Source organism: Chryseobacterium gambrini, from assembly GCF_900156825.1.
Taxonomy (GTDB): Bacteria; Bacteroidota; Bacteroidia; order Flavobacteriales; family Weeksellaceae; genus Chryseobacterium; species Chryseobacterium gambrini.
Genome location: NZ_FTOV01000014.1, coordinates 1 through 102,696, shown reverse-complemented (window position 1 = coordinate 102,696; position 102,696 = coordinate 1). Strand labels below are relative to the sequence as shown.

Genomic DNA, 102,696 nt, shown 5'->3' with positions numbered 1-102,696 from the left:
AAATAAAGATGAAGTTCTGCATCATGAGTTTCTGCTTTGAGGATATCAAAGTGTTCAACTAAAAATTCAGGAAGTAACAATTTAAGAAGTTCTTGATCGCTTAGCATTAGGCAAAGATAAAACTACTTAACATTCCCCCCAACTTTTGAGCCTGAGCCAGTAAGAGTGGATAGCGGGATAAAGCTCCTGAAAACATGATCTGCGTTTGAGAAAACAAGTTGTTATAAAGCGTATATATTTTTATATGGTGTTACTTGTTGATTTGGCTAACTAGCAATATATTTGAATTAGAATTAAACCAGTGTATATGTGCAGATACGCAGGAAAAACATATAAATCTCATTTTGTATGTTTCAGATGTAGAAAATCTTTTAAGCAGACTCATTCTTCTGATATTTTAGAAAGGATCAGAAAAGATAAAAATTTTCATAAGATTAGCAGGGTCAATATTCGAAATGTCTCACCAATTTTTGTAAAAAAAGAGCAAGATCAGTTAGAAAAAGTAATTTCAGAAATAGAAAACCGTGAGATAAAATGTCCTGAATGTTCAAGTTTGATGGCAGATTTAGGACTGGATTTTAAAGCACCAAAGAAAAGCGCTGCTAAAGAATGGAAAATTGTTGAAAGTCTTTACAGGATCGGGAAAGTTTTCCATTCTTGTGGTTGTGAAGGGCCAGGTTATATTCCGCAAAATCTAAAAGATTATGAAGAATATTTAATCGATAGGTTGGAAATGTATAAGAATTATCAGAGTGTTTATCAAAATTCATTTGAAGAGGATTTTTCTGATAAGATGGAAAGAGTCATTTATTGGTCTCAAAAAATAATTCGATTACAAGATGAAATTCTTCGTTATGGATTTGACTTTCGTTGATTTCATTACAAATCCGTATGAATTTCTGAATGCCAAATAAGTCTCTTACAATTAATAATTCTTCTCAGATTTTTAAAATTTTTTTTAAAAATATTGTCAATGAAAATTATTTATCGTAATATTGCGATATAGTTTAAATATGGGAGCTACAAAAACAGATTTTTTTACAGATGAACAAAACAGAATTGCTACCATTGCAAAAGCTTTAGGGCATCCTGCGAGAATCGCTATCATTGAATATTTGCTGAAGGTAAATGAGTGCATCTGCGGAGATATTGTCAATGAGCTTCCTTTGGCACAGCCTACAGTTTCCCAACATCTGAAGGAATTAAAAAATGCCGGACTCATCAAAGGAAATATTGAAGGAAATTCTATCTGTTACTGTATTGATGAGAATGCATTTGAGGTACTGAATGTATTTTTTTCAAAAGTAATTTCTACTGTTAAAAAGCAAAAGTGCTGTTAAATTTTTTTGTCTTCAATTATCGTAATATTGCGATATTGTAATATATGATTAATTATAATTTTTTAAACAATTAAAAAGAAAAATATGACCCTTGAACAGATCAAAAATATCCTTCCAACGTTGGATAATGTTGAATTTCAGTTGGAAAACGGAACTTTTGTACCGGAACATTTTCATGTAACAGAAATAGGGATGGTAAGCAAAAATTTTATCGATTGTGGTGGAACCATCAGAAAAGAAGAAAAAGTTAATTTTCAGCTTTGGAATGCAGAAGATGATGAGCATCGTCTGAAGCCGGGGAAACTTCTTCATATTATTCAGCTTTCGGAAGAGAAACTGGGCATTAAAGATTTAGAGATTGAAGTGGAATATCAGGATACAACGATTGGTAAGTATGACCTTGAATTTAATGGAAAACATTTTATCCTTAAAAATAAAAAGACTGCCTGTCTTGCGCAGGATTCATGTGGAATTCCGCAGGAAAAGGAAAAATTAAGTCTGAAAGAGCTTGGCCATAAAACATCTCAATGCGCTCCGAACTCGGGATGCTGTTAATTTAAAGTAACTGTATGAATCCGAAATTATCTGTTTACCTAGAAAAAGTTCTTCAGCAAAAAATCAGCGAAGAGCGAAAGGTGGTTTTAAAAAGTCTCACGGACTATATTCAGCAAAAAACGGGAGAGAATAAAGAGGTGCGCCTCAATTTTATCTGTACACACAATTCGCGCAGAAGCCATTTGTCGCAGATTTGGGCACAGGTTGCAGCACATTATTATGAAATTCCGAATGTACAATGTTATTCGGGAGGAACGGAAGTTACCGAACTGTTTCCGAAAATTGCAGAAACTTTATCTGATGCAGGTTTTGAGGTCTGGAAATTAAGTGAAACTAAAAATCCTGTATATGCCATAAAATTTGATGAAAATACATTGCCTTTGATTGGTTTTTCCAAAAAATACGATGATCCGTTTAATCCTGAACGTAGTTTTGCCGCTGTAATGACCTGTTCTTCTGCCGATGAAGGCTGCCCGTTTATTCTCGGAGCCGAAAAAAGAGTTCCGCTTACTTTCGAAGATCCTAAAGTTTCGGATAACACTCCCCAACAAACTGAGGTTTATGAAAAAAGAAGTCTGGAGATTGCTTCAGAAATGTTTTATGTATTTTCTCAAATAGATTGTAGATGAATCCTAAATTAAAGTTTTTAGATAGATATTTAACGCTCTGGATCTTTCTGGCAATGATTGTCGGCGTTTCTTTGGGTTACTTTTTTCCTGAAATTTCCCGAGTTACGCAATCTGTTTCTTCGGGAACTACAAATATTCCTTTGGCTGTCGGATTAATTCTCATGATGTATCCTCCTTTGGCAAAAGTAGATTACAGTCTCCTTCCACAGGCTTTTAAAGATAAAAAAGTAATCTCAGTTTCTCTGTTTTTAAACTGGATTGTGGGACCTGTTTTAATGTTTGTTCTGGCAGTAATTTTTCTTAAAAACGAACCGGATTACATGATCGGTCTTATCCTGATTGGTTTGGCAAGATGTATTGCCATGGTAATTGTCTGGAACGATCTCGCAAGGGGAAATCGCGAATATGCTGCTCTTTTGGTGGCATTGAACAGTGTTTTTCAGATTTTTTCCTACAGTTTTTTTGCGTGGCTTTTCATTAATGTGCTTCCTGAGAAATTAGGTCTTGGAAATTTCAGTATTTCCGTGCCAATGCGTGAAGTCACGGAAAGTGTACTGATCTATCTTGGAATTCCGTTTCTGGCCGGATTTTTATCTCGCTATCTTCTTATAACATTTAAAGGAAAAGACTGGTACAACAGGAAATTTATTCCGACAATTTCTCCGATTACTTTGTATGCTTTATTATTTACGATTGTGCTGATGTTCAGTCTTAAAGGAGATCAGATTCTGGAACTTCCGATGGATGTGGTGAAAGTGGCAGTTCCGCTGATTTTTTACTTTATTATTATGTTTTTTATCAGTTTTTTGATGAATAAAATGATGAAAGTTCCTTATGATAAGAATGTTGCAATTGCTTTTACAGCTACCGGAAATAATTTCGAACTGGCTATCGCGGTCAGTATTGCTGTTTTCGGAATTCATTCTGCACAGGCTTTTGTAGGAGTTATCGGTCCTTTGGTAGAAGTTCCCGTTCTTATTCTTCTGGTGAAGGCAAGTTTATATTTAAAACAAAAATAGAGTAATCTGTAGTTAAAAATCAGTTTTAAAATCATTATTCCGGATGCTGAAATCTCGGTGAAAATTTCGTACTTTTGGCATGAAAAATTTCTAAAACTAAAAGTAAAATGGACATTATTTTCGACCTGATTGAAAAAGAAAGACAAAGACAAACTCATGGCATTGAGATGATTGCATCGGAAAACTTTGTTTCTGATAATGTAATGAAAGCTATGGGAAGCGTATTGACTAATAAATATGCTGAAGGATATCCCGGAAAAAGATATTACGGAGGTTGTGAAGTCGTAGACGAGGTTGAAACTCTTGCAATCAGCAGAGCTAAAGAGCTTTTCGGTGTAGAGTATGCAAATGTTCAGCCCCATTCCGGATCTCAGGCGAATGCGGCAGTTTACTTGGCAGTTTTAAAACCCGGAGATAAAATAATGGGGATGGATCTTTCCATGGGAGGTCACCTTACGCACGGTTCTTCGGTTAATTTCTCAGGAATTCAGTATGATGTGGTTTCTTACGGAGTTCAGAAAGAAACAGGTCTTATTGATTACGATCAGATGAGAGAAGTGGCTTTAAGAGAAAAACCTAAAATGCTTATTGCCGGTTTCTCTGCATATTCAAGAGATCTGGATTATGCAAAATTCAGAGAAGTTGCAGACGAAATCGGAGCTACACTTTGGGCAGATATTGCTCATCCTGCCGGTTTGGTGGCAAAAGGTCTTTTAAATAATCCTTTTGAACACTGTCATGTGGTAACCACAACCACTCATAAAACGTTGAGAGGACCAAGAGGAGGGATGATCATGATGGGGAAAGATTTTGAAAATACGTATGGTCATAAAACGCCAAAAGGAGAAACTAAGATGATGAGTCAGGTTCTGGACGGAGCTGTTTTCCCGGGAATTCAGGGAGGTCCGCTGGAACACGTTATTGCGGGTAAAGCAGTTGCTTTCGGAGAAGCTTTGGACGATCAGTTCTTAACATACGCAAAGCAAGTTCAGGCTAATGCACAGGCTTTGGCAAAAGCAATGATCGACAGAGGGTTTGATATTGTAAGCGGTGGAACAGACAACCACTTAATGTTGGTAGATCTTAGAAATAAAAATGTAAACGGTAAGGAAACAGAGAAAGCTTTGGTTCTTGCAGACATTACCTGTAACAAAAATATGGTTCCTTTTGATGATAAATCACCATTCACCACTTCAGGAATCAGATTGGGTACTGCAGCGATCACTACAAGAGGATTGAAAGAAAATGATATGGATACCATTGCGGGATTGATTTCGGATGTGGTAGACAATATCAAAAATGAAGAAGTAATTTCTTCGGTAAGAAAAAAAGTAAATGAATTAATGGAAGGTAAAGCTTTATTCAACTATTAATTTTCAAAGAAATAAATAATAAAGAATGGGCTTTTGCTCATTCTTTTTTGTGTAAAAAATATATGGAGAAGAAGTCTTTCACTTTTGATGAGATTAAACTGAAACTGGTAAACTATTGTGTGTATCAGGATCGCTGTCATGCAGAAGTTGAGCAGAAAATGAGAGAATTTCTTTTAATTGATGAAGCGAAGGAAGAAATTATGCTTTATCTGATGAAAGAAAACTATCTGAATGAAGAACGGTTTGCGCGAAGCTACATCAGGGGTAAGTTTTACATCAAACACTGGGGAAAGACGAAAATTAAAATTCATCTGAAACAAAAACAGATTTCCGATAAATTAATCAGTATATGTTTTGATGAAATTCATGAGGATGATTATGAAAAAACGATCCGTAAAATTTATCAGGATTACTATGATAAGCAGAGTGGATTGAAGGAATATCAAAGAAAAGCAAAAACAATCAAATATTTAATAAGCAGAGGCTTTGAATATGAGAAAATAATTGATAATTTTGGAAATGCATAAATGATAAAATTGTTTTATTTTGAAAGAAGAACGAATCTGGCTTTCACCGCCGCATATGGGAGGGACGGAGCTGAAGTATATACATGAAGCATTCGATACCAACTGGATTTCTCAGTTTGGAAATAATATCGATGTTTTTGAGAAGAATCTCGAAGAATATTTGGGTGAAAATTCTTTTGTAACCGCTCTTTCATCCGGAACTGCTGCCATTCATTTAGCTTTACGACTGTTAAATGTAGAGCAGGGAGATTTTGTAATCTGCCAGTCCTTTACTTTTGTGGCATCGGTAAATCCTGTTTTGTATTTAAAAGCGATCCCCGTTCTTGTAGATAGTGAACCTTCCACATTGAATATTTGCCCTAATGCATTGGAAGATGCTGTAAAATATTGTTTGCAGAAAGGAAAAAAGCCCAAGGCAATTGTTGCAGTAAGTCTTTATGGAATGCCCTTTATGGTGGATGAAGTTCTGGAAATTTCAAAAAAATACGATATTCCCCTCATCGAAGATAGTGCAGAAGCTTTAGGGAGTAAATATAACAATCAGGCATGTGGAACTTTTGGTGACCTATCTATTATAAGTTTCAATGGAAATAAAATTATTACGACTTCTGGAGGAGGCATTCTTATTTCAAAGAATAAATCGGCTAAAGACAGAGCTCTTTATCTTGCAACACAGGCAAAGGAAAATAAGGATTTTTACAGTCATTCTGAAGTAGGCTATAATTATCGGATCAGCAATATACATGCAGGAATAGGAAGGGGACAGATGGAGGTTCTTGAAGAGAGGATCCAGTCAAGAAGAAAAAATCATATTTTCTATCAAGAATTATTTAATCGTTTTGATGATCTGAATTTATTTTCTGAGCCTTCTGAAAAGTTTTATTCAAATTATTGGTTAAATGTGATTTTAATTGATGGTTTACACTGGAATAAAGAAAATTTACGGAATATATTTTCAGAGAATAACATAGAAACCAGATACTTGTGGAAGCCAATGCATTTACAGTCGTTATACAAAGATTATATTTTTTTTGGAAATAATATTTCTGGCGCTTTTTTTGATAGAGGTCTTTGCCTTCCTTCTGGAAGTAACATAACAGAAAAGTGTAAAGAAAGAATTACCAGAACATTATATAATTATAGAAATTAAATTTGTTATTAATTCAAAAATCGATGAAATTTTATTGTAATTTTACGCGAAGATAAATGGGGTTGCTTTTTTACCCAACTTTAATTTTAAATTATATGAACACAAGTATAGACAATGTACGATTCTCTTAGAAAGAAAATTTTTGGAGGAGATAATGTTGTCAGTCTCTCTGATGTAAGATATTTGCCCAGATGGATAATATTAATAATTGATATTATTATTCTGGTAGTATCGTTATTTTTATCTACCTATATTATAGAAAAAATTACCCAGCGTGAATTTATCTATGATGATAAAAGTCTTGTATTTTTATCGATCATTGTTATAAATGCTTTATTTATGTATGTTTTTAAAACATATGCAGGAATTATAAGGCATTCTACTTTCACGGATCTGTTTAAACTTTTGACTTCATGCTTCTGTACAATGGTTACGGTAGCTACAATCAATATCTTTTATTTTTGGTTCACCGGCGGAAAATTTATTTTAACACCCTATCTGATATTGTATTTCATCATCTCGTTTATGGGATTGTTTCTTTTCAGATTATATGTGAAAGAATTTTTTCATATCGTAAGAGAATATAGAAGAAGTACACTTAAGAAGAGAATTCTTGTTTTAGGAATCGATGAACAATCTATTGCCATCGCGAGAGCTATTCTGGATAATCCGAGTCTTCCTTATCATGTCGTGGGCTTTTTAACCCAGAGAACAGATTCTAAAAGAGCATCGTTATTAGGAAAACCAATTCTTTCAAAAGAAAAAATTGAAAAACATTCGAAAGAAGAGCTTTTAGTAGACGGAGTGATCATTATAAAAGAAATGATGTCTAAAGATGAAATGAATTCCTGGGTAAATTTATTTCTGGAAAAAGATTTTAACATCTTTAAAGCCCCTTCTGTTCAGAAACTTAGAGACAGTGATCTTGGCGGTTCTATCAGAAATCTTCAGATTGAAGATTTATTAAACAGAAAACCTATTAAAATTGAAAGTGAAGATGTAAGAAGCAGACATTTTAACAAGACAATTTTAGTAACCGGCGGTGCAGGTTCTATCGGTAGTGAAATTGTTAGACAGGTTGCACAATTTAATCCTTCTCTTATCGTTGTATTAGATCAGGCTGAAACACCTCTGTATGATATTGAGCTTGAAATGAGAGAGAAATTTCCTCATATCACTTTTAAATTTGTATTGGCTGATGTTTCCAATAAGCATAGAATAGAACCATTGTTTCAAACCTATAATTTTTCTATGGTTTATCATGCTGCGGCGTATAAACATGTGCCTTTGGTTGAGGAAAATCCACACGAAGGAATTATAGTGAATGTATTAGGTTCAAGGATCATTGCAACGCTTTCCAGTAAATATAACGTGAACAGGTTCGTAATGGTATCAACAGATAAAGCTGTAAATCCTACGAATGTGATGGGTGCTTCTAAAAGAGCTGCGGAATTATTTGTTCAGTCTTTGCAGAATGTGGAAGGAAACAAAACCAAATTTATTACAACAAGGTTCGGAAATGTTTTAGGATCTAACGGATCGGTAATCCCTTATTTTAAAAAGCAAATTGAAGCAGGTGGTCCTGTTACGATTACGCATCCTGACATTGTAAGGTATTTTATGACGATTCCTGAGGCTTGCGAGCTTGTTCTTCAAGCCGGAACAATGGGACATGGCGGTGAAATTTTCGTTTTTGACATGGGAGAGCCTGTGAAAATTTTGGATCTTGCAAGAAGAATGATAAAATTATCCGGATTTGAGCCTAATATAGATATTAAAATTATTTATACAGGTTTAAGACCCGGAGAAAAATTATATGAAGAACTTTTGAGTGATGATGCAAAAACCTTGCCTACACACAATGAAAAGATTATGATCTCAAAAGATCCGAGCATGGCATTTTCAGAAATTGAATCCATGATAAATCTCGTTACAAGAGCTGCTGTCAAAAGAGATAAAGTAGAGGTTGTAAGAATTTTGAAAACCATTGTTCCGGAATTTAGAAGTAACAATTCTATTTACGAAATACTGGATAAATAGAAAAATAATAAATGTATATTTGTACAATTTTAAAATATGATGAAAGGTAAAATACTGGCTGTATTACTGGCAGTTACATTAGTTTCGTGCAAAACCAATCCCAACGCACACAACGATCTGAATTATATGCAGAATATAGAAAATGTTGCAATAGAAGCTTCTGCTAAAAATTCTCAAAATACAATTCAACCGGGAGATCAGCTTGTTATTCTTATTACGGCTAAAGATTTAGATGTTGTTAAACCATTTAATCAAAATTTCTCATCCTCAGAATTTGTTCAGAATAATACATTTGCCGGTGGAAATACACCGGGACAAGGATCAGCAAATGTTACGGGCCCCACTTATATTGTTGATTCAAATGGAGAAATAGATTTTCCAATTTTAGGAAAGCTCAGTACTACGAATAAAACTTTAGTTCAGTTAAAGGATGAACTAAGAAACAGAATGAAAGAATTTGTTATTGATCCTACAATTTCTGTAAGACTTACTAACTTTAAAATTTCAATCTTAGGAGAAGTAAACAGACAGGGCGATTATATTGTGACTAACGGACAGGCAACTATTCTAAATGCCTTAGCAATGGCTGGAGATCTCACTACCTATGGAAGAAGAGATGACATTCTGATAATAAGAACAGAAAATGGACAAATTACTCATGGAAGAGTAAATGTGCAGGATGCTAATCTTATTAATTCTCCTTACTATAATCTCAAGCAAGGGGATGCTATCATTGTATCTGCTAACAACACAAAAGATGTAATCTCCAAACAAAATCCAAATACACCTCTCATTTTATCTGCAATTTCTATCGGTGTAACAGCTATCGCAGTTGTGGTAGGTCTATTTAAGAAATAAAAATGATGGAACAACAAAATATTCACTCAACAGAAATTGAAACTGAACTGAATGTAAGAGATATAATTCAGCCTTATTTGAAACGTTGGATGTGGCTTATTGGTAGTGTTATAGTATCGGTAACTCTTGCATATCTATATCTCAAAAGACAAGTTCCTATTTTTGAAGTTGCCTCTACAGTACTTATTAAAGATTCTAAATCAAATAATGTTGGAACACAGGATTTTGCTGCCTTAAGAGATATTTCTGGTATCGGTAAAATAGGGAGTAATGGAGTTGAAAATGAAATGGAAATTTTCAAGTCTAAAAAACTTGTACGTGAAGTGGTAAAGACTTTAGGTCTTGAAACAAATATTTATAATGGAGATTTAAAACATGAAATTTATGGAGAGACATCTCCTGTAAGAGTTAGAATTGTACAGGAAAAAGATGTAAAAAGTAAAATTTCAAGAGTAGTAAATTTAAAGATAAATGGAAATCAGTTAAAACTTTCTTCGGAAGGCATACCTGCAATTAATACCACCTTCAACAAAGTTATTAGTTTGCCTTATGCTAATATAATGATTTTAAAAAATGAGAATTATAAATCTGATAAAAAATTAAATGATGTTATATTAGATATTTCTACGATTGATGACAGAACTGATGCTTATCAGGCTGCTTTAAATGTGGCATTGGTAAATAAAGATGCAACAGTTATTAAACTTGCTATGAATTATGCAGAGGTGGATAAAGCCAAAACAATTATCAATAAATTGGTTCAGGTTTATAATCAGGATGCAATTGAAGATAAAAATACAGAGTTTAGAAATACCGCTAAATTTATTGCTGAAAGGATAGAGCAAATCGGGAAGGATCTAGGTGATGTAGAAAATCAGAAAGAAAGATTCAAGCAAAGTAATCAGATATCTGACTTAGAAACTGAAGTGAAATTAGGGCTGCAGACAAATGCGGAAGCTAAAAGTAAAGAGTTGGAAATTAATGCACAGCTTGAACTGACCGATGCTTTGTTGGGATACGTGGGTAACCAGAATTCTTATCAGACGTTACCAAGTAATTTAGGATTAAACAATCCTAGTGCAACGACAAATATTTCTTCGTATAATCAGTTAGTTTTAGAAAGAAACAAACTTCTCCAAAGTGCTACACCGGAAAACCCGCTTGTTGTTGATATTACAAAGCAGATCAATAATATCAGAACTTCTGTTATTCAGAGTTTACAGAAAAATAAGACAGGTCTTCAGTTAGCTAAAAATGGTTTGTCATCCGAACAAAATAGTATTTCTGGTAAAATTTCTAAAGTTCCGGTTCAGGAGAAACTTTTCAGAAGCATTGAAAGGCAACAGCAGATAAAAGAATCACTATATCTTCTTTTATTACAAAAAAGAGAAGAAACTGCTATATCCATGGCAGTTACTGCCCCTAAAGCAAGAGTTGTTGATAAAGCTTTTGTAGGAATGAAAGTTGCGCCTAGAGGAATGGTAATTTTACTTTCCGGATTTTTAATAGGCTTTTTGATTCCAATTGCTATTATTTATCTTCAACAGTTATTCAATGATAAGGTAAAAACGAAACATGATCTTGAAAAATTAACGAACAGAAAACCAATCATTGGAGAAATTCCTAGTATGGAAAGAGGTCAGGAAGAATTGGTTAAGATGAATGATCTGTCTCCTATGGCAGAGTCTTTCAGAATCTTAATTACCAACATGAACTTCATGTTTCCTAAAAATATCAAAAAAGGGAGAACTGTATTTGTAACTTCTACGGTAAAGGGAGAAGGAAAAACACACGTTTCTGTAAATCTTGCTTTAACGATGGCAACTCCTAAAAAGAAGATCATTATCATCGGTTCGGATATAAGAAATCCTCAGTTACAAAGATATAATACGGCAAGAAAAGGTTTAGCAGGACTTACCGAGTTTTTATATGATGATCAGGTTTCTGTAGAAGATATTGTACACCAGAGTGCTTTTAATCCTTATCTGGATGTAATCTTCTCAGGAAGTATTCCTCCAAACCCGACAGAATTATTGTCTAATGGCAGATATGAAGACCTTCTTGCAGACCTTCAGGGAACTTATGATTATATTATTATTGATACGGCTCCGTTAATGCTCGTTACAGATACATTGTTAATTGCAAATATGGCAGATGTAACACTATATGTAACAAGATCAAGACATACTGAAAAATCTCTAATCGATTTTGCCAACAAACAGATAGAAGGACACAAAATAAAAAATGTTGCTTTTATATTAAATGATGTAAACAAAGAGTACTTTGCTTATGGAAATAAATATGGATACGGATATACGGCAACAGATGACAGAAGCTTTTTTGATAAGGTAAAAAGTATTTTTACTAAAAATGATGAAAACAAATAAAAATTATAAAATTGCCGTAATCGGTCAGGGTTATGTCGGGCTTCCATTAGCTTTAGAATTTTCAAAACACTTACCTGTTTATGGATTTGATATTAATAAGCTTAGAATTGAAGAACTGAAAAATGGTGAAGACCATACGTTAGAAGCCGATTCTCAGGAAATTAAAGAACTTTTGCAAACAGCTTCTGAAACCAATTTTAAAAAAGGATATGTTCCATCATATTCTCTTGATGAAATCTCCGAGGCAAATGTGTATATCGTAACCGTTCCTACACCGATAGATCGATTTAATTCTCCCGACCTTACCTTGTTGATAAAAGCAAGTGAAATGTTAGGAAGAATCCTTAAGAAAGATGATATCGTGATTTATGAATCTACTGTATATCCCGGATGTACGGAAGAAGAATGCATTCCGGTATTAGAAAAAGAATCTGGATTAAAACTAAATGATGATTTTTATGTAGGTTACTCACCTGAAAGAATTGTTCCCGGCGATAAGATAAATACTTTAGTAACGATTAAAAAAGTTACCTCAGGTTCTACACCGGAAATTGCTGAAGATATAGATAATTTGTATCAACTAATAATTAAAGCAGGAACCCATAAAGCGCCAAGTATTAAGGTCGCTGAAGCTTCAAAAGCAATTGAAAATGCTCAGCGGGATGTAAATATTTCCTTTGTAAACGAGTTAGCATTAATATTCGACAGGATTGGTATAGATACTCATGATGTTTTAGAAGCTGCCGGTACAAAATTTAATTTTTTAAAATATCGTCCCGGTTTAGTAGGAGGACACTGTATTTCTGTAGATCCTTATTATTTAGCTCATAAAGCAGGACAGCTTGGCTATCATCCTCAGGTAATTTTAAGCGGCAGAAGAGTAAATGATATGATGCCTGAATTTATTGCCGGAAAAGTTGTAAAACTGATGATCCGGAAAGGTATTCAGATTAAAAATGCAAATGCATTAATTTTAGGAATTACCTTTAAAGAAAATTGTCCGGATATCAGAAATACGAAAGTTGTAAACATCTATTCCGAGCTTAAACAATATGGTCTTAATGTAGATATTTATGATCCTTGGGCGGATAAAGAGGAAGTGAAATCTGAATATAATATAGAAACTCTTGAAAATATTATTAAAGATAAGAAATATGAGGTTGTTGTTTTAGCAGTTTCACATAACGAATTTAAAATGCTCGATATCGCTACATTAAAAGCTGATAATTCTGTGTTATTTGATGTGAAAGCATTTTTAGATAGAAATTCTGTTGATGCAAGGTTATAGAAGACTTACCAATATCTTAATAGTTTTTTATACTTAAAATAATTTGTTGATACTTTAATCTTATACCACAATAATATTTCTAAAGATAATTAAACATGTTTTATCGAAAAAAAATAGTCAGAAATGTAGCATCTTTGGGAATCATACAGGCTGTCAATTATATATTTCCACTTATTACGGTACCTTATATTTCAAGGATAATTGGACCTGATGGTTATGGTATAATAAATTATATTACACTTTTTGTAGCGTATTTCAATATATTGATTGCTTATGGATTTGATATGACTGCTACGAGAAGAATCGTTGGTCATTTGCATGATAAAGAATTAGTATCTACAATTTTTTCACAAGTAATTATATCAAGATTTTTTTTATTTATAATTTCTTTTTTTATTTTATTAATTTCCTCTATATACCTTGAAAAAATTCATGAAAATTTTTATTTATCCTTAATTATTTTCGGAAGCTTAATTGGAAATGTATTAACTCCCCAATTTATATATCAAGGATTTCAAAATTTAAAAATAATTTCTGTAGTTAGTTTTATTAAAGGATTACTAAATACTATCCTAATTTTTATATTGATAAAAAAGGCTGAAGATTATATTTATGTTTCTGTTGTAAGCACAGTTTTATCAATTCTTTGTAGTATATTTTTATTTTGGTTTGTATTTAAAAATTTTAATATAAAGTTAAAATTACAACCTATAAAAGATATATTTCAGCTTATATGGAAAGAAAAAATGATTTTTTTGTCAAATTTTGTAATAACGTTATATTCAGGTACCAATGTTATTGTATTAGGCTTTTTTGCTTCTAAAACTGAAATTGGTTATATTACAATTGCACAAAATTTCATGAATTTAGTGCTAATGGTTTTAACTATACCTATTGTTACATCTATTTTTCCGCATATTAGTGATAAATTTTCTCAAAATAAAGAATCAGGTATCTTAGAAGTGAGAAAGTTTTTTCCATTAATAATCTATATTACATTATTTGCATCAATTTTACTTTTTTTAACGTCAAAGTATTTAATATTATTAATGTATGGATCCAAATTTATTCCATCGATTGAAGCTCTTAGAATAGTTTCATTTGTGCCATTTTTAATGACTTTAACTAATTTAATGGGGGTTCAGATCATGGTAAATATGAGATTAGACAATCTTTTTTTTAGAATTACAGCATTTGGAGCTGTCGTTGGCTTAACAATCAATTATATTTTAAGCAAAAAATACGGTTATATTGGTACAGCCTGGAGTTTTTTAATAATTGAATTAATTATTACCATCGTTATGTTTTTACTGTTACAGCTAAAAAATATTAAGATAATAGATTTGAAATATTTTTCACTTAAAGGTATTTTTTCTAATCTAAAGAAATAATATAATTAAATCAACAAATATGATAATATTGCTTAAGTTAATTAATAAGTTAAGAATTGATTTTTTTAATTGGATATCATTTCAAATCAAATCTGTCCAGTGGAGATTAAATAACAAAAATAATTATACCTCTTTGGGTAAAAATATATCAGATTTAAATAAAATAAAAGTTGGCAAATATTCTTATGGAAGTATAAATGCTCAGTCTTTTGAAAATCCAAATGAAAAATTATTAATTGGAAATTTTGTAAGTATTGCTTCCAATGTATGTTTCATTCTAGGAGGAAATCATCAGATAGACACATTTACTACCTTTCCGTTGAAAACTTTTTTTGAAAAATTAAGCCCTTTGCAGGATGCCACTACCAGAGGCGAAATAGTGGTAGAAGATGAAGTTTGGATCGGCACAAATGTAATTGTAATGTCTGGAGTTACAATCGGAAAAGGAGCAATAGTTGCTGCAGGAAGTGTTGTCACTAAAAATGTGTCACCTTTTTCAATTGTAGGTGGAAATCCTGCAAAATTTATTAAATGGAGAATTCCTGAAGAACTAATAGAGTCTAGAATGAATGTCAACTTAATAGACTTTAATATAGATTTTATTAAACAGAATATGGATACTTTTTATAAAAAGATAGACCAAGAAGTTTTAGAAAAAATAAAGAGTAAAAATTGATATGCAAGTCTCTATAATCATTGTAAATTATAATACGAAAGATATAACGGAGAATTGTATAGCATCCATTATATCTCAAGCAAAGGACGTAGAATATGAAATTATCTTAGTAGATAATGCATCTTCAGATGGCTCAAAAGAATATTTTGAAAAGAGGAATGGAATTCATTATATCTATTCTAATGAGAATTTGGGATTTGGCAGAGCCAATAATCTGGGAGCAGAAAAAGCTAAAGGAGAACTTCTTTTTTTATTAAATTCAGATACTATCTTAATTGAAAATTCCATTAAAAAAATGTGTGATTTCTTTTACGAAAATGAGAATAAATTAAACATCGGAGTCTTAGGCTGTAAATTGATTGATGCGAGACACGATGTAGCACATTCCGGTGGATATTTTCCGACACCGTTCAGCGAATATCTTTTAATGTTTTCTTCATATTTCAAATTTAAAAATGCTGAATTTATTATTGATGAGAGCAAAGAATACCAGATGATTGAAAAAGTTACAGGAGCCGATATGTTGCTAAGAAAGACTGTTTTTGACTCGGTTTCCGGCTTTAGTCCTCTCTTTTTTATGTATTTCGAAGAGACGGATATGCAAAAAAGAATTTCAAAACGTAAATATAAAAATTATATTTACAATAATACTTCGATTATACATTTAGAAGGTGCTAGTTTTAATAAGGTAATTGCCAATTCAAAAAGAGTTATAGTACAAAGAAGCAAAAATTTGTATTTTAGAAGAAATTTCAGCAGCTATATTCTGTATGTCTTTGTAGATATGTTTTTTAATTTGCTAAGATTATTTAATTCAAATTATACCACGCATGAAAATATGATCTTTATAAAAGAAAATATAAAATCTTATTTTTCCAATAAGCGTGCTGCCAATAGTAAATATTAATAAATTTTTACAAACCTAAAGTGATAAAATTCAAATTAAGTAAAACAAATTTTATACTGTTAAATATATTTATTTTTCTGATCATCATAATCAGATCTATATATCTATATGATGTAGTGAAAAATAGAGAGATTTTTTTTGAATTAATTATGGCTTTTTTAAGCAGCTTTTTTTCATTATTTCCTTTTACTTTATCATGGTATAAGTTTGGAAGACCGAGACTTACAGATTGGGTCAAATTTTCTACATTTTTATATCTGATCTTTAATTATTATCTCGTTTCGGATAAATTTCATTTAAAGGATGTGGGGATTTACGGGGAAGTCTACGTTAATATTTCGTACATATATGATACTTTGGTCGTCATATTTATCGGACTGCTCACAATAAATATCATTGATTTAGTATTTTTAATTATTAATTTTAAAAATATAAAAGAAACAGCAAGTTTAAATCTAAAAGGTAACTATGTATTAAGAAATGAAAAAGTATTCATCTATATTTCCATCATTTTTATGTTGTTATCTTACTTTCTGCTTTTAACGGGGGTCATAGGATATGGAGGTGATGAAGAGGTTATTACGGGTACTTATTCTTTTTTAATACAAATTATCAGTTATTTTTCCCCTCTTTTTTATTTTACATATGTGATTATAAAATTCCTATCTGGTAATAATTCAAAATTATTTTCGAACAGTTTCAAATTATACAATGTTCTCTATATAGTTTTTGGTTTAATTGCTGGGATGAAGGGGATATTAATTTTCGGAATAGTATTATTTTTAATACCATTCTTAGCATCAGGAAGAGGTATTCCGGTTAAAGTAATCATACCTTTGATTTTGTTTCTAATGATTTTATATCCATTCAATAATAACTATCGTGAATCTTTAACTAAAACAGATTCTAAAATAGTTGCGATGCAAATTGCTGCTGTAAAAACTGTAAATATTGATTTTTCAGGCAGCTTGAATGAAAATACAAACAGCTATTCAGATCGGATCTCCATGTTTTCTTATTTATTGTTTTCAATTGAAAAAGAAAATGATTGGAATTTTTATAAAAATATGGAAAGGTTTGTATATTTACCTGTGAGTATGATACCCCGGGTATTTATACCCTCAAAACCAATTGAGGAAAATGGAGTACAATTACAAAAAATGATAGTAAACGGCGTAAAAAATTCGCCTACACCAACCGTATATGGATGGGCCTATCTGGAAGGTGGGGTAATTTTTGTTTTTTTACATATTGCTATTCTTTCTATTGTATTAAACATCATACAGTTTCTTCCATTTAAGGGCAGTATGTTTTATTTCATATTTTACTCTCAGGTTTTGATAAAAAGTATTATTATAGAGCAGGATGTGTATTTCTTTATTGCCACTTTATTTCAAATGATTTTTGTATACTATTTCTTTTCAAAAATCTTTTTCAAAAAAGTTATCAGTAAATAATTATCTTAAAAACGATGATGATAATTATTTTATTTTTATTGATCTTATTATTTACAGTAATCGAGCACCAGAGAAAAAATAATTTTCATCAGGCATTATTCATATTATCGCTTTTTTTTATTGTCTTATTGGAATCTATCAAGTTCGATTCAGGAATGGACTTTTGGAATACCTATAATCATTACCAGTTTTTTAAGTTAAATGATACAAGATATCGTTATGAATTTTTGTACAAATATTTAGTGTATTTTTTCAGAAATATTCTGAATTTCAGCTATCCATTTTTTTTGTTTTTTTATTATTCTGTCATTTATAGCTTATATTATTTTTCTTTAAATAAAATTACTAAATACCCAATAACTGGATTATTACTTGTATTTGCCTGCACAGTTGGACTTTTTGGGAGTAACCGACAGCTTTTAGCAATTGCAATTGGCTTTTTTGCATATATCTATTTTTTAAAGGAAAAGAAAATATCATATCTGGGTTTTATTTTAATTGCTACTTTTTTTCACTATTCTGCATTTATCTATGTTTTTTTGCTTTTTTTAGATAGAAGGATAAATGATAAAATTTGGATTGTTACACTATTTGCTTTATTATTATTAAATATTACTGGTCTTAATTTTACAATTTTTAATTTTGTAATTAGTAATTTTGCTCCTGAAAAAATATCACATATTATTAAAGGATATAATATGGGCTTTGCAAAAATGCAATCAAATTATTATATGTTTGTACTTGGAATTATAAGAAGAGGTTTACCGATATTTCTTATGATTCGGTATAAAAATTTTTTACAACATAAATCTTATTATCAATTATTATTAAATACTTTATTTTTTTCATTAGCTACCTATGTATTCTTCTTTGGAAAGTTAGAATACATGAGTTCCAGAGTTTCGGTATATTTTATAATTTTAGAAGTTATTTTATATGTTTGGCTTATTCCGGTTATGAATAAAATGGGGAAGAAAAATCTTTATTTAATTTTTTTACTTTTGTTTGCAGGTTTAGAATTTATCAAATATGTTTTTTCTGATCCAACTCCTTTTATTCCGTTCAAAACTTTATTCTTTTCTTTTTAAAATCATATGAAAGTCACTTTTTTTCAAAGATTCCCCAACCCAAAATTCTTAAGTATAGAAAAACTATTTTCCATACTTAATATTGAGATGATAAAAAGAGGGATTGATACAAAAAATATTTATGAAGTAAATCCTAATTTTTCATTGTTGGGATTTATAAAAACCAATCTTTTTTTTAAAAAAAATCAAAGTGAAATAAATCATATTACGGGAGCTATACACTGGTCTGTTTTTTTACTGAAAAGAAAGAATACGGTTCTTACCATACACGATGCCGGAAATATTTCGGAACTGAGAGGAATAAAGAAATATTTTTTTAAGCTTCTATGGTTTTATTTACCATTGAAAAAATTAAAATATGTAACGGTAATTTCTGAAAAAACCAAAAAAGAATTAGTAGCATTGTTTCCCTGGGCAGAAAGTAAAATAACAGTAATACCCAATTGTCTTACCATACCCTATCAGGATTTCGAAAAACCGGTTAATTCCAAACCAGTAATTCTGGCAGTCGGATATTATCCTAAAAAAAATCTTGACAGAATTTTACAGGCTATTATCGGTATTGATGTTAAAATAATTATTATTGGTTTGCTATCTCCCGAAAGAATAAAATTTTTACATGATAATAAAATTGATTACATTAATTTTGAAAGAGCGAGTGAAGATGAATTAATTCAAGCTTATAAAGATTCAGATATCTTATGTTTCCCTTCATTGTATGAAGGTTTTGGATTGCCTATATTAGAAGCACAGGAGATGAAGTGCTGTGTAATTACATCCAATATTAGTCCGATGAAAGAAGTTGCCGGAGACGGTGCTATACTTGTAAATCCAAACTCAGTGGAAGAAATAAGAAAAGCCATTAACAATATAATTTCCGATTCGGAATTAAAAAATAAATTGTTAGAATTAGGACAACAAAATGTTGTTAAATACCATCCCGAAGTAATAGCAGAACAATACATCAATTACTATAAAATGATCCTAGATCAAAAATAGTCTTTCTCTTATCTATGCAAAGATCAACAAGCTTAAAAATAGAAAATGAACACTAAAATTTTATATATATATAATATATTAAGACTTTTTTTACCTGAAACAAGTTTGTTTAGTCTTAAAAATAAAATACTTAGATTAGCTGGTGCAAAAATTGGAAATAATGTCAGAATTTGCTCTTCGGTAAAAATTTTAGGAGATGGCGATCTTGAAATTGGAGATAATGTATGGATCGGGATTAGTACATTAATTGTCAGTTCAAAATCAAGGCAAAATCCAAACGCGAAAATTACAATTGGAAGTAATATAGATATTGCTCCAAGAGTATACATAGGAACCGGTACTCATATTATAGATATTAATTCTGAAAATATAGCTGGAGAAGGAATAAGTTATGATATTATTATAGAAAATGGATGTTGGATATGTGCAGATTCTACTATCTTACCCGGTGTTAAGGTAGGCTCTAAAACAATTGTTGCTGCTAAAGCATTGGTTAATAAAGATTTATTAGAGAATTCTGTTTATGCAGGAATACCTGCGAAATTTATCAAACACGTTAAGTAATTTTAAGTAATAAAAACCTTTAAACAAAATTGCAGTAAAATGAAAGCAGTTTTCTTAATTATTGACTATGTTCCTCATCAGGAAAATACAATAAAAAAATTAGTTGAAAAAACTGACGGTGAAGTTTTAGCATTTCACGTTGCTCTTTTTGATAAAACTATTCCTGAAATAAAAAATTTTGAAACACATCAATATAATCAGTTTACCAAAGAAGACATTTTAAAAAAAATAAAAGACTTTCAACCGGATTTTATTGTTACCGCCGGTTGGATGATTAAGGAATTTATTTGGATTTGTAAACAGATTACAAAAGAAGGAAAAATACCTGTAGTTGCACAATCAGATACACCATGGTATGGAAAAATTACTCAAAAGATTAATAGTGCGATCAGTCCGTTTCACCTTTCAAAAGCTTTCACTCATTTATGGGTTGCCGGTTATTATCAATACGAATATGCACGAAAGTTAGGCTTCGATAATAACAAAATACTTCTCAATTCATTAAGTGCCGATGTCGAACTTTTCAATAGAGTCAATATTGAAGAAAAAAAGAAGAGTTATCCTAAAAATTTACTGTTTATCGGTAGATTCTCAGAAGAAAAAGGAATAAAAGAATTGTTAAACGCCTGGAAAGATATTCAGGATAAAAAACAATGGAACTTAGTTCTTGTAGGCAGAGGAGATATGAAAGACGAAATTAGCAAGCATAATGATATCATAGTAAAAGATTATATGAGCCAGGAAAATTTATTGCTTGAAATGCAAAATTCCGGAGCTTTTATTTTACCATCTACTTTTGAACCGTGGGCATTAGTAATACACGAAGCAGCTTCAGCGGGTTTACCTATTATTTGTACGGATGTTTGCGGTGCATCTCCTCATTTCGTAATTAATAATTATAATGGGTATAAGGTAAAACCTGATACAGCTTTATTAAAAAATGCTATAGAAAAGCTCATCAGTAAAACAGATGAAGAACTTCTCAATTTTTCTTACAATAGCAGAACTTTGGGTAATTCTATAACGCACGACACATCAATCGCTAATTTATTACAGGTAATTTCATGATACTTATAGATGCATTATATATAAATAATGGCGGAGGAAAAGTGCTTTTGGATTACTTAATCCAAGAGTTAAATAAACTGGATATTGAAATCTTTTATCTGTTTGATAAAAGAATTGAGAATACATATTATCCTGTTAACCCCAAAAGCCAAAAGTGTTTTTTAGAATCAAGTTTTACCAAAAGAAAACAATTTTATTTAGAAAATAAAGATAAATTTTCAAAAATCCTTTGTTTTGGAAATCTACCTCCAAACATAAAAATAAAAAATGCTACCGTCTATACTTATTTTCATCAGCCTTTATTCTTAGAGCTCCCCAAGAATATGCCTCTGAAAGACCGTATAAAATTCTGGATTAAAACTAAAATTTTAAATTCAATTAAAAAGAATACAGATTTCTGGCTTGTTCAATCTGAACTGATTCAGTCTGGCTTTAAGAATAAGTATAAGATAGACGGTGAAAAAGTTCTTTTGATGCCCTTTTATCCACCATTTAAAAATAGTAATGAAACGGTTGAAAGAAAAGAAAATACATACATCTATGTAAGTAATGCATCCATTCATAAGAATCATGTAAAATTAATTGATGCTTTTTGTCTTTTTTACGATACTTATAAAAAGGGTAGTCTTACAGTTACGGTTTCTGAGGAATTTAACGAAGTACTTAATTATGTAAAAGACAAACAGAACTTAGGGTATCCAATTAAAAATTTAGGATTTATCAAACGTGATGATCTTAAAAAGATCTATGAGTCTCATGAGTACCTTATTTTTCCTTCATTTGCAGAAAGCTTTGGTTTAGGCTTAGTGGAAGCTATAGAAAACGGCTGTAAGATTATTGGTGCAGATTTACCTTATACCTATGCAGTCTGCAAACCAAGTCTGGTCTTTAATCCTTTGGAAGTAGATTCTATTACTGAAGCATTATCACTATCTTTGCAAAAAAATACAATAAACTCAGAGTCTAAAGTAAAGAATGAAATTAATACATTAATTTCTTTACTTCATTAAAAATATAAATTATGGAAATACAGAATAAAGTCCTTCTTATCACAGGTGGAACAGGTTCATTCGGAACCGCTGTTTTAAGAAAATTCATCAATACAGACCACTTCAGAGAAATCCGTATTTTTTCGCGTGACGAGAAAAAGCAGGATGATATGAGAAACCAGTTTAGAAGCGATAAACTGAAATTCTATATTGGGGATGTAAGAGATTACAGAAGTGTAGAACCTGCAATGAGAGGAGTAGACTATGTATTTCATGCCGCAGCTTTAAAGCAGGTACCTTCCTGCGAATTTTTTCCAATGCAGGCTGTAAAAACCAATGTGGAAGGAACCCAAAACGTAATCGATGCCGCTGCAAAAAACAATGTGAAAAAAGTAATCTGTCTAAGTACAGACAAAGCAGCATATCCTATCAATGCAATGGGAATTTCCAAAGCAATGATGGAAAAAGTAGCCGTTGCCGCATCACGTAATCTGGAAAATACAACGGTTTGCCTTACCAGATATGGAAACGTAATGGCTTCCAGAGGATCGGTAATTCCATTATTTGTAAAACAAATTAAAAATGGTGAATCCATTACCATTACAGATCCGAATATGACAAGATTCTTAATGTCATTGGAGGAAGCCGTAGATTTGGTTCTTTTTGCTTTTGAACATGGAAATTCCGGAGACCTTTTTGTTAACAAAGCTCCTGCAGGAACCATTGGAGACCTTGCTCAGGCTTTAAAAGAAATGTTTAAGGTTGATAATCCGGTAAAAGTAATCGGGACGAGACATGGTGAAAAACTATACGAAACTCTTTGTACGCGTGAGGAAATGCTCAAAGCAGAAGATATGGGCGATTTTTACAGAATTCCTGCCGATAACAGAGATCTTAATTACGCACAGTATTTTTCAGAAGGAGTGGAAGATATTTCCAAAATAGAAGATTATCACTCTCATAATACAAAACAGGAAGATGTTGAAGGAATGAAAAAACTTTTATTAAAACTTCCCTTAATCAGAAAAGAGGTTTTAGGAGAAGATATAATGCAATATCCTGATTAATTTTTTATTATGGTGATTCCTGCAATTATAAAAGGAGGAAAATATTCTGACGAAAGAGGCAATTTGTTTTTTAACAATACCTTTGATGTTTCGGCAATTAAAAGAATATACTGTATCGAAAATAAAGATACAGATTTTATAAGAGGCTGGACAGGTCACAAAACTGAACAGCGATGGTTCTCGGCATTACAGGGAATCTTTATCATACGATTAATAAAAATTGATCATTGGGAAGCGCCCTCAAAAGATTCAGAAATTTTAGAATTTGAACTTCATGCAGATCAGTTGGATATTCTTCATATTCCTGAAGGATATGCAAGTGCTATTCAATCTAAAGTAGAAGGATCAAAATTATTGGTAATGGCAGATTATGCTTTGGGAGAAATAGAAGATGATTATCGATTTTCTATTGATTACTTTAAAAATTTATAACAATGAAAAAAGTAGGAATTACCGGACAAAACGGCTTCGTTGGTTCGCATTTATATAACACTTTGGGCTTACAGCCAGAAAAATTTGAAAGAATTTCTTTCGAAAGAGATTTTTTCGACTCTCCTGAAAAACTGGACGACTTTGTGAAGCAATGTGATGTCATTGTACATCTTGCAGCCATGAATCGCCATCCCGATCCAGAAGTAATCTTCAATAATAATGTAGAGCTTGTTAAAAAACTGACAGACTCTTTACAGAGAACGGGATCAAAAGCACACGTTCTTTTCTCTTCATCTTCTCAGGAAGAAAAGGATAATCTGTACGGTAAATCTAAAAAAGAAGGCAGGGAATTATTTGCAGACTGGGCAAAAAATAACGGAGGCAAATTTACAGGGATGATTATTCCTAACGTTTTCGGACCTTTTGGAAAACCGAATTACAATTCTTTCATTGCAACATTCTGTCATAAACTTACCCACGGCGAAAATCCTGTGATTGATAATGATGGAGAAGTAAAACTGATCTACGTCGGAGAACTTGTGCAGGAAATTATCAATCAGATAGAGATTTCAGAAACCAATGAATTATATGAAGTTCCTCACACATCCGTAAATAAAGTTTCTGAAGTTTTAGCTAAACTTGAAAATTACAAAAAACTTTATTTTGATAGCGGAGAAATTCCGGTGTTGGAAACGAAATTCGATCTCAATCTTTTCAATACATTCCGCTGCTATTTTGATATTAAAGATCATTATCCCGTAAAATTTACACAGCACACCGATCCGAGAGGAGCTTTTGTGGAAGTAATTCGTTTGGGAATCGGTGGACAGTGTTCTTTTTCCACTACCGTTCCGGGAATTACGAGAGGAAACCATTTTCATACAAGAAAAATCGAAAGATTTGCGGTAATTAAAGGCAAAGCCCTTATTCAATTAAGAAAAATAGACAGCGATGAGGTTCTGGATTTTTATTTAGACGGAAACGAACCCGCTTATGTAGATATGCCGATTTGGTATACCCACAATATTAAAAACATCGGAGAAGAAGAACTGTACACCATTTTCTGGATCAATGAACCCTTTAATCCGGAAGATTCAGATACCTATTTTGTAGAAGTTTAATAATATTAATTATAAACTTCACTGGCTTCTCCAATAAACAAACATTAAAAATTTATCTTTGCAAAGGCAAAAAAAATACAATGAAAAAACTAAAAGTAATGACGGTTGTAGGAACACGACCGGAAATCATTAGACTATCAAGAGTATTATCAGCTTTGGATGCTTCTGAAGCCGTTGAACATATTATCGTCCATACAGGTCAAAACTACGATTACGAGCTGAACCAGATCTTTTTTGAAGATTTGGGACTTCGCAAACCGGATTATTTTCTGGAAGCAGCAGGTAAAACAGCAACAGAAACGGTTGGGAATATTTTAATTAAAATAGATCCTTTGCTGGAAGAATTGCAGCCTGAAGCATTTTTGGTTTTAGGAGATACCAATTCATGTCTTTGTGCCATTCCTGCCAAGAAAAGACAGATTCCGATTTTCCATATGGAAGCAGGAAACAGATGTTTCGATCAGCGAGTTCCGGAGGAAACCAACAGAAAAATTGTAGATCACACTGCAGATATTAATTTAACGTATTCAGATATCGCAAGAGAATATCTTTTAAGAGAAGGTCTTCCTGCAGACAGAATCATCAAAACGGGTTCTCCTATGTTTGAAGTGTTGAATCATTATCTTCCTCAGATCGAGAGTTCAGATGTTTTAAGCCGTCTGAATTTAGAAGAAGGAAAATATTTTGTGGTATCATCCCACAGAGAGGAAAATATTAATTCTGAGAAAAACTTCAACGGATTAATAGAAAGTTTAAATGCCATTGCAGAAAAATTTGGCTATCCGATCATTGTTTCTACACATCCGAGAACCAGAAATATGATCGATAAAAAGCAGGTTGAGGTAAGACCGGAAATTCAGTTCTTAAAACCGCTTGGATTCCACGATTATAATGCGTTACAGATGAGAAGTTATGCGGTTTTATCAGATTCAGGAACTATTTCAGAGGAGTCCTCCATCTTAAATTTCCGTGCTTTAAATATCAGAGATGCACATGAAAGACCGGAAGCAATGGAAGAAGCATCCGTAATGATGGTGGGTTTATCTCCGGAAAGAATCTTACAGGGATTAACGCAGCTTCAGCAGCAGAAAGTAGGAACAGAAAGAAATTACAGACCGGTTTCAGATTATTCAATGCCGAATGTTTCAGAGAAAATGGTAAGAATTATTCTGAGTTATACGGATTACGTTAACAGAGTTGTTTGGAGCAAAAAATAATGAAAAATCTCTGGATCGCAACCGAACTTTTTTATCCTGAAGAAACTTCAACTTCTTTTATTCTTACAAAAATAGCAAACAGACTTTCGGAAAAGTATCATGTAAAAGTTGTTTGCGGAGATCCCGTGTATGACAAGCAAAAGAAAAGCAGTCATTTTAGTCTGGATTCCCGCGTAAATGTTCACAGAATAAAAGGATGGGGCGGAAACAAAAATAGTCTGTTGAGCAGATCTCTAAGATTTATATTTCTGTCTCTTTCTATCTTTTTCTATCTTTGGAAAAACGTTAAAAAGGGAGAAAAGGTTTTTATGGTTACGAATCCGGCGCCTTTAATTCTGCTTGTTTTAATCCTTAAAAGATTAAAAAAAATTGAATTAATTATTCTGGTTCATGATGTTTTTCCCGAAAATACCATTCCTGCAGGAATCATTAAATCTGAAAAGTCAGTATTATACAGAGTTCTGAGAAATATTTTCGACAAAGCGTATTCAAAGGCTGATCTGCTGATTACATTAGGCAGAGATATGCAGAAAGTTATTGAAGCTAAAATCAGAAAATATAACCGCCGTTCGAAAATTGAGATCATTGAAAACTGGGGCGATACAGAAGGTATTTATCCGCTTTTGAAAGAAGATGTATTTAATGAGGATTCATCTTTAAAAGACAGGATCATTTTTCAGTATGCCGGAAATTTAGGAAGAGTTCAGGGATTAATTGAATTATTGCATATTATAAAAAAAGTGAAAAACGACCGATTGGCTTTTCATTTTGTAGGAGAAGGTGCTGTTAAAGACACCATGATAGAATATGTAAAAGAAAATCAACTGACCAATGTTTTCTTTGATGGGGCTTATTCAAGAGAAGAGCAGCTTCAGGTATTAAACAAGGCAGATGTGTCATTTGTAAGTTTAGCGCCTAAAATGTTCGGATTGGGAGTTCCTTCAAAAACGTACAATATTTTAGCTGCCGGAAAACCTGTTTTATATGTTGGCGAAAAAAACAGCGAAATAGATTTACTTTTAAGAGACGAGAATATTGGATATTCATTTCAGCATTTCGAAGAGGAGAAGATTCTGGAATTTTTTAATTCTTTCGATGAAACGTCTGTTAAAGAATTAGAATTGATGAAAGAAAACGCGAGAAAAGTAGCAGAGGAAAAATTTTCAGAAGAGATTATACTGAATAAATTTTATAATATTATTTAAATGAAAGTGCTATTTACAGGAGCCAACGGTTTTTTGGGAAAAAATGTAATTCCTTTGCTTCAGAAGAAAAATTTTGAAGTAAAGACCTTTGGAACTTCCAATGCAGATTATATATTTAATATTACAAATACCATCAATCCTTTTGAAGAAAAGTTTGATATTATTTTTCATGCCGCAGGTAAGGCTCATTCTGTTCCTAAAACTCAGGAAGAAGAAAGTGTATTTTACAAAGTAAATTTTGAAGGAACAAAAAACCTTTGTAACGCTTTGGAAGAAAATCTGCCGGAATATTTTGTTTTTATAAGCACAGTGGCAGTTTATGGTAAAGATTTCGGTGAAAATATAACTGAAGATACGCCATTGGAAGGATACACACCTTACGCTAAAAGCAAATTGATGGCAGAGGAATTTCTTACTAAATGGAGCAAAGAAAAGAATGTAAAATTATTTATTCTCAGACCTTCTTTAATTGCAGGACCCAATCCTCCGGGTAATCTGGGAGATATGATTAATGCAATTAAATCCGGGAAATATTTTAATATTGCAGGAGGAACGGCGAGAAAAAGTGTATTCTGGGTGGAAGATTTTCCTGAGATTACCGTTAATATGTTGGGAAAAGAGGGTGGAATTTATAATGTTTGTGATGATGTAAATCCTGCTTTTAAAGAAATTTCTGAAAAAATCTCAGCCAAATTAAACAAGAAATCTCCGAAAAGTATTCCTTATTTTCTGGCTAAATCAATGGCTTTAGTGGGTGACTTATTGGGAAATAAAGCTCCAATTAACTCTTTGAAATTAAGAAAAATAACAGATTCTCTTACGTTTTCTAATGATAAAATAAAAAGAGAATTAAATTTTAATCCTTCAAACGTAATAGAAAAATTTCAACTGTAAACTATGGAATTTTCAATCGTAACAATTCTGCTTTTCATATCTATGCTCATCTATTTTAGAATAGCAGATAAATACAATATTATAGATAAGCCCAATCACAGAAGCGCACATACACAGATCACATTGAGGGGAGGAGGAATTATTTTTCCTGTTGCTTTCATTATCTTTTCTGCGTTTAATTTTAATGAAGTCATAGAAAACTACTGGTCATTTGGTTTGGGGTTATTGGCAATATCTGCCATCAGCTTTATAGATGATATTGTTACGCTTTCAAATAAAATTAGGCTGTCCGTTCATTTTATTTCTGTGGTTTTACTACTGTATTTTACAGGAGCCTTTAATGTAATGCCAATCTGGGTTTGGCCCATATTGTTTATTCTGATTATAGGAACCTTGAATGCCTATAACTTTATGGACGGCATTAACGGCATGACTGGTCTGTACAGCTTAGTCGGTCTATTATCCTTATTTTATATTAATGAAAAAATAATTTCATTTACCGATGAAAATTTTATTCTTTATCCCGTTTTAGCCTGCATCGTTTTTCTTTTCTTTAATTTCAGGAAAAAAGCAAAATGTTTCGCGGGTGATGTAGGAAGTATGGCTATCGCTTTTTGGGTAATCGGTCTTATTACCTTATTAATTATGAAAACTCAGGACTATAAATACATATTTCTTCTCTCTGTATATGGGATGGAAGTCGTCCTAACGATAATAGAAAGACTGCTGCTTAAAGAAAATATATTTGAGGCGCACAGAAGACATTTGTATCAGCTTTTTGCCAATGAAAAAAAAGTTTCGCATCTGCTGATAAGTTTTGTTTATGCTATAGTACAGGTAATTATAAATTTATTTTTAATACATTCACACTGGGCAATCTGGATTATTATTCCTGTGATTTTCATTCCGATAGGCAGTATTTATCTCGCATTAAAATGGAGCCTTAAAAAACAATATAAATTATAATAATAACTGATTCAAGAAATATAAGTTATGAAAATAAAAGAAACCCCTTTAAAGGACTGTTACATTATAGAGCCTACAATTTTCGAAGACGACAGAGGCTATTTTTTCGAAAAATTCAATGAAAAGAAATTCGAGGAACTTACCGGAATGAATGGACATTTCGTGCAGGATAATATTTCAAAATCTTCTTATGGTGTTTTGAGAGGGCTTCATTTACAGAAAGGAGAACACGCACAGGCAAAACTGGTATCCTGTCTGGAAGGAAAAGTCTGGGATGTTGCTGTAGACCTGAGAGAAGATTCACCTACATTTGGAAAATGGTTTGGGATTGAGCTTACGGCGGAAAACAAAACACAGCTTTATATTCCAAGAGGTTTTGGACACGGATTTTCTGTTTTAAGTGAGACGGCAGTTTTTTCTTATAAATGCGACAACTTTTATAACAAAGAATCAGAAGGAAGTGTAAAATACAATGATCCGGATCTGAATATTGACTGGAAAATTTCCGACAGTGAAGCTGTTCTTTCAGAAAAAGATGAAAATGCAGCAAGTTTTAAAGAAAAGAATTTTTAAATATAATGAAAGCCACTTATTGAAGTGGCTTTTATTTTTTAATCCAGACTCTTCAATATTTTGTATCTTTGCAAACTCAAAATCAAAAAGATGCGTACAAAATCTGTAGGGAAGAAAAAAATAAATGTAGTAACGTTGGGTTGTTCCAAAAATGTATATGATTCCGAAGTTTTAATGAGTCAGCTTAAAGCCAATGGCAAAGAAGTGGTGCATGAAGACAAAGGAGACATTGTTGTAATTAATACCTGCGGATTTATAGACAATGCCAAAGAAGAATCCATCAATACCATTCTCGACTATGTGGAAGCAAAAAACAGAGGTGAAGTTGAAAAAGTTTTTGTGACGGGATGTCTTTCCGAAAGATACAAACCGGATCTGGTAAGAGAAATTCCGGATGTAGATCAGTATTTCGGGACGAGAGATCTTCCGGTTTTATTAAAGCATTTAGGAGCAGATTATAAGCACGAACTTGTGGGTGAGAGATTAACCACAACTCCGAAACATTATGCTTATTTAAAGATTTCTGAAGGATGCGACAGACCTTGTTCATTCTGTGCGATTCCTTTGATGAGAGGAGGACACGTTTCAACTCCGATTGAAAAGCTGGTTACAGAAGCCCAGAAATTAGCGAAAAAAGGAACAAAGGAACTGATTTTGATTGCTCAGGATCTTACCTATTATGGTCTGGATATTTATAAAAAACGTGCTCTTGGAGATCTTCTAAAAGAATTGGTAAAAGTGGAAGGAATTGAATGGATAAGACTTCACTATGCATTTCCGAGCGGATTTCCGGAAGATGTTCTGGATATAATCAGAGAAGAACCGAAAGTTTGCAACTATATAGATATTCCTCTTCAGCACATCAATTCAGATTTACTAAAATCAATGAAGAGAGGGACAACTCACGAAAAAACAGATGCCCTTCTTGGAAAATTCAGAGAAAAAGTTCCGGATATGGCAATCAGAACAACGCTTATCGTTGGTTATCCCGGAGAAACTCAGGAAATTTTCAATGAGCTGAAAGACTGGGTAAGAGAACAGAGATTTGACAGACTGGGTTGTTTTACGTACTCTCATGAGGAAAATACAGGAGCTTATGTATTGGAAGATGATGTTCCGCAGGAAGTGAAAGAAGCGAGAGTGGAAGAAATTATGGAAATCCAGTCTCAGATTTCATGGGAGAAAAATCAGGAGAAAATTGGCAATATATATAAATGTATTTTCGACAGAAAAGAGGGAAATTATTTCATCGGAAGAACCGAGTATGATTCTCCGGACGTTGACAATACTGTGTTGGTTTCTGCTGAAAATACATACATTTCCATCGGGGATTTCGCGGAGGTAAGGATTACTTCAGCTGAGGAGTTTGATCTTTACGGTGAATTAATTTAAAATTATTCCCAATTGTTTGATTTTTTAGTAAAAAAAATCGTATATTGTTTTCATTAATACAATGTTATCCAATGATTAATAAAAATTAACATTCACAAAGCAGTGATAACATAAAGTTTAATTTGTTGATTTTCAAGACTGTTTTATTTTTGGAAATTAAAATTTTAAAACTTTTTGATGTATTATTATGAAAATTATTTTAAAAATATTAACTTTGCAGAATAAAGAGATTTTACATAACTATTGAGCTAAAAATTAGACTCTTGTGAGATGTAAAAATAATTTTTGAAATTATATATAATTAAAAATATTTTATTTTTATTAGTGAATGCACAAATGGGGTATGGTACACTTTTATACATTCACTGGTTAAAATGTAATTTAAAATCTTTAAAAACTTATGAAAAAATTTTTATTAACAGCGACTATGTTAGTCGGATTTGTGGCGATCGCTCAGGCTCAGCAAGGAAGAGTGGGGATTAATACAACTACTCCCGCTGCTACTTTAGATGTTGTGGGTGCGCCAGCTGACCCAGCTAAAGCAGATGCTTTATTAGTTCCTCGTATGACAGCTGCGCAATTGGTAGCTAAAGACAACACTGTTAACAATTATGCAGCGCCTCAGGATGGTGCAATTGTGTATGTTACCTCTGGTACAGGTTCAACAACTAGAACAACCAAAGTTACCGGAGCAGGTTTCTATTATTTTGATAACAGTGTTCCTGAATGGAAACCGTTTGTAAGTGCTGCTTCTGCTGCAATGACTGTAAGAGCTCAAACAGGTTCTACAATTTCTGATGCAGACTTAGGTAATGCAATTCTAGTAACTTCTAATACTAATTTTAATTTAGCCACTTTAACTAAAACTAATGGTAAAATGATTACTTTTATCGATGCTACTAATGGTGCAGGTTTTGGTATAAGCGGTGCGCATTCCACTGCTACCGTATCTCCTATTCAGTCTGGAGGATCATTAGTGTATATTTGTGACGGTACTAACTGGTATAGCTATAGTGGATTCTAAAAATAGTATTTAAAAATAATTTAAAGACATATCATAATGAAACTAAAATTTACAACAATTATATTGGCATTCGCTGCTTTTACTAGTACTGCGTTTGCCCAAATTCGTTCCAATAACCCAATCAGTTCAACAATTGGTACGCAATCTGTTTTCTTAGATGCATCTGCTAACGGATTTACAACAACTACAAATATTGGAAAAGGTCTTACTTTTCCTAGAACTAATCTTACAACATTTACCTTTGTTACACAGACAACAGGAGCTTTAAACTTTCCTACTGCTTATGACGGTATGATTGTTTATAACTCCGCAACTGGTACCACTCCTGCAACTGGATCAGGGATAGGAAACCAGTCTGTAACACCTGGTTACTATTATTTTTCTAATCCCACAGGTGGATCAGGAAACGCTTACGCAACATCTACGGGGCAATGGTTGCCATTAGGACAAAATCCAAGAGTTAACTTTGCAACTACAGAGACTGTTACCAATACGCAGGTAGATGGAGCTCAGGTTTACGGTATTAAAGGTCAGTTTACTACTACAGGTACTTCTACTTCAGTTACAATTCCTGCTCCTGCTGGAATGACTTCTTTATATGGAATTACAATCTATAAGAAATCAGGAACTGGAAATAAAGTAGTTTATTCTAAAGAACTATATTCTTATGATGTTACTACAGGTGCTGCAATTACCGGTTCTCAAAGTATGTCTGTAGTATATCCGCAAGATACTTACGACTATGTATTAGAATATTTCAAATAATATTTGAATAACAAATAGACAATATTTAAAAACCAATGAGATTCCTCATTGGTTTTTTAGTTTATATAAAGTGCGTTTATAGGTTATTTAGGAGGATAATTTTATCTTATTTGATCTCCTTATGTATCCTTATTTTAATGATATAAATTTCCGTTTAGCTTTATACAGCAATTTTAATAAAATTGTTCGTAAACTAAAATCTGCAATAAATTTTTTCTTAAAAAATAAAATCTTAAAATTCATTAACTTATTGATTGGTAGAGGAATAATTGTGTTAAAAATATCTTAATCTCAATAATTTAGTTAAAATTGTTAACTTTTACTTTTGTTTTTTAACACTTTTTAACAATAGCCTTTAAATACCCTATCCATAGGAAGTTAAGAAAAATATTAACATAAAATTTTATTTTCATTAACACTTGTTAACAAATAAAATAGGTCTTTTAAAAGATTCCTTATAGATTTGCCCCTGTCAAAACCAATAAAATTTCAAAATGATGAAAAGATTCATTCTCGTAATCATAATGATGATTTCAACCTTTGGTATTTATTCTTTCAAAATGAATGCCATAGATGCGAAAAAAACAAGTTATGCATCGTACTACCACGATAAGTTTAACGGTAGAAAAACTGCAAGCGGAGAGATCTTTGATAATGCAAAGTTCACCGCAGCCAACAGAACGCTTCCATTTGGAACAAACATTAAGGTAACGAACCTTAACAATGGTAAAGAGGTAATAGTGAAAGTAAATGATAGAGGACCTTACCATTCATCAAGAGCTTTAGATATGTCTAAAGCAGCGTTCGATGAAATCGGAGATACCGACAGAGGTACAATTCCGGTGGAATATGAAATTGTCGACTAAAATTTATGATTTTAAATTTTAAAAAGCCAACTGATTCAGTTGGCTTTTTGCTTTCTTTTAAAGGCTTAATTCTACTAAGGCAGGGCAATGATCAGAATGCACGGCTTCTTTCAAAATAACAGCTCTTGTGAGTTTATCTTTCAAACTGTAGGAAGTGAAATTATAATCCAGTCTCCACCCTTTATTTCTTTCCCGTGAATTTTGTCTGTAACTCCACCATGTATAATGGTCGGGTTCATTATTAAAAAACCTGAAACTGTCGATCAGTTCGCATTCGTTGATAAAATTCGTCATCCATTCTCTTTCCATCGGTAAAAACCCGGAAACATTTTTCAAACCTGTCGGGTTATGAATGTCTATCGCTTCATGACAGATATTAAAATCGCCGGAAATGATCAGATTCGGAATTTCCTTCTTTAAATTTTTAATATACTCTAAAAAATCATGGCAAAACTGCATTTTGAATTCCAGGCGCTCAATATTCGAGGCAGAGGGAACATATACAGAAATAGCAGAGAATTCATCAAAATCTGCACGGATGATTCTTCCTTCGTTATCATAACTTTCAATACCGCAGCCATATTCTACATGATTGGGCTTTGTTTTAGACGCAATTCCGACGCCGCTGTAGCCTTTTCTTACTGCGGAATGCCAGTAACTGTGATATCCCAGTTTTTTGAGGCTTTCGATATCGATCTGGTCGTTTCCTGCCTTACTTTCCTGAATGCAGATGATGTCCGGATCCGCTGTTTTTAGCCAGCCTAAAAAATCTTTGGTAAATGCAGCACGGATTCCGTTGACGTTATAAGTGATTAATTTCATGATTCAAAAGTATTAATAAAAAAGAAGCGGAAAAAATCTTTGATTTTTTCCGCCCCTCTCGTCACCCGAAGTCAAACTATGAAAACTACTTGGGTTCTAAAATACTGAATGGAATGATACACTCTTCAAGAGAAATCCCTCCATGTTGATACGTTTCTTTATAGTAATTCACAAAGTGATTGTAATTCTTTGGATAAGCAAGGAAAATATTATTCTTCGCAAAAATATATTTAGAGCTTAAATTTCCTTTTGGTAAAAATAACTTTTCAGGATTCGTAATTGCCCAAACATCACTGTCATCATACGTTAAGCTTTTTCCGGTTTTATAACGGATATTCGTAGAAGTTTCTCTGTCTCCTACAACTTTGCTCGGCTTTTTCACGTAAACCGTTCCATGATCCGTGGTAATTACTAATTTGAAACCACTTTCAGCAGCTACTTTAATAATTTTCAGTAAAGAAGAATTCTCAAACCAGTTTAATGTTAAAGATCTGAACGTTTTATCATCACGAATCAGTTGGTCAACAATATGATTATCCGTTTTTGCGTGAGAAAGAATATCAATAAAATTATAAACAATTACCAACAGGTCATTGTTTTTATGCTGATTAAAATCGTCATAGATCTTTCTCTCAAAATCAGCATTCAGCACTTTCAGATACTTCATGGATTTGGAGCTTAAACCGATTCTTTTCATCTGATCTTCCAGAAAATCGCGCTCAAATTCGTTTTTATTACCTTCCTCATTGTCATTGAACCATTTATCTGGAAAACGTTTTTCAATCTCTGAAGGCATTAAACCCGCAAAAAAAGAATTTCGCGCATACTGAGTTGCAGTAGGAAGAATACTGTAGTAATAATCTTCAGAAACCTTATTATAGAATTTTGTGAACAAAGGTTCAATCATTTTCCATTGGTCATAACGGAGATTATCCACCATCAGCAATAAAACTTTATCCTTTTCTACCTCAGGTTTTATTTTATCTTTAAAAAGCGTGTGGCTCATAATAGGTTTGTCTGAACCATGAAGCCAGTCTTCATAATTATTTTCAATAAATTTTGCGAACTGGATATTGGCCTCCTCTTTTTGCGACTGAAGAAGATCTGCAAACTCGTTATCTGCTACTTTATCAAATTTAATTTCCCAGTTCAGGATTTTCTTATAATATTCAGCCCAATCCTGATACGTTCTCAGATAAGAAAGTTCCATAGAAAGATTTCTGAATTCCTGCTGATACTGCAAAATTGTTTTCTGCTCCACAAGATTATCCTGCTGAAGATTCTTCTTTAACGAAAGTAAAATCTGGTTCGGATTCACCGGTTTCAGGATATAATCCGCAATCTGAGATCCGATTGCTTCTTCCATGATGTGTTCCTCCTCACTTTTCGTCACCATTACTATTTTAAGAGAATTATCTTTATCCTTAATCATCGGAATGGCTTCCAGTCCCGAAATTCCGGGCATATTTTCATCAATCAGGGTCAGTGCAAACTTTTCCGAGTCCATGAGTTCAAGTGCCTCATTAACATTGTTTACGGGAGTTACCTGATATCCCTTTTTTTCAAGAAAAACGATGTGTGGTTTTAGTAAATCTATTTCATCATCTATCCATAATATCTTTTCCGACATAATTATTTTTTTACATGGTTATTGTATCAAATTGCTGACCAATTAATTCTAAAATCTGCCAAAATCCGCAGATGTAAAGTTAAATATAAGTTAAATGAAATAACGTAATAATTGTGTTTTTGTTTTGTCTATTGCCCACTTTTTAAATATTCCAGAGCCCTTTCCATAATTTCGTCTTTTCCCTGCTGTATTCCTTTCACCGTAGGACGTACGATAATATCCGGAATAATGCCGATTCTCTGCGTTTCTCTTCCGTCCGGATAATACGCTCCCAAACCCGTAAAACACGTTTTAAGACCGGCAATATTAAATGAAATGACATCACCGTTTGCTCCCGAAGTGTATCCTCCGATCACTTTTGCTTTCGGATGCTGCTTAAGCATCATTACGGTTGTTTCAGCCTGACTTTGCGTCACCTCATTCACCAGAATGACCACATTTCCTTTATAATGATCCGGATTATTTCTTCCGATGTTGTTTTTACGGCGGTAAAATTTGCTTAAATAATTGGTTTCAGGAAAAATAAATTCATAATAAATTTTATTTTCAGGAAGCAGCAACCTGCTCAACGGCAAAATCGTCATATTCGGATAATTTCGGGAATCGAAAATAATCGATTCTGTATTTTTCAGATTTTCGAACATATCATTCAGATCAGATCTTTTGATTAATCCCATGTTCACATAACCCATCTTTTTTTCATCATCGAGAAACTTCCATTTTTCAGGAACCGTAGGATTTTCGCGAATAATTTCTTTCTGCAAATACGTTTTTACTTTTATGGCTAAATTAATTCCGTCCCTTTCAATTTTAAGCCCAAGAGAATCTTTATTGGTGTACAGGAAAAGATATTTCGACTTGTTGATCTTTCCCCATGAATTCGAAGCCGGAAGATATTTCCCAAACGAATTAATTTTCTGCGGAATCGTTAATCCTTCAACATCGTAGATCACATCACCAATTTTGAGCGGATTTTCTTCATTAAAAATAGTCGGATATGTTTTCGTTACAACCAGCTTTCCTTCCGCATAAGAATACTGTACCGGAACATTTTTTCTTCCGTATTGGTTTAAACTAGTCAGCCTTGAAAATAAAAAAGCGTGCGAATCATCCGTTTTGGTCACAAGTTCCGCTAAAGTTAAATGATAGCTTTCATCATTATTAACAGCAAGAAATTTTGGAATCATTTCTCGTAAAACATCATTCCAGTTCTGATCGGTTTTGTATTTGTATGCAAAAAAATATTCTGCATAATTCCAGTATCTGAAGAATTCCAAAAGAGCAATTTGTTTTGAAGTAAATTTCGATCCGTAAGAATTTTCATTCCTGAAATAAACCTTTCTTCCGTTTAACCCGAAATAATAATTTTCACCGATATTCCTGTTGTTCTCAATAAATTTCAGCTTTTCACGTACATTTTCAGAAAAAATACGCTGATCATCCATCCATCCGAGATCAAAATTTTTTAAGAAATAAACTTTATCGTTATCATTTACACAATTTTTACAAACTTCAATTTTTCCGAGACTTTCAATCCAGTTAGAATACAATTCATTCAATTGATCTTTATTGTTAATATTTTTAAGTTCATCAATTTTCTGAAATAACTGCTGATCCCAGTTAAACTTACCTTTTGCTACATTCGGATGATAGTATTTCAAAAATCCCCATACTTTACATAACGATTCAAGCTTTTGGTTTTCCGATAAAGTCTGCGCCGAAAAATGTAAGTTTAAAAATAAGATAATGAAAAGGGAGAATTTTCTCATGAAAAGATTATTCAATCAAAGATAGCTTTTAAACACAAACAGCACAACTATTTATTCAAAGAAGATTTTATCCAGCTTTTGCTGAGTGAAACGCCTTTGCGAACGAAAATATGCAGCACAACTGTAAACAAAATTTTTGCGGACTTTGTTTTAAAAACAAATTTAACAAAGAAAGTTACTTTAAAACAACAAACAGGTTAATGAAAAATTAATTACCTCTAAAATATAAAATTCCTAAATTTGTTTGCAAATACAGACGTTTTCAATGCAGAACAAGCTAAAAATCATCAACGATCCCGTTCACGGATTCATCAAAATTCCCCATGAAATTTTATTCGACATCATAGAGCATCCTTACTTCCAGAGATTAAGAAGGATAGGACAGACGGGACTTTTGAACCTCATTTTTCCGGGCGCGACACATACAAGATTTCATCATGCATTGGGAGCCATGCATCTCATGTTTACCGCTTTGGAAACATTGAAGCAGAAAGGCGTTAAAATTTCGGAAGATGAAGAAAAAGGTGCGATGTTGGCGATTTTAATGCATGATATTGGTCATGGACCGTTTTCTCACGCCTTGGAAAGTATGCTGATGGACGATTGGCATCACGAAAAATTATCTTTATTACTCATGAATCGCCTGAATGATGAATTTAACGGAGAATTATCCTGCGCTATCGAAATGTTTCAGGGAAAATACCACCATAAGTTTTTCAACCAGCTTATTTCCTCACAACTGGATGTGGACAGACTCGATTATCTGAAGCGGGACAGCTTTTTTACGGGAGTTTCCGAAGGAAGCATCAATACCCAGAGAATCATCTCTATGATGAACGTCTGCGATGAAGGCGAATTGGTGATTGATGCAAAAGGAGTCTATTCTATTGAGAATTTCCTTACCGCAAGAATGTTTATGTATTGGCAGGTATACTACCATAAAACGTCTGCTCTGGCAGAATTTCTTCTCGTTAAAATTTTAGAAAGAGCCAAACTTTTGGTGTCGCAGGGAATCGATTTACCGGCAGCAGAAAATCTGAAATACTTTCTTCATCGCGGGAAAAGTACTGCTACAGATGAAGATATTGAAAGATTCACGCAGCTGGATGATAATGATATTATTCAGGCAATGAAAAACTGGCAGCACGCAGACGACATGATTTTGTCTTACTGGTGTAAATGTGTGATCCAGAGAAACCTTCCGAAAACCATAATTTCTTCACATCCTTTTGATGAAAGTTTTATTGAAGAAAAAGTAAAAAATGTGAATGAATTTTTCGGAATTCATAATGGTAAAGAACTCGTCCATGAGATCAAGAGAAAACTGCTTCCGTACGATACTGAAAAACAGCCGATTTATCTGTTGCAGAAAAACGGTAAAAAAATCCGTCTTGACGAATCGGAAGACCAGCTTTTATCGGGCTTGATGGTAAACAAAACAACAAGGTATATTCTTACTTTTCCAAGGAATATTTCACACATTATTTCTTAAAGAATATTAAAATTTACGTTCCGAAAACTAAAAAATGTTTGCGAATTACAGAATTTCTTATCTTTGCAGAATATGGAATTTACAGCTTCGCAAATTGCAAGTTTTATCGACGGAAAAATAATAGGTGACGAGAATGCACTTATTACTGGAGTTTCGCCCATAGAAAGTGGGGAAACAGGACATCTTTCTTTCATCGCGCAGGATAGATTTTCGCATTATTTAGAGACTTCAAAATGTTCCGTTATCATTGTTTCGGAAAAGCTTATCTCAAAAGATTCTTATAATCCTACCGTTATTACTGTAAAGGATGCTTATCTCTCATTCCAGATTCTCATGAATCTTTATCAGGAAATGCAGGGCAGAAGAACAGGAATCGAAAACGGTTCTTCCATCCATGAAACCGCTGTAATCGGCGAGAATGTGTATATCGGAGCTTTTACCTACGTTTCAGAAAAAGCAAAAGTAGGAGAAGGAAGCCAGATTTATCCGCAGGTTTACATCGGAAAAGGCGTGAAAATCGGGAAAAACTGCAAAATCGACAGTGGTGCGAGAATTTATGATTACTGCATCATCGGAGACAATTGTGTTATTCATTCCAACACAGTAATCGGAGGAGACGGTTTCGGATTTCAGCCGACTCCGGATGGATTCAAAAAAATTCCGCAGTTAGGAAATGTGATCATTGAAGATGATGTGGAAATTGGTTCCAACTGCAGTATAGACAGAGCAACCATCGGTTCTACCGTAATCGGAAAAGGAACAAAGATCGATAACCTGATCCAGATTGCACACAACGTAAAAATCGGAAAAAATAACGTAATTGCCGCGCAAGCCGGAATTGCAGGATCTACAACCATCGGAGACTGGAACCAGATCGGAGGTCAGGTGGGCGTTGTAGGACACATCAAAATAGGAAATCAGGTAAAAATACAGGCTCAGAGTGGTGTAAATTCCAGCGTAAACGACAGGGAAACCATTTACGGTTCTCCGGCGATCAGCTACAACGACTATCTTAGAAGTTATGTACATTTCAGAAACTTACCTGAAGTGGTTAAAAGAATAAATAATCTCGAGAATAACTCAAAAGATTAAACTAATGAGTGATATGCAAAAAACACTTCAGCAGGAAGTGACACTTTCCGGAATCGGACTTCATACTGGTAAAGAAGTAAAATTAACCATGAAACCTGCAAAAGAAAATACAGGTTTTGTATTCGTAAGAACAGATTTGGAAGGGCATCCTCAGGTCGAAGCAGACGTTAACTACGTTGTAGCTACAGAAAGAGGAACAACATTAGAAAAACTGGGCGTGAAAATCACAACCTGTGAGCATCTTCTGGCTGCTTTGGTAGGATGTGATATCGATAACGCTATTTTAGAAATGGATGCTTCTGAGCCGCCGATTTTAGACGGTTCTTCAAAATTCTTTGTAGAAGCAATCGAAAGCGTAGGTGTGGTAGACCAAAATATTGCAAGAGAATATCTTGTGGTAAAAGAAGTGCTTACTTACAGCGATCCGGCTACAGGATCTGAGATCACCATTATTCCTTCAGATACCTACGAAGTAACAACGATGGTAGACTTTGGAACCAAAGTTTTGGGAACTCAAAATGCTACGCTTAAAAATATTTCTGAGTTTAAAGAAGAAATTTCATCGGCAAGAACATTCAGTTTCTTACACGAGCTGGAAATGCTTTTGGATCATGGTTTGATCAAAGGGGGAGATATTTCCAATGCGATTGTTTATGTAGATAAAGATCTTACACCGGAAACCACAGAAAAATTAAAGAAAGCCTTTGGTAAAGATAATGTATCGATAAGACCAAACGGAATTCTTGATAACCTGAACTTAAACTATCCCAACGAAGCCGCAAGACACAAATTACTTGATGTGATCGGTGATCTGGCTTTGGCAGGAGTAAAAATAAAAGGTAAAGTAATTGCCAACAAACCGGGACATTACGTAAACACACAATTTGCAAAAAAACTGAACCGTCAGTGGAAATTGCAGAAGAAGAAAAATGTTCCTGACTTTGATTTAACAAAAGAACCGGTTTTCGATATCAACGGAATCATGAAACTGATGCCTCACAGACCGCCGTTCTTGTTGATTGATAAAATTCTTGAGCTTTCAGATTCTCATGTGGTAGGTCTTAAAAATGTTACAATGAACGAACCTTTCTTCGTTGGACATTTTCCAAAAGAACCCGTAATGCCGGGAGTTTTACAGGTAGAAGCTTTAGCTCAGACAGGGGGAATTCTTGTTTTGGCAAGTGTTCCGGATCCCGAAAATTACTCTACGTATTTTATTAAAATAGATAAAGTAAAATTCAAGAGAAAAGTAATTCCCGGAGATACGCTTATTTTCAAGATTGAATTAATAGAGCCTATCAGAAGAGGAATTGTTCATATGCAGGGTTATGGTTACGTAGGAGATACAGTAGCGGTAGAAGCAGAACTTATGGCCCAAGTTGCAAAAAATAAAGTTGATTAAATGATTCATCAATTAGCAGCCGTAGATAAACGTGCGAAAATCAGCAAAAATGTAATCGTAGAACCCTTTACTACTATTGCAGGGGACGTGGAAATTGGCGAAGGAACATGGATTGGTCCCAATGTTACCATCATGGATGGTGCAAGAATCGGTAAAAATTGCAGAATTTTTCCGGGAACGGTAATTTCTGCGATTCCTCAGGATTTGAAATTTGATGGTGAAGATACGCAGGTAATTATCGGCGATGAAACAACGATCAGAGAATGTGTAACGGTAAACAGAGGAACAAAAGCCCTCGGATTTACCAAAATAGGAAAAAACTGCCTTATTATGGCAACTTCCCACATTGCTCATGACTGTGTTATCGGAGATCATGTGATCATCGTAAACGGGTGCGGTATTGCAGGCCACGTAGAAATCGGAGATTATACCGTAATGGGTGGTTTATCTGCTGTTCATCAGTTCGGAAAAATCGGAAAACACGTAATGATTTCAGGTGGTACTCTGGTAAGAAAAGACATTCCGCCTTATGTAAAAGTAGCGAGAGAGCCGATGTCTTATGCAGGAATTAATTCCGTAGGTTTAAGAAGGAGAGGATTTACCAACGAAAAAATCTTTGAAATTCAGAAAATTTACAGAGCAATTTTCCAGATGAAAATGAATGTTTCCCAAGCGTTGCTTTACATCGAAAAAGAAATGCTTCCGACGGCTGAAAGAGATGAAATCCTTCAGTTTATCCAGAACTCTCCGAGAGGGATCGTAAAAGGATACGGAACGGGGAAGGAAAGAGAATAATAAAGATAAATTTAGCACTGTTATCAATGAAAAGTCTGATTTTTGTTTTAATGTTTTTTACCATATTTTTTTTGTCCGGACAACAGACAGAAGGATTAAAAACGGAAAAAACAGCCAAGACTTCCATTCTGGAAAGAAGACTGCCTTCAAAATCCAATGACAGCATTGCTAAACATAATCTGAATGATATTCTGAAACAGAATAATTCCGGCAGCAGTTCAATTTTTGGAACTGCAAATCCCTATCATTCCGAGATCCAGACCAATGTAAACAGACTGAATAATAATGTGAATTCATTCAACAATAATGTTTTCAACAGACTTCCAACTCAGGGAGAAGGAATACAATTTAACAAAAGAAAATAAAAAAATATATAATAATTAATGGCAACAAGTAACGATATCAGAAAAGGACTTTGCATCGAATACAGCAACGATATTTATAAAGTTATCGAATTCCTTCACGTAAAACCGGGAAAAGGTCCTGCTTTCGTTAGAACAAAATTAAAATCTGTAACCAACGGTAAAGTAATCGACAATACTTTCTCTGCAGGTCATAAAATTGATGAGGTAAAAGTAATCACAAGAAAATACCAGTATCTTTATGATGATGAAAATGGCTTCCACTTCATGAATAACGATGATTTCTCTCAGTTATACCTTAACAAAGAAATGATCGAAAACTCCAACCTGATGAAAGCGGGTGAAGAAGTAACAATCATTTTGAAAGAAGTGGACGAGACTCCGCTTTCTGCAGAATTACCGCAGTCCGTTTATCTGGAAGTTGTGGAAGCAGATCCGGGTGTAAAAGGAAACACTGCAACCAACGCTCTTAAAAATGCAATCGTAGAAACAGGAGCAAGAGTGATGGTTCCTCTGTTCATTGAACCGGGAGACAAAATCAAAGTAAGCACAGAAGACGGTTCTTACCTTGAAAGAGTAAAAGAATAATTATTCACAAATAATATGAGGCTGGAAGTATCACAACTTTCAGCTTTCATTTTTTATGGCAGCTTTGTAGTGTACCCTCCTGAGCTTGTCGAAGGGTATGGTCGGGCTGCGATTAAAGTTGGAAAAACAAATCCGTGTCAAGATTCCAAACTAAACACGGTTGAAAATTTAAAACATCATTTAAAAAAATATGACGTTTCATCAACCCCAAAAATTGAAAACCATTGCCGAACTTATCGGGGCAAAATTTGTAGGTTCAGAAGACTTCGAAGTATTGGGAACGAACGAAATTCACATGGTAAAAGCCGGTGAAATCGTTTTTGTTAACCATCCGAAATATTACGATAAAGCATTAAATTCCGCTGCGACGATTATTTTGATCGATAAAGAAGTGGAATGTCCAGAGGGAAAAGCACTGTTGGTTTCCGAAGACCCTTTCAGAGATTTCAATAAAATCAATACCCACTTTACAAGAATTTATAACTTCACCGAAGAACTTCATGATGTCGAAATAGGAGAGGGAACAAAAATTCATGCTTCTGCGGTTATCGGAAATAATGTGAAAATAGGAAAAAATACCCTGATTTTTCCTAATGTTGTCATTGGCGACAGAACCGTAATTGGCGACAATGTAGTGATACAGTCCAACACTGTTTTAGGCGGCGACGCTTTTTATTACAGAAAACTGAACGGCAATTTCGACCGCCTGATTTCGGTAGGAAACGTAGTGATCGAAAACAATGTAGAGATCGGAAACGGTTGTACAATCGACAGAGGAGTTACAGATTCTACCATTATCGGAGAAGGTTCCGTTCTGGATAATCAGATTCAGATCGGGCACGATACCGTTATCGGAAAAAAATGTCTTATCGCTTCTCAGGTCGGTATTGCTGGATGCTGCGTAATTGGTGATGAAGTTACTTTATGGGGACAGGTCGGCATTGCTTCAGGAAATAAAATCGAGAGCGGAGCTGTAATATTAGGGAAAACCGGAGTAAACAGAGACCTCGAAAAAGGTACCTATATCGGGATGTTTGCAGAAGATTTTAAAACCTATCTGAAAAAAGAAGTTAAACTGAGAAATCTCAAATAAACAAATTAGTTAGATTTATCTTTAATCAAAGAAATTTAATTAAATTTGTGTGCATTTAAAAAGTAATAAATAAATTAAATAAATAATAAAATGTCAATTTTAGTAAACAAAGATTCTAAAGTAATTGTACAAGGATTTACAGGGAACGAAGGTACTTTCCACGCAAGCCAGATGATCGAATACGGAACCAACGTAGTAGGTGGTGTTACTCCGGGAAAAGGAGGAAGCGAGCACTTAGGGAAGCCTGTATTCAATACGGTAGCAGATGCTGTAGAAAAAGCCGGAGCTAACGTAAGTATCATTTTCGTACCGCCTGCATTTGCTGCTGACGCTATTATGGAAGCTGCTGAAGCAGGAATCAAAGTAATTGTATGTATTACTGAAGGTATTCCTGTAGCAGATATGGTGAAAGTAAAATCTTACATTGCTGACAGAGACTGCAGATTAATCGGTCCGAACTGCCCGGGAATCATTACTTCTGAAGAAGCTAAAATTGGGATTATGCCAGGTTTCGTTTTCAAAAAAGGTAAAGTAGGTATCGTTTCTAAATCTGGTACTCTTACTTACGAAGCTGCAGATCAGGTAGTAAGAGCGGGTTACGGTATTTCTACAGCAATCGGTATCGGTGGAGACCCGATCATTGGAACAACTACAAGAGAAGCTTTGGAATTATTCATCAACGATCCTGAAACTGAAGCAGTGGTAATGATCGGAGAAATCGGTGGAGGTCTTGAAGCTGAAGCAGCAAGATGGTACAAAGCAAGTGGTTCTACAAAGCCGGTTGTAGGTTTCATCGCAGGACAGACTGCTCCAAAAGGTAGAACAATGGGACACGCAGGTGCAATCGTAGGCGGAGCAGAAGATACAGCTCAGGCTAAGATGGAAATCATGAGAGAAAACGGAATTAACGTGGTAGACTCTCCTGCAGACATCGGTGCTACTGTTGCAAAAATTCTAGGATAACATAAAACATAACGATATGAAAAAATTTTTATTAGCCTCTGCATTGGCACTTTCTACCATGTCTTTCGCACAGATCGATTTTGGCAGCACAAGATTCGGTGTTACTGTAGGAGGAAACTATTCCCGAGTGAAGAATGCTCATAACCCTTCCGGACCGAGATATACCGTTCAGGCAGGAGTATTGGCTTTAATACCGATAGGTTCAGCCAACCAGTTTTTCATACAGCCTGAAGTAGTTTACTTTGGAGCAGGAGAAACAGGAAAGGATAAAGATGCTAAAAACTATCCCGGTTATGACGCGGTATACGCAAATAACTATCTGAGTGTACCGATCTCGTTTAAAGGGTATTTTTCTGAATCTGAATCTGAATTTTTTGGGTTAATAGGTCCCAGATTTAATTTTTTATTAAGTCAGAACGTTAAAAACGCACCTAAGATCTACTACACAAAAGATCAGATTGATCCGAATTATCCTAATGTAAACGGTAAAGCGAGTTCATTTAACTTTGGAATAGGACTAGGAGTAGGATATAGTTATAAAAGACAGCTTGAACTTACGGCAAAATATGATTTCGGAGTTACGAATACATATCCCGGCCTTGATCAGGAGCCGAAAGGGACCAATAAAGGAAAGTCTGAGCAGGTTCTTAGTTTAAGCTTAAGCTACATCTTCAAATAAAAATTGATTCTAATCAAAACATAAAAACTCCCGAAACTTAATGTTTCGGGAGTTTTTTTATTTAAAAATTCTGTTTAAAACTTATCCTTTAATCCATTTCCAGATTTCCTTCAGAGTCGCTTTATTTCCGTACATTAAAATTCCTACACGGTAAATTTTACCTGCCAGAAATATCATAAAAAGAGTCGTTCCTAAAAGCAAGCCAATAGACAGCGCAATCTGCCACGCCGGAACTCCGTAAGGAATTCTCGCGATCATTGCCACAGGAGACGTAAACGGAATAATAGAAAGCCAGAATCCTAAAGGACCATCCGGATTATTCATTAGCGTAAAACTTCCGTACATTCCAAGCATTAAAGGCAGTACAGCAAACAAGGTGAACTGCTGTGTCTCTGTTTCGTTATCTACAGCAGAACCGATTGCGGCATAAATGGAACTGTAAAAGATATATCCCAAAAGGAAAAATGTTATAAAAACGAAAATAATTAATGGGAAATTCAGTTCCAGTAAACTGTGTGAAATCTGGGTTCCCATCTGTAAAATATCAAATTTTTCAGCAACACCTTCATTTCCGGGAATATTTTTAGGAATAGCAGAAAATCCGGTATTCAGCACCAAAGCTCCGATAACCGACATCGTGATCCAAACGATAAATTGAGTAAGTGCAACCATTGTTACCCCCAGAATTTTTCCCATCATCAGTTCAAAAGGTTTTACCGAAGAAATAATAATTTCCACAACACGGTTGTTTTTCTCTTCCAGTACGCTTCTCATTACCCTAACTCCGTAAATAATGATAAACATAAAAGTAACGTACATTAAAAGCATACTCAGAACACTTTTCACGCCGAAAGCAAGATCGGAATCTTCTTTATTGTTTTCTGAAACGTTGATGGTTTTTAAATTGAAACTTTTATCCAGATTATCAAGCTGTAGCTCAGCAATGCCCAGTTTCTTTATTTTTTCTTTTTTGATGACTTCGTTAATGTCCGAAACAATTTTCTGCTTCGTATCGAACCCGATTTTATTGTTGATAACAAGTCTTGTATTCTTTTCTAATTCGTCAAAATTCTGATCTTTCAGTTCAGGCAGAACCAAAATCCCGTCTAAAGATTCATTGTTCTTAAGATTATTGATTTTGGACTTTTCATCTGCCGCAGAAACAAAAACATAGTTCAGTTTATCATTCGATTTCAGTTGATTTTTAAACAGACCGTTTTTATCCACCACTTCAATAATGCTGTGAGATTCATTAGCCTTAAACATCAAACCGATGACAGCACCAAAACCCAGTAAAAGAATCGGAGCTAAAAGCGTTAATATGATGAAAGATTTTTTCTTAACCTGCGTAAGAAATTCTCTTTTTGTAATTAAAAAAATGTTATTCATAATTAAGAATTATTGCTTACCGCATTAATAAACACCTCTTTCATACTCGGAATTTTTTCGTCGAATGACCTTACTTTTCCTACATTTATTAGATCCAGAAGAATATGATTCTGGTCAGTCTCATTTTTCAGATCAAAGGAAACTAAGTTATTTTCATTATTGATATTGAAAATCTCATACTTATTTTGGAAACTTTCCAGTTGATCGTTTTTTACATCAGAAAGCGTGATCCCAAAAATATTTTTCTTGAATTTCTCGCGTACATCGAAAACCCTTCCGTCGATAATCTTTTTTGAGTTATTAATCAAAGCTACATAATCGCACATTTCCTCCACACTTTCCATTCGGTGAGTAGAAAGGATGATGGTAGTTCCGTTATTCTTAAGATCAATAATCTGGTCTTTAATTAAATTGGCATTCACAGGATCAAAACCCGAAAAAGGTTCATCAAGAATCAATAAATGCGGACGGTGAAGAACAGTAACCACAAACTGTATTTTCTGTGCCATTCCTTTTGACAGCTCAGACAGCTTTTTCTTCCACCATTGGTCGATGTGAAGTTTATCAAACCATTTTTTTGCCTCAGTTAAAGCATCATTCTTTTTCATGCCTTTCAACTCTCCGAAGTAGAGAAGCTGATCTCCAACCGTCATGTTTTTATACAGCCCGCGTTCTTCAGGCATATATCCGATATCTTTGATGTGATCCGGATTAAGCTTTTGTCCGTTGATCTGTATTTCTCCGGAATCCGCCTGTGTAATCTGATTGATGATCCGGATAAAAGAAGTTTTTCCGGCTCCGTTCGGACCTAAAAGCCCATAAACACTTCCTTTCGGAACATGGATGCTGAAATCATCCAAAGCTACCTTTTTACCTGCGTTATAGGTCTTTCTAATATGTTCAGCTTTTAGCATTAATTTGTTTTTATAATTAGGATAAAAATGTTCCGAAAGTTACGGAATAATTAAGCTAAAAGAAAAAATCCTGATGATTATCAGGATTTAAATTATTGTTTCATAATCTGCGTGACTTTCATTGTATTGTCACTCAGAATATATCGGATTAAATATTTACCCGGCTTTAATTTTTCAATATTAATCTCTCCGGAATTCATATTGACTGAATAACTTGCAACCTGCGTACCTAAAATCGAATAGAAAATCACACTTCGGATTTTCAGGTTAGGATCCTTAGCCTTTACGATAAGGAAATCCTTTGCCGGATTAGGATAAGCAACAAGCACTCCGTCATCAGACTTCTGAGAGAAGGAAGCCGGCTCTTTAATCTGCGCTTTCATATTGTTGGAAAATCCAACAAATGCGCCTAAAAAGATAAACAAAAGTAAAAGTTTTCTCATCAAATTATAATTTCTAAGGGATATTTTAACAAAAATAATTAATTCTGCAATTCTACGCAATAGTTTTTTATATAAGTTGTAGTAAATTTGCATTAAATTTCATTCAAAAAGTATTCCAAAATGATACATTCAAGAAATAGAAGGCTGAGAGTAAACGAATCTGTAAGAAGTCTGGTAAGAGAATGTTCTCTTACAACCAATGATTTTGTAATGCCGATCTTCGTAATGGAGGGCGAAAATAAAGAAGAACCGATCCCGTCGATGCCGGGAATTTTCAGAAGGAGTATTGATCTGACGGTGAAAGAATGTAAGGAATTATTTTCTTTAGGTGTAAAAGCGGTTAATCTTTATATGAAGGTTTCAGAAGACCTGAAAGACAATACCGGAAAAGAAGCATGGAATAAAAACGGACTGATGCAGAACACGATCAGGGCGATCAAAGATGCGCTTCCCGAAATGGTAGTAATGCCCGATGTTGCTTTAGATCCCTATTCTATTTACGGTCATGACGGAATTATCGAAAACGGAAAAATTGTAAATGATGCTACAAACGATGCTTTGGCAAGAATGTCGGTGTCACACGCAGAAGCCGGAGCAGACATTGTGGCACCAAGTGACATGATGGATGGCAGGGTTCAGGTCATTCGCGAAGCGTTGGAAGACAGCGGATTTACGGATGTGGGTATTTTAAGCTATGCCGCAAAATATGCAAGTTCGTTCTACGGACCTTTCAGAAGTGCATTGGACAGCGCGCCGAAAGATAATATGGAAATTCCGAAGGATAAAAAAACATATCAGATGGATTTTCATAATTCCAGAGAAGCGTTAAACGAAGTTTTTAAAGATATTGAAGAAGGAGCCGACATTATCATGATTAAACCGGGACTTCCGTATCTGGATATTGTTTCTAAAGTACGTGAAGCGATTGATCTTCCGATTGCGGTTTACAACGTGAGTGGAGAATATGCAATGGTAAAAGCGGCTGCACAAAACGGATGGCTGGATAATGACAAAACCATTATCGAAAGCTTAACCTGCTTCAAAAGAGCCGGTGCTGATATGATTTTCACGTATTTCGCGAAAGAAGCTGCAATGATTTTGAACAGATAATTTTTTCAAATTATACTTTAAATAAAAAACATTTCGGATCGAAATGTTTTTATCAATAGAAACGGGCTTTAGCCCGTTTTTTTTTGATGAACTCCAAATTAGGCTTTAGCCAAAACTTATTTTGAAACCAAAGAAAATGATTGATGATTGTAAGCTTTGGCTAAAACCCGATTATAAGAATATCAGGAAATATTAAAATCTTTTCCTTTTGTAAATTTTGCAGCAAAAGGAGCTTGGTTTCCCGTATATTTCAGAACGAAATTCTTTTTTGTATCTGTATCAATATTGGCTTTCACTTCAACATCCTGTGTCTGGAAACTCACATCAAGATTCACGCCTGCGTCTTTTTCAAGATTAATTTCCACACTTTCTGCATAAAATAAAGAAGTACTCAGATAATTAAATTTGATGTTCTTTCTGTATGATCTGGATTCGTTTTGCGTAAATTCAGAATATTTTCTAAGGATTTCTATTCCCGGAGAATCTATGTTGGTGATTCTGGATTTTGTAACGCCGTTTACTTTTACAGAAAAATCTTTGGCGCTTTTAATGTCGCCTTTAATTCCGATATTGAAAAGAGAGGGAAGAGCAAGTCCGAATTCAATCATGCTGTCTTTCGTAAATTCAAAATCAGGAATCAGAGCCGGAAATTTCTGAACATTCATCAGTTGATTTTTAACCGTACTTAACTGGTCGCTGCCAAATAAATAGCCTATGAGATTATTATTCGTGGTTCTCCAGTTTCTTCCGTTCCATTCGTAGATTTCACAAAGCAAAGTATCGGTGGAAGAATGCGGAAGCAGATCCATATCCTGCCATTTGAAAACTTCTTTCGCATAAGGTCTTCGGTTGATGATGTTTACACCAAGATCTAAAGCTAAAAGCTCGGTAAGCTGTTGATTATTTTCCATAGTAATAATAAGTGTTGATGAAAGTCTAAAATTATGGAAATAAAATAAAGTTTTTAAAAATTTTGAGTTAAATATTATTCGAAGAATCTTTAAACGATGTATTAAAATTTCACAAAACTTTCAAGTCCATTTTGTAATCTAAAATTTGAATTCAAAAAAACTTTATCTTTGCCCTTATGATTTTACGCGGAGAAAACTTAATCAAAGAATACGGTCCTAAAAAAGTAGTAAAAGGCGTTTCTGTACAGGTTCAGCAGGGAGAAATTGTGGGTTTGCTTGGTCCGAACGGAGCAGGAAAAACCACTTCGTTTTATATGATTGTCGGTTTGGTTAAGCCTACTTCCGGAAAAATTTTCCTCGATAAACAGGAAATTACAACCGATGCCATGTATCGCAGAGCTCAGAAAGGTATTGGTTATTTGGCTCAGGAAGCGTCTGTTTTCCGTAAACTTTCCGTGGAAGACAATATCATGGGCGTTTTACAGTTGACCAAGCTTTCAAAACGCGAACAGCAGATGAAATGTGATGAGCTGATTGAAGAATTTTCCTTACAGCACGTTCGTAAAAACCGTGGAGATCTTTTGTCCGGTGGGGAAAGACGTAGAACAGAGATCGCAAGATGTCTTGCCACCGATCCGAGTTTTATTCTTCTGGATGAACCTTTCGCCGGAGTAGACCCGATTGCGGTTGAAGATATCCAGAAAATCGTAAGAAGTTTGACCGATAAAAACATCGGAATCCTGATTACCGACCACAACGTACAGCAGACTTTGGCTATTACCAACAAAACATACATTATGTTTGAAGGAAGAATTCTGAAAGAAGGACTTCCTGAAGAACTGGCAAACGATCCGCAGGTAAGAGAAGCTTATTTAGGAGAAAACTTCGTTTACCAAAGCATTTTCGACAAACCGCAAAAGAAAAGTTACGGATATAATATCTGGGCTGGAAATTTCGATTCTAAAACCCAGTTTCAGAATTTTGTGGACGAAAATTTTGCTCAGTTTGATGATCTAAGATTAATGCATGGCTTTGAAGACATCAGTTTTGCCTCATTGGGAAATTCCGAAATTCAGCATATTTTTAATGAGGTGGTTGATAAAAATGCCAATAATTCTTTTGTGTTTCAGAAGAAAGAAATTAATTCAATGTATTCTTTAGAAAAGGCAGAATCAGACTCAAAAGCAGCGAGTAAACCTGAGCTACATTACCTTACAACTTACGTATTCGAAAATTAAATAAGGCAATTATTTGCTGAAAAATAGAATAAAACGTACCTTTTTCTCTGTAAAACGGTACGTTTTTTATTTAAAATCATCGTATGGCAAAACCATTCAACAGAACTGTCACCTTATTCGGAATTTATAAACAGCTTGTTCCTTTTATCAGACCGTATCGTTTGATGATCTACGGAACGCTTTTTCTTACTTTTTTAGGAGCTTTGGCGGCGCAGGTCAATCCTTTGGTTTTAAAATATACGGTGGATGAGGTAACCAAACTTACGCATCTTCCGCATCCGATGTCGGAAGGAATTCATATTCTCTTTATCATCTCCGTTATATTATTTGGAAAAGAACTGCTGAATATTTTCATCAATTTCGGACAGAAATTCTATGGCGAAAAGATCAGGATTAATGTAAGTTCTATTCTCGCACAATCTGCCATCGACAAAATTTTAACCTACAGAGTGGCTTATTTTAATGATGAAAACCACGAATCCGGAAAACTACAGATCAGAATAGACAGAGGAATTGAAAGCCTAACACGACTGGTGCAGAACTTTTTTATAGATATGCTTCCGCTGTTTTCAAATTCAATTATTGCATTGGTTATCATGTATCTGCAAAATGTATATGTGGGAATTGTTTCCACCATCATTGTTCCCATCTATTTTTATGTAAGCTCATTACAGGCGAAGAAATTAAGCGGAGTGAGAAGAACTCTGCGAAACCAGCGTGAACAGAAAACTTCAGGACTTTTAAATCTAATTAATTCCATCATGGTGATTAAAAGTTTTGTCCGTGAAAAATTCGAAGGAAAAAAACAGTACGACTTGCAGATGCAGTTGATGGAAAGTCAGATGTTTACAAGAAAGACGAACTTTATTTATGATGGTTTAAAAACGTTTATTGAACAGTTCGGAGTGGTTTTGATAATCCTTCTGACGGTTTACCTCGTTCTGGATCAGCAGATGACCATTGGCGCGATTATGCTTCACATCATGCTTTTCAATAATGTTTCGGCTCCCATTCGACAACTGCACAGAATTTATGATGACATGAATGACGCGATGATCTATGCAGAAGGTTATTTTGATATTTTAAATGCAGACGACGAGAAAGAACCGAACGGAAATTTTATAGAAAAGGATATTAAAGGAAATTTTGAATTAAAAAACATCAATTTCACGTATCCAAACGGGACACAGGCTTTACACGATGTTTCCATGAAATTTGAAAACGGAAAAACCACTGCTTTGGTCGGATTAAGCGGAGCCGGAAAATCAACAGTCATTAATCTTTTATGCAAATTTTACCTTCCCGATTCTGGAGAAATATTTTTGGATGGGATAGATCTCAATCATTTTGACAATACTTTTCTGAGAAACGATTTGGGATTGGTGCTCCAGAAAAATCACATTTTTCAGGGAAGTATCGAAGATAATATCCGCTATGGAAATATGAATGCTACTTTCGAAGAAATTGAGGAAGCGGCTAAAAAAGCCTATCTGCATGAACAGATTTTAGATTTACCCGAAAAATATAATCACGATGCCACGCAGCTTTCCGGAGGACAACAGCAGAGAATTGCCATCGCCAGATTATTCTTAAAAAATCCTCCGATTATTTTCCTTGATGAACCAACGGCGAGCCTCGATGCCATTGCCACAGAACAGATCAAAAATTCTCTGGATGCCATAAAAGAAGGCAGAACCGTGATTATCATTTCCCATTCTTTATCGCAGATTTTAGATTCTGATAAAATTTACGTCATGAAAAAAGGCAGGGTAGTAGAAAGAGGAACGCACGATGAACTGGTACAGATCAACGGAACCTACAGAGAAATTTTTGATGCCTCTGCGAGAAGTTTAAATCTGGATAAATTGGTTAATACTTATAATGATAAAAGATAAAAGATAAAAGATAAAAGATAAAAGATAAAAGATAAAAGATAAAAGATAACTTTGCTAAAACACTAAAACACTAAAACACTAAAGCACTAAAACACTAAAACACTAAAGCACTAAAACACTAAAACACTAAAACACTAAAACACTAAAGCACTAAAGCACTAAAAACACTAAAACACTCCGACCTTCATACCCAATGAACGACCATTACCTCAAAAAACTCGACCGTGTCACCGCAATTCTTACACTATTACAGTCGAAACCGCTTGTAAGAGCGCAGGATCTGGCTGCCAAATTTGATGTGAGTGTAAGAACCATTTACCGCGACGTAAAAACACTGGAAAATGCAGGAATTCCGATCATTGGTGAAGCAGGAAGTGGGTACTCTCTGATGGATGGCTACAAACTGCCACCTGTCATGTTCACCAAAGAAGAAGTTCTGAGTTTCATTACCGCCGAAAAACTGATGCAGAAATTTTCGCATCAGAGTTTGGGAAATCATTATCAGACCGCGATGGAAAAAGTGCGTTCCGTTTTAAAATTTTCCGACAGAAATCTAATCCAGAATATTGAAAATCAGATTGATATTTTTCAGTATCATGCCGAAACCGAAGATACCATTAAAGACGTTCTTCCCACGATTCTGGAAAGCATAGCCGAAAAACGGCAGTTAATCATGGAATATAAAACCGTTGATGAGGAAATTTCGACAAGAACCATTGAAGCAGTCGGCGTTTTCTTTGAATTCAATTATTGGTACATCATGGCTTACTGTACCTTGAGAAACGACTTCCGGCAATTTCGTATTGACCGGATTTTAAAGATTTCAAAAACCCAGAATCCGTTTTTAGGAGAGTATGGGCAGATTAATGATTACAGACAAAGCAGCAACGGCAATAAAACACACGTAAGACTTCTGGTAGAGAAAAAGATCATGACTTTTCTGGTCAATTCCAAAAAATATTACGGTCTAACCAAAGAAATTGAAGCCGAAAACGGAATGGTAGAACTCACCTTCGAAACAGAATCCATCAAAGACGGATTTCCGCGCTGGCTGATTACTTTTGCAGATTATGCAACAATTTTAGAACCCGAAACCCTCAAAGTACAACTCAATGATTTGTTGTCAAAGATTGCAGACAAGCATCAATAAAAACCCCAACAATTTCTGTTGAGGTTTCTGGCAATAATTTAAAATGATAAACTTATTTAAACTTTTATTTTTTACCGCAAAAGAAGCAAAAGATTAACACTTTAGTTATTTTAAGTTTAATGATTAATATAAAAAGAACACAGAAGTTAACAAAAATCAGAGGTTCCTTTTGCAAACCTTTTGAAATACCTTAATAAATTCTATAAAGTCTTTTGCGGTTAAATTTAAAATTAGCTTAAACAAACTTCATGTTTAAAGAAGAGCGGATCCGCAGATCATAAAAGTACGTTAAAATTTAATCTATGAGATGCATCTCCGCTCTTTTTCCTTACTGCGGTTTCGTGAGAGAATCAATGATTTCAGTTTGAACAAAGGCATTAACGAACCGAAAATCTCTCCCAAAAAAAAGGCGGTTCAATTCCCAAAGCTCTTAAATAAACATACCCTTGTCCACGGTGATGGATTTCATTATCAACGAAATACAGAATATTCTGATACACAGGAAATTCATACTGTCCGAATAAATTAAAAGTCTCCTGAAAACGCTCCTCCGAAATCTGCGCAAAATAATGATTGATCGTTTCCGTTTCTTCGTCCCACTTTTTCAGAAGTTCCTCCTTCGTTTTCGGCACAAAACCTTCCTCATTGTAAGCTTCCATATTCTTGTCGACAATTCCCTTCAAAGCAGGTCCGCCAATGCTGATTAACTCAACCGCTAACTTTGCGAACGGTCTCATTCCCGCAACAGAAAATTCGAATAAATCCTTTTCAGGAAACGCCTCGATCACTCTTCGCGTTAAATTTCTGTGACCTTGCCAATGTTCTAATAATTGTTCCGAAGTCATAAACTGTTTTGTACTGGTTGCTGTAGTTGTCATAGTTTTAATGTTGTTTGTTATTGTTGATACAAAGATAAACCGGGGTGATGACAACAGTTTGTCAGTAGGATTTTCAGGATAAAATTTTTTTTTCTTTTTAAAATAATTTTTAATATTTCTCCGTTAGATAATCATACTTAAAGCAATGTTAGGTAGATAAATAATTTGAGGGTGACCGGTTTTTAATCGGTCATTTTTTATTAAAAAACAAAAAATCCAAGTTATTAGAACAGTTAGTATTAGCGATGTCATCCTGAGCGCGAAGCAGTCGAAGGATCTAACTCAATCACATGTATATATTTGTTTATTTTTTTAGAAGCTGTTTCCAGCTTTCCGCACTCGCTATTTACTAAGTTTCGGCTGCGGCGGCAAAGCCGCCGCAGCCGAAACTTAGTAAATGAGCTCAGACAAATGCTGCAATCTGGGCTAGGTCGCAGCCGGAATCAGAAATGTAAAGTTCCATAAACTCAAAATTTGTAAACCTAATTTTAAAAAACTAATTTAGTCCTATGAAAATTTATACGAAAACAGGAGATAAAGGTCAGACCGCTTTGTACGGCGGAACAAGAGTTTCAAAAGCAAGCGCGAGAGTCGAGAGTTACGGAAATATAGACGAGCTGAATTCCTTCATCGGAATCGCCAAAAGCCATATTGAAGATGAAGAAGTGTTAAGACAACTTAAAAAAATCCAGTTCGATTTATTTACTGTAGGTTCCGAAGCGGCGACTCCGGTGGATAAACTCATGTTGGCAAACGGAAAATCGCGACTTCCTTTAATCATTTCAGATGCCGAAATCGAAGAACTCGAAAACTGGATGGATGCTTTTGACGAAAAATGCGAACCGCTTCAGTATTTTATCCTTCCCGGAGGCGGAAAAGCAGCAACATTTTTACATGCAGCACGTACAATCTGCAGAAGAGCAGAACGTTCTTTGGTTTTCTTAAACGAATCGGAAGAAGTACGTCCTGAACTCATTAAATATCTCAACAGACTTTCCGACTATCTTTTTGTTTTGGCAAGATATATTTCAAAAATCAACAACGAACCGGAAGAATACTGGAACCCGAATGAAAGATAAAGTACTGCTTTTCATCAACGGAGATCCTCCCAAATCTTTTCCCGACACTGAAGAATACAGCCTCATTGCCTGTACAGACGGTGCTTTTCATTATCTTAAAAATCTGAATTTCCCTTTAGATAAGCTGGATTTTATTTCCGGTGATTTCGACTCGCATTCCGGTTCGGATGAAAATATGTATGAAGACAAATTCATTTACACGCCCGATCAGGATAAAACGGATTTTCAGAAAGCTTTGGAAATTATTGCAGAAAAAGATTTTAAAAAAGTAGATGTTTTCGGAGGAAGTGGAGGAGAGCAGGATCATTTTCTGGGAAATCTTACCGTTGCTTTTGGTTTTAAAGATCAATTCGATATCAAATTCTATGATGAATTTTCAGAATATTATTTTATCCCGAAAGAATTTGTTGTAACAGGAGTGAAAGACAAAATGATTTCTTTGTATCCGTTTCCGTCAGTTGAAAATATTACGACCAAAGGATTAAACTGGGCTTTAACAAACGGAAATTTAGATATTACTTCCAGAATCGGAACGAGAAATTTTGCTGTGGAAGATGAAGTTTCCATTGAATACAAAAAAGGAGATTTGCTTTTGTTTGTTGGGAAAAACTATTTGTAGTTTAAACACTAATTGCACGAATCTTTTCACAAATTTCACAAATTTATTTTTGTAATTAAGAATAAATAATGAACTAATAGAATCAATAGGAAAGGACTTTGCTCAGTTTTCTAATTGCTAATGTTTTCACAAATTGCACAAGCTTGATTTTATAAAAAAAAATAATAAAGTTATCCGCATCAATAGGAACGGGCTTTAGCCCGTTTTCAAATTAAAAAACATCAACTGGCTTTAGCCAAAACATAAAAAATCAAACACGAACATCGGTGTAGATTCGTGAAATATGTGAGAAATAAAAATGAAAGACCTCATCAAAATATCATTCCTGGCCATCATATTACTTTGTGTTTTCTCCTGCAAAACACAACAATTTTCCGCACCCGAATTTGGAAAAAGAGAAGCTGGAAAAGATATTCAGATTAAAAAAGTCAACAATTTCAGAACGGTTGGAAGTATAAAAAATATCGATGGAAGAACCCTGAAAGAAGGAAAACTATACAGAAGCGGAAATTTATATAAACTGAAAAATACTTCTTTTAAACAACTTGAAAATTTAGGCATCAGAAAAATTATCGATCTTCGGAATTCAAAGGAAATTGCAAAGAAGCCCGATCATCTTCCGGAAGGAATTGTTTACAAAAATTATTCAGCGTTTGAAGACAAAGGCGATCAGTTGGATCAGGCAAAGAAATTGGTCTTAAAAGGAAAAGTCAACGGTGCAGATGCAGACAAAAGAATGCTTGACTTTTATAAAGACTACGTCACGGAAAACCCAGAAATCATAAGAAAAATTATCACAGAAATTTTAGAATCAGATCAGCCTGTTTTATATCACTGCACCGCAGGGAAAGACAGAACCGGAATCACAACCGCTCTCATTCTTACGATTTTAAAATTCGATAAAGAAGCCATTTACAACGATTATCTTTTATCCAATAATTACAGGAAAAAATTAATTGATAAAAGACTTTATCTCGCCGATAACCTGCATTTTCTCTACCCGAAAATGGACATTACAGTTCTCAAGAAATTAAGCTGGATAGAAACCGCTTATCTGGATGCCGCTTTTAATGAAATTAACAATAAATACGGTTCTACAGACCGATATATTCAAGAGGTTTTAAAAATTTCTGAAAATAAAAGGCAGGAATATATTCTTAAGTTTACATATTGATAATTTAGCTTTATTTTCTTCAATAAAATCCATTAAAATTTATAATAATTTTAACGCTAAAAAACCAAACTTTTTTAGCAATTTTGCATTCTTAATTCACTTGTTTAGAAATGAAAATAAAGTACTCGGAACTTATTGATCAGACGTTGTATTTCCCGACCGAGGAATTCAATGTTTCTGAGAACAATTTGTTGTTTCACGACATTCCTTTAATGGATGTTGTTGAAAAATTTGGCACTCCGCTAAAGATTAGCTACCTGCCGAGAATTTCTCAAAATATCCAGAAAGCCAAAAGCTGGTTCAGGGAAGCCTTTGAGAAAACCGATTATAAAAAGAATTATAGATATTGCTACTGTACAAAATCCAGTCATTTTAAATTCGTACTGGAAGAAGCTTTGAAGAACGACATTTCCATAGAAACTTCTTCAGCCTATGACATGGATATCGTAAAATCTCTTTACAAAGAAGGAAAAGTAACGAAAGATATAGAAGTAATCTGCAACGGCTTCAAAACAGACGATTATCTGGCGAAAATTTCGGAGATGATTAACAGTGGTTTTGAAAATATTACACCGATTCTGGATAATTACCGCGAGCTGGATAAACTTACAGAAAGCATTGATACCACTTTCGATATAGGGATCAGAATCGCTTCTGAGGAAGAACCGAAGTTCGAATTTTATACCTCAAGATTAGGAATCGGATACAAAGATATCATTCCTTATTACAGCCAGAAAATTGCAGAGCATCCGAATGCAAGACTGAAAATGCTTCATTTCTTCATCAATACCGGAATCAAAGACACAGCCTATTACTGGAACGAATTGTATAAATGTCTTCGTGTATACGCGCGTCTGAAAAAAATTGCTCCCGAAGTCAACTCTCTGAATATCGGAGGAGGTTTCCCGATCAAAACATCTTTGCAGTTCGATTACGATTATCAGTATATGGTGGAAGAAATCGTTTCTCAGATCAAAAAATTCTGTGAAGAGGAAGGAGTGGAAGAACCTAATATTTACACCGAGTTCGGAAGTTTTACCGTTGGTGAAAGCGGCGCCAATATTTATAAAATCATTTCCCAGAAACGCCAGAACGACAGAGAAAAGTGGAACATGATCGATTCTTCTTTCATGACGACGCTTCCCGATACATGGGCGATTTCCAGACACTTTATCATGCTTCCGCTGAACAGATGGGAAGATACGTATGAAAGAGTTTTCTTGGGTGGATTAACTTGTGATTCGGACGATTACTATAATTCTGAACAGCATACCAACGCGATTTACCTGCCTGTTTTCAGTGATACGAAACCTCTGTACATCGGATTTTTCCACACAGGAGCGTATCAGGAAACCATCGGAGGATATGGCGGAGTTCATCACTGCTTAATGCCACAGCCGAGACACGTTTTGATTCAGAAAGACGAAAACGGAGATTTGCAGTATGAAATTTTCCGTGAAAAACAGGAACCGGAAGATGTACTGAAACTTTTGGGTTACAAATAAATATTTAAACACAAACAACACAAATTTTTTGCACTAAAAACACAAGTAATAATTGTGAAGTTTGTGAAAACTATTCGTGCAATTAGTGTTTAATAAAAACAAAAGCTCTCAGATGTTGAGAGCTTTTTCTGTTTAAAAATATTTTGAAATCTTATCCAGTTCCAGTTCGGCATAATCCGAAACCACAATATTTGCCAAGGTATAATCCTGATTTTTAGAATGCGGACTTCTGTATGCGGCACAAAAAATATTTGCCCGATGTGAGGCTAAAATCCCGTTCGTGGAATCTTCAATCACCATACAGTTTTCTACAGGTTCATTGGCCATTTCTGCGGCAAGAAGAAAAACTTCAGGATGAGGTTTGGATTCCTTCAATTCGGCTCCGCTTATTTTTCCGCTAAAATAGGGTTCAAGTTCAAATTTTTCAAAAACCATGTTGATGGTTGCCATCGTTGCGGAAGAAGCGAGAATCAATTTGATCCCGTTGTCGTAATAATGCTGGATCAGTTCTCTTACGCCTGAAATCAGATCAAACTCTTCATCATTATAAAAGTATTCCTTAAAATAATCTCTCTTGGTTTTTGCAATGTCTTCGTACGTCTGTTTTAGATTAAATTCCTGAATTAAAGTATCACAGACTCTTTTGGTAGAAGCTCCGGTAAAGGAAGCGTATAACTCTTCCGAAACGTCGATTCCAAGATCGTTAAAAGTTTTAAAATAGGCTTTTCTGTGCAGAGGTTCCGTATCCACAATTACGCCATCCATATCGAACAGCACAGCTTTTAATGACATACAATTTTAATTTGTGCAAAAATAATGTTTTCAAATCAGGATTGGTGATTTGGGAAATGGAATTTTTATTTATGCTTATGAAGTTAAAATTTACGATTACAAGATGTTGGGATTTGCAATTCTTTAAATTCGGTTTTTTAACGATTGGTAGCTTGGCGAAGTGGCGGAAATCGAAGCACAATGTTCAGTTTTGCACAAAAGTTCAATCGAAGAACTACCGTTGAATTTAGCCCTAAACCCGCCATTTTGCCTATATGAAGGCCTTGTTCAAACCTTTCATTATTAAATATGTTATTTCATGAATATTCTTAGATATAAATAATCTACGGTTTTCATTTTCGGTAAGGAAGTTATTTATTGAAAGTATTTTCAAATTAAAGTCTGTAAAAAGATCATTTATCACTTCATAATCATGATAGTTATATTTGTCTTTCACAAAGTCTTTAAATTCTTCTAAAAACGAACTGTTATATTGAAATTCATTACTTAAAAAAGAAGAGTTTTCTCCTAAAATTAATTTAGATATTTCATTTGCAACCCCACCGAATCCACCAACTATGTATAAAGGTTTTTTTGATTTAATTTGGTAAATTGCTTCTTCTAAAACACCTGGGATATATCCGAGATAGTTACTTAACTTACCACCAACAATAATTTTTGCATTACAATCTTCCGTCATTTTTTCTCTTAAAACCCTAAAACATTCTGCAAATATATATCTGTCATTGACTTCATTAGTTGGCTGATAATTTTTATCAAAGTCGAAATTAATATGGTCTGGACAACTTATTTTTTTTAGTCCAATTCTTTTTGATTTAAAATCACGTTCAAATTTTTTATCTATTTTGTTTAGAAATGGATGAGCAAAATAATTAATGAATGCATGTCTATCATCATCATTTCTTGTGTATTGAGAGGCTAATTCTTCAAAATATTTTGTAAAACCATTTTCTCTTAAATCGCCACCATATAAAGCCGTTCCATCATTACAAATTATATAACGTGCTAATTCTATTGAAATGTCATTTAGATGTTGCTCATCAAGACCCAGTTCATTTAAATTTTCATTATTTGAAACAGAAATAGCAATTGATTTATCAAAAAGGAAAGATTTTTCATTTTGAGAAAGTTTAAATTCTGGCTTTAAATCTTCTGTGCTTATACCAGATATATTATTTTCATCTGTCATTTTAAATCTTGTTAATAGTTATAGGTGTAACAAATTTTAAATTCTTATTAAATGTATTTAGTATTGATGTCTCTTCAATTCCCAAAGGAGGGTCTGGATAAAGAACAATCGTTTCCTCCTCATTCATCTCCAGGTGAACTAAATTTATTAGTTCTGGCGGGGATGTAAGAGTATAAACTTGTTTCTTAGTAAATTCTTTATATTGGGAAAGGAGACGATGTTGGTACAAATTATTTAATACTTGGAGAAGAGTTAAGTAAACTATCTTATAAAAATTGTAATCGTTCTCCTCTGTTAAAACAGTTGTAGGCATATTCCCTAAATAGGGGAATGCTCTACTTTCTCCATTTTTAATACTATGAACAACAACAATTGGTGATTTATGTTTTTTGGCAAGTAAAACTTCTCTTCGACACCATTCTCTATTTGAGTATTCATCAGTATGAAATACTAATAGAGCAGATTCACTAATGTTTTGACTAAATTGTTCTGCAAAATCATAACCATTTGCAATGTCTACTGTATCAAAAAAAACATCAAATTTTAAATTATTTTCGATAAATTGTTTAAACTTGATTGCTAATATCTCACCATCTTTTTTTGCATGACTTAAGAATAATTTAACTGGTGAATTAATACGGTCAGTTTCTGTATCGTCTGCAATTTTTTGAAAGTCCATTATAAGTCTAGAACAATCATGTAATATTTCAGATTTTATTTTTTCAATAGCTTTTGTTAAGTCTTCTTCAAGTTCTAAATCTAATTTTTGGTTTAAAAATACTCTAGCATTTGTAAATTGTATTTTGCCTAACTCAGATGATATTGTATATGCTTTTTCATATAATGAAATCGGAAATATTCTGTTATTATTATCAACTTCTTTTAATAGCTCCTTTGTATATTCTACATAAACATCATCGTCAAAATATTCTTCATCAATTAATAAAATAATTGCATTTTTTTCTGAGTTAGTGAAATCAATTGGAAGTAGTGAGCCGTCAGTTAATTTTTTATATCTAAAATATACTGGAATTCCTAAACCTCTAGAAATCGGTTTCTTATAATCCCTGCTAAAAGTATTATATAGTTCTGTAGCTATTTTTTTTGATATTGAGGAATCTTCATGCCAAACTAAATGTATGTTTAAAGGATATTTCATTTTAATTAGTATTTTGTTGCATTTGGGGTCTAGAATTAACTCTTTCAGTTGCGTTACTCGTTCTTTGCTCAAACGCTAATTCAATATATTCTTGCATTTTTACTCTATCATCTGTCCAATCTCTAATTACTGCATATCCCGATTTGAAGTTGTCGGCTAGTCTAGCAGGCATTAAATTATATGTAGCTTTTTCAGTTCCAAAATCTGGGTGGTCAGGGAGAATAATTCCTAATAATCCCGAATATTTTTCTCCAACTTTTACATTTAATGCCCCCGAAATTTCCCAATCAATGTGCATCCTATGTTTGGTGTTTTTGCCGATAAGAACAACTAATAAAGTGGTGTCTGCTAGATATCCTTTTTGTATTAATTGTTTAATATAACCATCACTATTATCAGAATCTATATCATTATCCTCAACTGATTTGTTTACAATCAAGTCATCAAAAAGTGCTTTGAATTTTTCCTTGAAATATTGATCCTCTTTATGATAATAACTAATAAATGTTTTTCTTCTAGTAATATTTTTGGGAACAATAAACCAACTAAAAAGACCATTCTTATAGGTGAAATCCCCGATTTTATTCCATGAGCCATTATCATTTTTTTTAATTGAGCAGAATGAGTTACCATTTGAAACTTTTTGAACCATCCAATTTCGATTCTTCTCATAAAAAGTAGAACCTAATGTATCTCCCATATCTTCACAATAAAGAATGCTGTCAATCATTCCATGTTCATCTAAATTCAGTTTGCTCACGCAATAATCTGCCCATTTCATATATTAATAATTTTCATTAATTAAAGTGTCCATAATGTTTACTAACGGATTATAAAGAGAATTGTAATCTGATAATTTTGATTCTAATATTAAATTTTCTTTTTTGATTCCTGTAATATTCTCGCAAAAAATATTGAAATCATATATGTCACGAATAATTTTTGTAGCTTTTAAATATTCTGGTAGAGTACCTTTTGTAATTCCTTTAAGACAAAGAGTGAATACTTCTGTTTTGTCATATCCATATCCTATTTCAAAAGGTACCCATGTTGAGTATAAAGTATTAGGTGAAACCAAAACAATCATATGCGAACTGTTATTAATTCCCATTTTTATAGAATTAGTAACACCTACAGCGTTATTGGTTTGATGGTGAATTTTTAAATCTTTATCATATTCATCAAAATATACATCAATACCAGCCTTAATTAAGTAGTCGGTAATTTTTTTAGCTTCTTCTTTATCTTTTTTCTGATGTGAAAGGAATACACATTTTACTCCTTGTTTAAGAAAGTCTAAACGGCTAGTAAATTTGGTTGGCCAATAATATCGATTCAGTGCCATTTTTTCAATAATTATTTATAAGTATAGTAGGTAAGGCTTTCATATAACGGTTCTGGTATTGCCGAAGGCGGGGATTTTAGCACAAAAAGTTCAATCTAAGAACAAATGTTGAACCTTGCACAAATGTCCAATCGAAACCGTTCAGCCCCGCTTTTGGCAATACCTTGTTATGTGCAGCCCTCCTTATCATTCGTGTTTTGGCTCGTTTAAGTCAAAATAATTTCCTTTTGTTTTGTCAAGTGTTTCTGCAATAAGTTTAAAGTTTTGTTCTGTCGGTTTTAGATTTACATATTTGTCAACTATTGTTCTGTGTCTGTAAATAATAAAAGTGTTTTCAACACTCGCATTTATGTTGTTAAGGTTTGCTTCGCTTTCAGTGTCGCTAAATGATGGTACAAAAGTCAAAGCAATTTTTTGAAGCTTTAATTCTTTTCCGATTTTTTCTAATTCTGTTTGGCGTGTCTGCTTATTATAATTTTTTGAATTTCCATAAACAAAGTATGCTTTAAGGTATTTTTCTCTTATTACACTTTCGTTGTCTAATTTTCTAAGCCATTTTTTGATTTCGTCCCAATTTGGATTATCACCAACAAAATATACAATTCCGTGATAGCGTCCATATTTACAAACTGGGCAAGTCCTTGTTCCTTTGTCGGGTCCAAAGGCGTGAAATGGCATAAATGAAGGTTGGTCTTCACCAATTTTTAAACCCGATTGAATGTCTGCCTTGTTTTTAGTAGGGTAGTCGGGAATATTCAATCCTAATACAATATTGTGTTCTGCGATTTGAATATTACTGTCTAAAACAATTCTTAGTAGTTCTGTTCCTGCTCTGTCAAGTTTGCCATATTTTTTCTTATGGTTTAGATACAATGGATCATCATCAAAATAAAGGTCAGCATAATATTCGTTAGTGATGTCTGGTTCTTTTACGGATAGGTGAATGTGTTGCGGAATATTATCATTAGGATAAGCAGTAGGTCTACTTGTCTTTATTGTATAGTTTCCACTCTTGTCAGTCTTTACCCAACCTCGCAATTTACCGTGTTCCTTTGCTTGTTTGGGTGTTTCGTCATTTGATGAATACAAACCGTTATCGTCCGTATGCCAATAATAGATGATGACATCAGATGCAGGTGTTTTTCCGTCAAGTTGGAAAACTTTACCTGTCAAAATGAGTTTTTGTTTACCTTCTGTCCAACCTAAACTGATATGCTCGGATAGAATTTGTTTGGGCATTCCAACATACATCAATTCACAACCTTCACAACCACCACCGACACTTTTTTTGGTGTTGGTATTTTGTTGGGTTACTGCATTAGATTTTGTCTGCCCGTTACAACTTGTCAAAAATTGTAGCAGAAATATGAAAAGTAAAAAGTTTATTATTCTGTTCATAATTTATACGCTGTCTGTTTAGGGTTGCACATAACTTTTGGATTGACGCATTGCGCCAATCCCAATTTTATAATTTCAAATATAAAAAAACAAATCTAACAATAATTACGGTTTCCCATAATTGAGAAATTTAATTTTATAAGTCAAATTGTTATGCCTCAGTTACAACTTAAATTATTTTCTATAAACTTTTGTAAATATATACTGAATGATTCTATTGTTTTTAACTGTTTCTCCTGTCTTTCATCTTCCGCCAATCTCCAAACTTCTTTGTATCTTTGCCGAAATCATTTAATTTTTACATAAAACATGAAAACATACGCAGGAATTCCTGAGGAAAATGCATCGTTAGAAAACTCGAAAGTAATGTTGGTGACTGTTCCTTACGACGGAACGTCAACGTGGGGAAAAGGAGCCGATAAAGGTCCTGAATTATTCCTTGATGCTTCCGAAAATATGGAACTGTATGACATCGAAACGCAGACAGAACCATATTTAGAAGGAGTATATTTAGCAGGAGAAGTTTCTGAAAACTCTTCACCGGAAGCCATGACAGAAGCCGTTTACCAGAAAACAAAAGAGCTTTTGAATAATGACGGAAAATTATTCACCCTTTTCGGGGGAGAACACTCAGTTTCTATCGGTTCGATTCGTGCGGTAGGAGAGAAGTTTGAGAATTTAACCGTTCTTCAGCTAGACGCTCATACAGATCTTCGTCCGGAATTCCACGGTTCTACTTCCAACCACGCCTGTGCGGTTTTTGAAGCCAATCAGAAACATAATCTGGTACAGGTGGGAATCCGTTCTATGGATGTGGAAGAGGTTGAGTATTTACCGGAAGGAAGAGTATTTTTCGCTAACGAAATTGCCAACAACGAAAATTGGGTAAACGACGTTCTGGAAAAAGTTTCAGGAAATGTGTACATCACGATTGATCTTGATGCTTTCGATCCATCGCTTTGTCCATCAACAGGAACTCCGGAACCGGGAGGTTTACAGTGGTATCCGACTTTGGAATTATTAAGAAAAGTATTCGAAAAATGTAACGTTGTCGCTTTTGATATTGTAGAATTAATGGATTCTCCGATGGCAAAACCAAGCGCATTCTTGGCGGCGAAGTTATATTACAAAATGCTTGCTTACTATCATATCTATAACAACAACTAAATTCCGCAGGAAACGGATTTTTTCTGCCGTAGATTCTTTGGAAATTTGTGAGGTAAATTCAATGTTATGTCTACACAGAATCAGATAGATTACGAAAGAATTGCCAAAGCGATAGACTATATCAGGAGCAATTTTAAGCTTCAGCCAAGTCTGGAGGAAGTGGCGGAGAAAATTCATTTGAGCCCGGCTCATTTTCAGAAGATGTTTTCTGACTGGGCAGGAACAAGTCCGAAGAAATTTTTGCAGTTCATCAGTCTGGAACATGCCAAAAGTTTGCTGAAAGAAGAAAAAGCGAGTTTATTTGATACGGCTTACGAGACAGGATTATCGAGTACAAGCAGACTGCACGATCTGTTTGTGAAAATAGAAGGAATGTCTCCGGCAGAATATAAAAACGGAGGAAAAAGCCTCAACATCAATTACAGTTTTTCCGAAAGTCCTTTTGGAAAAGTAATTGCAGCTTCCACAGAGAAAGGAATCTGCTATATGGCTTTTGAAACCGATCAACATAAAGCATTGGGAAATTTACAGGCTAAATTTCCCAATGCTTCTTTTTTTGAAAGAAAAGATGATTTCCAGAACAATGCGTTATCTATTTTCAGTAAAGACTGGTCGGAACTTAACACCATAAAACTCCATCTGAAAGGAACAGATTTTCAGTTGAAGGTCTGGGAAAGTCTGCTCACCATTCCCATGGGGAAATTATCAACCTATGGAAATCTGGCGGATAAAATTGGAAATCCAAATGCTTCAAGAGCCGTCGGAACTGCGATTGGCAGCAATCCTGTTGCATTTTTGATTCCGTGTCACAGAGTAATTCAGTCAACCGGAAAAATCGGTGGTTATATGTGGGGAAGCGAAAGAAAACAACTGATTATCGGCTGGGAAAGTTCAAAAATGTACTCTTGATTTCAAACACAAATTGCACTAATTTTTTACGAATAGTTAATAATTCTGATTGAAATTTTAAAAAAAACTATTCCATCAATAGAAACGGGCTTTAGCCCGTTTAAAATAATCAATTGACCAAATTGGCTTTAGCCTAAAACTTATTTTAATAAAAAAATCAATAGGATCATTTATTAGAGGTTAAAATTTAAAAATACTTAGCTTAGATTTCTACGGAATGACAAAGAACTTGAAACATTAATCACAAAACATTAAACTTTATGATGAGTTTATTCGAAGACGTATCAGATTATCCTTTAAATATCCTTCCCAAAGACGGAACCGTTCATTATTACGGAAAAGTGTTCTCCAAAGAAAAGGCGGATTTTTATTTCGATTATCTGTTTAATGAAATTCCGTGGGAAAATGATGAAGCCGTTATTTTCGGAAAATTAATTTTAACCAAAAGAAAAGTAGCCTGGTTTGGTGAAAAACCATTTGAATACACCTATTCCAAACGGACAAAATATGCAAAATTCTGGACTCCTGAATTATTGGAATTAAAGAAAAAATGTGAAGAAATTACTGGCGAAACCTACAATTCCTGCCTTCTGAATTTATACCACGACGGAAGCGAAGGAATGGCGTATCACAGCGATGCCGAAAAAGATTTAAAAAAATACGGAGCCATTGCTTCCCTGACTTTAGGAGCGGAAAGAAAGTTCTTATTTAAACATAAAACAACAAAAGATAAAGCCGAAATATTTCTGGAAAGCGGAAGTTTATTGGTGATGAAAGGAACAACGCAGGACAATTGGCTGCACCGGCTTCCTCCAACGACAAAAGTAAAAACACCGAGAGTGAATCTTACGTTCCGTACCATTGCAGAATGATTTATTTACATTAATCTAAGGTATATTTGTCATGCTGAAATTAACTAAACAAAGTTTTCAATGTATCGTTGAGATTCTTTCAGGATGATAAGCTGTATGATTATCATCTCCCGGAATTTTAGCAGATGATTAAGGGGAAAAAATCTGCACAATCTGCTAAATCCGCGAGAAACAAAAAATAAAATAACTTTCAGAACGATTGAATGATGATTTATTTCCACTATGTTTGTCATGCTGAAAGCATCTAAACAAAGTTTTCAATGTATCGTTGAGATCCTTTCACGATGACAAGCTGCATGATTATCATCTCCCGCAGATTAAGCAAATTTAGCAGATGATTAAGAGGAAAAAACCCGCACAATCTGCTAAATCCGCGAGAGACCAAAAAATAAAAGCTATTCAAACTTAACTTTCAGAACAATTGAATGGTGATATACAGTACGTTTGTCATGCTGAAAGCATCTAAACAAAGTTTTCAATGTATCGTTGAGATCCTTTCACGATGATAAGCTGTATGATTATCATCCCCCGCAGATTAAGCAAATTTAACAGATGATTAAGTTAAAAAAAAATCTGCACAATCTGCGAGAAACCAAAAAATAAAATACCATTCAGAACAATTAAATGGTGACTTATTTACAGCATGTTTGTCATGCTGAAAGCATCTAAATAAAGTTTTCAGTGTATCGTTGAAATCCTTCAAAATGGCAAATTGGATGGTTAATTATCTCCCGCAGATTAAGCAAATTTAGCAGATGATTGAGTTAAAAAAAATCTGCACAATCTGCTAAATCCGCGAGAAACAAAAAATAAAATAACTTTCAGAACGATTGAATGATGATTTATTTCCACTATGTTTGTCATGCTGAAAGCATCTAAACAAAGTTTTCAATGTATCGTTGAGATCCTTTCAAAATGACAAATTGGATGGATAATTATCTCCCGCAGATTAAGCAAATTTAGCAGATGATTAAGTTAAAAAAAATCTGCACAATCTGCTAAATCCGCGAGAAACCAAAAAATAAAAGGTATTCAAACTTAACTTTCAGAACAATTGAATGTTGATTTACAGTACGTTTGTCATACTGAAAGCATCTAAACAAAGTTTTCAATGTATCGTTGAGATCCTTTCAGGATGACAAATTGGATGGTTAATTATCTCCCGCAGATTGAGCAGATAATTAAGCTGAAAAAAATTAACAATCTTTGAGAAACTAAAAACATAAAAAAAGCTGTTCAAACCGAACAGCTTTTAAATTTATTTCAAAACCTCAACTTCAATCGCACTGTCATCAAAAACTTTGATAAACGCTTTCGTGTAGTCTTCCTTCGTTGCAAAATTCGGATTTTCCATAAACTTCTGTGGGTTGATCGCAAAAAGCGGGAACCACGTCGAAGAAATCTGAATCTGGATTTTATGTCCCTTTTTAAAAGTATGCACCACATCCTGCAATCTGAAATTCACTGCTGTTTTCTGGTTCGGAACCAAGGCTTCCGCTTTTTCTCTAGAATTTCTGAATCTTGCCGGCATAATTTCACTTCTTACCATCTGATGATAATTTCCATAAATCACCCCGTCTTTTTTCTCAGCAGGTTTAAAATCTTCAGGATAAACATCAATTAATTTTACCGCAAAATCTGCATCCGTAGAAGTAGAAGCAATGTTTAATTTAGCCATAATTTCTCCCGCAAACGTAATATCATCCGTTAAAACATCCGTTGTAAACGTTAAAACATCAGGTCTTCCTTCTGCAAATCTTTGGTCTTCCGACATATAATTTTTCGGGGTGAAGCCGTTGAAATCTCTTAAATTATCAGAGCTTAAAACCGGATTATTAGGATCACTGTAATATTCTGAAGAACCTTGTCCTGCTGTGTTTTTCAAAGTTCCTTTCGATAAATAGAAATTCACTTTCTGTGCTTCTTTTGGCGGATAGTTTGCAAACTCTCTCCATTGTTTTGCACCGGTGTCGTACATTAATGCTTCCGGTAAACCTGCATCCTGTTTTGTATTTCCTTTCAGATAATGATTAAAGAATTTTGTTTCCACATTCTTCTGGTAATACGTTGCAATGCTGTCTCCGAAATAAATCTGGTTGTGGAAATGTTTTCCCTGTTCATACGCCCAGGCTCCGTGAGAGAAAGGTCCCATTACAATTGTGTTTTTCGCTTTCGGGCTTGTTTTTTCAATGGTTTTATAAATATTTAAAGGTCCTGAAAGATCTTCCGCATCAAACCATCCTCCAACAGTCATTACCGCATGATTTACATTTTTAAGATGAGGCAGAAGACTTCTTTTCTGCCAGAATTCATCGTAATTCGTATGATTCATTATTTCCGTCATGAAGAAATTATCTTTGTAGTACTTTTCATAACCGTCTTTTAAGGTTCCCATGTCTCTGTAAAATTTCAGACCGTCTTCAGAAGTCGCTTTAATCATAGAATCAGAATACCACGCTTTATTTTCCGGCTTTGTTTTCTGAACGCCGAAAACAGGGAAGGTTCTGAAATAGCCCATCATAAATCTTCCGTTGTGAAGAAAATCGTCATTCCAGAAATCTGAAATCGGCGCCTGTGGAGAAGAAGCTACCAAAGCAGGATGTTCAGCTAAAATTCCTACTGCAGTATAAAATCCGGGATAAGAAGTTCCGTATTGTCCTACTTTTCCGTTGTTGTCTTTGATGTTTTTCAATAACCACTCGATCGTATCGTAGGTATCGGTACTTTCATCAACGTCTTTTTTCGTTTTTCTTTCAACCTGCGGCGTCATATTGGTGAAAGTTCCTTCACTCATGTATCTTCCGCGAACGTCCTGAAACACAAAAATATATTTGTCTTTCATTAAATATTGGTTCGGTCCCAGTTTGGTTTTATATTCGTTTTCACCATAAGGAGCAACGCTGTAGCAGGTTCTCTGCATCAGAAACGGATATTTGTTTTTGTTGGAAATATCCTTTGGAATGTACACCGAGGTGAACAGTTTTACGCCATCACGCATCGGGATATACATTTCCTTTTTAATAAAATTGTCCTTTACAAAAGTATCGGGTTGCTGTTTAGTCTGAGAATTTCCAAAAACAAACAGAAAAACAAACAAAATCGAAAAGTGAATCTTCATTGTTTAAAATTTGCAGCTAATTTAATCATAAAATGGTTTTTAGCACAAAGTTTTAACAACAGGTTGTCATTCTGACGAAGGAAGAATCTAAATTAAATATTATTTTATAAATCTTTTATTTTAAACTTTTTACCACAAAAGATGCAGAAGATTTAAACACTTTAGTTTTTTAAGTTTAATACTTAAATGGAAAAAAGATCACATAAGTTAAAAAAAATCAAAGATTTTAACAAAAGAAATTCAAATAAAACTATTTCTTCTTCCCTCCAAATTTATTCAGTTTCATCACCAGAGAAAACATCACATATCTTTTCAATATCAAATCTTCTCTGTCTTCCACGCCGGAAGCGGAAATTGTTCTGGTAACACTTTGGTTTTGGTTGAGAACATCATACACTTTTATACGCGCAGTAAGCTGTTTTTTGAAAAAAGTATATCCCACACTTGAATTTAAAAAGTAAAAATCTCTCTTGAAACCCGGTGCGATATTCGAACTCGTATTATATTCAAAATCATTTTCGAAAACAAGATTAGTCTGAAAGAAATAATTGGTGAGTTCCAGCCTGAAATTCTGGGACGTATTTTTGATGCTTTCAATGCTGTAATTTTTATATTCAGAAAAATTATAATTGATGCTGTAAGATGGTTTAATGGTAATTTTGTCCTTCTTTTCGTACGTAACATTGATTCCCGGACTGAAATTGTAAGAATTACCGATGAATTGCTGTCCGTTGATAAAACCTCTGTTAAAACTGTAACTAAATCCTGATCTTGGTCTTACATTCAGTTTATGGTCTTCCCATTTATACGTTTTTCCTAAACCTGCGATGAAATTGGCGCTTTTATTTCCGCTGATATTGGCGTAAGTCACAAACTGCTTTCCTGAATCATCGTAATACGAATAATTGGTTGTGTTATTGTTATTGTAAACAAAACTGAAATTGAAATAATAGTTTAAATTTTTCTGAATATTATAACTGTTGAAATAAACATTCGTAGTGTTTGTCCATGAATTTTTAAGATCCGGATTTCCTTTGTACGTTACCAGAGGATTGGATTCATCCACATACGGAATCAGGTTGGCGGAAGAGGGAAGACTGAAATAGGATGAATTATTGATGCTTACATTAGAAGTCTGGCTGAAGTTGTAAATCAGTCCGAAATTGTATTTCGGAAGCGCAAAATTTCTCTGAAGCTCATAATTTTGTCCGTTGAAAGTGGAATGATAGTTCAGATCCGTAAGATTTAAACCTAAAGAAGTCCACATTTTCAGCATTTTTTTATCTAAATTAAAACTGATCTCCGCCGAAAGCTGATTGTTTTTTTCATCCGAACGGTTGGATAAAGCCAGATTGTACACCGTATATTTTCCTGTTGTGGCATCAAAATCATTTACGATTCTTTCATTCATGGCATTTCTCGAATTATAATCCAGACTCATCGTCACACTTGCAGAATCCGAAACAGGCTCCGTATATTTTGCATTAAATGAATAATTGTTATTCTGATTTTTACTCTGACTGAGCTGATTTCTTACATCTCTTTTGGCAACATTTTCCACTCCGTTTTCAAAAAATAAAGTACCGGAATTGATGAGGTTATTATTTCTATTCTGCTGAATCGAAGTAATTAAATCGGCATAAAAGCTTCGGTTTTTCTTTCTGAATTTTCTTGCGTAATGAAGATTAGGCGAGAAACTGTTGTTTTCAGAATCCGTTACGGTAGAAGACTGGCTTTTATTTAAAAGTTCATCATTCTTAAAAGTCGCTGAATTTCCCGTTCTGAAATTATTTGATTTTGTAAAAGAAAACGACGGCGAAAAAGAAATCGTACTGATTGTGTCAGGCTTTATTCGCAGCGTAGAATTCAGCGTGTATTGCTCTTTGTCATTTTCAGCTTGGTTTTCAGAGTCTGTTTTTAAGTTGGAATCGGGAAGAAAAGTGGTTTTAGAAACTTTTGATGCCGTTTCAAGATTGGTCGTATTGCGTTTGATTCCCAGTTCCTCAATTTCGACTTCCTTGCCCAGTTTATCACTGTAATTCACCCCGATCATCGAAGATTTCTGAATTCCCAGCTTTGAATTTTTACCATTGTCATCATCCATAGAAACACCCTGCGAATTGATATTATTGGTATAACCCAGCAAACTGATCTTGGTTTTATCCTTGAAATAATTAATCAGCCCTTTTTCGTCATACCGTTTATCCGAACCGTAACCTGCAGAAATTCTCGAAACCCAGCCTTTGTTTTTCTTCTCATCAATATTGAAATTAATGGTTTTGTTCTGTGATTTCGGCGTTTTTCCCGTAAGTTCCTCTTCTTTGGTTTTGGTGGTGGTAATCTGAATGTTTTTAATAATATCGGCGGGAAGATTTTTTAACGCAATTTTTCCGTCTTTATCGAAAAAAGGCTTTCCGTTCACCATGATCTGGTCAGCTTCTTTTCCGTTGACGGTAATTTTTCCATCGTTGTCGATCTCTACGCCATTAATATTTTTGAGTAGTTCTTCAATATTACTGTCGGGACGAACTTTGATAGCTTTCGCGTTGTATTCAACCGTATCTTTTTTAATTTTAATCGGCGAAACGGTAATTTTTACCTCTTCAATATCCGAAATCTGGTTTTTATCCAACTGGATGTCTCCCAGATCAATAGATTTGTCGATGGTATCGAATTTTGTGGAGTAAGAAATTAACTTTTCAGCATCAATCTGTAGAATTGTAGGTTCATTAAGTTCTTTGGTTTTTATTGCAAACAGACCTTCCCTGTTAGAAGCTGTATAATCGACTAATGAAGAGTCTTTCTGTTTTAAAAGATAAATGGTTGCATTCTCCACAGGTCTTTGCCCAAAATCTGTAATTTTTCCTTTAATGACGTACTTTTGTCCGTTCAGCATAAGAAAGCTCAACAAAAAGAACAGCAACCATAAGATTTTCTTCATTGAATGTTTTTAAACGCGCTAAAATAAAAAAAAACATCCCCGAAAAGGGATGTTCTTATTTTAAATAATGTTAAATCTTTAAAATTAAGCTCTCAAATATCTTGAGTACGCATAACCTTCCTGTCCGTCTTCAGTTTTTACTTTCCACCAGTCATCTGATGTCTGCTCAACCAAAGTCACAGAAGAACCTTTTGCTGCTTTACCTACAACTGCGGCATCCGTGGAAGGTTCCTGTCTGATGTTCAGATTAGATTCGTCCGTTGCAACTGTAAGAGCTGCACCTGCTGCCAAGCCTGAAACCTGTACATCAATATTGATGTCTGAAGCAGAATACGTAGAATCAATTGCTCCTAAAGCATTCCAGACCGCATCTTTCGCTGCTGTGTTGGAAGCACTTCCTGAAACGTAAAGAATTCCATCCTGTTCCTGAACCTGAAGGTTAGAAATTCCAGCAGACTGAGCAGCAGAAACCACACTTGAATATTTATCTTGTAATGTGCTCATCTTTAATTACTTTACTGTTAGTTTATTATTGTACTTACCAATTTTCAAAGCATCGATAGATTCTTTTACTTTTCTTGCATCAGCAGAAGATACGCTTCCTGTAAGAGTAAGTTCTCCGTTTACTACCTCAACTTTTACTCCCGGGATATCTTTTACGGCATCCTGTACTTTTTGCTGAACCATAGGATCTACTGCGCTTTTGGTTTCTACCGGAGCTACAGCAGTTACTGCAGGCTCTACTTTCGCCATATCCATTACTTCTTTAACACCGGTAATGGCTTTCAGTTGCTTAATCATTGCATCTTTTGCCTCCTGAGTTTCGAAAGTTCCGCTCAGGTGTGCAACGCCGTCCTTCACTTCTACAGAAGCACCAGGATTTGATGTTACTACCGTAGTAGCCTGCGTTTGAAGATCGGCATCAGAAACTTTCTTTTTACAAGAAACAGCTCCGAAAGATACAGCTATAGCTAATGCAGCCATTGCGATCGTTTTTTTCATAGTTGTATATTTTTTAATGTTGTTAATACAAGTAAATGTAATAATAAAATTTGTACCAAAAGGATAAAATTCAAATAAATTTTTGTAAATTTTTATACAATATTTTATTAATCAGATAATTAATTTTAAATCACGTTTAATTTAACATAATATTGTCTCTTGGGAAAATGAAATCTTTCCGCCAATTGTAAAAATATTATATTTGCGAATCTTGAAACATATATATGAAAGGACAGAATAAACTTTTTATAGCAATTATTATCGCACTGGTTATCGGTGTGGGAATCGGCGGAGTTGTGCATACACAGGCTCCGGAAAGTGCAGAATCTTTTTCTAAAAATATAAAACTGCTGGGAACAGTTTTCATCCGTCTTGTTCAGATGATCATTGCTCCGTTGGTTTTCACAACTCTGGTGGTGGGAATTGCCAAAATGAGCGATATTAAAATGATCGGAAGAGTAGGAACGAAAGCCATGTTATGGTTTATTTCTGCTTCATTAATTTCATTATTCATCGGGTTGATTCTGGTCAACTGGCTTGAACCGGGACACGTTACCAAGCTTCCGATTCAGGATGCAGCTTCCGCAGAAGAATTATTGAAAACAAGCAAAGGATTTTCCATGGAAGACTTTGTAAAACATATTATTCCTAAAAGTATTTTCGAAGCGTTTGCGACCAATGAAGTATTGCAGATCGTGGTATTTTCCATCATGTTCGGAATTGCTCTTGCGAATTTAGGCGAAGAATATTCTCAGCCGGTCATTAAATTATTCGACATTATAGCACACGGAATCCTGAAAATGGTAGGTTACATCATGTGGTTTGCGCCGCTTGGAGTTTTAGGTGCTATTGCTGCGGTAGTCGCGACCAATGGGTTTGAGATTTTTAAAGTCTACGCCATTTATTTAAGAGATTTTTTCTTTGCGTTAGGAATACTCTGGCTCGTACTTTTACTGGTTGGATATTTAATTTTAGGAAACCGTCTTTTCGAATTGTTAAGAAGAATAAAAGAGCCTTTGCTGATTGCTTTTTCCACGACAAGTTCAGAAGCTGTTTTCCCGAAACTGGTGGAAGAACTGGAAAGATTTGGCTGTAACAACAGAGTGGTATCATTTATTTTACCATTAGGATATTCTTTCAATCTGGACGGAAGCATGATGTACATGACGTTTGCATCAATTTTTATCGCTCAGATCTACGGAATTGAAATGACGGTAGGACAGCAGATTACGATGCTTCTGGTATTGATGTTAACTTCAAAAGGAATTGCGGGAGTTCCGAGAGCTTCTTTGGTAATTATTGTGGCAACCTGTTCCATGTTCGGCATTCCGCCGGAAGGAATTGCTTTAATTCTGCCAATCGACCATTTCTGCGATATGGGAAGAAGTATGACCAACGTTCTCGGAAATGCTTTGGCAACCTCAGCGGTTTCTAAGTGGGAAGGACAATTGGAAAATCATGGTGGGAATCTGTAATTAATAGGTGAAAAGTCAATTTCACTTCGTTTGTGAAATGTGAATTATTCATTATAGTGAATATTCATAACCAAAGCGAATTCACCATTGACGATTCATATCTTATAAAAAATCAAGCTTAGGCTGGTACATGGTCAATAGTGAATTTTTAATTTTCATTATTGACCATTTATTTTTGATTACGATTTCTAATCATGCATTGCTATCATTTGCTGAGTGAAACGCCTTAGCGAACGAAGAATATTTTCAATCCTATTAAATAAAATCTTTGCGATCTTTGTTTTAAGAAATAGATTCTTGACTCCGCTGCGCTTCGATCAGAATGACAATACGTATTTAATAAATTTAACTACAATGAATATACAGCATCATATAAATTTAATTAAAGAAGGAAATGAACCAATTATTTTGCTATCATTCGCTGAGTGAAATGCCTTAGCGAACGAAAAATATTTTCAATCCTATTAAATAAAATCTTTGCGATCTTTGTTTTAAGAAATAGATTCTTCACTCCGCTGCGCTTCGATCAGAATGACAATGCGTATTTAATAAATTTAACTAAAATGAATATACAGCATCATAGAAATTTAATTAAAGAAGGAAATGAACCAATTATTTTGCTATCATTCGCTGAGTGAAATGCCATGGCAAACGAAAAATATTTTCAATTAATTTAAATACAATCTTTGCGATCTTTGTTTTAAGAAATAGATTCTTCACTCCGCTGCGCTTCGATCAGAATGACAATACGTATTTAATAAATTTAACTAAAATGAATTTACAACGTCATAAAAACATAATTACAGAAAACGGTTTTACCGTTATCAACAATATTTTTTCCGATGAAGAAATTGAAAAGATCTGTAAGGTTATTCAAAATATAGATACTTCGAAAGAAACTTTCAGAAAATCAGAGGATCTTTTTGCCATCCAACAGTTTTTAAAGGAAATTCCGGAAGTAAAAGATTTGATTTTTAATGATAAGATTAAAACAATCATCAAAGAGATTTTCGGCGAAAAATATTTTGCAGTAAAAAGCATTTATTTCGATAAGCCTGAAAAATCGAACTGGTACGTTGCGTATCATCAGGATTTAACGATTTCTGTTGATAAAAAGCTGGAATTGGAACATTTCGGACCATGGACAACGAAACAAAATCAGTTTGCCGTTCAGCCTCCTTTAGATATTCTTGAAAATATTTTCACCATAAGAATTCATCTGGATGATACGGATGAAAACAATGGAGCACTGAAAGTGATTCCGAAATCCCACGCCAAAGGAATTTACAGACCGGAAACCATCGACTGGAACCTAGAAACTGAAACTATCTGCAATGTAGAAAAAGGCGGAGTTATGATCATGAAACCTTTAATTCTCCATGGCTCCAACCGAACAACGAACGGCAAAAAAAGAAGAGTGATCCACATTGAATTTTCTGATATGGAATTGCCAGAAGAACTGAACTGGTCGGAAAGAATGAATTAATTTTTAACTACAAAGTTTTTATTCAGAACGAAACGGAAAATCTTTTTTCTCCCGCAGATTATACAGATTTTGCAGATGTTTGTATTAAAAAGATCAGCAAGATTAAAAAAACAAAACCTCTTTCAAGCCGAAAGAGGTTTATTATTTAGAGTAAATTTTAAAAATTATTTCACAGAAATCTCATCAACAAAAATATAAGCATCGCCGCCGGCTCCCTGATGCCACTCCGGAAGTTTCCCGAAATGATAGGCTTTTACCTTTACATATCGTGCCTGTGTAGGAAGAACTTCTGTCGATAAATCCTTTACCTGAACCTTTTCATCTTTCGGATCCAGAGTATTTTCAACCGTTTTCAGTAAAATAAAATCTTTTCCGTTGTTGGAAACGTAATATTCTACTTTTTTAGGCATTAAAATCCATGCGCGGCTGTCCTGAAGATAGGTTGAAGATAACTGGGTGAACTGTTGAGGTGATTTCATGTCGATAATCGCTTCAAAAGTCTGTCCCTGATAACCCAGCCATTCTCCTTTTCTCCAGTTGGTATCACCGTTGATTCCGTCGATTAATGATAATTTTCCGCTTGCTGTGTATTGTGGAGTAGGACTGGTATTTACGGTAATATCCCAGTTATTCGGTCTTCTGTTGAAATTGGCTCTTACAATTGAGCTCTTTTCGCCGTTTCTTTCCGTATAAGCCGCAACCTGAGTGGTTTTAGTAATAGTAAAAGGACCTTTATAAGCGGTAAACATTTTTCTTACGTTTGCATCACCCTCATCCAGTGTCATATAATAAATTTTATCATCCGGATTTAGTGCTGTGATCTCAACCTTTGTATTCAGGTCGAAAATTCTTGATGCAGAAATAACCGGAGAAGCTGTTAATTCATCATGTTTAAAATCTTTGAATGATTTTGCGTTTTCAAAACCAAGTTTTTTAAGCTCTTCTCTATTTGTATTGGGAGTAATAATTCTCGTTGTTCCGTCTTCCAGATGAATTTTAACCTCATCAAAATAAGGCTTCGTCGTCTGCCATTCCGGTAATCCGGGAGTTACAGAGTAAATTCCCATCGCGCTCAGAATATACCAAGCGCTCATCTGTCCGCAGTCTTCATTTCCAATCAGTCCGTCCGGTGTGTTTTTGTAATAATTATCAAGGATGAATTTAATTTTTGCATCTGTTTTCTCAGGCTTTCCTACATAATTATAAAGATAAGCGATGTGGTGGCTTGGTTCATTTCCCTGTGCATATTGTCCGATTAATCCGGTAATATCCACCTGTTCTCTTCCTGTGGTTTTGTCCGGTGCAGAGAAAATACCATCAATAAACTGTTCAAATTTCTCTTTTCCGCCATGCGCCGCGATCAGTCCCGGAATATCCTGCTGAACAGAGTAGGAGTAATGCCATGAATTTCCTTCCGTGTAATTATTGTTAACCTCTCTTGGCTCAAAAGGTTCGTACCAGTTTCCGTTTTTTCTTGGCTGCATGAATCCGTTCTTTGGATTGTAAAGATTTTTCCAGTTCTGGGAACGTTTCATGAAATACTGATAGTCTTCTTTTTTGCCTAAAATTTTAGCCATTTGGGCAATACACCAGTCGTCGTAAGCATATTCTACGGTTTTGGAAACACTTTCGTGCTCATCATCAATACTGATGAAATTATTCTGTTTGTAGGCATTTAAACCAAAAATATCAAGCATAGCAGAGTTTTTAGATGCCTGAAATGCCTTTTCATAATCGAAACCTGTAATTCCTTTTGCCATCGCATCGGCAATGACGGAAACTGCGTGGTAACCGATCATGCATTCCGTTTCGTTAGACGCAAGTTCCCAAACCGGAAGTTTTCCGCCCTGTTCGTATTGTTTAATGAAAGTGTTGATGAAATCTGCCGTTCTTTTTCTGTCGATTAAAGTCATCAAAGGATGCGCTCCGCGAAAAGTATCCCAAAGCGAGAATACCGAATAATAATCGAATCCGTTTGCCGTGTAGAATTTGTTATCGCGCCCTCTGTATTTTCCGTCAACATCCATATTGATGTTCGGTTGCGTGAAAACGTGATACATTGCAGTGTAGAAAACTGCAAGTTTATTTTTGTCGGAAGATTTAACCTCGATTTTAGATAATTCTTTGTTCCAGTCTGCAACAGCCTGTTTCTCAATAGCTGTAAAGTCATTAGATTTTCCTTCAGCCAACATATTTTTTGCTGCTCCTTCGTATCCTGTAGGAGAAATTGAAACTTTTACAAGAATTTTTTCGCCTTTCTTAACTTGCGTTGAAAAAGCTAAAGCTAATTTATTTCCATTAAATGAAACCTTCTTTTTACCTTCACTAATCCCTTCGGTTTTTTCACCGGTTAAAAATTCTTTTGAAATTTTCATTGGCTTAGAAAATTCAATTCTTGCATAAATGTATTGGTTCGTTGCCCACGCTTCACTTCTACGGAAAACCTCAATTGTTTTATTATCAATGATTTTTACTTCGCCTTCCAGCAGTTTATCTCTGTGATTCAGATCTAAAATAATATTTGCATCTCCTGCATTGTTGAAGGTGTATTCGTGGTAGCCAACTCTTTTAGTCGTCGTTAAACGGACGTCAATATTGTGTTTGTCTAATTTAACAGAATAAAATCCTGCTGTGGCTTTTTCGTTCTTATGAGAAAATTTGGATGAATATTCTTTCGGCGTTAAACCCGGTTTTCCCATAGTAGGCATCAGCATAATATCACCATAATCCGAAACCCCGGTTCCGTTGAGGTGGGTGTGCGAAAATCCGTAGATCACAGAGTCGGAATAATGATAGCCGCTGCAGCCGTCCCAGCTTCCGTCGATTCTTGTATCGGGAGAAAGCTGAACCATCCCGAATGGAACAATAGCTCCCGGAAAAGTGTGGCCATGACCGCCGGTTCCTATAAACGGATTCACATACTGCGAATAATTCTGGGCTTTGATACAAAGGGAAGTAAGAAAAAAAAGGAAGATGAATTTTTTAGAGTTCATTAGTTTGGTGATGTAATTTTTACTTGATATAGATTTCAACAAATCTAACAAAATTTCATTAATAATGAGGATAAACGGATTTGAATGAAAAATCTGATAAAAATGACCCGAAAGTGTTATGAAAATCAATTAGGAAAATGACTAAATTTGATATAAACTAATACTTGAATTACCATGGAAGCGCTTTTCTATATTTTACTCTTAGCAGCATTAGTTTGTCTGATATTTTACTTCACAGATTTTAAATCTGCGAAAACGGTAAAGATTTTCAGGCAACAGAATACAGATAAATACATATATTATTTCAAGCCACAAAAACCTGTGAAATGGTTTAATTTTACGGGGCTTACCAATACTTTCAGGATGGTTTCTCTTTCTGCGGACATTCTTTCGGTTATTGATAAAAGAGAAGTTCAAAGCGGTATGGAAAAAGATGCAGGAGATGAACTGATTCGCAACAATATTCATGAAAATAAAGATGAATTCTGGTTTGATTTTATTGCAGATACAGGTGATGGCTTCGATTCTACCACTACTGTTCTTTATCATTTAACAAGAGACAGTTATACATATTCCTTTAAAAATGAAAAAGACAGAGAAAAATATGATGAGCACGAAATTACACTTAAAAAAGGTTCTGCACTGGTAATAGGAGGAGATTTAGTGTATCCCGTCGGTTCGGAAGGACATTACAGGGATCGTTTTAAAGGTCCTTTAAGATTTGTAGCTCCCGGAATAAGAACTCCAGAAAAGCCTTCTCCAATATTGGTAGCTACTCCGGGAAATCATGATTGGTATGATGGGTTAAGTGCTTTTTTCAGACTGATGTGCCAGAAAAGCTCAATAGGAAACTACCGAACAGTACAAAACAGAAGTTATTTTGCTTATGCATTGAGAAAGAATGTACATCTGTTCGGAATAGATAACCAACTTTTGGGAGATATTGATATTCCTCAAATGTCATTTTTCAAAAAATATGTAGAAAACATTTCAGGGGAAGGCGGAAAAAATCATATCATTCTTTTAATAGCAGAACCTTATTGGTATAGCTATGATATTGATGATCGTCATCAAAGAAAACAACGGATGGATAGTCTGGAGTATATCACACGTGCGTTGGTAGAAGAGGTGAAGAAGAATCAGAACAATAAAGAAGGCGAAACTGAAAATAAAAATAAGGCCGAACTTATTTTCGAGATTGTGATAACGGGAGATATTCACCATTACTCAAATTATAAGCTGGATTCGGATACTAAAGACTACTATTATCAGGTAAAACATTTTATAACTTCCGGTGGTGGTGGAGCATTTGGTCATGTTACAGATTTTTTAAAGGAAAAAATTGTTATTCCGCAACTGCAAAGTGCGAGAACCAATCCTTTGGAATATACATTGGGTGAAGTTTACCCATCAAAAGAAAAATCAGGAAAAAAAATATGGTGGAATTTTATTTTTTCTATTGTTAATTACGAATTTACAGCATTATTACTTATGCTTTCATTTGTATCAACATATGTTTTCTGTTGTACAGACTCTATTATGAAAGAGCTTATTTCTCTTCTTCTTCCTTTGGTTCTTGTTTTTATCATTAGTAAAGTAACTAATAATGAGTGTTCTGATAAAGAAAAATGGGTCAACAGAATTTTACGTTTCGGATTGTTTGTAGTTTCTTTTGCCATTCAGATTTTCATACTGTATCAGTTTCCGCATTATCAGGAAAATCAGATCCGTTTTCTGAGTGATGAGAATTTACACTTTTTAGGAATCGATTCAGTTAAAACGTTTCTTAAAATTCCTGTGAAGAATAACTATTTTCTTTTCCAATGGATTGTATCAGGAATTTTACAGTCTGTTCTTTTTGGTTGGTATATTTTATTTGGTTATAAGGTTTTCAAATTATATGTCACTGAAATATCATCCGGAAAAGTGGAAGAAGGCAAAAAGAATTTTCTGAAATTTAAAATTACAGATACCGAAATTGTAATTTATGTGGTTGCCATTAAAAAAGCATACAAATGGATGGACTTAATAAAGAAAAAAGAAGCATCTAAAGTTCAGAGAGAAATGGCATCCGCAAAAGATCCGAAAAGATTTCTGCGGGATAATTTCAAATCGGATCCCGACAATAACGTGAGAATCATCGATAAAATAACCATAAAACTATAAAGCCATGAGTACAAATTCAAACAACGGAAATAAAAATCATAAAGATGCTTTAATTTCTTATTATCAATTAAGAATGTTTATAGGAATATTAGGATTCTTTTTATCATTTATGCTTTTCCTCACTACATTTCTGTTAAACGACAAGTGTCCATTTAAAATCAGTATAAGTCATTATTATTACAGTTTTGGACATATTATATTTGTAGGAACGCTTTGCATCATGGGAGGCTTGTTCGGAACATATCGAGGTAAGGATCAGAAAGAAAACAGAGTTTCTAACGCTTGTGGAATCTTAGCGGTTTTGGTAGCAATTTTTCCTACACAATTTAAAGGATATGAGGGTGATGTCTATGTTAAAATTCTATATTATGAATGTTGGTTTACTGGTGTACATTATATAAGTGCATGTATACTTTTCTTACTTTTTTCTGTTTTTTGCTTAGATTTTTTTCAGAATAGCGATAAAGAGCAAGATGGAGAAGTGTTGTCGCCTGAAGAAAAAGAGAAAAAGAAACGTAGAAATATTTATTATAAGTTCTGTGGTTACGGAATAATAATAAGTGTCTTATTAATTGGAGGAATCGCAATTTTGGAATGTTATAATAAGCAGCTTGTAGAGGCTAATTTATTTCTGAAATATTCTACACTTATTTTTGAAACAACATCTTTATTTTTCTTCTCCACATCATGGCTTCTAAAATCAAGTGATTTCTGGAATGAGAAGATTCCTTTAATGAGTTTTTTTAGGTAAAATATAGTATGTATTAAAACCATTACTAAATCTTGCTTTTGCAAAAGAAAATATCTATCAGTCTCTTTACTTATTCTAAATAGCTTAATTTTTCGTAAATTTGTAAACAATTTATTTAGTTTATGTTGACGAAAGAAAAGGTTCAGGATTTCCTTAAAGAGATAGAAGTTGACGATTTGGTGAATAACCTACAAATCATGGGCAACGATGTATATATTGATATGACGGCACACTCACCTGCAATGCACGAAAAAAAGAAGCTTGAAGCAGCAATGAAGCAGGCTTTTGCAAGTGAATTTGGTGAAGAGATCAATTTGAAACTAAAAATCGTTTCTCCGGAGCCTAGCGAAATTCAGCAGAGCCAGATCAAAGGAAAACAAATTCTGGGAATTCAGAATATTATTGCCATTGCTTCCGGAAAAGGAGGGGTTGGTAAATCTACTGTTGCAGCGAATATGGCGGTAACTTTAGCAAAAATGGGCTTTAAAGTAGGATTGTTAGACGCAGATATTTATGGTCCTTCAGTTCCTACGATGTTCGATACAGAAGGAGAAAAACCAATTTCTGTAGAAATTGGCGGAAAGAATCTCATGAAGCCTATTGAAAATTATGGCGTTAAAATGCTTTCTATAGGATATTTTTCAGGAGCCAATCAGGCAGTTGTCTGGAGAGGTCCGATGGCTTCAAAGGCATTGAACCAAATGATCCGCGATGCAGCTTGGGGAGAACTGGATTTCTTACTTATTGATCTTCCTCCGGGAACAGGAGACATTCATTTATCTATCATTCAGGAAGTTCCTGTAACGGGAGCCGTAATCGTAAGTACCCCTCAACACGTTGCTTTGGCAGACGTAAGAAAAGGGATTGCGATGTTCCAGATGGAAAGCATCAATATTCCGGTTCTTGGATTAATCGAAAACATGGCGTATTTTACACCAGAAGAATTACCAGGCAATAAATATTATATCTTTGGACAGCAGGGTGCACAGTATTTGGCAGATGATCTTGGAATTCCCGTATTGGGAGAAATTCCTTTAATTCAAAGCATTAGAGAAGCTGGAGATGTAGGAAGACCGGCTGCTTTACAGGAAGGATCTAAAATTGCCGAAATCTACACAGCAACTGCCCGAAAAATGGTAGAAAGTCTTGTAGAAAGAAACAAAAACCTTCCGCCTACCGAAGCTGTTAAGATTACAACAATGGCAGGTTGCTCACCAAAAGCAAAATAATGATTTTTCAAATCTGAAAAACAGAACTGAACTGAAAAAAATATGGAAACAAATATAACACACGAAGATACCGTAACAAGAGTTTTGGAAGCTCTGGAAAGCATCCGTCCGTTCCTGAACAAAGATGGCGGTGATATTGAGCTTATCGATGTGAAGGACAATCTGGTTTATGTAAAGCTCTTAGGCAACTGCTCCGGATGTTCATTAAACTTTTCAACCTTAAAATTAGGCGTTGAAAACACGATTAAGCAGTACGCTCCGGAAATAGAGAAAGTACTGAATGTAGAATAGAAGAGCAGAATATATACTTCATAAGACAGATCTTTTTAAGGTCTGTCTTTTTATTTGGATAAAATTCATCATTATTTAACAATTATAAAAAAAAATTTCGTGAAGTTCGAATTGTTAGAAAAAACGTAAATCCTGACACGAAAATATCCCAAAAGAAGGAAATTGTAAAAAAAGTATGATAGTTTAAGGAAGTTAAATTATCTATATATTGCTTTAAGACAGGTTTTTAAATCTATACTTTCTGATTTTTAAGAAAAGTTTAAATAATATTATGAAATTTTTATAGTATTAATTCTACGTGTTCGTGAATATTATATGTCTTATTTTTGTACAAAATTGTTTACAATGCGATATGGGGATGTGTGCTTGTAATATACTTTTATTCTTACATTTTAAATGTTTCTTGTTTTTTTAACGGCTGTATAAAAAAATGAAAATTATACGTTTGGAAAATTTCAGAATTATATAGTATGTTGGTGTCTCTAAAACTCTCCGAATCAGAGAAAGAATATTGCAATAAAAAATAATATTGGTCTGTAAGTTGTATTGAAATTGTAAAATTGAACGAAAAAGTGATTTTCTGTAAAGAAAATTTATTTAAAACTAACACTATGAAAAATATACTCATTGCTGACGGTTATTATGTTGTAAGAATGGGAACCTCAATTATTTTAGAAACCAAACTTGGATATCCGTGTACCATAGATTTTGCCGAAACTTATCCTGAAGCCAAAGAAAAAGTTTGCCAGAAGGTATATGATCTTTTAATTATTGATATTGATATTCCGCAAAGTATTTTCAAAGCAATGGTGAAGGAACTAAAGAAGAAGCAGAAACATTTGAGAATTCTTATCTTTTCGGGGTATGACGAAAATGTGGGAATTCAGTATATAGAAGAAGGCGCTTCTGGATATCTTAATAAAGGAGCAACAGAAGAGGAGATTATTGCAAGTGTAAAATCAATATTGGAAGAAGGATATTATTATACGGTAGATATGATGAAAAAGCTCGTTACCCATTCTACCGATATTCACTCTGTAGAAAGACTCTCGAAACGGGAATTCCAGATCTTTAAACTTCTTGCGGAAGGAAACGGAAATATTGAAATTTCTAACAGTCTTAATCTTAAAATGTCGACGATCAGTACCTACAAGAAAAAGATTTTTGAAAAACTTAAGGTAAAAAATGTAGTGGATCTTGTACGGATCTATGACGATATGCACTAAAAAAATCAGTCGCGGTGAAAGAATTTCGCCGCGATTTTTTATTGATTTAAATTTTCAACAATCTCTTTAATCACCTTTAAAACCTCAGTAGACTTTTCCCGAATAATTAGTTTATTCTTTTTATTTTTAATCAGTTCCGTGAAATGATTGTCTTCCGTGTTGATGTCAACAATATAAGCTCCATATTTTAACGAAGTTTCAGCAATGGCAAGAGGAAGATTTGTCGCTCCTGAAGTTCCGATAATAAAGAGAACTCCGCTGTTTTTTGCTACTTTCAGCGAACTGAATTTCTTATTGGTTTTTTCATCATAATATTCATCAAACCATAAAATATTCGGGCGCATCCAGTGTCCGCAATGGGAGCAGGTAAGCAGTTCAATATCTTTTGCTGTAAGATCTTCATCAATGTTTTTGCCTTTAATTTCTTCCGGAAGATGTACAATTTCCTTACATCCGTTCGAACATTTAATTTCACGGTTATTTCCATGAATTTCATAAATTCGATGATTTCCGGCGCGTCGGTGAAGATTATCTATATTTTGAGTAATTAGATGAAACTTATCCTGCAGCATTTTTTCAATTTCTGCTAAATGAAAATGACTCTCATTGGGTGCTGCACTTTCAAACATTTTTTTCCTGAAAAGAGAATATTGCAAAACTTCTTCAGGATTTTGCTTAAAATATTTCAGTGTCCCGAATTCTTCAGGCTTATGAAACTGAGTTCCTTTTATCCAGATTCCGTCTGTTCCGCGATAGGTAGGAATTCCGCTGTCGGATGAAATTCCTGCTCCCGTTAAAAAAGTGAAAAGATTTCGTTTTTCTTTATGGTAAACCTCATGGATGATTTCTTCTAATTGCGTTTTCATGGTATTTCAAAGTTTAAAACTACTGAATTTCTTTAAAACAGAAAAGCCCCGAAAATTCGAGGCTCATTTTTAATCAACTAAATAATATATAATCTACTTTACAATAACTCTTTTCAGGTGTCCTTCGGAAGTTTTTACAAGATACAATCCTGTAGAAAGTTTCGAAGTGTCGATTGTTAAAGCATTTTTTTCTTTTCCAATCTGTTTTCCGGACATATCATACAATTCATAATCCTGCGCTCTGTTGAAATACAGAATATTTCCTTTTGTCACCGGATTCGGGAATATATTGAAGGTTGCTTTTTCCGGTTTTACCTCTCCGGTAGCCAGAGTCGGCGCATTGGCGATTTCATACATCGATAAAGTACCGCTGATTTCATTGGCAACAATTACATAGCCTTTTCCGGTAGTTGTATTTTCTGGGGCAATGTAGATAAGCCCTTCCGGTCCGTTATCGCCTCCGTATGCAGAAGTCATTCTCGAATGTTTGTAATCCGTAAAAGCAGGATTGTTAGGATCGGTAATATTATAAACCATCACGCCGCCGGTTCTTTCCAGTGTGATGAAAGCGTACGTTTGTCCGTTAATATTTCCTAACGCCACTCCTTCCGGTTCAGGACCTTTTGCACGGCTTCTGCTTTTAACAGTATTAGATTCATTATCTGCATTAAAGATCAACGGATGATTGGCTGCGATATATCTCTCAAAACGGTCCCCGCTGTCGTAGACGATCTGTTTGGTATCTGCATTGAAGATTGAGAATGAACGCGCTCCCAAAGCTGCAATTTCCTCAAAATCTGCATCTCCGTCTGTATTTCCGGTCGCATTGGAAACTCTGAATCTTCCTAAATTATAAGAAGCTTTTAAAACAGAAGACTGTGGGAAAATAGCGGGATCTAAAGCATAATCATTCGCACCTACTGTAGTTCTTTCACTGAATCCTGCAAGATCTTTTTCATCTCCTTCATTGGCAGTTATGATGTAATTGGTTCCTCCAACCTTATAATTCTGAATGCCATCCGGAGTAAAATAGGTTTTTACAGGCCAGTTTGCAATTAAGATCTCTCCGTTGTTATCAGAAGCATCAAAACCGTTTCCGGGAACACTCATGTCTTTTTTACCCAATCCCCAAATTCCAGTAATGGTTTTTGTGGCTAAATTAACTTCGGCAACCGCATTGTTTTCCTGAAGGGCAACCCATGCTTTCTGGCTGTCTGAACTGATGGTAATGTATTCCGGTTCTAAATCCTGAGAAAGCGTATTGTTTGTTCTTACTTTTCTCAAACCAGTTGCCGATAATGCAGAAACCTGAGCATCAAAAGCATTAAAATTAAGCGTCGTAACATTGCTTTGCGTAAGATTGGAAATTCCGCCTGAAATATCAATAATGCTGATTGTTCCTTCCGGATCTACGGTATAAGAATCGTTCGGTTCGCCTTCGTTGGCGGTCATTACTTTTGTTCCGTCCGGTGAAAAAGTAATCATATCCGGTAAAGCTCCTACAGTAACCTGCTTCAGGAAATTTCCGTTGATATCAAAGAAAACTACAGAACCGTTCTGTTGCGGATTTGTATTTGGAGAAGCCGCAGCAATAATTCCGTTTTTTACGGCGATGCTTGTAATTCCGCCATAAGGAGCCATGTTGATGGTATTAACAACTGTAGGTGAAGTCGGATTGCTGAAATTGATAATATCAAAAACATCGGTGATGGAACTGATGGTAAATAATCTTTGGGTCGCAGGATCATGAACCACAATTTCCGTGGAACTGGTGTTGGTTCCCGAAGGATCAAAACTTCCGATATAATTTAAAGAAATCTGATGGGACGGAACAGGAGCCGGTTTATCGTTATCTACAATATAAATCGTTGCATTGCTGTCTCCGGAAATGGTTGCTCCAACCGGATTTTCAAGGCTTACCACAAAATATTCAGCCTGTTGTTCTTCCAGAGTGTCATCAATAATCGGGATGTTTACCGTATAACTCGTCGTGGAAGGAGTAAGATTAATCGTCTGATTCGCTAATGTAAAGTCGCTGCTGTTTGCTGTACTGAAAGGAGCGGGTTTCACCACCAAATTCACTGTTGAATTTGACGGATTCGTAACATTTATTTTAAATGCTAAAGTTCCTGCATTTTCATTGACTTTAATAAAATTTTTATCCAGAGAAACGGATGTTCCGGCTGTGGTGAAAGTTGTGGAAGTAACTGCTGTAACCGCATTATCACTGGTGTCTTCTACCATATTGGGTTTTAAAGCCAGATAATACGTTTGGTTAGGGATTAAAGCTACAGCCGGGATTACTGTAATTTTATTATTGGAAAACGCAGTTGTAAAGGGAACCTGAGAACCTGAAGCATTTCCAAGACGGAAATCGACAAGCATTTGTGCATTAGAATCGTTGATCGCGGAATTGTCTGTTAATCTTACATTTTCATTAAAAGAAATCGTAGGATTTACAGTCGTTAAAGCATTATTTGTGTTGTTTGAGGGAAGGTAAGTTACGGTGGGAGGAGTAGTATCGGCTGCGTTAATTGGGGTTGCATCTACGGTAAAATTATCGAAACGGTTGTTGCCCACTGTTCCTCCGGAACCTTGCGAGAATTCAGCTTTAAGTTTAAAATTAGGATTGTTGGCGACTCCGGAAACGCCTGAAAAGTCTAACGTAATGAGCTGCGGATTGGCATCTAAAGGCGAAACCGTCTGAAAAGTAACGAAATTTGTTCCGTCCACAGAATATTTCCAGGTTTGTGTTCCCGCTCCGGAACCGGATCTTCTTGTCGTAAATTTCACCACAACATTATTGTACCCTGTTGTTGGTAAATTGAACTGAAGATTTCCGTTGATCGGGAAATTATAGCGTAAATGCGTTCCTGAAACATCTCCGTTTCTCGCATTGAAATTGTCGATATTGAAATTTTGTCCTGTTCCGTTGGCGAAATCTACATCAGTAGTTCCGTTGGTTGCAGCAGTCATCGAACCTCCCAACAAAGTGGAAGTCGGCGCAGTGATGGAAGCTGCCGAAGCATTGTTATTAAAATTCCAGTAATGGATAAGAGAGGTCTGCCCGAAAACCGCTCCCTGAAGAAAGAATGCGGCGACAACAGAACTTTTTAACAGGTAGTTGTTAATCATTTTTTACTTACTTTAAATTTATGCAAAAATGAAGGTTCTACTTTGCAAAGATTTTAAGCAAATTTTAAAAAATGATTAATAAATAAAAGATAAAAATAAATTTAAGTTAATAATGAGATGATAAGGCAAGGAAAAAATAAATCGATTTCAGTTGAAACGATTTTAGAACGTATGATTCCCAAAAATATTTTATTTTGAGACCTGACCGGAAAAACGCAGATTTTTACCCGTGAATTTATTTCCTTCCATGGGATGCTTCTGCATATAAAAAAATCCTGAAATTGCCGTCAGAACCAGTAAAATAAAAGCTACGAGAAAAATTCTTTTTAACATTTCCTTCATATCGCCAGATTTTTAATGTCCTTAATTTCTAATGTTGAAGTCGGATACCCTTTTAGTACTGCATTGATCATTGCGATACCCACTTCATGTAAAGTTAATGATTTTGATGGTAACAAAACAGGAAAAATCCAAATTAAAGGTTTAAAAAACCATTTTACATTTTCCTGACCTTCAACGGGTTTCATAAATCCCGGTCGAAAATTATATGCTGCCCTGAATCCTAATTTTCTAAGTGCATTTTCCGTTCTGCCTTTTACTCTTGCCCACATCATTTTTCCGCTTTCCGTTTTGTCGGTGTGCGCTCCTGAAACATAGTTGAAAACCATATCCGGATTCTGATTGAGAACGGCCTTTGCGAAATGAAGCGTTGTATCATAAGTAATCTTCGTATATTCCTCCTCGCTCATTCCTACACTGCTGATTCCCGCGCAGAAAAAGACAGCATCATATCCTTTGAAGTTTTCATCATTCAGATCTATCTTTAAAAAATCTGAAACTATATATTCTTTTAATTTGGCGTGTTTTTTACCCGACGGTTTTCGGCTTACACTGAGAATTTCAGAAATGTTCGGATTCTCTAGGCATTCCATTAAAACGCCTTCACCCACCATTCCTGTTGCTCCCGTAAGAATTATTTTTATTGAATTCATTTCTTTACTGTTATTACTGTTGTTGACGTTTTCAGTAATGCTTTTACTTTATGTGGTATCAAAAATTATACAATTTTTTTTCGTTTTTTGAAATTTGGGTATTATTTAACCTGATTGATAAGGATTTGATAGTTTCGGCGGCGGCGAAGCCGCCGCCGAAACTATCAAACAAACTCGTAAACCTTTGCCAAAATAAAAAACCGATCAGTAAATGACCGGTTCTGTAATTTATTAAAGAAAATCTTATTTTTTATCCTGTAATTTGGTGTAAATATTGTGAATTAAACCATCTGCAACAGATATTTTCGGAACAAAAATCCTGTTGATTTCCGACCATGTCATCACATTATTGAAGATCTGTAAAGCATGAACCAAAACATCGGCTCTGTCTTCGCGGAGATTATATTTTGTCATTCTTTCATCAACCGTAAGATCATCAAACTCCTTGTATACCTTTTTAAGATGAGAAAGAGACATCGGTTTGCCGTCTTTCGTTTTGCTCATGGAGAAAACTTTGTTGATGTTTCCTCCTGATCCGATGGCAACAATCGGCTTTTTGCTGTTGATATTTTTTCGGATCTCTTCCTTCATGTCTTTCCAGTTGTCGGGCGTCACCAGATTGTTCAGCAAACGGATGGTTCCGATGTTGAAAGATTTTTCGTACTTCATTTTTCCGTTTTCGTAAAAGGTAAGCTCTGTAGAACCTCCACCAACATCAATATACAAATAGGCAAATTCTTTATCCAGTCCTTCGGCAACATGATTTTCAAAAACCAGAGTTGCTTCCTCATCTCCGGAAATTATTTCAATATTAATTCCTGAAGTTCTTTTCACCTCTTCAATGATTTCCTGTCCGTTGGCTGCGTCGCGCATGGCACTCGTAGCACAGGCTCTGTAATGTTCCACCTTATAGATTTTCATCAGATCGCTGAAAATCTTCATCGAGTCGATCACCATTTTTTCCCTTTCCTCTCCAATCTTTCCTAAGGTAAAGACATCCATTCCCAGTCTCAGAGGAATTCTCAAAAGATTCAGTTTAATGAATTCGGGCTGTTTATTGTTTATTTTAACCTCATTAATTAAAAGTCGGGCTGCATTACTTCCTATATCTATGGCTGCGATTTTCATTTCTTATTCGTTTTGGCTTTTAAATATCGATAGGTTTCAATCTGAGAACGGCACTCTTCCTTATCGTTATCAATATATTCGTTGCTCAGTTTTTTGTCTAAAATACGGGCTTTTACATTATCTTTCAACTGTATGTCGAGAATATCCTTCAATTCTTTCTTTAAATTTTTATCCGTAATCTTCGCGGCAGCTTCAATTCTGTAATCTAAATTTCTCGTCATCCAGTCTGCGGAAGAAATATACATATCTTCGGCTCCTTTATTGTAAAAATACATCACTCTGGCATGTTCCAGATATTCATCTACAATGCTTATTGCCTTTATTTTTTCTTTAAAATCTTTCTGATTGACAGCGCAGTAAATTCCCCTTACAATCATTCTGATGACAACTCCGGCTTGTGCCGCTTCGTATAACTTTTCAATCAGGGAACGGTCGCTTACAGAATTGGCTTTAACGATCATTTCTGCTCGTCTTCCCGCTTTGGCTTCTTCAATTTCTTTATCAATGTGATGTACAATCTTTTCACGCATGAACTGCGGACATACGAGAAGATTTTTGCAGGTTTTTAAAATCGGAAGATAATCGTCTTTCGGTTTTTTCAGAACATTGAATACCTTATTAATATCTGCCATAATTCCGCGGTCTGCAGTCATTAACAGATGATCTCCATAAATTCTCGCAGTTTTCTCATTGAAATTTCCGGTACTTACAAAACCGTACTGAATTGTCTTATTATGAGACCTTTTCTTGATGACACATAATTTGGCATGAACTTTTTTGTTCGGAATACCTATCAATACGGTAATTCCTTCCGGTTCCAGCATTTCCTTCCACTCCAGATTAGATTCTTCATCAAATCTTGCCTGAAGCTCAAGCATTACCGTCACTTCTTTACCGTTTCTTGCCGCATAAATCAAGGCATTAATGATTTTCGAACTGCTCGCTAAACGATAGGCTGTGATCTGGATGGATTTTACATCAGGATCCATTGCCGCTTCACGAAGAAGATCAATTACAGGATTGTATTTGTGATAAGGGAAGGTAAGAAGAACATCATGTTTCAGAATAACATCCGTTACTCTTTCCGTGTTTTCAAAAGCGGGGTGGGTAAAAGAAGTTCTTTCAACAGGCTTTTCATACCTTTCAAAAACATCCGGGAAATCCATGAAATGTTTAAAATTATGAATTTTTCCTCCGGGAATAATGCTGTCTTTTTTCGTCAGGTTTAATTTTCGGATCAGCATCTCAAGAAGAGCCTTGTCCATATCTTTATCGAAAACAAAACGGGTGGGTTTTCCTTTTCTTCTGTTTTTTAAGCCTTTTTCTATTTTTTCGGCAAAATTGGTACGGATGTCATTATCAAGTTCCAGTTCTGCATCTTTGGTTACCTTAAAAGCATTGGCAGCAAATTCATCATATCCGAAATAAGAGAAAATATGGGGTAAATTGAAGGTGATGACATCTTCCAAAAGCATTACATTTTTCTCTTCCACATCTTCGGAAGGAAGCAAAACAAATCTTCCTACAAAACGTGACGGAATTTCAATAATGGCGTAATTGCTGGAATATTGCCAATCTTTTTTCCTCATCGCGACACCCAGATAAAGACTTTTGTCCCGCATGTAAGGCATCGGTGTATTTTCATGAAGCAGAATAGGAATGACGTTGGATTCTACCACTTCATCAAAATATTTTCTTACAAACTCTTTCTGATTGGCAGATAAATTTTTAGCTGTTTTAATGTAAACATGATGTTCCGCCATTTCAGCAAGAATTTTCTTCCACGTTTTATCGAAATTCTGCTGCTGTCGCATCACAATATCATTGATCTTCTGGAGAATTTTGGAAGGCGGCTGATAAAAAGATTCTGCAATTACTTTTTCTTTGAAATCCATGGCGCGCTTTAAACCTGCAACCCGCACACGGAAAAATTCGTCTAAATTGTTGGAGAAAATTCCTAAAAAACGGATTCTTAAATGTAAAGGGACTTTTTCGTCCATGGCTTCCTGTAAAACCCTCTCGTTGAAGGCAAGCCAGGTAATATCTCTCGGATTGAAATGTAATGACATTCTCTAGTGTATAATTTATCAAAAATAATAATTTGTGGTATCCTTTGAAACCTTTTTGCGTTAAGCTTTAATTAAATTTTAGAGCCAAAAAGATTCTGAAACCGGATGATTTTTGTAATCCATTAAAGTTATTAAAACTATCTGAAAAATTGCAGTTCCGTTCTGTATTTTTAATTTAAAATAAATGAATCATATAATAAATAGCCGTTAAGTGACAAAATTGATATGGTTTAACAAGTATTAAAAGGTTTTGTGACAAAAATTCAAATCATTTAAAAAGTAAAGTTTAGGTTTATTTTAAAACGTATTTCTAAAATTTTCAAGCTGAAAAATAAAATTATTTTTTCCTGTTTCAGATTGTTTCTGTCAATTTGTCACAAAATTTTGAATGGTATAAATATTGAGAAATACTGAGTGTAAATTAAAATTAAAAATTAGAAAAAATATAAAAATATTATGAGTAAAATAATTGGAATTGACTTAGGAACAACCAACTCTTGTGTTGCTGTAATGGAGGGTAAAGACCCTGTTGTTATTCCTAACGCAGAAGGTAAAAGAACAACGCCGTCTATCGTTGCGTTTACAGAAGATGGTGAAAGAAAAGTAGGAGATCCTGCAAAAAGACAGGCGGTAACGAATCCAAAGAAAACAGTATATTCAATTAAAAGATTTATCGGAACTCACTTTAAAGAGGATGCGAAAGAAATTTCAAGAGTACCTTATGAAGTAGTTTCAGGACCAAATGATACCGTAAAAGTAAAAATCGACGACAGAGAATATACTCCACAGGAAATTTCTGCAATGACGCTTCAGAAAATGAAGAAAACGGCTGAAGATTATCTTGGTCAGGAAGTAACAAGAGCGGTAATTACGGTTCCTGCATACTTCAACGACGCGCAGAGACAGGCTACGAAAGAAGCTGGTGAAATCGCAGGTCTTAAAGTAGAAAGAATCATCAATGAGCCTACTGCTGCAGCGTTAGCTTACGGTTTAGATAAAAACCACAAAGACCAGAAAATCGCGGTATACGATTTAGGAGGTGGTACTTTCGATATCTCTATCCTTGATTTAGGAGATGGTGTATTCGAAGTATTGTCTACAAACGGAGATACGCATTTAGGAGGTGATGATTTTGATGATGTAATCATCAACTGGATGGCAGATGAATTCAAAGCTGAAGAAGGAGTTGACTTAAAGTCTGATGCAATCGCATTACAGAGATTGAAAGAAGCTGCCGAAAAAGCAAAAATCGAGTTGTCTTCTTCTCCACAAACTGAAATTAACCTTCCATATATCACAGCTACTGCTACAGGTCCTAAACACTTAGTGAAGACTTTAACGAAAGCTAAATTCGAGCAGTTATCTGCAGATTTGGTAAGAAGATCTATGGAGCCGGTTGCTAAAGCATTGAAAGATGCAGGTTTATCTACTTCAGATATCGATGAAGTAATCTTGGTAGGAGGTTCTACAAGAATCCCGATCATCCAGGAAGAAGTGGAAAAATTCTTCGGTAAAAAACCGTCTAAAGGAGTTAACCCGGATGAGGTTGTAGCGATTGGTGCTGCGATTCAGGGAGGTGTATTGACAGGTGATGTAAAAGACGTTCTTTTATTAGACGTTACGCCACTTTCTTTAGGTATCGAAACTATGGGTTCTGTTTTCACTAAATTAATTGAAGCAAACACTACGATCCCAACTAAAAAATCTGAGGTATTCTCTACAGCTTCTGATAACCAGCCGGCTGTAAGCATCAGAGTAGGACAGGGAGAAAGACCAATGTTCAACGATAACAAAGAAATCGGTAGATTCGACCTTACAGATATTCCGCCAGCGCCAAGAGGAGTTCCTCAAATCGAAGTAACATTCGATATCGACGCAAACGGTATCTTAAGTGTTTCTGCTAAAGATAAAGGAACCGGTAAAGAACAGTCTATTAAAATTCAGGCTTCTTCAGGTCTTTCTGACGAAGAAATCGAAAGAATGAAGAAAGAAGCTCAGGAAAATGCTTCTGCCGATGCTAAGAAAAAAGAAGAAGTTGAAATTTTCAACAAAGCAGACGGATTGATCTTCCAGACTGAAAAGCAATTAAAAGAGTTTGGTGAGAAATTATCTGCTGATAAAAAAGCAGCTATTGAAACCGCTCACGGAGAATTGAAAACAGCTTTTGAAGCTAAAAATGCAGATGATGTAAAAGCTAAAACAGAAGCTTTAGATGCAGCTTGGATGGCAGCTTCAGAAGAATTGTACGCAGCAGGACAACAGCCGGGAGCTGATGCAGGAGCACAAAACGGAGGAAATGCAGGAGGTGCAGAAGATGTACAGGATGCAGACTTCGAAGAAGTAAAATAAGATATAATAAGTCATTATAGAAATCCCCGAGCGAAAGCTCGGGGATTTTATTTTTAATATAAACCGTACGTTATAATTTTAATATCCAGTGTTTAATATTTACTCTATTGTAGGTATAAGTAATGTGAACCAATCCCTTTGCATCTTTAAAAATAGTCGGATAGCTGAATTCTCCCTTTTTTTCGTCTTCCAGAGAAAGCAGATCCTTCCAGTCGATCCCATCGTAAGAATAAGCCAGACGCAACTTTGTACGCCCTTCCCACCAGTCTTTTCCGGGAAGTTCAGGGTTGTAAACAATCAGAAAAAAATCTTTAAAACCAATGGCATCCGTTCCGGAGTTAGGATTCTGAAGATTTGTTGCGGTTAAAAGACTCCAGTTCATCCCATTATTTTGTGACCATGAGGTTGCAATTACTCCTTCTTTACTTCTGCATAAAACCTGTAGTTTGCCGTTTTTATGAACAATAATACTTGGCTGGATCACATTAAATGCTGAAGCAGAATCTATGGAATACGATGTCCATGTTTTCTGGTGATCCCTGCTGATTTCCACATGAGCCTTCCATCTATTTTCATTGATTTCTCTGCTTGATGGGGAAATAATATCACCATTGGCAAGTTCAGTGGGTCTGTTTTTGATGGGACCGAGAATAGAATCAGGTAACCGTTCTGCTTTTTCCCATGTTTTTCCGTTATCTCGTGAGGTTTTAACCATTCCCCACCATTCCCGCGGATTGGGTCCCACTTTATAATAGAGATATATAATCTTTTCTTTTTTAGATCTGAATAAGACAGGATTCCAGCAGGGATAACGCAGAGAATCGTTAACCTTTCCATCTGCCCAGATTTCAGGAGAGCTCCATGTTTTTCCATCGGAACGGGCTCCCCAGATCACGATATCTTTACCACCTTCATGACTGCCTCCAAACCAACTTGCCAAAAGATGTCCGTCCAAAGACTGTTCCATTGTAGATGCATGACACTGTTTGAAATATGTCCCTTCTTCAAAAATAAATTCTTTTTTAATGACCTTTGGCGAAGGAATTTGTGCGGAAATATTCACAATTATCAAAAAATAGAGTAGACAAAGTAGTTTTTCTTTCATGCTTATTATTTCTTTTTTACCAAATGATCCAGAAAAAATTGTATTTCTTTCTTTTTCAGTTTTTTATACCCTTCATCCTCAATACTTTTCAGTTGAGCTTTAGTAAAATTATCTGTTTTTTCTTTTGAAATAGAATCTCGAATGGAAATAATTTCCTTTGCTGCATAGATTTCATCCATCAAATGCGTCGCAATATTATCTTTTTTTCCGACACAGCCGTTTACATATTTCATCAATACAGGATGATCGTTATAATATTGATAGATTTCAAGAAATCGTTTATCATTTCTTTTAAAAAGTTCTTTCCCTGAGTACAATTTAAAGAATTGCTTCCGTTCTTTGAAAGATAAAAAAGCTCATCATTGGTAGCAGTTTTCGCTAATTTTCTGAAATCATCATACAGTTTACTTCTTTCACCACCTATTTCGATATGTGAAGATTCTGCATACTGTATTGTATCTAAAAGACTGGCTAACATTTTTACTTTTTTAGAAATCTGCGCTTCACAAAAGGTAATTGTAAAAAGTAAAAGTGGCAATATTCTTAGCTTCATGGTAAAATAATAGAAATTTAAAAACTAAGTTATTTGTTAAAGAATATTTTTTGTTTTTAATAATTATTTGGAAATTGAAGTTTACCATCTTTCCAATTCTCATTAATGATTTTATAAATTTCCAATCTCTCCGGAATATAAGTTTCATCGATTATTTCGAACTCATCAATACAATCTTTAAAAAAATTAATATCTAATTTTTCATAATAATTAATTTCTTCTGTTGTGTAAAAATCTTTGGATTGATTACTTTTTTTCGATATTATTTTATACTCCTCGTGGTTTCTTAACTCAGCAAGGATATATCCTCTTATACTTAGTGCCATATCTTGTTGGGCAATGATGCAGCTCATTTTTATTTCATATTGCATAGGAAATTTAGAATAGTATTTGTACAAATCTATGATTCTTTTATCCTTTTTATAGAGCAAACTAAAAGCTGCATTATGACGAATAAATGTATTTCCATTTAGAGCAAGATAAAAAAGCTCATCATTTGTGGCTGTTTTAGATATTTCAGAATATAAAGTGTAAAGTTCTTCGTAACTTTTATTATCATAAGTTTGAAGTATTATATCAAAAAATTTTTTGTCAATAATTTCAACTTTATCTTTTAGTTTTCTGGAAATCTGAGCATTCGATATAAATGAAATAGTAAGAAATATGCAAATAAGTCTGAGTTTCATGAAATAGTTTTTAAAAAGTGTTAGTATAACAACAAAAAAATCTTTAGATTAGTATTTAAAATCAGATCCAAAATGAAAATTTCTAAAATCCTCTTATTTTTAGGCTTATTATTATTCCAGTTACATTTTGCTCAGGAAAAAGCGGATGTTGTTTTAAACAAAGCGCTTACCGAAGCTAAATCCAAAAATAAAAATGTATTGCTGATGTTTCACGCTTCATGGTGCAAATGGTGCCACGTTATGGAAAAGAATATGAATCTATCCGAAACAAAGCCGATTTTTGATAAAAAATTTGTCACCGCTTATGTAGATGTTCAGGAAATGGGCGAAAAGAAAAAACTTGAAAATCCGGGTGGGGAAGCATTGATGGAAAAATACAAAGGCAAAGACGCGGGACTTCCGTTCTGGCTGGTTCTGAATCCGAAAGGGGAGGTGCTTGCAGATTCTTTCAACGATAAAAACGAAAATCTGGGCTGTCCGTCAACCACTGAAGAAGTAGATGTTTTTGTTGCCAAACTGAAGAAATCTTCAAAGATGAACGACAAAGAACTTCAGATGGTAAAACAGACTTTTTTAAAGAAGAATTAAAAAGTTCCGGCGAAGCCAAAGGCTTCGCCGGAACTGCGTTTAAAAATTAATTTACTTCCCAAAAAAGATTTTGTCCTGCTTCCGCTGATCGTTGTAGATCACCTGAAAAGTCACAGGCATATATTGGTAAAGAAGTTTCCAGTGGGAGATTTTGGCGTGCTTTTTAAAGCTTTCAAAAGACCGCACAAAAAGATTTTCAATCATATCTTTTACATAAGAATCTCCACCTTTATAAATCATTTCCATCAGTTTGATGTGATGGGCAATAATATTCACTTTAGATTCGTGAAGAAGCTTTTTAAGATAATTAATGGTTGCCTGCATAATACCAGCAAAATTATCCTGTGAAGACAATTGGGTAATTTCTGTGCGAAGGGGTGGATAGAAAAATTTTAAATACTCACTAGCTATTTTTTGATTAATAGTTTGCATCCGTACATTCATCATAATTAATATTTTTCGTAACACTTTCTATTGCGGCGAAAACTGTACCAAAGTTTACAGAATTGCTGCAAAAACAAAAACTCCTACAATTACAGCGATGTGCGTTGCCAGAATTTCAATATTATGTCTGTTGGTGGTGGTTTGGAACGTTTTCCAGTCGGAAATTCTTCTTATTTTAGATTTCATAAACAGTTGATTTTTAATGAGGTTGTATGTTATGAATTTTCGTGCTTTTACTCCCCTTAAAACGAAAAAGCGAAACTGACTAGTAAGTGAAAAAAGCTGAAAAAGCCCATTAATAAAAGGATTTTGGGCATATTTAACCCTCGGATTGAGAAAAAACGAAACGCCGAAAAACTACTATTTGCTACCATTTTATTACTATTAAAAAAAGATTTCCGCCATCATACAGCCCCTTTTCGGGGCTTTTTATTTTCTCAAAGATACAAATTT

The 102,696-nt window shown here is 34.5% G+C and carries 92 protein-coding genes and 1 pseudogene; 62 read left to right on the top strand and 31 right to left on the bottom strand.

The features are described from left to right. The first annotated feature begins 307 nt into the window (after positions 1-307). The 33 genes from BW951_RS19005 to BW951_RS18845 all read left to right on the top strand — a co-directional run bounded on the left by BW951_RS19005 (position 308) and on the right by BW951_RS18845 (position 33,827). A complete protein-coding gene (locus BW951_RS19005) occupies positions 308-874 on the top strand; it encodes a hypothetical protein (protein WP_076395662.1) in 567 nt (188 codons plus the stop codon). A gap of 139 nt (positions 875-1,013) precedes the next feature. After that, entirely contained in the window at positions 1,014-1,340 is a 327-nt protein-coding gene (locus tag BW951_RS19000) for an ArsR/SmtB family transcription factor (protein WP_076395660.1), read from the top strand. A gap of 84 nt (positions 1,341-1,424) precedes the next feature. Next, positions 1,425-1,895 (top strand): DUF6428 family protein, encoded by a 471-nt coding sequence (locus BW951_RS18995; protein WP_076395658.1) that lies wholly within the window; start codon positions 1,425-1,427, stop codon positions 1,893-1,895. Positions 1,896-1,909: 14 nt separating this feature from the next. Continuing rightward, positions 1,910-2,524 (top strand): arsenate-mycothiol transferase ArsC, encoded by a 615-nt coding sequence (locus tag BW951_RS18990; RefSeq protein WP_076395656.1) that lies wholly within the window; start codon positions 1,910-1,912, stop codon positions 2,522-2,524. Next, positions 2,521-3,543, top strand: a complete 1,023-nt coding sequence (gene arsB, locus BW951_RS18985) for an ACR3 family arsenite efflux transporter (protein WP_076395654.1) — start codon at positions 2,521-2,523, stop codon at positions 3,541-3,543. The genes BW951_RS18990 and arsB overlap by 4 nt, the downstream gene beginning before the upstream one ends. 107 nt (positions 3,544-3,650) lie before the next feature. Further along, the gene (gene glyA, locus BW951_RS18980) at positions 3,651-4,916 is read left to right on the top strand and encodes a serine hydroxymethyltransferase (protein WP_076395652.1); all 1,266 of its coding nucleotides are present in this window, start codon (positions 3,651-3,653) and stop codon (positions 4,914-4,916) included. A 62-nt stretch (positions 4,917-4,978) separates the two neighbouring features. Continuing rightward, a complete protein-coding gene (locus BW951_RS18975) occupies positions 4,979-5,443 on the top strand; it encodes a regulatory protein RecX (RefSeq protein WP_175608848.1) in 465 nt (154 codons plus the stop codon). A gap of 19 nt (positions 5,444-5,462) precedes the next feature. After that, positions 5,463-6,593 (top strand): DegT/DnrJ/EryC1/StrS family aminotransferase, encoded by a 1,131-nt coding sequence (locus BW951_RS18970; RefSeq protein ID WP_228427570.1) that lies wholly within the window; start codon positions 5,463-5,465, stop codon positions 6,591-6,593. A gap of 114 nt (positions 6,594-6,707) precedes the next feature. After that, complete coding sequence (locus tag BW951_RS18965; protein WP_076395648.1) at positions 6,708-8,633, top strand: polysaccharide biosynthesis protein; 1,926 nt, start codon at positions 6,708-6,710, stop codon at positions 8,631-8,633. Between the two features lie 36 nt (positions 8,634-8,669). Beyond that, complete coding sequence (locus BW951_RS18960) at positions 8,670-9,491, top strand: polysaccharide biosynthesis/export family protein (protein WP_228408134.1); 822 nt, start codon at positions 8,670-8,672, stop codon at positions 9,489-9,491. A 2-nt stretch (positions 9,492-9,493) separates the two neighbouring features. Next, on the top strand, positions 9,494-11,878 hold the full coding sequence (locus BW951_RS18955; RefSeq protein ID WP_076395644.1) for a GumC family protein: 2,385 nt from the start codon (positions 9,494-9,496) through the stop codon (positions 11,876-11,878). Next, entirely contained in the window at positions 11,865-13,166 is a 1,302-nt protein-coding gene (locus BW951_RS18950; RefSeq protein ID WP_076395674.1) for a nucleotide sugar dehydrogenase, read from the top strand. Before BW951_RS18955 ends, BW951_RS18950 begins: the two co-directional genes overlap by 14 nt. A 95-nt stretch (positions 13,167-13,261) precedes the next feature. Beyond that, positions 13,262-14,557, top strand: a complete 1,296-nt coding sequence (locus tag BW951_RS18945) for a flippase (RefSeq protein WP_076395642.1) — start codon at positions 13,262-13,264, stop codon at positions 14,555-14,557. A gap of 19 nt (positions 14,558-14,576) precedes the next feature. Next, a complete protein-coding gene (locus tag BW951_RS18940) occupies positions 14,577-15,233 on the top strand; it encodes a CatB-related O-acetyltransferase (RefSeq protein ID WP_084196488.1) in 657 nt (218 codons plus the stop codon). 1 nt (position 15,234) lies between these two features. Continuing rightward, entirely contained in the window at positions 15,235-16,140 is a 906-nt protein-coding gene (locus BW951_RS18935; RefSeq protein ID WP_076395640.1) for a glycosyltransferase family 2 protein, read from the top strand. Positions 16,141-16,256: 116 nt separating this feature from the next. After that, positions 16,257-17,597 carry an oligosaccharide repeat unit polymerase gene (locus BW951_RS18930; protein WP_139326213.1) on the top strand — a complete coding sequence of 447 codons (1,341 nt, stop codon included), beginning with the start codon at positions 16,257-16,259 and terminating at the stop codon, positions 17,595-17,597. Positions 17,598-17,611: 14 nt separating this feature from the next. Next, positions 17,612-18,685, top strand: a complete 1,074-nt coding sequence (locus BW951_RS18925) for an EpsG family protein (RefSeq protein ID WP_076395636.1) — start codon at positions 17,612-17,614, stop codon at positions 18,683-18,685. A 6-nt stretch (positions 18,686-18,691) separates the two neighbouring features. Then, on the top strand, positions 18,692-19,684 hold the full coding sequence (locus tag BW951_RS18920; RefSeq protein ID WP_076395634.1) for a glycosyltransferase family 4 protein: 993 nt from the start codon (positions 18,692-18,694) through the stop codon (positions 19,682-19,684). 45 nt (positions 19,685-19,729) lie between these two features. Beyond that, positions 19,730-20,248 (top strand): acyltransferase, encoded by a 519-nt coding sequence (locus tag BW951_RS18915; protein WP_076395632.1) that lies wholly within the window; start codon positions 19,730-19,732, stop codon positions 20,246-20,248. 39 nt (positions 20,249-20,287) lie between these two features. Then, entirely contained in the window at positions 20,288-21,316 is a 1,029-nt protein-coding gene (locus BW951_RS18910) for a glycosyltransferase (protein WP_076395630.1), read from the top strand. Continuing rightward, the gene (locus BW951_RS18905; protein ID WP_076395628.1) at positions 21,313-22,326 is read left to right on the top strand and encodes a glycosyltransferase; all 1,014 of its coding nucleotides are present in this window, start codon (positions 21,313-21,315) and stop codon (positions 22,324-22,326) included. The genes BW951_RS18910 and BW951_RS18905 overlap by 4 nt, the downstream gene beginning before the upstream one ends. An 11-nt stretch (positions 22,327-22,337) precedes the next feature. Then, positions 22,338-23,372, top strand: a complete 1,035-nt coding sequence (locus BW951_RS18900; protein WP_076395626.1) for a polysaccharide biosynthesis protein — start codon at positions 22,338-22,340, stop codon at positions 23,370-23,372. A gap of 9 nt (positions 23,373-23,381) precedes the next feature. Beyond that, a complete protein-coding gene (locus BW951_RS18895; protein ID WP_084196487.1) occupies positions 23,382-23,804 on the top strand; it encodes a WxcM-like domain-containing protein in 423 nt (140 codons plus the stop codon). Between the two features lie 2 nt (positions 23,805-23,806). Beyond that, positions 23,807-24,925, top strand: coding sequence for a polysaccharide biosynthesis C-terminal domain-containing protein (locus BW951_RS18890; protein WP_076395624.1), 1,119 nt, complete (start codon positions 23,807-23,809; stop codon positions 24,923-24,925). An 80-nt stretch (positions 24,926-25,005) separates the two neighbouring features. Beyond that, on the top strand, positions 25,006-26,142 hold the full coding sequence (gene wecB / locus BW951_RS18885; protein ID WP_076395622.1) for a non-hydrolyzing UDP-N-acetylglucosamine 2-epimerase: 1,137 nt from the start codon (positions 25,006-25,008) through the stop codon (positions 26,140-26,142). After that, entirely contained in the window at positions 26,142-27,347 is a 1,206-nt protein-coding gene (locus BW951_RS18880) for a glycosyltransferase family 4 protein (protein WP_076395620.1), read from the top strand. The genes wecB and BW951_RS18880 overlap by 1 nt, the downstream gene beginning before the upstream one ends. Further along, entirely contained in the window at positions 27,348-28,241 is an 894-nt protein-coding gene (locus BW951_RS18875) for an NAD-dependent epimerase/dehydratase family protein (protein ID WP_076395618.1), read from the top strand. It abuts the gene before it with no gap. 3 nt (positions 28,242-28,244) lie between these two features. Further along, entirely contained in the window at positions 28,245-29,207 is a 963-nt protein-coding gene (locus tag BW951_RS18870) for an MraY family glycosyltransferase (RefSeq protein ID WP_076395616.1), read from the top strand. Positions 29,208-29,234: 27 nt separating this feature from the next. Next, on the top strand, positions 29,235-29,780 hold the full coding sequence (gene rfbC / locus BW951_RS18865) for a dTDP-4-dehydrorhamnose 3,5-epimerase (RefSeq protein WP_076395614.1): 546 nt from the start codon (positions 29,235-29,237) through the stop codon (positions 29,778-29,780). Positions 29,781-29,870: 90 nt separating this feature from the next. Then, positions 29,871-31,172, top strand: a complete 1,302-nt coding sequence (rimO, locus tag BW951_RS18860; RefSeq protein ID WP_076395612.1) for a 30S ribosomal protein S12 methylthiotransferase RimO — start codon at positions 29,871-29,873, stop codon at positions 31,170-31,172. A gap of 400 nt (positions 31,173-31,572) precedes the next feature. Then, complete coding sequence (locus tag BW951_RS18855; protein ID WP_076395610.1) at positions 31,573-32,196, top strand: hypothetical protein; 624 nt, start codon at positions 31,573-31,575, stop codon at positions 32,194-32,196. Positions 32,197-32,487: 291 nt separating this feature from the next. After that, a complete protein-coding gene (locus BW951_RS18850) occupies positions 32,488-32,961 on the top strand; it encodes a hypothetical protein (RefSeq protein WP_228427569.1) in 474 nt (157 codons plus the stop codon). Between the two features lie 494 nt (positions 32,962-33,455). Beyond that, positions 33,456-33,827: a septal ring lytic transglycosylase RlpA family protein gene (locus tag BW951_RS18845; protein WP_076395606.1), complete on the top strand. Its 372-nt coding sequence runs from the start codon at positions 33,456-33,458 to the stop codon at positions 33,825-33,827. A gap of 57 nt (positions 33,828-33,884) precedes the next feature. Here the strand turns inward: BW951_RS18845 and BW951_RS18840 are convergent, their stop codons facing one another. The 3 genes from BW951_RS18840 to BW951_RS18830 form a co-directional block, all read right to left on the bottom strand. After that, a complete protein-coding gene (locus BW951_RS18840; protein ID WP_076395604.1) occupies positions 33,885-34,649 on the bottom strand; it encodes an exodeoxyribonuclease III in 765 nt (254 codons plus the stop codon). An 85-nt stretch (positions 34,650-34,734) separates the two neighbouring features. After that, complete coding sequence (gene porX, locus BW951_RS18835) at positions 34,735-36,279, bottom strand: T9SS response regulator signal transducer PorX (RefSeq protein ID WP_076395602.1); 1,545 nt, start codon at positions 36,277-36,279, stop codon at positions 34,735-34,737. Positions 36,280-36,407: 128 nt separating this feature from the next. Next, a complete protein-coding gene (locus BW951_RS18830) occupies positions 36,408-38,048 on the bottom strand; it encodes a S41 family peptidase (protein ID WP_076395600.1) in 1,641 nt (546 codons plus the stop codon). Positions 38,049-38,313: 265 nt separating this feature from the next. On the opposite strand from BW951_RS18830, the gene BW951_RS18825 reads away from it, so the two are divergent. From BW951_RS18825 to BW951_RS18785, 9 genes are all read left to right on the top strand, one after another. Then, the gene (locus BW951_RS18825) at positions 38,314-39,540 is read left to right on the top strand and encodes an HD domain-containing protein (RefSeq protein ID WP_076395598.1); all 1,227 of its coding nucleotides are present in this window, start codon (positions 38,314-38,316) and stop codon (positions 39,538-39,540) included. 72 nt (positions 39,541-39,612) lie between these two features. Beyond that, positions 39,613-40,632, top strand: a complete 1,020-nt coding sequence (gene lpxD / locus BW951_RS18820; protein ID WP_076395596.1) for a UDP-3-O-(3-hydroxymyristoyl)glucosamine N-acyltransferase — start codon at positions 39,613-39,615, stop codon at positions 40,630-40,632. A 4-nt stretch (positions 40,633-40,636) separates the two neighbouring features. After that, positions 40,637-42,034 carry a bifunctional UDP-3-O-[3-hydroxymyristoyl] N-acetylglucosamine deacetylase/3-hydroxyacyl-ACP dehydratase gene (locus BW951_RS18815; RefSeq protein WP_076395594.1) on the top strand — a complete coding sequence of 466 codons (1,398 nt, stop codon included), beginning with the start codon at positions 40,637-40,639 and terminating at the stop codon, positions 42,032-42,034. After that, on the top strand, positions 42,035-42,829 hold the full coding sequence (gene lpxA, locus BW951_RS18810; protein ID WP_076395592.1) for an acyl-ACP--UDP-N-acetylglucosamine O-acyltransferase: 795 nt from the start codon (positions 42,035-42,037) through the stop codon (positions 42,827-42,829). 26 nt (positions 42,830-42,855) lie between these two features. Further along, positions 42,856-43,194, top strand: a complete 339-nt coding sequence (locus BW951_RS18805; protein ID WP_228427568.1) for a hypothetical protein — start codon at positions 42,856-42,858, stop codon at positions 43,192-43,194. 18 nt (positions 43,195-43,212) lie between these two features. Continuing rightward, positions 43,213-43,779 (top strand): elongation factor P, encoded by a 567-nt coding sequence (gene efp / locus BW951_RS18800; RefSeq protein WP_076395590.1) that lies wholly within the window; start codon positions 43,213-43,215, stop codon positions 43,777-43,779. Between the two features lie 190 nt (positions 43,780-43,969). Continuing rightward, positions 43,970-44,872 carry a UDP-3-O-(3-hydroxymyristoyl)glucosamine N-acyltransferase gene (locus tag BW951_RS18795; protein WP_076395588.1) on the top strand — a complete coding sequence of 301 codons (903 nt, stop codon included), beginning with the start codon at positions 43,970-43,972 and terminating at the stop codon, positions 44,870-44,872. 90 nt (positions 44,873-44,962) lie between these two features. Further along, complete coding sequence (gene sucD / locus BW951_RS18790) at positions 44,963-45,835, top strand: succinate--CoA ligase subunit alpha (RefSeq protein ID WP_047488432.1); 873 nt, start codon at positions 44,963-44,965, stop codon at positions 45,833-45,835. 16 nt (positions 45,836-45,851) lie between these two features. Then, the gene (locus tag BW951_RS18785; RefSeq protein ID WP_076395586.1) at positions 45,852-46,514 is read left to right on the top strand and encodes a porin family protein; all 663 of its coding nucleotides are present in this window, start codon (positions 45,852-45,854) and stop codon (positions 46,512-46,514) included. An 81-nt stretch (positions 46,515-46,595) separates the two neighbouring features. On the opposite strand, the gene BW951_RS18780 is transcribed toward BW951_RS18785, so the two are convergent. From BW951_RS18780 to BW951_RS18770, 3 genes are all read right to left on the bottom strand, one after another. Continuing rightward, positions 46,596-47,903, bottom strand: coding sequence for an ABC transporter permease (locus BW951_RS18780; protein ID WP_076395584.1), 1,308 nt, complete (start codon positions 47,901-47,903; stop codon positions 46,596-46,598). 2 nt (positions 47,904-47,905) lie between these two features. Then, positions 47,906-48,817 carry an ABC transporter ATP-binding protein gene (locus tag BW951_RS18775; RefSeq protein ID WP_076395582.1) on the bottom strand — a complete coding sequence of 304 codons (912 nt, stop codon included), beginning with the start codon at positions 48,815-48,817 and terminating at the stop codon, positions 47,906-47,908. 92 nt (positions 48,818-48,909) lie between these two features. Next, positions 48,910-49,260: a T9SS type A sorting domain-containing protein gene (locus BW951_RS18770; protein ID WP_076395580.1), complete on the bottom strand. Its 351-nt coding sequence runs from the start codon at positions 49,258-49,260 to the stop codon at positions 48,910-48,912. Positions 49,261-49,380: 120 nt separating this feature from the next. Between BW951_RS18770 and hemB the strand changes: the two genes are divergently transcribed. Continuing rightward, entirely contained in the window at positions 49,381-50,370 is a 990-nt protein-coding gene (hemB, locus tag BW951_RS18765) for a porphobilinogen synthase (RefSeq protein ID WP_076395578.1), read from the top strand. 182 nt (positions 50,371-50,552) lie between these two features. Here the strand turns inward: hemB and BW951_RS18760 are convergent, their stop codons facing one another. Beyond that, a complete protein-coding gene (locus tag BW951_RS18760) occupies positions 50,553-51,281 on the bottom strand; it encodes a hypothetical protein (protein WP_076395576.1) in 729 nt (242 codons plus the stop codon). A 176-nt stretch (positions 51,282-51,457) separates the two neighbouring features. On the opposite strand from BW951_RS18760, the pseudogene lptB reads away from it, so the two are divergent. The 3 genes and pseudogenes from lptB to BW951_RS18745 form a co-directional block, all read left to right on the top strand. After that, a pseudogene (gene lptB / locus BW951_RS18755) lies at positions 51,458-52,183 on the top strand (LPS export ABC transporter ATP-binding protein); the annotation flags it as partial. A gap of 500 nt (positions 52,184-52,683) precedes the next feature. Beyond that, positions 52,684-54,414, top strand: coding sequence for an ABC transporter ATP-binding protein (locus BW951_RS18750; protein ID WP_076395666.1), 1,731 nt, complete (start codon positions 52,684-52,686; stop codon positions 54,412-54,414). 193 nt (positions 54,415-54,607) lie between these two features. Then, positions 54,608-55,564, top strand: a complete 957-nt coding sequence (locus BW951_RS18745) for a helix-turn-helix transcriptional regulator (RefSeq protein ID WP_076395572.1) — start codon at positions 54,608-54,610, stop codon at positions 55,562-55,564. Between the two features lie 377 nt (positions 55,565-55,941). Here the strand turns inward: BW951_RS18745 and BW951_RS18740 are convergent, their stop codons facing one another. Continuing rightward, the gene (locus BW951_RS18740; protein ID WP_076395570.1) at positions 55,942-56,442 is read right to left on the bottom strand and encodes a DinB family protein; all 501 of its coding nucleotides are present in this window, start codon (positions 56,440-56,442) and stop codon (positions 55,942-55,944) included. 509 nt (positions 56,443-56,951) lie between these two features. Between BW951_RS18740 and BW951_RS18735 the strand changes: the two genes are divergently transcribed. From BW951_RS18735 to BW951_RS18720, 4 genes are all read left to right on the top strand, one after another. Continuing rightward, a complete protein-coding gene (locus BW951_RS18735; protein WP_076395568.1) occupies positions 56,952-57,521 on the top strand; it encodes a cob(I)yrinic acid a,c-diamide adenosyltransferase in 570 nt (189 codons plus the stop codon). Next, positions 57,511-58,140: a thiamine diphosphokinase gene (locus BW951_RS18730; RefSeq protein WP_076395566.1), complete on the top strand. Its 630-nt coding sequence runs from the start codon at positions 57,511-57,513 to the stop codon at positions 58,138-58,140. Before BW951_RS18735 ends, BW951_RS18730 begins: the two co-directional genes overlap by 11 nt. Before the next feature lie 298 nt (positions 58,141-58,438). Further along, positions 58,439-59,314, top strand: coding sequence for a tyrosine-protein phosphatase (locus tag BW951_RS18725; protein ID WP_076395564.1), 876 nt, complete (start codon positions 58,439-58,441; stop codon positions 59,312-59,314). A gap of 110 nt (positions 59,315-59,424) precedes the next feature. After that, complete coding sequence (locus BW951_RS18720; RefSeq protein ID WP_076395562.1) at positions 59,425-60,819, top strand: type III PLP-dependent enzyme domain-containing protein; 1,395 nt, start codon at positions 59,425-59,427, stop codon at positions 60,817-60,819. Between the two features lie 132 nt (positions 60,820-60,951). Here BW951_RS18720 and BW951_RS18715 read toward each other — a convergent pair whose 3' ends face one another. The 6 genes from BW951_RS18715 to BW951_RS18690 all read right to left on the bottom strand — a co-directional run bounded on the left by BW951_RS18715 (position 60,952) and on the right by BW951_RS18690 (position 66,702). Further along, positions 60,952-61,611, bottom strand: a complete 660-nt coding sequence (locus tag BW951_RS18715) for an HAD family hydrolase (RefSeq protein ID WP_076395560.1) — start codon at positions 61,609-61,611, stop codon at positions 60,952-60,954. Between the two features lie 250 nt (positions 61,612-61,861). Then, positions 61,862-62,800, bottom strand: a complete 939-nt coding sequence (locus BW951_RS18710; RefSeq protein WP_076395558.1) for a hypothetical protein — start codon at positions 62,798-62,800, stop codon at positions 61,862-61,864. 1 nt (position 62,801) lies between these two features. Next, the gene (locus tag BW951_RS18705) at positions 62,802-63,959 is read right to left on the bottom strand and encodes a toll/interleukin-1 receptor domain-containing protein (RefSeq protein ID WP_076395556.1); all 1,158 of its coding nucleotides are present in this window, start codon (positions 63,957-63,959) and stop codon (positions 62,802-62,804) included. A 1-nt stretch (position 63,960) separates the two neighbouring features. Beyond that, positions 63,961-64,740, bottom strand: coding sequence for a TIR domain-containing protein (locus BW951_RS18700; RefSeq protein WP_076395554.1), 780 nt, complete (start codon positions 64,738-64,740; stop codon positions 63,961-63,963). 3 nt (positions 64,741-64,743) lie between these two features. Further along, positions 64,744-65,304 carry a toll/interleukin-1 receptor domain-containing protein gene (locus BW951_RS18695; protein ID WP_076395552.1) on the bottom strand — a complete coding sequence of 187 codons (561 nt, stop codon included), beginning with the start codon at positions 65,302-65,304 and terminating at the stop codon, positions 64,744-64,746. 186 nt (positions 65,305-65,490) lie between these two features. Then, positions 65,491-66,702 carry a dioxygenase family protein gene (locus BW951_RS18690; RefSeq protein ID WP_076395550.1) on the bottom strand — a complete coding sequence of 404 codons (1,212 nt, stop codon included), beginning with the start codon at positions 66,700-66,702 and terminating at the stop codon, positions 65,491-65,493. Between the two features lie 309 nt (positions 66,703-67,011). On the opposite strand from BW951_RS18690, the gene speB reads away from it, so the two are divergent. The 3 genes from speB to BW951_RS18675 all read left to right on the top strand — a co-directional run bounded on the left by speB (position 67,012) and on the right by BW951_RS18675 (position 69,650). Continuing rightward, a complete protein-coding gene (gene speB / locus BW951_RS18685) occupies positions 67,012-67,869 on the top strand; it encodes an agmatinase (RefSeq protein ID WP_076395548.1) in 858 nt (285 codons plus the stop codon). Positions 67,870-67,935: 66 nt separating this feature from the next. After that, complete coding sequence (locus BW951_RS18680) at positions 67,936-68,778, top strand: bifunctional helix-turn-helix domain-containing protein/methylated-DNA--[protein]-cysteine S-methyltransferase (protein WP_076395546.1); 843 nt, start codon at positions 67,936-67,938, stop codon at positions 68,776-68,778. A gap of 263 nt (positions 68,779-69,041) precedes the next feature. Further along, positions 69,042-69,650 (top strand): alpha-ketoglutarate-dependent dioxygenase AlkB family protein, encoded by a 609-nt coding sequence (locus BW951_RS18675; RefSeq protein ID WP_076395544.1) that lies wholly within the window; start codon positions 69,042-69,044, stop codon positions 69,648-69,650. 1,258 nt (positions 69,651-70,908) lie between these two features. On the opposite strand, the gene BW951_RS18670 is transcribed toward BW951_RS18675, so the two are convergent. The 4 genes from BW951_RS18670 to BW951_RS18655 form a co-directional block, all read right to left on the bottom strand. Beyond that, on the bottom strand, positions 70,909-72,768 hold the full coding sequence (locus tag BW951_RS18670; RefSeq protein ID WP_076395542.1) for a CocE/NonD family hydrolase: 1,860 nt from the start codon (positions 72,766-72,768) through the stop codon (positions 70,909-70,911). 250 nt (positions 72,769-73,018) lie between these two features. Beyond that, entirely contained in the window at positions 73,019-75,709 is a 2,691-nt protein-coding gene (locus BW951_RS18665; RefSeq protein ID WP_076395540.1) for an outer membrane beta-barrel protein, read from the bottom strand. An 84-nt stretch (positions 75,710-75,793) separates the two neighbouring features. Then, on the bottom strand, positions 75,794-76,213 hold the full coding sequence (locus BW951_RS18660) for an SH3 domain-containing protein (RefSeq protein ID WP_076395538.1): 420 nt from the start codon (positions 76,211-76,213) through the stop codon (positions 75,794-75,796). A 6-nt stretch (positions 76,214-76,219) separates the two neighbouring features. Further along, positions 76,220-76,711, bottom strand: a complete 492-nt coding sequence (locus tag BW951_RS18655; protein ID WP_076395536.1) for a BON domain-containing protein — start codon at positions 76,709-76,711, stop codon at positions 76,220-76,222. Between the two features lie 224 nt (positions 76,712-76,935). Here BW951_RS18655 and BW951_RS18650 point away from each other — a divergent pair, with 224 nt between their 5' ends. Then, positions 76,936-78,186, top strand: a complete 1,251-nt coding sequence (locus tag BW951_RS18650) for a dicarboxylate/amino acid:cation symporter (RefSeq protein WP_076395534.1) — start codon at positions 76,936-76,938, stop codon at positions 78,184-78,186. Between the two features lie 772 nt (positions 78,187-78,958). Then, complete coding sequence (locus BW951_RS18645) at positions 78,959-79,672, top strand: phytanoyl-CoA dioxygenase family protein (RefSeq protein ID WP_076395533.1); 714 nt, start codon at positions 78,959-78,961, stop codon at positions 79,670-79,672. 164 nt (positions 79,673-79,836) lie between these two features. Here BW951_RS18645 and BW951_RS18640 read toward each other — a convergent pair whose 3' ends face one another. After that, positions 79,837-82,665, bottom strand: a complete 2,829-nt coding sequence (locus BW951_RS18640; RefSeq protein ID WP_076395664.1) for a GH92 family glycosyl hydrolase — start codon at positions 82,663-82,665, stop codon at positions 79,837-79,839. 174 nt (positions 82,666-82,839) lie between these two features. On the opposite strand from BW951_RS18640, the gene BW951_RS18635 reads away from it, so the two are divergent. The 5 genes from BW951_RS18635 (at position 82,840) to BW951_RS18615 (ending at position 88,328) form a co-directional block, all read left to right on the top strand. Further along, complete coding sequence (locus BW951_RS18635) at positions 82,840-84,831, top strand: metallophosphoesterase family protein (RefSeq protein ID WP_076395531.1); 1,992 nt, start codon at positions 82,840-82,842, stop codon at positions 84,829-84,831. A gap of 4 nt (positions 84,832-84,835) precedes the next feature. After that, a complete protein-coding gene (locus BW951_RS18630) occupies positions 84,836-85,582 on the top strand; it encodes a hypothetical protein (protein WP_139326212.1) in 747 nt (248 codons plus the stop codon). A 122-nt stretch (positions 85,583-85,704) separates the two neighbouring features. Next, entirely contained in the window at positions 85,705-86,811 is a 1,107-nt protein-coding gene (locus BW951_RS18625; protein ID WP_076395527.1) for an Mrp/NBP35 family ATP-binding protein, read from the top strand. A gap of 42 nt (positions 86,812-86,853) precedes the next feature. Further along, entirely contained in the window at positions 86,854-87,102 is a 249-nt protein-coding gene (locus BW951_RS18620) for a NifU family protein (RefSeq protein WP_076395525.1), read from the top strand. A gap of 611 nt (positions 87,103-87,713) precedes the next feature. After that, complete coding sequence (locus tag BW951_RS18615) at positions 87,714-88,328, top strand: response regulator transcription factor (protein WP_076395523.1); 615 nt, start codon at positions 87,714-87,716, stop codon at positions 88,326-88,328. A 38-nt stretch (positions 88,329-88,366) separates the two neighbouring features. Here the strand turns inward: BW951_RS18615 and BW951_RS18610 are convergent, their stop codons facing one another. The 6 genes from BW951_RS18610 to ppk1 form a co-directional block, all read right to left on the bottom strand. Further along, positions 88,367-89,194 (bottom strand): SIR2 family NAD-dependent protein deacylase, encoded by an 828-nt coding sequence (locus BW951_RS18610; RefSeq protein WP_076395521.1) that lies wholly within the window; start codon positions 89,192-89,194, stop codon positions 88,367-88,369. Between the two features lie 93 nt (positions 89,195-89,287). After that, a complete protein-coding gene (locus tag BW951_RS18605; RefSeq protein ID WP_076395519.1) occupies positions 89,288-92,329 on the bottom strand; it encodes a choice-of-anchor I family protein in 3,042 nt (1,013 codons plus the stop codon). A 189-nt stretch (positions 92,330-92,518) separates the two neighbouring features. Continuing rightward, entirely contained in the window at positions 92,519-92,671 is a 153-nt protein-coding gene (locus BW951_RS22910; protein ID WP_157967229.1) for a hypothetical protein, read from the bottom strand. Further along, positions 92,668-93,321, bottom strand: a complete 654-nt coding sequence (locus BW951_RS18600) for an NAD-dependent epimerase/dehydratase family protein (RefSeq protein ID WP_076395517.1) — start codon at positions 93,319-93,321, stop codon at positions 92,668-92,670. The genes BW951_RS22910 and BW951_RS18600 overlap by 4 nt, the downstream gene beginning before the upstream one ends. Positions 93,322-93,564: 243 nt before the next feature. Further along, entirely contained in the window at positions 93,565-94,449 is an 885-nt protein-coding gene (locus tag BW951_RS18595) for a Ppx/GppA phosphatase family protein (RefSeq protein ID WP_076395515.1), read from the bottom strand. Beyond that, entirely contained in the window at positions 94,446-96,518 is a 2,073-nt protein-coding gene (gene ppk1, locus BW951_RS18590; protein ID WP_076395513.1) for a polyphosphate kinase 1, read from the bottom strand. The genes BW951_RS18595 and ppk1 overlap by 4 nt, the downstream gene beginning before the upstream one ends. A gap of 456 nt (positions 96,519-96,974) precedes the next feature. Between ppk1 and dnaK the strand changes: the two genes are divergently transcribed. Then, a complete protein-coding gene (gene dnaK, locus BW951_RS18585) occupies positions 96,975-98,867 on the top strand; it encodes a molecular chaperone DnaK (protein ID WP_076395511.1) in 1,893 nt (630 codons plus the stop codon). A 70-nt stretch (positions 98,868-98,937) separates the two neighbouring features. Here the strand turns inward: dnaK and BW951_RS18580 are convergent, their stop codons facing one another. From BW951_RS18580 to BW951_RS18565, 4 genes are read right to left on the bottom strand one after another with little or no spacing between them, the layout of a single operon-like run. Continuing rightward, complete coding sequence (locus BW951_RS18580) at positions 98,938-99,972, bottom strand: sialidase family protein (protein WP_076395509.1); 1,035 nt, start codon at positions 99,970-99,972, stop codon at positions 98,938-98,940. Between the two features lie 5 nt (positions 99,973-99,977). After that, entirely contained in the window at positions 99,978-100,208 is a 231-nt protein-coding gene (locus tag BW951_RS18575) for a hypothetical protein (protein ID WP_139326211.1), read from the bottom strand. Continuing rightward, positions 100,205-100,525, bottom strand: coding sequence for a hypothetical protein (locus tag BW951_RS18570; RefSeq protein WP_076395505.1), 321 nt, complete (start codon positions 100,523-100,525; stop codon positions 100,205-100,207). Before BW951_RS18570 ends, BW951_RS18575 begins: the two co-directional genes overlap by 4 nt. A 56-nt stretch (positions 100,526-100,581) precedes the next feature. Continuing rightward, complete coding sequence (locus BW951_RS18565) at positions 100,582-101,211, bottom strand: hypothetical protein (protein WP_076395503.1); 630 nt, start codon at positions 101,209-101,211, stop codon at positions 100,582-100,584. A gap of 72 nt (positions 101,212-101,283) precedes the next feature. Here BW951_RS18565 and BW951_RS18560 point away from each other — a divergent pair, with 72 nt between their 5' ends. After that, positions 101,284-101,799: a DUF255 domain-containing protein gene (locus BW951_RS18560; protein WP_076395501.1), complete on the top strand. Its 516-nt coding sequence runs from the start codon at positions 101,284-101,286 to the stop codon at positions 101,797-101,799. Between the two features lie 51 nt (positions 101,800-101,850). Here BW951_RS18560 and BW951_RS18555 read toward each other — a convergent pair whose 3' ends face one another. Both BW951_RS18555 and BW951_RS23150 read right to left on the bottom strand, forming a co-directional pair. Next, positions 101,851-102,246, bottom strand: a complete 396-nt coding sequence (locus BW951_RS18555) for a DUF7674 family protein (RefSeq protein WP_076395499.1) — start codon at positions 102,244-102,246, stop codon at positions 101,851-101,853. Positions 102,247-102,297: 51 nt separating this feature from the next. Next, a complete protein-coding gene (locus tag BW951_RS23150; RefSeq protein WP_262487843.1) occupies positions 102,298-102,429 on the bottom strand; it encodes a hypothetical protein in 132 nt (43 codons plus the stop codon). Positions 102,430-102,696 lie beyond the last annotated feature (267 nt).

Excerpts from the sequence above, each read along its gene's own strand:
- BW951_RS22910 (WP_157967229.1), bottom strand. The coding sequence starts at position 92,671 with ATGAAGGAAATGTTAAAAAGAATTTTTCTCGTAGCTTTTATTTTACTG.
- BW951_RS18565 (WP_076395503.1), bottom strand. The coding sequence starts at position 101,211 with ATGAAACTCAGACTTATTTGCATATTTCTTACTATTTCATTTATATCG.
- BW951_RS18570 (WP_076395505.1), bottom strand. The coding sequence starts at position 100,525 with ATGAAGCTAAGAATATTGCCACTTTTACTTTTTACAATTACCTTTTGT.
- BW951_RS18965 (WP_076395648.1), top strand. The coding sequence starts at position 6,708 with ATGTACGATTCTCTTAGAAAGAAAATTTTTGGAGGAGATAATGTTGTC.
- BW951_RS18595 (WP_076395515.1), bottom strand. The coding sequence starts at position 94,449 with ATGAAAATCGCAGCCATAGATATAGGAAGTAATGCAGCCCGACTTTTA.
- BW951_RS18870 (WP_076395616.1), top strand. The coding sequence starts at position 28,245 with ATGGAATTTTCAATCGTAACAATTCTGCTTTTCATATCTATGCTCATC.
- BW951_RS18780 (WP_076395584.1), bottom strand. The coding sequence starts at position 47,903 with ATGAATAACATTTTTTTAATTACAAAAAGAGAATTTCTTACGCAGGTT.
- BW951_RS18690 (WP_076395550.1), bottom strand. The coding sequence starts at position 66,702 with ATGAACAGAATAATAAACTTTTTACTTTTCATATTTCTGCTACAATTT.
- BW951_RS18625 (WP_076395527.1), top strand. The coding sequence starts at position 85,705 with ATGTTGACGAAAGAAAAGGTTCAGGATTTCCTTAAAGAGATAGAAGTT.
- BW951_RS18660 (WP_076395538.1), bottom strand. The coding sequence starts at position 76,213 with ATGAGCACATTACAAGATAAATATTCAAGTGTGGTTTCTGCTGCTCAG.
- BW951_RS18720 (WP_076395562.1), top strand. The coding sequence starts at position 59,425 with ATGAAAATAAAGTACTCGGAACTTATTGATCAGACGTTGTATTTCCCG.
- BW951_RS18815 (WP_076395594.1), top strand. The coding sequence starts at position 40,637 with ATGAGTGATATGCAAAAAACACTTCAGCAGGAAGTGACACTTTCCGGA.
- BW951_RS18890 (WP_076395624.1), top strand. The coding sequence starts at position 23,807 with ATGAAAAAAGTAGGAATTACCGGACAAAACGGCTTCGTTGGTTCGCAT.
- hemB (WP_076395578.1), top strand. The coding sequence starts at position 49,381 with ATGATACATTCAAGAAATAGAAGGCTGAGAGTAAACGAATCTGTAAGA.
- BW951_RS18750 (WP_076395666.1), top strand. The coding sequence starts at position 52,684 with ATGATCTACGGAACGCTTTTTCTTACTTTTTTAGGAGCTTTGGCGGCG.
- efp (WP_076395590.1), top strand. The coding sequence starts at position 43,213 with ATGGCAACAAGTAACGATATCAGAAAAGGACTTTGCATCGAATACAGC.
- BW951_RS18910 (WP_076395630.1), top strand. The coding sequence starts at position 20,288 with ATGAAAGCAGTTTTCTTAATTATTGACTATGTTCCTCATCAGGAAAAT.
- BW951_RS18975 (WP_175608848.1), top strand. The coding sequence starts at position 4,979 with ATGGAGAAGAAGTCTTTCACTTTTGATGAGATTAAACTGAAACTGGTA.
- BW951_RS18830 (WP_076395600.1), bottom strand. The coding sequence starts at position 38,048 with ATGAGAAAATTCTCCCTTTTCATTATCTTATTTTTAAACTTACATTTT.
- BW951_RS18705 (WP_076395556.1), bottom strand. The coding sequence starts at position 63,959 with ATGAAATATCCTTTAAACATACATTTAGTTTGGCATGAAGATTCCTCA.
- BW951_RS18785 (WP_076395586.1), top strand. The coding sequence starts at position 45,852 with ATGAAAAAATTTTTATTAGCCTCTGCATTGGCACTTTCTACCATGTCT.
- BW951_RS18775 (WP_076395582.1), bottom strand. The coding sequence starts at position 48,817 with ATGCTAAAAGCTGAACATATTAGAAAGACCTATAACGCAGGTAAAAAG.
- BW951_RS18580 (WP_076395509.1), bottom strand. The coding sequence starts at position 99,972 with ATGAAAGAAAAACTACTTTGTCTACTCTATTTTTTGATAATTGTGAAT.
- BW951_RS18745 (WP_076395572.1), top strand. The coding sequence starts at position 54,608 with ATGAACGACCATTACCTCAAAAAACTCGACCGTGTCACCGCAATTCTT.
- lpxD (WP_076395596.1), top strand. The coding sequence starts at position 39,613 with ATGGAATTTACAGCTTCGCAAATTGCAAGTTTTATCGACGGAAAAATA.
- BW951_RS18620 (WP_076395525.1), top strand. The coding sequence starts at position 86,854 with ATGGAAACAAATATAACACACGAAGATACCGTAACAAGAGTTTTGGAA.
- BW951_RS18925 (WP_076395636.1), top strand. The coding sequence starts at position 17,612 with ATGATGATAATTATTTTATTTTTATTGATCTTATTATTTACAGTAATC.
- BW951_RS18995 (WP_076395658.1), top strand. The coding sequence starts at position 1,425 with ATGACCCTTGAACAGATCAAAAATATCCTTCCAACGTTGGATAATGTT.
- BW951_RS18600 (WP_076395517.1), bottom strand. The coding sequence starts at position 93,321 with ATGAATTCAATAAAAATAATTCTTACGGGAGCAACAGGAATGGTGGGT.
- BW951_RS18915 (WP_076395632.1), top strand. The coding sequence starts at position 19,730 with ATGAACACTAAAATTTTATATATATATAATATATTAAGACTTTTTTTA.
- BW951_RS18615 (WP_076395523.1), top strand. The coding sequence starts at position 87,714 with ATGAAAAATATACTCATTGCTGACGGTTATTATGTTGTAAGAATGGGA.
- BW951_RS18805 (WP_228427568.1), top strand. The coding sequence starts at position 42,856 with ATGAAAAGTCTGATTTTTGTTTTAATGTTTTTTACCATATTTTTTTTG.
- BW951_RS18945 (WP_076395642.1), top strand. The coding sequence starts at position 13,262 with ATGTTTTATCGAAAAAAAATAGTCAGAAATGTAGCATCTTTGGGAATC.
- BW951_RS23150 (WP_262487843.1), bottom strand. The coding sequence starts at position 102,429 with ATGAAATCTAAAATAAGAAGAATTTCCGACTGGAAAACGTTCCAAACC.
- BW951_RS18770 (WP_076395580.1), bottom strand. The coding sequence starts at position 49,260 with ATGAGAAAACTTTTACTTTTGTTTATCTTTTTAGGCGCATTTGTTGGA.
- sucD (WP_047488432.1), top strand. The coding sequence starts at position 44,963 with ATGTCAATTTTAGTAAACAAAGATTCTAAAGTAATTGTACAAGGATTT.
- BW951_RS18850 (WP_228427569.1), top strand. The coding sequence starts at position 32,488 with ATGATTGTTTATAACTCCGCAACTGGTACCACTCCTGCAACTGGATCA.
- dnaK (WP_076395511.1), top strand. The coding sequence starts at position 96,975 with ATGAGTAAAATAATTGGAATTGACTTAGGAACAACCAACTCTTGTGTT.
- wecB (WP_076395622.1), top strand. The coding sequence starts at position 25,006 with ATGAAAAAACTAAAAGTAATGACGGTTGTAGGAACACGACCGGAAATC.
- BW951_RS18680 (WP_076395546.1), top strand. The coding sequence starts at position 67,936 with ATGTCTACACAGAATCAGATAGATTACGAAAGAATTGCCAAAGCGATA.
- BW951_RS18950 (WP_076395674.1), top strand. The coding sequence starts at position 11,865 with ATGAAAACAAATAAAAATTATAAAATTGCCGTAATCGGTCAGGGTTAT.
- porX (WP_076395602.1), bottom strand. The coding sequence starts at position 36,279 with ATGTCGGAAAAGATATTATGGATAGATGATGAAATAGATTTACTAAAA.
- ppk1 (WP_076395513.1), bottom strand. The coding sequence starts at position 96,518 with ATGTCATTACATTTCAATCCGAGAGATATTACCTGGCTTGCCTTCAAC.
- BW951_RS18710 (WP_076395558.1), bottom strand. The coding sequence starts at position 62,800 with ATGACAGATGAAAATAATATATCTGGTATAAGCACAGAAGATTTAAAG.
- BW951_RS19005 (WP_076395662.1), top strand. The coding sequence starts at position 308 with ATGTGCAGATACGCAGGAAAAACATATAAATCTCATTTTGTATGTTTC.
- BW951_RS18875 (WP_076395618.1), top strand. The coding sequence starts at position 27,348 with ATGAAAGTGCTATTTACAGGAGCCAACGGTTTTTTGGGAAAAAATGTA.
- BW951_RS18605 (WP_076395519.1), bottom strand. The coding sequence starts at position 92,329 with ATGATTAACAACTACCTGTTAAAAAGTTCTGTTGTCGCCGCATTCTTT.
- BW951_RS18955 (WP_076395644.1), top strand. The coding sequence starts at position 9,494 with ATGATGGAACAACAAAATATTCACTCAACAGAAATTGAAACTGAACTG.
- BW951_RS18675 (WP_076395544.1), top strand. The coding sequence starts at position 69,042 with ATGAGTTTATTCGAAGACGTATCAGATTATCCTTTAAATATCCTTCCC.
- BW951_RS18650 (WP_076395534.1), top strand. The coding sequence starts at position 76,936 with ATGAAAGGACAGAATAAACTTTTTATAGCAATTATTATCGCACTGGTT.
- BW951_RS18655 (WP_076395536.1), bottom strand. The coding sequence starts at position 76,711 with ATGAAAAAAACGATCGCAATGGCTGCATTAGCTATAGCTGTATCTTTC.
- BW951_RS18795 (WP_076395588.1), top strand. The coding sequence starts at position 43,970 with ATGACGTTTCATCAACCCCAAAAATTGAAAACCATTGCCGAACTTATC.
- BW951_RS18670 (WP_076395542.1), bottom strand. The coding sequence starts at position 72,768 with ATGAAGATTCACTTTTCGATTTTGTTTGTTTTTCTGTTTGTTTTTGGA.
- BW951_RS18760 (WP_076395576.1), bottom strand. The coding sequence starts at position 51,281 with ATGGAAAATAATCAACAGCTTACCGAGCTTTTAGCTTTAGATCTTGGT.
- BW951_RS18740 (WP_076395570.1), bottom strand. The coding sequence starts at position 56,442 with ATGACAACTACAGCAACCAGTACAAAACAGTTTATGACTTCGGAACAA.
- rfbC (WP_076395614.1), top strand. The coding sequence starts at position 29,235 with ATGAAAATAAAAGAAACCCCTTTAAAGGACTGTTACATTATAGAGCCT.
- BW951_RS18900 (WP_076395626.1), top strand. The coding sequence starts at position 22,338 with ATGGAAATACAGAATAAAGTCCTTCTTATCACAGGTGGAACAGGTTCA.
- BW951_RS18700 (WP_076395554.1), bottom strand. The coding sequence starts at position 64,740 with ATGAAATGGGCAGATTATTGCGTGAGCAAACTGAATTTAGATGAACAT.
- BW951_RS18645 (WP_076395533.1), top strand. The coding sequence starts at position 78,959 with ATGAATTTACAACGTCATAAAAACATAATTACAGAAAACGGTTTTACC.
- rimO (WP_076395612.1), top strand. The coding sequence starts at position 29,871 with ATGCGTACAAAATCTGTAGGGAAGAAAAAAATAAATGTAGTAACGTTG.
- BW951_RS18935 (WP_076395640.1), top strand. The coding sequence starts at position 15,235 with ATGCAAGTCTCTATAATCATTGTAAATTATAATACGAAAGATATAACG.
- BW951_RS18635 (WP_076395531.1), top strand. The coding sequence starts at position 82,840 with ATGGAAGCGCTTTTCTATATTTTACTCTTAGCAGCATTAGTTTGTCTG.
- glyA (WP_076395652.1), top strand. The coding sequence starts at position 3,651 with ATGGACATTATTTTCGACCTGATTGAAAAAGAAAGACAAAGACAAACT.
- BW951_RS18905 (WP_076395628.1), top strand. The coding sequence starts at position 21,313 with ATGATACTTATAGATGCATTATATATAAATAATGGCGGAGGAAAAGTG.
- arsB (WP_076395654.1), top strand. The coding sequence starts at position 2,521 with ATGAATCCTAAATTAAAGTTTTTAGATAGATATTTAACGCTCTGGATC.
- BW951_RS18735 (WP_076395568.1), top strand. The coding sequence starts at position 56,952 with ATGAAAATTTATACGAAAACAGGAGATAAAGGTCAGACCGCTTTGTAC.
- BW951_RS18715 (WP_076395560.1), bottom strand. The coding sequence starts at position 61,611 with ATGTCATTAAAAGCTGTGCTGTTCGATATGGATGGCGTAATTGTGGAT.
- BW951_RS18940 (WP_084196488.1), top strand. The coding sequence starts at position 14,577 with ATGATAATATTGCTTAAGTTAATTAATAAGTTAAGAATTGATTTTTTT.
- lpxA (WP_076395592.1), top strand. The coding sequence starts at position 42,035 with ATGATTCATCAATTAGCAGCCGTAGATAAACGTGCGAAAATCAGCAAA.
- BW951_RS18630 (WP_139326212.1), top strand. The coding sequence starts at position 84,836 with ATGAGTACAAATTCAAACAACGGAAATAAAAATCATAAAGATGCTTTA.
- speB (WP_076395548.1), top strand. The coding sequence starts at position 67,012 with ATGAAAACATACGCAGGAATTCCTGAGGAAAATGCATCGTTAGAAAAC.
- BW951_RS18560 (WP_076395501.1), top strand. The coding sequence starts at position 101,284 with ATGAAAATTTCTAAAATCCTCTTATTTTTAGGCTTATTATTATTCCAG.
- BW951_RS18895 (WP_084196487.1), top strand. The coding sequence starts at position 23,382 with ATGGTGATTCCTGCAATTATAAAAGGAGGAAAATATTCTGACGAAAGA.
- BW951_RS18695 (WP_076395552.1), bottom strand. The coding sequence starts at position 65,304 with ATGGCACTGAATCGATATTATTGGCCAACCAAATTTACTAGCCGTTTA.
- BW951_RS18610 (WP_076395521.1), bottom strand. The coding sequence starts at position 89,194 with ATGAAAACGCAATTAGAAGAAATCATCCATGAGGTTTACCATAAAGAA.
- BW951_RS18640 (WP_076395664.1), bottom strand. The coding sequence starts at position 82,665 with ATGAACTCTAAAAAATTCATCTTCCTTTTTTTTCTTACTTCCCTTTGT.
- BW951_RS18730 (WP_076395566.1), top strand. The coding sequence starts at position 57,511 with ATGAAAGATAAAGTACTGCTTTTCATCAACGGAGATCCTCCCAAATCT.
- BW951_RS18725 (WP_076395564.1), top strand. The coding sequence starts at position 58,439 with ATGAAAGACCTCATCAAAATATCATTCCTGGCCATCATATTACTTTGT.
- BW951_RS18920 (WP_076395634.1), top strand. The coding sequence starts at position 18,692 with ATGAAAGTCACTTTTTTTCAAAGATTCCCCAACCCAAAATTCTTAAGT.
- BW951_RS18880 (WP_076395620.1), top strand. The coding sequence starts at position 26,142 with ATGAAAAATCTCTGGATCGCAACCGAACTTTTTTATCCTGAAGAAACT.
- BW951_RS18845 (WP_076395606.1), top strand. The coding sequence starts at position 33,456 with ATGATGAAAAGATTCATTCTCGTAATCATAATGATGATTTCAACCTTT.
- BW951_RS18555 (WP_076395499.1), bottom strand. The coding sequence starts at position 102,246 with ATGATGAATGTACGGATGCAAACTATTAATCAAAAAATAGCTAGTGAG.
- BW951_RS18840 (WP_076395604.1), bottom strand. The coding sequence starts at position 34,649 with ATGAAATTAATCACTTATAACGTCAACGGAATCCGTGCTGCATTTACC.
- BW951_RS18960 (WP_228408134.1), top strand. The coding sequence starts at position 8,670 with ATGATGAAAGGTAAAATACTGGCTGTATTACTGGCAGTTACATTAGTT.
- BW951_RS18990 (WP_076395656.1), top strand. The coding sequence starts at position 1,910 with ATGAATCCGAAATTATCTGTTTACCTAGAAAAAGTTCTTCAGCAAAAA.
- BW951_RS18825 (WP_076395598.1), top strand. The coding sequence starts at position 38,314 with ATGCAGAACAAGCTAAAAATCATCAACGATCCCGTTCACGGATTCATC.
- BW951_RS18855 (WP_076395610.1), top strand. The coding sequence starts at position 31,573 with ATGAAAAAATTTTTATTAACAGCGACTATGTTAGTCGGATTTGTGGCG.
- BW951_RS18665 (WP_076395540.1), bottom strand. The coding sequence starts at position 75,709 with ATGAAGAAAATCTTATGGTTGCTGTTCTTTTTGTTGAGCTTTCTTATG.
- BW951_RS19000 (WP_076395660.1), top strand. The coding sequence starts at position 1,014 with ATGGGAGCTACAAAAACAGATTTTTTTACAGATGAACAAAACAGAATT.